The 115,343-nt window shown below is 43.4% G+C and carries 78 protein-coding genes and 2 pseudogenes (1 of these 80 cut by a window edge); 45 read left to right on the top strand and 35 right to left on the bottom strand.

The window, feature by feature from the left end; all coding sequences use genetic code 11:
- The first annotated feature begins 327 nt into the window (after positions 1–327).
- From QUD05_RS11045 to QUD05_RS11025, 5 genes are all read left to right on the top strand, one after another.
- Entirely contained in the window at positions 328–1,050 is a 723-nt protein-coding gene (locus QUD05_RS11045) for a carbonic anhydrase (protein WP_289796077.1), read from the top strand.
- 695 nt (positions 1,051–1,745) lie between these two features.
- Positions 1,746–3,254: a UbiD family decarboxylase gene (locus QUD05_RS11040; protein ID WP_289796076.1), complete on the top strand. Its 1,509-nt coding sequence runs from the start codon at positions 1,746–1,748 to the stop codon at positions 3,252–3,254.
- A 144-nt stretch (positions 3,255–3,398) separates the two neighbouring features.
- Positions 3,399–3,938: an SH3 domain-containing protein gene (locus QUD05_RS11035; protein WP_289799938.1), complete on the top strand. Its 540-nt coding sequence runs from the start codon at positions 3,399–3,401 to the stop codon at positions 3,936–3,938.
- A 164-nt stretch (positions 3,939–4,102) separates the two neighbouring features.
- Entirely contained in the window at positions 4,103–4,477 is a 375-nt protein-coding gene (locus QUD05_RS11030; RefSeq protein WP_289796075.1) for a transposase, read from the top strand.
- Positions 4,474–5,199 carry a hypothetical protein gene (locus QUD05_RS11025; RefSeq protein ID WP_289796074.1) on the top strand — a complete coding sequence of 242 codons (726 nt, stop codon included), beginning with the start codon at positions 4,474–4,476 and terminating at the stop codon, positions 5,197–5,199. The genes QUD05_RS11030 and QUD05_RS11025 overlap by 4 nt, the downstream gene beginning before the upstream one ends.
- Positions 5,200–5,349: 150 nt before the next feature.
- On the opposite strand, the gene QUD05_RS11020 is transcribed toward QUD05_RS11025, so the two are convergent.
- A complete protein-coding gene (locus tag QUD05_RS11020) occupies positions 5,350–5,718 on the bottom strand; it encodes a hypothetical protein (protein WP_289796073.1) in 369 nt (122 codons plus the stop codon).
- A gap of 350 nt (positions 5,719–6,068) precedes the next feature.
- Here QUD05_RS11020 and QUD05_RS11015 point away from each other — a divergent pair, with 350 nt between their 5' ends.
- From QUD05_RS11015 to QUD05_RS10990, 6 genes are all read left to right on the top strand, one after another.
- Entirely contained in the window at positions 6,069–6,623 is a 555-nt protein-coding gene (locus tag QUD05_RS11015) for an ISAs1 family transposase (RefSeq protein WP_289796072.1), read from the top strand.
- Positions 6,599–6,871 carry a hypothetical protein gene (locus QUD05_RS11010; protein ID WP_289794483.1) on the top strand — a complete coding sequence of 91 codons (273 nt, stop codon included), beginning with the start codon at positions 6,599–6,601 and terminating at the stop codon, positions 6,869–6,871. Before QUD05_RS11015 ends, QUD05_RS11010 begins: the two co-directional genes overlap by 25 nt.
- A 354-nt stretch (positions 6,872–7,225) precedes the next feature.
- Positions 7,226–7,459, top strand: a complete 234-nt coding sequence (locus tag QUD05_RS11005; RefSeq protein ID WP_289796071.1) for a hypothetical protein — start codon at positions 7,226–7,228, stop codon at positions 7,457–7,459.
- Between the two features lie 67 nt (positions 7,460–7,526).
- The gene (locus tag QUD05_RS11000) at positions 7,527–9,149 is read left to right on the top strand and encodes a tetratricopeptide repeat protein (RefSeq protein WP_289796070.1); all 1,623 of its coding nucleotides are present in this window, start codon (positions 7,527–7,529) and stop codon (positions 9,147–9,149) included.
- A 232-nt stretch (positions 9,150–9,381) separates the two neighbouring features.
- Positions 9,382–10,032 carry an MOSC domain-containing protein gene (locus QUD05_RS10995; RefSeq protein ID WP_289796069.1) on the top strand — a complete coding sequence of 217 codons (651 nt, stop codon included), beginning with the start codon at positions 9,382–9,384 and terminating at the stop codon, positions 10,030–10,032.
- 52 nt (positions 10,033–10,084) lie between these two features.
- On the top strand, positions 10,085–10,462 hold the full coding sequence (locus QUD05_RS10990) for a hypothetical protein (protein ID WP_289796068.1): 378 nt from the start codon (positions 10,085–10,087) through the stop codon (positions 10,460–10,462).
- Between the two features lie 134 nt (positions 10,463–10,596).
- On the opposite strand, the gene QUD05_RS10985 is transcribed toward QUD05_RS10990, so the two are convergent.
- The 18 genes from QUD05_RS10985 to gvpN all read right to left on the bottom strand — a co-directional run bounded on the left by QUD05_RS10985 (position 10,597) and on the right by gvpN (position 35,046).
- Positions 10,597–12,783, bottom strand: coding sequence for a chemotaxis protein CheA (locus tag QUD05_RS10985; protein WP_289796067.1), 2,187 nt, complete (start codon positions 12,781–12,783; stop codon positions 10,597–10,599).
- A 166-nt stretch (positions 12,784–12,949) separates the two neighbouring features.
- Positions 12,950–13,339: a methyl-accepting chemotaxis protein gene (locus tag QUD05_RS10980; RefSeq protein ID WP_289796066.1), complete on the bottom strand. Its 390-nt coding sequence runs from the start codon at positions 13,337–13,339 to the stop codon at positions 12,950–12,952.
- The gene (locus QUD05_RS10975; protein ID WP_289796065.1) at positions 13,302–14,210 is read right to left on the bottom strand and encodes a GAF domain-containing protein; all 909 of its coding nucleotides are present in this window, start codon (positions 14,208–14,210) and stop codon (positions 13,302–13,304) included. The genes QUD05_RS10980 and QUD05_RS10975 overlap by 38 nt, the downstream gene beginning before the upstream one ends.
- A 128-nt stretch (positions 14,211–14,338) precedes the next feature.
- Complete coding sequence (locus tag QUD05_RS10970) at positions 14,339–15,364, bottom strand: chemotaxis protein CheW (RefSeq protein WP_289796064.1); 1,026 nt, start codon at positions 15,362–15,364, stop codon at positions 14,339–14,341.
- Positions 15,365–15,608: 244 nt separating this feature from the next.
- Positions 15,609–15,734: a four helix bundle protein gene (locus QUD05_RS34005; protein WP_354666122.1), complete on the bottom strand. Its 126-nt coding sequence runs from the start codon at positions 15,732–15,734 to the stop codon at positions 15,609–15,611.
- Positions 15,735–15,765: 31 nt separating this feature from the next.
- Positions 15,766–16,005 carry a four helix bundle protein gene (locus tag QUD05_RS10965; protein ID WP_289796063.1) on the bottom strand — a complete coding sequence of 80 codons (240 nt, stop codon included), beginning with the start codon at positions 16,003–16,005 and terminating at the stop codon, positions 15,766–15,768.
- A 51-nt stretch (positions 16,006–16,056) separates the two neighbouring features.
- A complete protein-coding gene (locus QUD05_RS10960; RefSeq protein ID WP_289796062.1) occupies positions 16,057–19,197 on the bottom strand; it encodes a hybrid sensor histidine kinase/response regulator in 3,141 nt (1,046 codons plus the stop codon).
- A gap of 250 nt (positions 19,198–19,447) precedes the next feature.
- A complete protein-coding gene (locus tag QUD05_RS10955) occupies positions 19,448–24,694 on the bottom strand; it encodes a GAF domain-containing protein (protein ID WP_289796061.1) in 5,247 nt (1,748 codons plus the stop codon).
- 184 nt (positions 24,695–24,878) lie between these two features.
- Complete coding sequence (locus QUD05_RS10950; RefSeq protein ID WP_289796060.1) at positions 24,879–25,412, bottom strand: chemotaxis protein CheW; 534 nt, start codon at positions 25,410–25,412, stop codon at positions 24,879–24,881.
- 14 nt (positions 25,413–25,426) lie between these two features.
- On the bottom strand, positions 25,427–25,789 hold the full coding sequence (locus QUD05_RS10945) for a response regulator transcription factor (RefSeq protein ID WP_069071669.1): 363 nt from the start codon (positions 25,787–25,789) through the stop codon (positions 25,427–25,429).
- Between the two features lie 212 nt (positions 25,790–26,001).
- Entirely contained in the window at positions 26,002–27,336 is a 1,335-nt protein-coding gene (locus QUD05_RS10940; RefSeq protein ID WP_289796059.1) for a response regulator, read from the bottom strand.
- Between the two features lie 1,433 nt (positions 27,337–28,769).
- A complete protein-coding gene (gvpA, locus tag QUD05_RS10930; protein WP_163931998.1) occupies positions 28,770–28,991 on the bottom strand; it encodes a gas vesicle structural protein GvpA in 222 nt (73 codons plus the stop codon).
- A gap of 204 nt (positions 28,992–29,195) precedes the next feature.
- Positions 29,196–29,885 (bottom strand): GvpL/GvpF family gas vesicle protein, encoded by a 690-nt coding sequence (locus tag QUD05_RS10925; RefSeq protein ID WP_289796057.1) that lies wholly within the window; start codon positions 29,883–29,885, stop codon positions 29,196–29,198.
- 258 nt (positions 29,886–30,143) lie between these two features.
- Positions 30,144–31,970, bottom strand: coding sequence for an AAA family ATPase (locus tag QUD05_RS10920; protein WP_289796056.1), 1,827 nt, complete (start codon positions 31,968–31,970; stop codon positions 30,144–30,146).
- 349 nt (positions 31,971–32,319) lie between these two features.
- The gene (gene gvpF / locus QUD05_RS10915) at positions 32,320–33,069 is read right to left on the bottom strand and encodes a gas vesicle protein GvpF (RefSeq protein WP_289796055.1); all 750 of its coding nucleotides are present in this window, start codon (positions 33,067–33,069) and stop codon (positions 32,320–32,322) included.
- 36 nt (positions 33,070–33,105) lie between these two features.
- Positions 33,106–33,540: a gas vesicle protein K gene (locus QUD05_RS10910; protein WP_289796054.1), complete on the bottom strand. Its 435-nt coding sequence runs from the start codon at positions 33,538–33,540 to the stop codon at positions 33,106–33,108.
- Positions 33,527–33,877: a gas vesicle protein gene (locus QUD05_RS10905; RefSeq protein ID WP_289796053.1), complete on the bottom strand. Its 351-nt coding sequence runs from the start codon at positions 33,875–33,877 to the stop codon at positions 33,527–33,529. Before QUD05_RS10905 ends, QUD05_RS10910 begins: the two co-directional genes overlap by 14 nt.
- Complete coding sequence (gene gvpN / locus QUD05_RS10900; protein WP_289796052.1) at positions 33,874–35,046, bottom strand: gas vesicle protein GvpN; 1,173 nt, start codon at positions 35,044–35,046, stop codon at positions 33,874–33,876. The genes QUD05_RS10905 and gvpN overlap by 4 nt, the downstream gene beginning before the upstream one ends.
- Positions 35,047–35,257: 211 nt before the next feature.
- On the opposite strand from gvpN, the gene QUD05_RS10895 reads away from it, so the two are divergent.
- The 4 genes from QUD05_RS10895 to QUD05_RS10880 all read left to right on the top strand — a co-directional run bounded on the left by QUD05_RS10895 (position 35,258) and on the right by QUD05_RS10880 (position 37,400).
- Positions 35,258–35,506 (top strand): gas vesicle protein GvpG, encoded by a 249-nt coding sequence (locus QUD05_RS10895; RefSeq protein WP_289796051.1) that lies wholly within the window; start codon positions 35,258–35,260, stop codon positions 35,504–35,506.
- Between the two features lie 377 nt (positions 35,507–35,883).
- A complete protein-coding gene (locus tag QUD05_RS10890; protein WP_289796050.1) occupies positions 35,884–36,174 on the top strand; it encodes a type II toxin-antitoxin system TacA family antitoxin in 291 nt (96 codons plus the stop codon).
- Positions 36,174–36,683 (top strand): GNAT family N-acetyltransferase, encoded by a 510-nt coding sequence (locus QUD05_RS10885; RefSeq protein ID WP_289796049.1) that lies wholly within the window; start codon positions 36,174–36,176, stop codon positions 36,681–36,683. Before QUD05_RS10890 ends, QUD05_RS10885 begins: the two co-directional genes overlap by 1 nt.
- A gap of 168 nt (positions 36,684–36,851) precedes the next feature.
- Complete coding sequence (locus tag QUD05_RS10880; protein WP_289796048.1) at positions 36,852–37,400, top strand: P-loop NTPase family protein; 549 nt, start codon at positions 36,852–36,854, stop codon at positions 37,398–37,400.
- A gap of 220 nt (positions 37,401–37,620) precedes the next feature.
- Here the strand turns inward: QUD05_RS10880 and QUD05_RS10875 are convergent, their stop codons facing one another.
- Together QUD05_RS10875 and QUD05_RS10870 are read right to left on the bottom strand one after the other, a co-directional pair.
- Positions 37,621–37,905: a hypothetical protein gene (locus QUD05_RS10875; protein ID WP_289796047.1), complete on the bottom strand. Its 285-nt coding sequence runs from the start codon at positions 37,903–37,905 to the stop codon at positions 37,621–37,623.
- 45 nt (positions 37,906–37,950) lie between these two features.
- Positions 37,951–39,840 (bottom strand): ArsA family ATPase, encoded by a 1,890-nt coding sequence (locus QUD05_RS10870; protein ID WP_289796046.1) that lies wholly within the window; start codon positions 39,838–39,840, stop codon positions 37,951–37,953.
- Between the two features lie 282 nt (positions 39,841–40,122).
- Here QUD05_RS10870 and QUD05_RS34000 point away from each other — a divergent pair, with 282 nt between their 5' ends.
- Both QUD05_RS34000 and QUD05_RS10860 read left to right on the top strand, forming a co-directional pair.
- Positions 40,123–43,365 (top strand): nSTAND1 domain-containing NTPase, encoded by a 3,243-nt coding sequence (locus QUD05_RS34000; protein ID WP_502911394.1) that lies wholly within the window; start codon positions 40,123–40,125, stop codon positions 43,363–43,365.
- Between the two features lie 339 nt (positions 43,366–43,704).
- Positions 43,705–44,031: an anti-sigma factor antagonist gene (locus QUD05_RS10860; RefSeq protein ID WP_289796045.1), complete on the top strand. Its 327-nt coding sequence runs from the start codon at positions 43,705–43,707 to the stop codon at positions 44,029–44,031.
- 50 nt (positions 44,032–44,081) lie between these two features.
- On the opposite strand, the gene QUD05_RS10855 is transcribed toward QUD05_RS10860, so the two are convergent.
- Positions 44,082–45,416, bottom strand: coding sequence for a phthiocerol/phthiodiolone dimycocerosyl transferase family protein (locus QUD05_RS10855; RefSeq protein ID WP_289796044.1), 1,335 nt, complete (start codon positions 45,414–45,416; stop codon positions 44,082–44,084).
- An 843-nt stretch (positions 45,417–46,259) separates the two neighbouring features.
- Between QUD05_RS10855 and QUD05_RS10850 the strand changes: the two genes are divergently transcribed.
- The 5 genes from QUD05_RS10850 to QUD05_RS10830 all read left to right on the top strand — a co-directional run bounded on the left by QUD05_RS10850 (position 46,260) and on the right by QUD05_RS10830 (position 54,736).
- Complete coding sequence (locus QUD05_RS10850; protein WP_289796043.1) at positions 46,260–48,221, top strand: two-partner secretion domain-containing protein; 1,962 nt, start codon at positions 46,260–46,262, stop codon at positions 48,219–48,221.
- Between the two features lie 85 nt (positions 48,222–48,306).
- Entirely contained in the window at positions 48,307–49,149 is an 843-nt protein-coding gene (locus tag QUD05_RS10845; protein ID WP_289796042.1) for a hypothetical protein, read from the top strand.
- Entirely contained in the window at positions 49,109–51,148 is a 2,040-nt protein-coding gene (locus QUD05_RS10840) for a CHAT domain-containing protein (protein ID WP_289796041.1), read from the top strand. Before QUD05_RS10845 ends, QUD05_RS10840 begins: the two co-directional genes overlap by 41 nt.
- Before the next feature lie 553 nt (positions 51,149–51,701).
- On the top strand, positions 51,702–52,439 hold the full coding sequence (locus QUD05_RS10835; RefSeq protein WP_289796040.1) for a DUF928 domain-containing protein: 738 nt from the start codon (positions 51,702–51,704) through the stop codon (positions 52,437–52,439).
- 77 nt (positions 52,440–52,516) lie between these two features.
- Positions 52,517–54,736: a CHASE2 domain-containing protein gene (locus QUD05_RS10830; RefSeq protein WP_289796039.1), complete on the top strand. Its 2,220-nt coding sequence runs from the start codon at positions 52,517–52,519 to the stop codon at positions 54,734–54,736.
- Positions 54,737–55,201: 465 nt separating this feature from the next.
- On the opposite strand, the gene QUD05_RS10825 is transcribed toward QUD05_RS10830, so the two are convergent.
- The 8 genes and pseudogenes from QUD05_RS10825 to QUD05_RS10790 form a co-directional block, all read right to left on the bottom strand.
- Positions 55,202–59,833 (bottom strand): thioester reductase domain-containing protein, encoded by a 4,632-nt coding sequence (locus QUD05_RS10825; protein WP_289796038.1) that lies wholly within the window; start codon positions 59,831–59,833, stop codon positions 55,202–55,204.
- Positions 59,760–60,047, bottom strand: a complete 288-nt coding sequence (locus QUD05_RS10820; protein WP_289796037.1) for a TubC N-terminal docking domain-related protein — start codon at positions 60,045–60,047, stop codon at positions 59,760–59,762. Before QUD05_RS10820 ends, QUD05_RS10825 begins: the two co-directional genes overlap by 74 nt.
- A complete protein-coding gene (locus QUD05_RS10815) occupies positions 60,044–60,655 on the bottom strand; it encodes an acyl carrier protein (RefSeq protein ID WP_289796036.1) in 612 nt (203 codons plus the stop codon). The genes QUD05_RS10820 and QUD05_RS10815 overlap by 4 nt, the downstream gene beginning before the upstream one ends.
- 21 nt (positions 60,656–60,676) lie before the next feature.
- Positions 60,677–60,739 (bottom strand): annotated as a pseudogene (locus tag QUD05_RS10810) (KR domain-containing protein); the annotation flags it as partial.
- On the bottom strand, positions 60,723–71,099 hold the full coding sequence (locus QUD05_RS10805) for a type I polyketide synthase (RefSeq protein ID WP_289796035.1): 10,377 nt from the start codon (positions 71,097–71,099) through the stop codon (positions 60,723–60,725). The pseudogene QUD05_RS10810 and the gene QUD05_RS10805, both read right to left, overlap by 17 nt.
- A 719-nt stretch (positions 71,100–71,818) precedes the next feature.
- Positions 71,819–72,250: an ATP-binding protein gene (locus QUD05_RS10800; protein ID WP_289796034.1), complete on the bottom strand. Its 432-nt coding sequence runs from the start codon at positions 72,248–72,250 to the stop codon at positions 71,819–71,821.
- A 36-nt stretch (positions 72,251–72,286) separates the two neighbouring features.
- Complete coding sequence (locus QUD05_RS10795; RefSeq protein WP_289796033.1) at positions 72,287–73,351, bottom strand: PP2C family protein-serine/threonine phosphatase; 1,065 nt, start codon at positions 73,349–73,351, stop codon at positions 72,287–72,289.
- Positions 73,335–73,745, bottom strand: coding sequence for a hypothetical protein (locus tag QUD05_RS10790; protein ID WP_289796032.1), 411 nt, complete (start codon positions 73,743–73,745; stop codon positions 73,335–73,337). Before QUD05_RS10790 ends, QUD05_RS10795 begins: the two co-directional genes overlap by 17 nt.
- Positions 73,746–74,163: 418 nt before the next feature.
- Between QUD05_RS10790 and QUD05_RS10785 the strand changes: the two genes are divergently transcribed.
- From QUD05_RS10785 to QUD05_RS33985, 20 genes and pseudogenes are all read left to right on the top strand, one after another.
- Entirely contained in the window at positions 74,164–77,178 is a 3,015-nt protein-coding gene (locus QUD05_RS10785; protein WP_289796031.1) for a beta-ketoacyl synthase N-terminal-like domain-containing protein, read from the top strand.
- A complete protein-coding gene (locus QUD05_RS10780) occupies positions 77,150–78,586 on the top strand; it encodes a type I polyketide synthase (protein ID WP_289796030.1) in 1,437 nt (478 codons plus the stop codon). The genes QUD05_RS10785 and QUD05_RS10780 overlap by 29 nt, the downstream gene beginning before the upstream one ends.
- A 40-nt stretch (positions 78,587–78,626) precedes the next feature.
- The gene (locus tag QUD05_RS10775) at positions 78,627–80,789 is read left to right on the top strand and encodes a methyltransferase (protein WP_289796029.1); all 2,163 of its coding nucleotides are present in this window, start codon (positions 78,627–78,629) and stop codon (positions 80,787–80,789) included.
- Positions 80,786–83,059, top strand: a complete 2,274-nt coding sequence (locus QUD05_RS10770; RefSeq protein WP_289796028.1) for a type I polyketide synthase — start codon at positions 80,786–80,788, stop codon at positions 83,057–83,059. The genes QUD05_RS10775 and QUD05_RS10770 overlap by 4 nt, the downstream gene beginning before the upstream one ends.
- The gene (locus tag QUD05_RS10765) at positions 83,013–83,309 is read left to right on the top strand and encodes an acyltransferase domain-containing protein (protein WP_289796027.1); all 297 of its coding nucleotides are present in this window, start codon (positions 83,013–83,015) and stop codon (positions 83,307–83,309) included. Before QUD05_RS10770 ends, QUD05_RS10765 begins: the two co-directional genes overlap by 47 nt.
- Positions 83,263–83,670 (top strand): hypothetical protein, encoded by a 408-nt coding sequence (locus QUD05_RS10760; RefSeq protein WP_289796026.1) that lies wholly within the window; start codon positions 83,263–83,265, stop codon positions 83,668–83,670. The genes QUD05_RS10765 and QUD05_RS10760 overlap by 47 nt, the downstream gene beginning before the upstream one ends.
- A 69-nt stretch (positions 83,671–83,739) precedes the next feature.
- Positions 83,740–84,960 (top strand): hydroxymethylglutaryl-CoA synthase family protein, encoded by a 1,221-nt coding sequence (locus QUD05_RS10755; protein WP_289796025.1) that lies wholly within the window; start codon positions 83,740–83,742, stop codon positions 84,958–84,960.
- Positions 84,951–85,751: an enoyl-CoA hydratase/isomerase family protein gene (locus QUD05_RS10750; RefSeq protein ID WP_289796024.1), complete on the top strand. Its 801-nt coding sequence runs from the start codon at positions 84,951–84,953 to the stop codon at positions 85,749–85,751. The genes QUD05_RS10755 and QUD05_RS10750 overlap by 10 nt, the downstream gene beginning before the upstream one ends.
- On the top strand, positions 85,744–86,487 hold the full coding sequence (locus QUD05_RS10745; RefSeq protein ID WP_289796023.1) for a polyketide synthase: 744 nt from the start codon (positions 85,744–85,746) through the stop codon (positions 86,485–86,487). The genes QUD05_RS10750 and QUD05_RS10745 overlap by 8 nt, the downstream gene beginning before the upstream one ends.
- Before the next feature lie 39 nt (positions 86,488–86,526).
- Positions 86,527–86,799 (top strand): phosphopantetheine-binding protein, encoded by a 273-nt coding sequence (locus tag QUD05_RS10740; protein WP_289796022.1) that lies wholly within the window; start codon positions 86,527–86,529, stop codon positions 86,797–86,799.
- Positions 86,800–87,051: 252 nt separating this feature from the next.
- Positions 87,052–88,152 (top strand): radical SAM protein, encoded by a 1,101-nt coding sequence (locus QUD05_RS10735; RefSeq protein WP_289796021.1) that lies wholly within the window; start codon positions 87,052–87,054, stop codon positions 88,150–88,152.
- A 39-nt stretch (positions 88,153–88,191) separates the two neighbouring features.
- Positions 88,192–89,268, top strand: a complete 1,077-nt coding sequence (locus tag QUD05_RS10730) for a radical SAM protein (RefSeq protein ID WP_289796020.1) — start codon at positions 88,192–88,194, stop codon at positions 89,266–89,268.
- A 24-nt stretch (positions 89,269–89,292) separates the two neighbouring features.
- Positions 89,293–90,832: pseudogene (locus QUD05_RS33995) on the top strand (type I polyketide synthase); the annotation flags it as partial.
- On the top strand, positions 90,827–91,618 hold the full coding sequence (locus QUD05_RS33990; RefSeq protein WP_502911428.1) for an acyl carrier protein: 792 nt from the start codon (positions 90,827–90,829) through the stop codon (positions 91,616–91,618). The pseudogene QUD05_RS33995 and the gene QUD05_RS33990, both read left to right, overlap by 6 nt.
- A gap of 137 nt (positions 91,619–91,755) precedes the next feature.
- Positions 91,756–94,680: an AMP-binding protein gene (locus QUD05_RS10715; RefSeq protein ID WP_289796017.1), complete on the top strand. Its 2,925-nt coding sequence runs from the start codon at positions 91,756–91,758 to the stop codon at positions 94,678–94,680.
- A gap of 302 nt (positions 94,681–94,982) precedes the next feature.
- Positions 94,983–96,401: a lipase family protein gene (locus QUD05_RS10710; protein WP_289796016.1), complete on the top strand. Its 1,419-nt coding sequence runs from the start codon at positions 94,983–94,985 to the stop codon at positions 96,399–96,401.
- Between the two features lie 22 nt (positions 96,402–96,423).
- Positions 96,424–97,578: an efflux RND transporter periplasmic adaptor subunit gene (locus QUD05_RS10705; protein ID WP_289796015.1), complete on the top strand. Its 1,155-nt coding sequence runs from the start codon at positions 96,424–96,426 to the stop codon at positions 97,576–97,578.
- A 262-nt stretch (positions 97,579–97,840) separates the two neighbouring features.
- Positions 97,841–99,001 carry an ABC transporter permease DevC gene (gene devC / locus QUD05_RS10700; RefSeq protein WP_289796014.1) on the top strand — a complete coding sequence of 387 codons (1,161 nt, stop codon included), beginning with the start codon at positions 97,841–97,843 and terminating at the stop codon, positions 98,999–99,001.
- Positions 98,991–100,184, top strand: a complete 1,194-nt coding sequence (devC, locus tag QUD05_RS10695) for an ABC transporter permease DevC (protein ID WP_289796013.1) — start codon at positions 98,991–98,993, stop codon at positions 100,182–100,184. The genes devC (QUD05_RS10700) and devC (QUD05_RS10695) overlap by 11 nt, the downstream gene beginning before the upstream one ends.
- Before the next feature lie 32 nt (positions 100,185–100,216).
- Positions 100,217–101,536, top strand: a complete 1,320-nt coding sequence (locus QUD05_RS33985) for an ATP-binding cassette domain-containing protein (RefSeq protein ID WP_354666121.1) — start codon at positions 100,217–100,219, stop codon at positions 101,534–101,536.
- Positions 101,537–101,973: 437 nt separating this feature from the next.
- On the opposite strand, the gene QUD05_RS10680 is transcribed toward QUD05_RS33985, so the two are convergent.
- Positions 101,974–103,404 (bottom strand): IS110 family RNA-guided transposase, encoded by a 1,431-nt coding sequence (locus QUD05_RS10680; RefSeq protein WP_289794880.1) that lies wholly within the window; start codon positions 103,402–103,404, stop codon positions 101,974–101,976.
- Between the two features lie 818 nt (positions 103,405–104,222).
- On the opposite strand from QUD05_RS10680, the gene QUD05_RS10675 reads away from it, so the two are divergent.
- The gene (locus tag QUD05_RS10675; protein WP_289796012.1) at positions 104,223–109,691 is read left to right on the top strand and encodes a trifunctional serine/threonine-protein kinase/ATP-binding protein/sensor histidine kinase; all 5,469 of its coding nucleotides are present in this window, start codon (positions 104,223–104,225) and stop codon (positions 109,689–109,691) included.
- 325 nt (positions 109,692–110,016) lie between these two features.
- Here QUD05_RS10675 and QUD05_RS10670 read toward each other — a convergent pair whose 3' ends face one another.
- Together QUD05_RS10670 and QUD05_RS10665 are read right to left on the bottom strand one after the other, a co-directional pair.
- Positions 110,017–110,538, bottom strand: a complete 522-nt coding sequence (locus tag QUD05_RS10670; protein WP_289796011.1) for a type IV pilin-like G/H family protein — start codon at positions 110,536–110,538, stop codon at positions 110,017–110,019.
- Between the two features lie 203 nt (positions 110,539–110,741).
- Positions 110,742–111,542, bottom strand: a complete 801-nt coding sequence (locus tag QUD05_RS10665; RefSeq protein ID WP_289796010.1) for an RMD1 family protein — start codon at positions 111,540–111,542, stop codon at positions 110,742–110,744.
- A 239-nt stretch (positions 111,543–111,781) separates the two neighbouring features.
- Between QUD05_RS10665 and QUD05_RS10660 the strand changes: the two genes are divergently transcribed.
- Positions 111,782–113,266, top strand: a complete 1,485-nt coding sequence (locus QUD05_RS10660; RefSeq protein ID WP_289796009.1) for a CIA30 family protein — start codon at positions 111,782–111,784, stop codon at positions 113,264–113,266.
- An 80-nt stretch (positions 113,267–113,346) separates the two neighbouring features.
- Positions 113,347–113,694: a hypothetical protein gene (locus QUD05_RS10655; RefSeq protein ID WP_194045492.1), complete on the top strand. Its 348-nt coding sequence runs from the start codon at positions 113,347–113,349 to the stop codon at positions 113,692–113,694.
- Between the two features lie 103 nt (positions 113,695–113,797).
- Here the strand turns inward: QUD05_RS10655 and QUD05_RS10650 are convergent, their stop codons facing one another.
- Both QUD05_RS10650 and QUD05_RS10645 read right to left on the bottom strand, forming a co-directional pair.
- Entirely contained in the window at positions 113,798–115,321 is a 1,524-nt protein-coding gene (locus tag QUD05_RS10650; protein ID WP_289796008.1) for a GH3 family acyl-acid amido synthetase, read from the bottom strand.
- Positions 115,321–115,343 carry the final stretch of an acyl transferase gene (locus tag QUD05_RS10645; RefSeq protein WP_289796007.1) on the bottom strand. It continues 586 nt past the right edge of the window, so only the last 23 of its 609 coding nucleotides appear in the window; the start codon falls outside the window, past its right edge — the gene reads right to left on this strand; it ends in the stop codon at positions 115,321–115,323. Before QUD05_RS10645 ends, QUD05_RS10650 begins: the two co-directional genes overlap by 1 nt.

The raw sequence follows: 115,343 nt of genomic DNA, 5'->3' as shown, positions 1-115,343 counted from the left end.
TGTGCTTCTGTTGCCGCAGCGAGGCACAAGCCCATTTTACCTCATGGATTATGAATTCTACTCTATCTCAAATTTATTCATATAAAGATTTAAAAAAAATTACGATCTTATTGATTATTAGAATTTAGATAAGGAGCAATAAAGCGGCTTCAACGACTATCTTCTATCGCTTGTTCATCTGCTTTCATCGCTAAGGGAGACTGGATTATAACCACTCTCAATCACCCGAATATTAAATGACTCTTAAACCGTGTAATTAAGTACTCTTGCATTTTAGTTAAGTCTGATATCTTCTTGAGAACAGCTTTATTGTTGTCAGGTAGATTGATGAGTCGAATTAATGGATTTGTTGGGCGACGTAATTTCTTGAAATTCGCCAGTGTCGTAGGTATTGCAGCTACTACTTTTGGTGATAGCTTTTGGAATGCAGAGCAAACTGCTGTTGCTGATATTCACCCAATTAACCCTAATTCAATCAGTCCGAATGAAGCCATCAAACGATTGCTTGATGGTAATCAAAGATTTATCCATCAAAAACGCCAATATCCCGATCAATCACTAGAACGCTTACGATTAGTTGCGAAAGCTCAGTATCCCTTCGCTGCCATATTAGGCTGTGCAGATTCTAGAGTACCTGCGGAAATTGTCTTCGATCAAGGACTTGGAGATTTATTTGTCGTGCGAGTTGCGGGTAATGTTGTCAGTGACACGGTTATAGGTAGTCTGGAATATTCTACAGCAGTATTGGGTTCGCAGTTAATTATGGTTTTGGGTCACAGAAGATGCGGTGCAGTAGCAGAAGCAATCAAAAACGAACCACTTCCTGGGAGAATTGGTTTAATTATTGAGGGTATTAAACCATCTGTAGAAAGGATAAAGTTCCGAACTGGTGATAATATGCAAGATGCAGTTATAGCCAACATTCAGTATCAGACTGAAAAATTGCAGGAAAGCTCAACTATTTTAGCTAAATTGCTCGGTGAAGGTAAACTAAAAATTGTTGGTGCTTGTTACGATATTGACACTGGTAAAGTCAATATTATTAATTGAATATTTCACACCTTTTAAGTGTAGGATTCTTAGTTCAATGATGTGGGAAAAATGTTTTAGTTGATCTACGCTAACGCAAACTCACGAAAATTTAGAAATAAACTTAAAGCTTGTAACAAATAAACCCAGCAGGGACTATATAACAAGGCCGCCTGCCAGGAAGGTATAGTATATTCTGGCCATGTTTGATTGGTTAGCGCTTATTTGTAAAAAATAATTGCATATCCCTAAATACAATAACTAAATGCTTCGGAAAACACAGTTAAGAAAAGTTACTAAATAGGTTAATTTCCAATTAAAACCCAATAGGCTTGGGTTAAGAGATAAATCAAGACGCGATTTATCGCGTCTCTACATAAAGGTCTTGTTGCTCTATAGCAATCCTATTTGATTCGTGAAAAATTATAAATCAGAAAACGAACCGCAAAGTACGCTTTCGCGCAGCGTCTCGTCAGAGAAGGGCGCAAAGGGAAGAAAGAAGAAAGAGATATATAATTTTCACAAATGATTTAGGACTGCTATATCTGAACTGTATTGAATTAAAACCAACAATTTCCCGAATGGGGAGGGAGGGAAGACAAGGGAGAATGATTGAACAAATTTCTTCTTTGCCTCTTCCTCAATGCCCAATCCCCAATGCCCCATAATATAAGAAAGCGCTTCACACTTCTTAAATAATCAGCTTTATTAGAACAATGGCGAGAGACTTGCGGGGATTCATTAAAATTTTGGAAGAAAGAGGACAATTACGGCGAATTTCTGCTTTAGTTGACCCAGAACTGGAAATTGCTGAGATTTCCAACCGGATGCTGCAAAAAGGTGGGCCAGGATTGTTGTTTGAAAACGTCAAAGGCGCTTCCTTCCCGGTGGCGGTGAATTTGATGGGAACTGTGGAAAGGATTTGCTGGGCGATGAATATGCAGCATCCAGAGGAGTTGGAAACTCTGGGGAAAAAATTGAGTATGCTGCAACAGCCAAAACCGCCGAAGAAGATTTCCCAGGCGATAGATTTTGGGAAAGTGCTGTTTGATGTGGTGAAGGCAAAACCAGGACGAGACTTTTTCCCCCCTTGTCAGCAAGTTGTGCTTCAAGGTAATGATTTAGATTTAAATAAGTTGCCTTTGATACGTCCTTATATTGGTGATGCTGGCAAGATTATCACGCTGGGACTCGTAATTACCAAGGATTGTGAGACGGGTACTCCAAATGTAGGTGTGTATCGCTTGCAACTGCAATCTAAGAATACGATGACGGTTCACTGGTTATCGGTGCGAGGTGGGGCGAGGCATTTGCGAAAAGCGGCCGAACGTGGGAAAAAATTAGAAGTTGCGATCGCACTTGGTGTAGATCCTCTAATTATTATGGCAGCAGCTACACCCATCCCTGTAGATTTATCAGAATGGCTGTTTGCAGGACTTTACGGCGGTTCTGGTGTGCAGTTGGCGAAGTGTAAAACTGTAGATTTGGAAGTTCCCGCAGATTCCGAATTTGTCTTGGAAGGAACGATTACACCAGGAGAAGTTTTACCAGATGGGCCTTTTGGCGACCACATGGGTTATTACGGCGGCGTGGAAGATTCGCCGTTAATTCGCTTCGAGTGTATGACGCACCGGAAAAATCCGATTTACTTAACAACATTTAGCGGTCGTCCACCTAAAGAAGAAGCGATGATGGCGATCGCACTAAATCGCATTTATACGCCCATACTGCGGCAACAAGTATCAGAAATTGTCGATTTCTTCCTCCCAATGGAAGCTTTGAGTTACAAAGCAGCGATTATTTCCATTGATAAAGCATATCCGGGACAAGCGCGACGAGCAGCTTTAGCGTTTTGGAGTGCTTTACCACAATTTACATACACAAAATTTGTAATTGTTGTGGATAAAGACATAAATATTCGCGATCCGCGTCAAGTTGTGTGGGCGATTAGTTCTAAAGTTGACCCAGTGCGGGATGTGTTTATTTTGCCGAATACACCTTTTGATACGTTGGATTTTGCCAGTGAGAAGATTGGCTTAGGTGGACGGATGGGAATTGATGCAACTACAAAGATTCCGCCGGAAACAAATCATGAATGGGGTTCGCCTTTAGAATCCGACCCAGATGTGGCGGCGATGGTAGAGAGACGATGGGCTGAGTATGGTTTGGCAGAGTTGCAGTTAGGAGAAGTAGACCCAAATTTGTTTGGCTATGATATGAAGTAACCTACTATAGCTCAATACAGTTTAGATAGAGCAACAAAACCTTAATGTAGAGACGCGATAAATCGCGTCTTGAAGTTTATGTAGATTCGGAGATATCAATAAGATTTCAGCCTTGGGTACTGATGCCAGAAACTTAAAGAAATGATGACAAAAAAAGTGAAAAAGCCAGCATCAAATTTAGCGATCGGATTGGCATTCAGTTGTATTAGTGTGATACTCAATACTGGTATAGCTAGTGAAATAAGTTTAGCGAAATCAAGTGATTCTCAAAAGTGCGATATTTTTGCCTACGTCACCGATACAGATTCCCAAGGGTTAAATGTACGGAGTGGTGCAAGTACAAATAATGTAATCATAGGACAAATACCCATTAAGGAAACAGTTCAGGTTATTGGTGCTGCTGGAAATTGGGTGCAGATTACTAATGCTAGCAATGGTTTTCAAGGAACTGGATGGGTATTCGTGCCAAAGTTAGCCTTAACAACGCGGGGCTACGGTACTAACGGTGTGGATTTATATGCTAGTAGCAGTCAAAAAAGCCAAAAACTGAGAAGAATTCCTGCTAATACGGCTGTCAAATTGTTAGGCTGTCAGGGAGATTGGGCGCAGGTAGAATATCAAGGTGTTAAGGGTTGGTTGACAAGGGAAGATCAATGTGGTGCAGCCCTCACCAGTTGTTCTTAGAACCCGACTCCTAACTCACAAGTAAAGAGCAAGGGATTTTATACGAAAAAATAAAAATTGCGATCGCAATATTACTTCGGTTTTTCCTTAACGATTGATACATATTGCTAGAAAATTAAAGAGTAATTTTTGACATTGTTATTCTCAGAACTCTGAGAATAACAATGTCACGAAATCACGAAGAATGCCTTGCCCTACTTGAGCAAATTCGCTGGGGTGGAAAGCCAAAGTGTCCATATTGTGAATCAACCAACGCTACTGCATACAAGAATGAGCGTAGATATCACTGTAATGAATGCTTTACTTCATACAGTGTTACAGTGGGTACACTTTTTCACAAGACTCATGTAGAATTACAAAAATGGTTTGTAGCGATTCACCTTGTGCTAAATTCTCCAGGGGGTATTAGTGTGCGTCAGCTTGCCAAAGAGATTGGGGTTAATAAGAACACGGCTTGCTACATGATAGAGCGTATTCGTAAAGCAATAACTGAGGAAGTAGAATTGCTTAAAAAACTTGTGGAGATTGTTAATATATGAATTTTATCAATATATTGTTAAATACTACGCTTGCTGCTCCTGAGTCTACAAATTGGCCTGACGTTGTTCAAGCAATGACTAGTATAATTCAGGCAATTGCCGCTCTTCCTGTTGTAGCTACTGTTTTTGACCTCATAGATGAAAAAATTAAGGGTAATGTTGCAAAAATAACTCCTATAAGAGTGTTGAAAAAGGTTCAATGTCTTTTAGAGAAATTACAAATTTCGTTTCTTATAAAATTGCTATTTTTTGTACCCAATTCACAGATTATTCAAGATGCCCTAGAGAATATTTGTGGTAGAAATAAGCAGCTACAAAACAAAATAAGGGAACTGCAAATACTTTATAAAACTCGAAAGCTTGCAGCACAGTGGTTGGATAATGATATTAAGAGAGAAAAATTAGTCAACACAGTGTGTAACTCAACTTTTTTTGATTCAAATAAAATACAAGAACTAGAAATTCAAGAACAACTACACGATGATATTAAGGATTTTCTGGAATTAATACACAATTGTCTATATGATTATGGTAGATATAAAAGTCTAAGTGCTTATATAGATCAATTAGATACTCCCTTATTTGTACCACCATTACTTTATATTAAGGTATTCGATGCAATCAGAAAACAAGCTCGTAAAGAGCTTGGTACTGAACCTACCAAAGAAATCGAACGTTATCTGAAATACCTAGAATATAAATTTCGTACTAGATATTTATAAACCTTGGCTATTGGTCTATACTAGACATTTTCAAACACAGTTTTATTAATAAATCTCACCGCAAAAAATGATTATTCTCTATTTAAAAAATCTCTTAGCAGTTTGACTATTTAAGTCTATACAATAGCTTAGTTTATACTAATTCATATTCTAAGTTTTTTTTGCTACTGACCCTTTACGCTGTGACAAACGTTTATTGCGCCTGTCTATTAAATTACGGACATCTCTAGCTTCACGTTCGCCTACTTCTTTGTCTAGCTTAGTACGTAGCTCAGATGTGTATTTTTTAGCATCTTCCATCTTGTTAATGAGTTTATCTAAAGAATGTTCAGAACGCATAAACTGGCTAATTTTTGTACATAAACCTTTACCATTTACTTTTTTTTCTAAAATTGGTTTGAGTTCATTTAAATCTTTAATATCTTCTTGTAAAAAACTTTCTATTTCTTCTAGTAACTCATAGCATTTATCAAAAAAATCATCTTGCTGTTGTTCTGGATTACTGGAAGTCTTAGTCATTACTGATACCTTCCTTAAAAACTTATATATATCATGCGTTGATGCTAACCATTTGCCTTTAGTAAATCACTACCTCTAACTAGGACAGTACAATTTTATTTATTTACTCTCATCAAAGCAAAAGTGAGAAGTCAACTCCCTCACTTGTCTCATGCGCTCAAAATCACCATCCTATGAAATAAATCGTCAAATTATGACGCAAAGCGATCGCACTTCCTCATCAAAAACCACATAATTAGCCCCCTCCTCGCTTGCGGGGAGGCAGGGTGGATTAATTGTCGAGAGAGAAAATATAACATAGAAGGATGATTCCTTAAGAAAAACACGGTTCTCCCAGAGGAAAGTTAGGAATGAATTTAATCGAAGCAATCCAAGGGGTTCCCGATTATCGACATGCTAGAGGTATTAGACATAGACTTTGGATAATACTAACTATAGTTTTGTTAGGTAGTTGTACAGGATATTGGGGGTATAAACCTTTAGCTGAGTTCACAAAAAATCATCGATTATCTCTAATCAAATTATTAGATTTATCTCCAGATATTCAATTTCCGTCAGCATCAACATTCAGAAATATTATGATGTCAATTGATTTTCAGATATTAGCTGAACTGTTTAACGTCTGGGCAGAAAAGAGTTTGCCAATTAATTTCAAAGAATTATTTGCCATCGATGGGAAATGTATTAAAAGTACTGTAACCGGGGGAAATCAATCCTATCAAAACTTTGTGAGTATCGTTTCAGTTTATAGTCATCAGCAAGGATGGGTAATCAGACATCAAGCTATGGAAAATAACAAAAACAGTGAGATTAGTGTGGTAGAAGAGCTAATTAAAAAGCTTTATGGGCATCATATCGTGATTACAGCCGATGCACTACATTGCCAAAAAAAACTGTTGAGCTGATTATCGAGGGAGAAAATGACTACATTATTACTATTAAAAGAAACCAGCCAAATCTCCTGAAAGTAGCTACTGAGCTAGCTGAATCCTCAATCGCTATCGATACCAATTACCATGATGAAAATTTACATGGACGAAAGACTACTCGTCAAGTCAAAGTCTATCCAATTCCATTTGAGTCACTACCTGATTGGGTTGGCGCTAAAAGTTTAATTGAGGTTAACAGATATGGAACTCGACCTCAAGGATAGAATTGTCGTCGCCAGATTGTTGACTATCATGAACAACACTTTTATTTAAGTAGCTGAAATTATTCAGCTTCAGAATTCGCGGAGATTATTCGTGGTCATTGGTCAATTGAAAATCAACTTCATTGGGTCAAGGATGTAACTTTAAATGAAGATAACTGTATTCATACTGGCGGTTTTTCACCAGCTAATTGGGCGATGAGTCAGACAGTTTTTAGTTTCCCTGGCTCGTCAGTTAAATTGTCGGACTCTTCCCGAAGCGTTAAGGCTGATGGCTAACCAACTTCAAATGATTTTTGATGCGCTATTTGACCACTCCGACTCCTTTTGCCCAATGCCTGTGAGTCCAATGGTCGAGTGAGAAAACTTTTTCTCGCCCGACAATTAATCCACCCTGCTCCCCGCAAGCGAGGAGGGGGGACTGGAGTCGGTGAAAGGCTTGGGGTTTTGATTTTGGGTCATTTGACACTCTTGGAGTTAATTAATATTTCATGTATTATTCCCAGCGATCGCACTCTCCCAACTCCTCAAAACTCTGGCATAATCAGACATGGCTGCACCTTTAAAACTGATGTAAATCCTGCAAGCTAATTAAAAGGTTTACGCCGAATGGATATTTTAATAGAATAATCTCATCAAAAGATTCGCAGAAATATAAATGGACTGGATTACACTACTGCGATCGCTACAGTCTGATTTTATTAAAAGGTTAGCATCTGGTTGTCTGCTTCATTGTGAAACAGAAGGTCAATATAGTGAATTAACTATAATTTATGGAGAGAGATTAAAGGCACTACGGGAGTTTTGCTGGCAGATGGCTGAAAAATATAAGCGTGTTTTACCAGTGCGTGATGTTTTTCTTAGCTATCTCAAAGGGAAGTTGGGTGAAGAAGTTGTCAAAGAACGTTTAGCTGATTTTATTACCGAAGTCGATTATGAAAAGCGATTTGGCGGCGATGGTAATATAGATTTTACGTTGACTTCTGACCCATCTATTGGTATCGAAGTTAAATCTCGTCATGGTCGCATTGACAGAGTTAGATGGTCAATTAGTTCTGAAGAAGTTGAAAAAAATGCAGTTGTAGTTTGCATTTTAATTCAAGAAGATGTGAGTGAAGCACAATCGGAGTATCACCTTTTTTTGGCTGGCTTTCTCCCAACCCGGATGATTAAGTTGAAGACTGGTAAAATTTCTTTTGGGATAGAACAATTACTATATGGTGGTGGTTTATGGTGCTATCTAGAACAGTTACAATCTTCTATAAATAATTCTTCTCGGCAACAACCATCTATTTATAAATATCTCCCGAAACAAGAAATTCTATCTAAGCCAACTAATCATCAGGTACTCAAATCTTCTTTTCAACCTGAATATCATAATGAAGATTTAAATATATTTTATGTAAAGCTGGGTGATGAATGCTTTCAAAAAGGAGAATATATAAATGCAATTACTAACTATAATCAAGCACTACAACTTAATCAAAGCGATATTGACGTTTTATATTATAAACGAGGTTTAGCTCACTATCAAATAGGAGATTACGAAGCTGCGATCGCAGATTATTCTCAGGCAATCCAAATAAACCTTCATGATGCTAAATCTTACAATAAAAGAGGTTTAGCTCTCTATCAACTTGGGCGATTAGAGGAAGCAATTAATGATTATACTCAAGCTATTAGAATAAATCCTAATGTTGCCGTAACCTATAAAAATCGTGCTGAAGCTCGTTCTCATGTTGGAGATAACCAAGGAGCAATTGAGGATTATACCCAGGCGATTAAAATTAATCCTCATTATGCTGATGCTTATAAAAACCGTGGGATTACTCGTTATTTATTAGGCTCTCAGGCAGGATTTCCTCAAGCAATCAAGATTAATCCTCAAGATGCAATAGCCTATAAAAAACGCGGTAATGCTCGTTCAGATTTAGGAGACTTTGAGGGTGCAATTGAAGATTATACTCAGGCAATCCAGATTAATCCTAGTTATGCTGATGCTTATTACAACCGTGGTAATGCTCGTTCAGATTTAGGAGACTTTGAGGGCGCAATTGAAGATTATACTCAGGCAATCCAGATTAATCCTAGTTATGCTGATGCTTATTATAATCGTGGCAATATTCGTTTAGAAATTGCAGATAAACAGGGAGCAATTGAAGATTTTCAAAAAGCGGCAGATATTTATCGTAAAGAAGGTAAGCTTGAAGCACTCAAGGATACACGAGAAATAATATTAGATTTAGAAATAGAAGAATCATTAGATATTTTAAACTTCTAAATAATTGCTATACGAAATAGCCTCTAAAGTTTGTTTGCTATCTGGCTGATTTACTTAATTTAGGTGATGTTATTACTGATTAATTGTCTATAGTATTTAAACTTAATCAGCAACACAAAAATTGGGATTATCGAGTGTTGTAAATGAGCGAACCTACCGTTTATTTTTTTGATAACCATTAAAACAGTTATACTTAGTAAACCTAACATTAACGAAGACTCATACTGCAAAGATGAAACTTATTTCTGTAAACGTGGGACTACCGCGTGAAGTTACCTGGAAAGGGAAAACAGTTAGCACTGGAATTTTCAAAGAGCCAGTTAGCGATCGCGTCATGGTGCGCGTACTCAATTTAGACGGTGATGGACAAGCCGATCTCACCGTTCATGGCGGAGTAGATAAAGCAGTTTATGTATACCCATTCGAGCATTACGATTATTGGCGAAATGAATTGCCTGACACAGAGTTACCGCTAGGCATCTTTGGTGAAAATTTAACGATCGCTGGACTCAGAGAAGAAGACGTGAATATTGGCGATCGCTTTCGTATCGGCACTGTAAAACTGATGGTGACACAACCTCGCCTACCCTGCTACAAACTGGGCATTCGGTTTGGACGACCTGATATGGTAAAACGGTTTCTCGCAAGTCGCCGCACCGGATTTTACTTTCGTGTTTTGCAAGAGGGCGAAGTTGGAGCCGGAGACACTTTAGAATTGGTGAGCCGGGATGACAATAATATTACTGTTGCTAATATCACTCAGCTTTATACTCGTGAGCAGAACAATCCAGAGTTACTTCACCAAGCTGCTCAACTTGAAGCCTTACCCGAAAGCTGGCGCGACTACTTTCAGGAGCAAAGTCGTCGTCAGGATGTGAAATAAAGGCTTGCTGGAATGCTAAACAAAAATTAATTTCACAACACTCTTGAAAATAATGAAAACACTCCTGAAAAGATCGGCGTTACTCCTTGCTTTGCCAATCAGTATATTAGCTAATTTTTCCTTACCTGCTTCTGCTGATTCTACTGCTGGCATCATCCTGAGTACAAAATGCCAGGGTGGTTATAACATCAATATTTGGCAGAATTATACGAATGGTGAACTGCTCTATCGCGCGACCAATCCCAACGGTAATTTAAGTTTGGGTAAAGGAACTAGCCAAGCGACAGAAGGGGTTCGAGTGTATAAGTTTCGGAATGGAATTTATGAATATTGGGTGTGGGATGGCACGTTAGATAACCCGCAGTCTGGAACTTTAGAGGTGTATAAAAACAAGCGTATCTTGATGAAGCAAGCTTGTAGAAAAAGTTGAATTTTCTAGGGGGTGTTAGCACTTTTTGGAAACCCACCTAGGGCAAATACGTTATCGCTAAAACCCTTTATAAGTCAGCCAGTTTTGTCTGAAATTCATAACACCTTCTTAACAAGAATGACACAGGTATTGATTCAAGTTAGAGATTTTGTGAGAAGATGACCATCTAAAACCAGGCTAAGTTGCCCATTGGCAAGAATGCTAGTTCCTTGGATATAGGCAGCAACTGGGATTGCTTCCCCCAAAGGATGGATCGCAGCGGATTGCTTGCCGATGATGCAATCTACTTCTAAAGCACATCGTTTGTCTAAGTAACGAAATACTAATAAAGGCTTATCCTGCTTGAAAGCATTTAGTGTATCTGTGTTGTAAGTAGTAACTGAGGTAGGAAGCTGGTTAGGAAAAATCAGCACATCAGTCAATAAGTGGATAGGGACGAGCATTTCTGTTGTTAAATCCTCACGATCGCAACCAAGGAAGCCACTGGTGCTAGAAGACTGCAAAAATAACATCCGTCCCGCTTGAGTTTGGATAATTTGTTCGGACTGGGATAGACAAATCTGCTCTACAGAATCGGCAATAAATGCATAGACTCTGGAGTTAGCTTGACAGACGATAAGTTGAGCAATTTTTTGATCGAGGGGAATTTGGAGCGAGAAAGCTGTACCATGTCCAGCTTTAGACTTCAATACTATTCTTCCCTGAATAGCTGTTAATTGCTTGCAAACTTCAGTTAATTCTACTCCTAACTCTAAGGCAGCGCGATCGCATAAAACAGATGAAACCTCTGGTTCAATTACCAGTTCTTGTAAGATATCCCCTGGTTTTGTCAGGGCGAGTCCTTGGGCTAAAGCTTGTTGATAGATTTGAGATAAGTTAAGTCCTGCGCCATCATCACAGCCATCAATAATCAGTTGATTTCCTTGCTGGTAAACTTGAATTTCAATAATACCGTTGCTATTTTTACCTAGCTGTTGGCGTGTTTGGCCAGACTCAATACTTTGCTCTAGTAAATAGCAACTTATATGTAACAGGAGAGCATGGAGGCGATCGCTAAATGCCCGATTGACTTGGATATCGCTAACTTGTAAATGTAGTCTAGCAGACTTATCTTGTAGAGCTTGTAACTGAGACCAAAGCCGATGCAACGGTTCTAAGGCTACTTTTAAAGGAATAGTTGTAACTTTTTTGACTAAATTGGCAGAATGCTTAAGTAACTTTTCCTGCTGTATAAGTTCTTGTTTGAGTTGATGATGATTGTTATTCAGCGAATCAACAGTTGATGCCACCTGAGACGCTTCAGCCAAAACAGATTGCAGAGTACTGTATAATTGCTGAGAGCGAGAAGCAGCTAGAGGAGAAAGGGTATCTGAAATTGCTGCTAAACGTCCTGACCATTCCTGTAGATTATCCAGCAGGTGTTGTAATCGTTTAACTTGTCGGAGCAACCGCCCGATCGTATGTTGTTGTTGTTCTTCCTGACAGGCTTGCTGATTATATGTAGTTAATAATGTTGCAACTAGCGCATTTAGTTGTTCGAGATGCTGAATATTGATCGGTGTGGCGGTTGGAATACTTGTTGCAACAATGGTAGAAATGGATTCTTGTAAAGAGAGTGGATGGCGATCGCGAACAGATTTAACTAGGGATGCTTCAGTAGGTAAGGAAAAATCCCCCAACCAAGCATGAAAATCTCCTTCATCATACTCCTTCGGATTTGCTAGTTCCCCTACATTGATGGGAAGCTGCTCGGTATCTACGTAAACAAGGCTGCCAGACTGGGGGCTAGTTTCACAAGAGGCAGGGGGCAGGGGGCAGGGGGCAGGGGGCAGGGGAAAGCTCCCTACTCCCTGTTCGCCTGCTTTTTCACATTCTTGCGATCGCTCTATCAATGTCTCAAAGTTTGTTTCCTGGTGATCGCCAAACTCTGCTTGTAGATGAGCAACAATGGCAGACATCCGCTCCAGAATTTCTACTTCGTCAATTTGCGAGGCTGTTAAAAATGCCATCAATAGCATCTGTAGACAATCTAATCCTTCCGACAACAGGGAGGCGATCGGGGCGTTGACAGTTGCCCGATACTGATGTAGAAGCTGAAAAATCTCTTCTAGTGCAGCCGCAACTATAGCAATGGCATCTAACTCAGCTGCTATGGCAATCGAATGCAGAGAGCTAGCAGCTTCCATGAGAGCCAAAGCTGTACCAGGGTTACTGTCTTTTGTATAGTTAGGCAACTCCTGCTCCAAGAACAGTAACAAATCGATCGCTTCTTCTAGGAAGCGATCGTCGTTCTGCGGTTGGGGGACAAAATCGGTACTCATGAAAACAACTCTCGTTTCTATGGGGTTTGTGACAATTCTATGGCTTCGACATTAGACTTCTTGCAGAAGTGGGGAAAAGGGTAAGGGGTAAAGGGGAAAGGGCTAATAAAAACCCTTTTCCCTTTAANCCTTTTCCTTTCCCCCTANNNGCAAAAGTTACTTTTGCTCATAGGTCTATTGATTTGAGGGTATAAGCAGCGATGTCGGCGATCGCTTTGAATTGCTCCTGAATTTGGGCGATTGACTCCAGCCCCGCACTGATTTGGCGATCGCACGGTTCGATCGCAGAAGCAACGTCTGCTGCTGCCACTTGGAGTTCTTGGAACCATTCCTCTATATTTAGGGTGCTATCGCGGGCTTGACGGGCGAGAATTTCCACCTGTTCGGCAGCAGCTAACAAACCTAGTTCTTGATCGTTAGCTTTTGTGGCTTCGATGGCTGTATTCAGGGATAAAACCTGAATTTTGGTACTCAAGCCTTCCACAAGGCGAATAAAGTCAGAAGCTTGCTGGCAAAATTCACCAAGATATTGCAGCTTGTTTATTAGTAATAGCAACAGTATCTTGAATAGACATTAAATGCTCGTCAGCAAGCTCGGCGATTCTTACTCCTGCTTGTACAGCTTGACTCACCTGCTGAAATGGCACTAGTAACTCAGAGCGATCAGCCTTTTGGGGAGGCTGTGACAGATGTTGAGCAGGTGGAGCTACTATTTCAGCCCAGCGCAAGTTAATTGTCAACATCATTCCTACTTGTTGTAGCAAACTGCGCTCTGCTTCCTGCCATAGTCGGGGTTGGAGGCAATGATGAATAACTAAAAAACCCCAAGGTTGTTGTTTGACAATCAAGGGTAAGCAGAGGCTAGCTTGCACCTGAAAGCGTTGCCAAAATTGCTGTTGGCGGGGAGTTAATTCTAATACTTCAGTTAGGTTGTTGAGTAAGTTTTGTCCGTCACTAACATCGGGTTTATTAACAAACAAATTTATCGGTAGGGATTGGTTGAGCAAGGATGTCCAACCTGCTTGTATAGCTTCAGCGATCGCACGAGAGCGATTATCTTCTTCAAAACGATAAATCAAAACGCGATCGGCGTTGAGAATATCTCGAAGGACGGTGACTGTAACCTCCAAAAGTGCAGTTTGGCCTTTTGCCTGCTGCATTTGGCGATCGATGGCCGCAAGTTGTTCTCGCTGGAGTTGAAAAGCCCCTCGAACATTTTCATCGTTGTCCTTGGGTGAATCCTTAGCCAAAGCTTGGACAAAAGCTTCGATTTGACTCACCTTCTGCTGCAATTGAGCGACCTTTGGCCCCTTAGCAGATTGAAAGACTGCTTTGATTAGAGCCACATTAGCTAAAATTTCTTCTATTTGGATTTCATTTTCAACAGGCTGGGTTTCAGAATTAGGATCTAAAGTTGCGATCGTCACAGAAAACTCCTTGGCAGCATCAAGTCAAATATAAAAAGCAGGGGAGCAGGGGAGCAGGGAGCAGGGGAGCAAAGGAGAGTTCAAATACCAAGTTCTTTCCCCTCCGCCCCTCTGCCCCCTGCCTCTTATCAGTGGGTTTGCCATTGCAATGTTTGGGCGATCGCTCTGGTGTCTAAAATCCAGCGATCGCCTGGCAGAATACCTTGAACAAAATTTAGCAGTTTGTTTGGGGAAAAGTCGGTTGGTGCCGATTGTGCTTGCTGTAAATCCTGCCACTCTACATCGTAGACATGAGCCACCAAAAACCCGATTACCTGATTTTGCAACTCGATAACCAGAACCATTGGCTTTTCTGGTCGTGACTGCCGTTTCAAAAGCGGCGCATAACCAAGCAAATGTTCCAAGTCAACCACCCGTAGCATCTGTCCTTGCCAATTATAGAAACCTAAAATCCAACTTGGTAAGGCCGGGGCTGGGGAAATTTCTTGGCTAGCGAGATGAATAATGTCCTGTAATGAGTGGAATGGTAGCAATCCACTTCCTCCATCGCTCAAGGAAAAACGGAGAAATCTTTGCCGTTGTTCGCCTGATGCCAGCCCAGGAGGCAAGGTTGCGGTTGTTCCGGGCAACCCCAACTTATTAGCCAATATCTGGCTCATACCAAAAAGAAGTACTTTCAGTGGTTCCTCGTTCGGTGCTACAGGCAAAACAGCCATGTGGCTAACACAGCTTAACTCCGCCACTTGCCGATAAGACCACGGCACCGGACGCACTGCTGACAAAGGAATATCAATTAAGGCAGGGGGCTTGTCTACAGGAATGCCACAAATTTCCCCAGTCCGGGTTTGAGTCAGAAGTAAGAAGCGCCCTGAAGTGTCAACCGCAGAGGGAACTTGATGCGGCTGTTGGGCTTGTACTTGCTGAATGAACTTTTGGCGCAAGTCCACAATTGTGATGGTTTGCGCTCCCAAATCAACCATCCCGATACCACTTTCAACTGTACTGCGAATCGGGGGACAAGCCATCACCTTGAGAACTGCACCAACTGGCAGGGCAAATAAATAGTCTGCGATCGCAAAAACAACGACTCGTAGGGAGTCGCGATCGGTTACAGCGCCAGATAATCGCTTAAACGGAAAGGGAGTGTTGAGCATAGTAAGGGGAAGGGGTAAAGGGGAAAGGGGAAGGGGGAAGGGGGAAGGGGGAAGGGGGAAGGGGAAAAGGGAAGGGGTAAAGGGGAAGGGGAAAGGGTGCAAGCCCCTAAACTTTATTTATGGAGGGGAAAAAGATTCAATTCCAGACTATTGCGGAAGAATTGAGGTATCCTTACTTCAAGCCGCTAACTTTAGTTATGGGGTTCCCTTTCCCCCTTCCCCTTTCCCCTTTACCCTTTACCCTTTAACCTTTTCCCTGCCCGAAGGGCATTGACTGATTTATAGATTGAATTTGATTAGATAGCATACGGCTCAACTCTATAGCTTGATTAGAAAGTTGTGTATAAGTTGGTTGGTCTAGATAGCCCACTTCTAACGCTACTCTTAAAAGACTGCGAACTTCACCTAGCAGACCCTTTAGCAATATTTAGAAAGTTTAAGTATTCTTTGCGAGAATATCGTTCAAATCCTTCTGCAATATTTGTAGGTATTGATACGGATGCACGTCTTAACTGATCTCTTAAACCAAAGTCTCTACTAAGTTCACCTTCCTTAGTCCTCAAATATATTTGCTTAACTAAGTCAATACCTTTTTGCCATACTTTTAAATCCTCAAAAGCTTCAATTTTTTTCCTTTCCATTCCTTCCCTTTCCCCTTTCCCCTTTTCCCTTTCCCCTTTTCCCTTTACCCTTTACCCATTAACCAATTCAGCGATCGCGGCTAGAAAGCTCTGTTCGGAATAGGGTTTGGTCATGTAAGCTTTCGCCCCTAGAGCTAAAGCTAATTGGCGGTGCTTTTGTCCGCTACGGGTAGTCAGCATCACCACAGGAATCCCGGACAAACGCTCGTCTTGGCGACGGTGTTCTAAGAATTCAAATCCATTCATCTGTGGCATTTCAATGTCACAAATCACTAAATCAACATCACCGTGTTGCAGCATTTGCGCGATCGCCTCTCGACCATCACCTGCTTGCAACACTTGATAATCGGCTTTCTGGAGCGTCTGCACCAAACTTTGCCTTTGTACAACCGAATCTTCCACCACTAAAACTGTCAGTCGGTTAGGTTGAGCAACGGCTGTATTGACTTCCATCGGCTGTTGCTGTGGTTGCGTTATCGTTAAGGTTTGCTGTCCCTCTAGAGTCAGAACAGGCTCAGGCGCGGGCAATAGTTTAGTTGCAAGACTTGATGCCGGGGAAGTTGGCATCATATCTGTCTCCCAAGTTTGCCGAACTAACTCCAACGGGTCAACGATTAGGGTAAGACTACCATTTCCCAACACGCTGTAGCCTTGGATGTAACTAGGTAAAGTCAGGACTCTACCGAGGGACTTAATTACTAATTCCTGCTCGACTAAAATTTGATCGACTTGCAAACACAGATATTGATGCTCTGTTTCCAACAGCAGCAGAGGTTCAACGGTGTTCCGTTGTTTGACTGGAAAAGGACTTAGGTTTAAATTGTGGTCTTGGGTGAATAAAGGATATTTGTAATCCAGCAAATTGGCAAGTGAGCGGATGGGAACTAGTTGCTGACTTTGCCCTTCTCCCCACTGCCAGAATTTTTGGCTGCCTTGCCCATGTAAAGATTGCTGGACTTGAATCTGCTCTGGCTGCGGTAATAAAACCTGGCTAACTCCTTCAGACAGCAAGCCATAAGTAATACCTTGAGATTGACAAACGAGCAAGCGTGCTGTTGTCAAGCTCAGGGGCAATTGCAGGATGAAGGTGGTTCCCTGCCCTAAAAGCGATCGCACCACAATCGAACCTTGTAAAGCTTGCAATTGAGTGCGAACCACATCTAAGCCGATACCACGGCCAGATAACTCACCAACCTGCTTGGCGGTAGAAAAGCCTGGTTCAAATAATAACTCTGCCAGTTGGTCTTCTGAGGCGTAGGCGGCTTGTTCGGGAGTCAGCAGGTGTTTTTCTATACCTCGTTGACGAATGGCTTCCCAATTTAAGCCTCGACCATCATCCCGTACCTCAATAGTAGTGCGGTTGCCTTGATGATAGGCTTGAATTGTAATTGTTCCGGTTTCTGGTTTACCCTGCTGGCGGCGGGTTTCTACCGGTTCAATGCCATGATCGAAGGCATTGCGAATCATGTGCAGCAAGGGATCGTACAACTGCTCAGAAATGGCTTTATCCACCAGTACCTTCGTACCGCCAAGCTTGAGTTCAACAGGCTTATGATAAGTTGCTACCATCTGTTGCAGGAGGCGGGGTAATCGATTCAACACTGTTCCCAGTGGAACCATTCTGGCTTGCAGCAAATCTTCCTGCGCTCCTGAAAGCAGTTGCTTGCGCTTTCCGAGACTGAAGCGAGATTGCTGCACTAAGCCATTAACAGCCTCAATCTGTTCTCCTAATTGCACCATGTCTTCTGTCAGATTTTGCAGGAGAATGTGCAACTCGCTATAGTTATCCATTTCTAAGGCATCAAAATTGGATTGTGCCTCGGTAGCAGAGATAACTCGTGGAGATCCATGTATATGTCGCTGCTTGCGTTCGGGAAGCAGCAGATGTCGATCCGACCAAGTAAAAACTTTACTAAGTTGTTGTTGACAGTACAAAAACTGGAGTAGAGTGTCTTGGGCTGCTTTCTGGATGTGGTTAGATTGCAGGTTTTGTTGGTTTTCGCTGATTAGCAATTCCCCAATTGTATGGCTGAGGCGATCGAGCTGTTCGATCGCGACTCGGATACTGGGAAGTGATGCCGATGATTGAGCCTGGAGGCTTGGCGCTGGTGGTGGAGAGGCTGGCCGATCTGAGTCTGAGTATCGGCAAGATGTCTGTGGATCTCCGATCCAGATTGACTGTAAAATCCGATCTATGGCAGAGGGAACTACTACCGAATCCTGAGAATGAGAAATAGGTTCCAGTACCTCTGGTGCTTTCGCTACGGAGTTATCAGTCCGCTTCGGGAAAAACGACCAAATTGATTCTGCTTCGCTGGCACTGAGGAGAGGGGATGGCTGATTCTCAGTTGTAGTCGTTGGTGTGGGTGGGGCAGCGATCGCAACTGGTTGCCCAGGCGGTTCTGGGACAGGAGTAGTTAGTTCTGTCCATTCTCGCAATTGTAGAGATATCTCTCCCCCTTGAGTGCGATCGCCTGCAAGTACTGCTGTTTGAGCTGCTTTAAAATTTTCTAAAGCCGCCTGAGCGATTTCCAATACTTTATCTGGATGTGCTTTGAGCGCGTTTAGGGTCGCCTGGGCAATTTCTTCCAATCCAGATAAGCCATAAGATGCTGCTAGTTCGACAAAAAATTCTGCTTGGGAGTTGAGTGTTGTTTGAATTTGTTGCGGATCTTGGCTTTGAATGTCAGTTTCCAGCTGTTGCAAATCCTGGAGTACACTCCCGGAAAAGATTGACTCTACGACATCAAAGCCAAGTTCTTCCGAACTGGGAAGCGGAGCCTCACGACCAAAAAAGTCGCCTAGTTTATGTTGGAGTTGGGCAAAGATTGAGGCAGTGCGATCGAGTATTTCTGCCTCATTGCAGGATAAGCCCATCAAGGCTGCACTCAATGGAGTTCGCAGGCACTCATAAGCATCTAGAAGCAAAGCACCCAATTCTGGATCGATTTCTAATTCTGGAGCGTATAACGCTTGGAATACATCTTCCAAATGATGGGCAATTGTCTGAATAGTTTCTTGCCCAACACTGGCAGCACTCCCTTTGATAGTATGGGCGCTTCGCATCAAGGCATGAACTTTTTCTATTGTTTTTTCATCAAGTAGACCGATCAAATTCTGCTCAATGGTTTGCAATAACTCTGCCGCTTCCGCAAGAAAAGCCTGCTCTTGATTACTGGGATCGGGATTCATAACACAATGCGCTTGGTGTTAAGGAGATTTATCTGTTAAGGCAGGAGGGCAATACGGTTAGGATAAGCATTTTCAACTCAGAATTGGGTTTGGGGAAAAGGTGAGCCAGCGCGGTCTTGGGGGTTTCCCCCATGAGCGACTGGCGTAGCGAGCTTGCGAGCGTCACCCCGAAGGGGTTAAAGGGTAAGGGNNNAAGGTTTTTTCTTTCCCTTTCCCCTTTCCCCCTTTCCCTTTCCCCTCCCGGAACGGGCTAGTCAACTTTGAACTGGCTAACGCTGGTTTCCAGTTGTTGTGAAGTCATCCGTAGTTCCTCAAAAGACTCGGAAATGTGGATGGCACTTTCTGAAGTCTTGCGGGCGATCGCCGATACATCCATCATCGCTTCTGTCAACATCTGAGATTGCTGACTTTGAGTGGAAACTGCTTGAGTAATTCCTTGCACCAGTCCACCAATTTCGTTGGTAGCTGCCACGATCGCACTCAGGGAATGACGAGTCTCATCGATCAAGTTCGAGCCTTGGACAACTTGGGTAATCCCGACTTCCATTGCTTCGGTAACTTCGTTGGTTCCACTTTGAATTTCTTGCACGAGTCGCTCAATTTCTGTGGTGGCACTCGCTGATTGATAAGCCAGGGAACGAACTTCATCTGCAACCACCGCAAAGCCTTTACCGTACTCTCCGGCACGGGTAGCCTCAATCGCCGCATTGAGCGCCAGCAAGTTAGTTTGAGTAGCAAAGTTTTCAATCAAACTCACTACTTTCGAGATTTTCTGAGAAGCTTCACCGAGGCGCTTAATTTTCTTCGCTGTTTCGGATACAGTTTCCCGAATCTCCAAAATCCCATCTACGGTTCTTTCCATCAGCGAATCGCCAGCTTGGACGGTTTTATTAGCTTGTTGAACCGCCTGTCCTACTCTTTGGGCATCAACAGCAACTACCTGGGTGGAAGTTACCATCATTTGTAATTGTTCCAAAGCGCGTTCGAGCCGTTCTGCTTGCTGTTGAGCTTGGTTAGATAGTTGTACTACTGAGGTAGTGTTATTGCTGGAATTTTCACTCACCTTGCTGGCAGCAATCTGCACTTGTCGCACTAAATCTCGCAAACTTTGGATCGTAGTATTGTAACCATCGGCGATCGTCCCAATTTCATCTTCAGATAGGGGCGCTCGAACGGTAAGATCGCCTCTGAAGGATGGTTCCAAAGCCATGAGAACGCGTATAGCTCCTTGTTGGAGTTTTTCGCGGGCGGTACGTTCGCGCTCTGCTGCTTCTGCTAGTTGCTGCTCTTGAATACGCACTTGTGTTAGGTAATCTGCAAGATTCAGGGCAATACCAATCTGGACGCTGGCTTGGTTGAGAACATCCTCCTCGGATTGCTCCCACTGGCGCGCTGTACTATTTTGATAAACTCCCATCAGTCCCCAGAGCCGATTCTCTTGAAAAATCGGAGAAATCATGTAGGCTTTAGTTCCCCACATCTCTAACAATTGGATGTGACATTCGTCATGACCGACACTATATATATTGTCAACCCGCAAACTTTCTTTGCGGACATAACGCCCTCCTTGGTTGTACTGGAGATAGGTATCTCTAACTTTGGCAAGACTTGTTCCCACCAACTTAGGCCAATCCCCAGTCACAGACTCAACTACAAATTCTCCAGACCAATCAGGCTCAAACCGGTAAACTCCAACTCGATCTACTTTCAGTAGTTGACGAAGTTCGTGGGTGGCAAACTGGACAAATTCCAGAACATTACCATGACTTTGTGCCATCTCTGTTAACCGACTTGGCAGGCGATAGGAAAATCGGGCGTTTGCTACTTCCCGTTCTGCCAGTTTGATTAATTCCTCATTCTTGCTTAAGGTTTGCTGTAAGTATTGCGATTGTTGGACGGCAACCCCAAACTGCGTGCCGATTTTCGCTACCAAGTTGACTTCATTCTCTTGCCAGTGTCGCGGCCCGCTATTTTGGTAAGCTCCTAACAAACCCCAGAGCTTGTTTCCAGCAATAATCGGGGTGATGATATAGGCTCTCATCTGGAATTGCTCTAGAATTTTTATGTGGCACTGGGCATGACCAGAAGTGTAAATGTCATTTATCACAAACGTCTCGTTGTGGCGATAGCGTCCACCTTGGGTTTGTTGGAGGTGTTCGTCTTCCCATACAGTCCTGATATCGGGGCCAACCAAAGCCACCCATTCCCGACTGACGGATTCGGCAATAAACTCGCCACCCCAATCTGGATTGAAGCGATACACTGCTAAACGATCGCATTCCAAATGCGATCGCAATTCTGGTAAGGCATTGCGGAAAATCGTATCTAGCTCTTGAACTTGGCGGATTTTTTCTGACAGCCGTGTTAGCGCTCGTTCCCCTTCTGCGGTTCGCGCTAATTCTGCATTCTTCTTCTTAAGTTGTTCGATATACTTAATCTGCTGCAAGCCTATACCCATTTGCACAGCTATTTTTCGCAACAGTTGCACATCCTTAGATTTCCACTGCCGAGGGCCAGTATTTTGGTATGCTCCTATAAAGCCCCAGAGTTTGCTTCCAGTAAATATCGGAGCAATCGCGTAAGCTTTGGCCTGGATTTTTTCTAATATCTCGACGTAGCACTGAACGTGACCAGCAGTGGAGATATCATCGACAACAAAGGTTTCATGATTGCGATAGCGTCCGCCCTGAGTTTCTTGTAAGTGATCGTCCATCCAAATCGTTTTGATGTCGGAACCAGCTAAAGACAGCCATTGATCTTTTACGGCTTCGGCAACAAACTCTACACTCCAGTCGGAACCAAAGCGAAATACTGCTAGGCGATCGCACTGTAGTTGTTTGCGTAAACTTGGCAGCACGTTCAGGAAAATTGTATCTGCCTCTTGAGCTTGGCGAATTTTTTCCACCATCCCTGTCAGCACTTGTTCCTCTTCTGCTGCCTGCGCCAACTCTGCATTTTTCGTTTTCAGTTCTCCGACGTACTCGGCTTGCTGCACGCTTAAACCCAACTGAATGCCCAATTTGGTCAGCAATCGCACCTCCTCAGAATTCCACTGGCGCGGGCTGCTATTTTGGTAAGCTCCTAACAAACCCCAAAGTTTGTTTCCAGCAAAAATTGGGGCGATGGTGTAGGCTTTAGCCTGGAACTGCTCTAACAGGTCGATGTGGCACTGGGCATGACCAACAGTATAGATATCATTGACGACAAAAGTTTCATTATTGCGATAGCGTCCGCCTTGGGTTTGCTGTAGGTGTTCGTCTTCCCATACGGTCTTGATATCGGGGCCAACCAGAGGCACCCAGTCACTGCCTACAGATTCAGCCATAAATTCACCACTCCAGTCAGAGTTGAAGCGATATATTGCTAGGCGATCGCATTTGAACAACTGCCGCAATTCTGCCAAGGTAGTGCGGTAAATTGTTTCTGGGTGTTGGGAATGAAGCATTCTCTCCGTCATTCGGGCGATGGCGTGTTCTACTTCAGCTACTTGGGTCATTTCGATATTTTTTAACCGTAGCTGTTCGATATATTCAGCTTGCTGGAGGGCAATGCTCAACGGTTCGCCGATCTGCAACAAAGCACCGATTTCTTCTTCAGTCCATTTCCGCACATCAGAATTCTGATAGGCTGCTAACAAACCCCAGAGATTACCAGCGCGGAAAATGGGAACAATGATGTACGCTTTGGCTTGGAACTTCTCTAATGCTTCTAAATAGCAAGGTGAAAAACCAGCAGCATAAATATCGTTGACTTTGCGGAAGCGCTTTTCTTTGGCGTACATTCCACCCTGCGTTTCCTTAAGATAGGTATCAGCGTCAGGTTTAACAGGGGAGCCATAGTCCTTAACATGGCAACGCTCTGAAGATACCATGCCTGTTTTTAAAATGCTTTCTTGTTCCTGCATCTCCACCAGTGACGACTCACCAGCAGCCACAGATTCAGCGATAACTTCTCCACTCCAATCTGGATGAAATTGATAAACGACAACGCGATCGCATTTTAAAAATCGCCGCAACTCTTGGGTTGTAGTGCGGAAAAGGGTGCGAAGATCCGTTGCTTGCCCAATCTTTTCAATGATGCCGAAAACTGTACGTTCTCGTTCAACAAGTTTGGCTGACTCTTCAGAGCGGTGATAAAGTTGTTGCTGATATTGCACCTGTTGAATCGCAATACTAGACAGAGTTGCAACCTGCACCATTAGGCGAACTTCACTATCTTTCCACTGACGAGGCTGAGAATTTTGATAGGCAGCGAGCAAGCCCCACAACTTTTCTCCCTGGAAGATGGCAACAATAATGTATGCTTTGGCTTGATAGGTTTCTAAAACTTTGATATAGCAGTCAGAAAAACCAGCACTGTAAATATCATTATTGACTCGATAAATCTGTCCGCGATGGAAATTTTTGCCTTGGCTATGCTGAATGTAGCTATCTGCATTTTGCGATCGCCCGGTTGTCCCAGCCAATCCGCCTTCGTCTGCAAGGTTCCTCACACTGCAATAGTTAACGTTATTGACAATTGCTGGGTTGTTTCGCTGTTCTTCTAATAGAGAAACCCACTCAGATCCAACCGATTCAGCAATAAATTCCCCACTCCAATCTGGCTGGAAACGATAAATTGCGACGCGATCGCATTTTAGTGACTGTCTTACTTCTTGGGTGGTAACGCGAAAGATGGTATCCAAATCTTTGGACTGGAGAATTTTATTCGCTACACCCACCAGGATTTGGTCTTTTTCCACTTCTTGTTGCAACGTAGCCTGAATCACGGCAACTTGCAGTTGCGCTTCTAATTCCTGCTCGATCAATTTTAGTAACTGAATTTCAGCATTTTGCCACTGGCGAGTAGCAGTGCATTGCTGCACTACCAACAAACCCCAAACCTCATCTTTTACTAAGATTGGCAAACTCACACAAGCTCTAACCTGAAACCGCTCCATGAGTTGCTTTTGGTAAGGAGACAAGTTTGCAGTGTAGGTATCTGCGATCGCGACTAATTTTTCTTGTTGATAAACCTTGCCAGAACCCAATCCAAAAGTGACGGCGGGCAGTTTTTCCTTCAGCATTGGGGTAAAACCATCCCTCATCGCCTCCGCAACAGCTATCCCCAGCGTCGGATTCGTAAACTGATACAGCACGACGCGATCGGCTTGCAGGGCGCTTTGTATCTCTATGACAGCAGTGGCGAGCAAAGTATCTAGATCGGAAAATTGGCGGATTTTGCTAGCGATCGCCTGTACTTGCTCAACCTCTAATCCATCTCCTCCGTCTTGATATGGCAACACACTTAGCAGTTCTTTTAACTTGCGGATTCTCTCTCGCAATGGCCCTGTTTCCACCCAATCAGCTTGATCCAGTTCAGTTCGCAATTCTTCTAGAGCGGAGGTGATTTGCTGTTTTGCTGGTACATCAACGGTATGCCCGTTATCGATTTCCTTATAACCGTTACTGGGATTTGAGTGAGGTTGGCTGGATCTAAGATTGTGTTGCGCTACCATGATCTTTCTTGCTATGAAGGTTGTCGGAATTAAGGAGTAGAATGCAGAGTAAACTTCTTGCAGAAGTAGGGAANAAGGGTAAGGGGGAAAGGGTAAAGGGTAAAGGGATAAGAAAAAACCCTTGCCCTTTTACCTTTACCCTTTCCCCCAAGAGTGCAAAACTATTTTTGCAAGAGGTCTAGTGTTAAAGAGGCTGAAGGGCTTGAATCACAACCTGGGTGTCAAGTAACATCAAAGGGCTACCTTGAGAATCCACAAAGTAACCCTGTAAAAATGAGCCTAGTCGGCCAGGTAACATTGATGTCGAAATCTCTAACCGCTCTTGGGGATCGTGAACTTCAATGGTATTGACTTGCTCCACCAACAGCCCGACGGTTTGATTCTGGACTTGAACAAGCATCGCCATGCCAGAGTTACGCACACCTTCTCGCCGACACCAGTGTGTTGCTCCCAACAAAGCTGCTAAATCAAGAATCCAGATCGCTTCTCCCCGCCAATTCATTACGCCTAACAAGAATTCTGCTACTTGCGGTACTGGCAAAATCTCGGTCAGCGCAACTTGAATTACTCCCCGCAAATCAGCTAATGGGAGTAACCCATTTACCTTTCCATTCAACGGAAATCTTAAAAACCTCTGGTTGTTTCCTTGAGGAGAGTTTTCAAGTCGAAATTGGCTATTTATGGGTAACGAAGAAAAGCTATCATTGCCCTGTACCATTGCCCTAGTTTCCTTTAGCGAATAAATTTATTAACAGTCTGGAGCAAGGTATTTTCATCTACAGGTTTGACTAAATAGCCATCGGCACCACTCATATTGCCCCAAGTTCTATCAACATCTGTATTTTTAGTTGAGCAAATCACTACCGGGATTCCTTTTGTTGTCGGATCGGCTTTCAACTTGCGGCAGAACTCAAATCCACTTTGACCTGGCAAAATCAAATCCAGTAAGATCAAGTCGGGTTTTTGTTGTTTCAACCTGAGTTGAGCCTCTTCACCACTGCGAACTTCATAAACTGAATATCCTCCTTGCTCTAGGTAACGTGTCATCTTTTCGGATTCTGTGAGGCTATCTTCAACTAAAAGAACTTTTTTCATTTTTTCCTAACTATTTAATTTAGAATTTGACAAATTATTGCGACAAATGAATTAACACCAAGCCAGATATAGAAAGCAATTTACAATCCAAAATCTGTTTTGAAAATGGATGTAGGGAAGCTACTGGCATGACTGTCGCTTCAACCTAAACGCTTAAATACTTGTGAAGCACATTGAGTACTTTGTCTGCTTCTACAGGTTTACCCATAAAGTCAGTTGCCCCTACTAATTTTGCTCGCATCCGATCTACTATTCCATCTTTGCCCGTTAAGATAACAACTAAGCACATTTTTGAGACTTGGAGTTTTACGGATTTGAGAACAAATTTCATAGCCATTTACTTTTGGCATCAAAAGATCCAAAAAAATGAAGTCTGGCTTGCTTTTAATTAGGTTTAAAACTGCCGTCAAGGAATCTTGAATGCCAACAAAGCGATAACCTTGATGGGTGAGAATTTCCTCCAAACTGCGACAGATCATCGGACTATCATCCACACAGGCAACTAAAGGTCTTGAGACATCAATAATTGCTTTACTAGCTGCTGGGGGGGCAACTTGTAAAATAGTCTTTTCTTCGACTTTGATTGTGGGTTGATTTTTGTTTCCGGCTGCTGGGGGAGCAACTTGTATAACAGTGTTCTCTTCTTTCTTCAGTGAAGAATTGAAATTATTAACTGCACTGGATGGGCTGACAATTTCTTTACTAGTTGCTGGGGGAGCAACTTTGTTGAAATTGGGTGCAACTTGTAAAACAGTGTCCTCTTCTGCCTTTAGTGAAGAATTGGAATTATTAACTGCACTGGAGGGGTTGCCAGTTTCTTTAGTAATCCCAACCTGCCTGAGTTTTGGGGTGGGTGAAAAAGCGATCGCCCCTGTTTTTACCAATGTCATCAATAACCGAGTTAAAGCTAAGACATCCCGACCGCTTTTTTGCCCTAGACCTCGTAAAGTTTTTGTGCCATCAACTAGAGCAATAATCTGTTTAGAGGATGCTTGTCCTTGAAGTAGCTCAATTTTTTGAATGATCGGAAATAAATTGGGCGAGTAGGTTGCCAGTCCTGCATCTCGCCATTCTTGCCAGGCTTGTGTAGCCTTTTTCAAGACTTCCTCAGTTGGTATTACAGCTAAAAGAACCCCAGGAACTTCACCAACAACGGTAGTATGTGACAACTGCCCTGCTGGATTGTCGCCATTTCTTTTGGCTTCAATGTACTGCATTATATCAAACAGAACTTCAGCTATTGAGCTTGTAATCAGGCTAACGAGTTGTTGTTGTTCGATTAATTTTTGTTCTCGCAACTTAACAAGAATGGAATACTCGCGATAATTTTCCTGGGGAGAGACAAGCTGCTCCAACTGTGTCACATCCAGATTAGAACAGTACCGCAACAAGTGTCGTCGCCATCGCTCATCGGCATTAGAACCGCCAGCCTGCCAAATTAATCGTCCTAAACGAAAATATAGCGTCCAAGTCGGCCCATCTCTTGCTTCAAGATTCAGCCTACCTGTAAATAATTTAGTTTGAAGTTGGTTGATCAATTGATTCACAATGGATCGCACCTCCTTATATATCTTGAGTTTTGCNATTTACATTAGAATTCCTCAAACAATCCAGCTTACTAACTTCATCGTGCAATTGCCAATAGCACAGTTTAAAACCTTGATTGAGCTACACAAACTTGTTATATCCCTTTTTAATCTGGATATTTTTAAAGTTAAAAGCCGGAAACTTGAACAAAGATTTAAGCTCTTTTTCTAATTATTAATAGGTTAACTTTTTGCCATATTACATCTACTGCTACTGAGCAAATTGCTTGTCAATACAGACCGGAAAAAGATGGAAATGTTGAATACTACAAAGCATAGACCAGCTTTAATGCTTATCGGTTGTCTACTCTGCTGCTTAAGGCGACAGATACAAGCGATCGCTAGGTAGTCTGCAAATACAAAAAATCAGCTTGAATGTAAGTTTGTCAAGAAATTGCTTGTTGCCGAATAAAGTATTGGCGATCGCGTTGTTCTAGTACCCCTTGCTTAATCAAGGAGCGCAGGATATCTATCGTTTGCACCCGGCTTAAGCCTATCACTTCTTCAATTTCTATCAGAGTAGCTCCTTCAGCTTGCTGAATGTATTGCTGCACTTTAGATTTAACAGTATCCGCATTCAAGGCAGGCACTTTCTTAGTCATCGTATTGGCGGAAGGACGAAAACCAGCGCCTTTAATTGCAGAACGGGAGATTGACCATTTTGGAACTGTTGCAACTAATTTCTCTTCTTTAGCAGGAGGGGGNGAAACTGCTTGTTCTTGACTGTAATCGCCCCAAACACTGTTATGTAAGATTTCTCGGAAATTTTGCAAGTTTTGGAATAATGCCTGAGCCTTTGCTGAACGCTGTTGGCGGTATTCTTGCTGGCGTTGCGAGACATCTGTTTTTATTTGCAATATTTCCAATTGCCGCTCGACGATCTCTTGCTGAAATTGCTGCTGTTGTAACTTTCTGTTGTTGTCAAGCGTGGTAACAAAACTGCTCAATTCTTGATGAAGCACATCTGCTTGCAGCTGAAATTCTTGTTGAGTTAGCTGTTTCCACTGCTTAACTTGTTGACGGCGTTCAGCAGTTATTTGCAATCGCTGCGATCGCTCTTGTTCCCATAAATTCTTGAGAGCCATCAGATGATATCTCCTATTTTGTTAACTAGAAATATAGCAATCAGATTTAATTTCTGAATCACTCGTAAAGGTAAGAGACTCTTTACTGGAAAGAAGGAATAAAGGTGTACTGAGTTTTGTTCAAAAATCAAATATGAGTCCTATATTAAATAGGCTGTTACGCATTTAATTTGTACATTTAACTAATGATTGTTAACCGTTAAGAGTTAACTGTCAACAATCATCAGTCAACGACCATCAAGAGTGTTTATATACTTTAGACGCGCATCAGCTTAGAAGCCATAAAGACTCGCTTTTTCTAATGTGGTGTTAAGCAGCAGATGGAACAGCAGCCTGAGATGTTAAACCAACTGCCTCGGCATATCTTAAGTAAGTTTCAACTGAAGCAATCACAATCCGAGCTTCTATTGATAGCAGTTCAATACCAACTAAAGAAACACGTACCCAAGCATCAACTACAATTCCTTTGTCCAAAATGCGGTCAATAACTTCAGCCAGACTTGAAGATGAGTTAACTTTTTCAACAGCCATTTTCTTTTACTCTCACAACTCTAATTATTGATTTCATCCTGCTCTGATTGAGCAGTAGGTAAAACTTACACAATGTGTTTTATTCTTCCTGGGTTTAGTGTTCCCAAAAATATAAGATAAATATAAGAAAATAAAAAAAATAAAGAAAAAATTATCTCATCTTTATTTTTTCTGGGAAAGTTTTAAATATTATTTTTTATGAATTTATATGAGAGTATTTTCTAGAAAATGATAGGGTGGCAGAGGTTCGCTCAGTGCCAATTGCCAGTGTGAGCATTGTACCTGCCAGAGTGAAAACTGCTGCGTACTGAGCGTTGAATCGTTACGCTGTGCCAAAAAGTGGATTTGCCGCACATCTGACTGTCGAGTTTCACAGATAACATTTGTATATGTTTTGAGAATTAACTGGCTCAAGAGTTCCCACTGTTGGCATTGTTGTGTTTGAAATGCTTGCTGTGTTTGGTAGCGTTGTTTTTTAGCCAATAAATAGGCTTTTCCCTTAGCATCAATAGTTTCAGAATCGTCAACCAAATTACAGGGTGTCATTTTTAAAGTGTACTCAACTTTGTCTGCTAGCTGAGTTAGGGCTTCTAGATATTGCTCTTGGTGCTTTTCTAGATGATTTAGCAGTTTTTCTTGCGAGGTAAAACCCCTCCCAAAGCGTAGGGGAAGAAGGGGAGTTTGTTGAAAAAGTTCTCGAATCACGCGATCGTGGTTTAATACAGCTTGAAGTAAACGCTCATCCGTTGCCTGTATTGCCTCCAGTGAGATTTCCGACTCTACGATCGCACCTAAACCAGAAGAGTAAACTAGTTCAATATTCCTTTCCATCCCTAAAGGTAGAACAAGTGGTGATGCGGTGGGGACTAAAAGAGCATAGGCGTATATTGACATAAGTAAAACGGCGTAAATATTTGTAGTTGGGATGAGGCAGGAGGCAGGAGGCAGGGGGCAGGGGGCAGGAGGAAGAGGTAAGAATTTTTATGCTTAATTGTGCCAAAAATAAGTATTAATATTTACTACAAAAAACGTAGAAGTTCAGAGCGGAAGCTACTTAAGTAGAACGATGCAAATAAACAGAACTATGTAACTAAAAGTAAATTTAACTAAAACCCTCTTCTCTTGTCCCTCCTGCCCTCTGCCTCCTGCCTTCTATTGAGATTGATGCTGGTTGGCAAGCATTTGATATGTAACTTGGAAATCATCATTTGTAATCTGAATCAAGCTGGAGTCACTCAATCCCTGGGCGCGGTATCGACGAATTGCGCTTAAAGCAGCTTGATTGCTCAATAAAGCCAAGTCTGCACCATTCCAACCCTCGGTAACTGTTGCCCAGGTTTCTAAATCGACATCAACCAAGGGACGATCTAGATTGTGAACTTGTAAAATAGCTAATCGACTGGCTCGATCTGGTAGATCGATTTTGATTTGTAAGTCCAATCTTCCGGCTCTGAGCAAGGCAGGATCGATCGCTTCTGGACGATTGGTTGCTCCTACTAACAATACTTTCGGGCATTCATGCAACCCATCTAGTTCGGTGAGCAGTTGACCGACAACGCGATCGCTAACTCCAGAATCACCAGTGAATCTTCCCCTTGCTGGTGCTAAGGTATCAATTTCATCTATAAACACAACGCAAGGAGCTGCTTGCCGAGCTTTGCGAAAGAGTTCTCTGACTGCTTGTTCTGCTGCTCCTACCCATCGGCTGAGTAATTCCGGGCCATTCACAGCTATAAAGTTGGCTCTTGCTTGGGAAGCGATCGCTTTTGCAAGTAATGTTTTTCCCGTTCCCGGCGGCCCCCACAACAGAATTCCACGAGGAGGCTTGGCTTTGGTTTGCTCGTATAGTTCGGGATAAAGGAGTGCGCCTTCAACAGATTCTTGAAGTTTTTGTTTAACATTATCCAAACCACCAATGTCATCCCAACTGACACTCGGTACTTCAATTGCTACATCCCTGAGAACTGAGGGTTTTATCTCCTTAATTGCTTCCAGAAAATCCTGCTGGATGATAGTCATGTTCTCAGGAATGGCACTGTTGAGCGAGGGGACTTGACGACGCAGGGCAATGTAGGCTGCTTTCTGACAAAGAGCTTTGATATCAGCACCGACAAAACCGACAGCCAAATCGGCGATCGCTCCTAAATTAACCGAAGTCTCCAAGGGCATAGCACTTGTCAAAATCGTCAGAATTTCCAATCGTCCATCGCGATCGGGAACCCGAAAATGAACTTCGCGATCGAAGCGTCCCGGACGACGCAACGCCGGATCGAGATAATCGGGACGATTTGTTGCCGCTAATACAATTACACCCTCGGTTTTGGCAAACCCATCCATTAACCCAAGCAACTGCGCCACTAGTCTTTTTTCAACTTCGCCTTCCACTTGGCTGCGATCTGGGGCGAGACTGTCAATTTCGTCAATAAATATCAAGCAGGGAGCAGAACGAGTTGCTTTCTCAAAAATACTTCGCAAACGAGCTTCTGCTTCCCCGTAATACTTGCTCATCACCTCTGGGCCATTGATGGCAATGTAGTTTAACTCTAACTCTTCTGCCAAAACACGGGCTGTTAAAGTTTTTCCTGTACCGGGCGGGCCAACTAGCAAAACCCCACGCGGAGGCTCTAAACCTAATTTTGCCAATAAATCTGGACGTTTAAGGGGAATTTCAACTAATTCTCTGATTTCCTTGAGAACATCACCCAAGCCGCCGATACCTTGCCAAGAAGCTTTTGAGTTCTTGTTAGCTGATGGGGTGGTGACATCATCAACATTATCCATTGGTGTAGCTGCATCGGTGGAATTGGATCTGACTCGGCTGGAACTAGTTTTTCTCGGAATATTGCCTTGCCGGGGAATACTACTGAGATTATGAGACCGAATTTCAATAGAAGTTTTTAACTCCCCTTTCTCTACTTTTTCTTCTAAAGCTTTGGCAAGTTCTAATAGCTGTTCAAATCCTTTAAATATGTCGTCCATTGATTTTACTTAAATAAAAGGTAGAGAAAAAATTAATTTACAATTTAATTTCAACAAAAATAAAAATTTCAATAGACTTCTTGCACGAATGAATGTTGGAAAATAAGAATCTTATGCCTCATGCAAAGGCGCAAATTAAAGAGAAATCACTTTCGTAATCTACTGAAGTAATGAGTACTGCACTTTCTAAATTGGGTAAACCTCTGCGTAACTTTGCGCTAGACTCTGCGCCCCTTTGCGTTTAAAAACATTCCTTTTGTACCTCACTTAACTTGGAATCACTATAATAGCCATAATCTGATCCATGCAAGAGGTCTAAGAATCTTTGATTTTCAGTTTATATTGCTGTTCAGTTGGAAATCAATAATCGAAGACGAGCAAAGTTATACGGGGCAGTGAAATTGTTGTACCGAATTCGCAAACGGTTTTCAAATTGACGATCGAGTGCTTCAACGTGTTCGCTAAATTGCGATTCTGCTTCCCAAGGAATTAAGTAGGCTGCATTGTAGATCATTGTGTCCATTTGGGGAGTATTTTCCACCATATCGACAGCAATGGAGTTGAGCGTGCCTTGAAATACATCTATGATGCCTTGCTTGCGATCGCTCATTCCCTGTTCGATGGCTTGCCCTATTTGGATAGCTTGCTCCATACTCAAGGGTTGACCCACTAGCTTATCCCTTTGAGTTTTGAGATTTGGATTTTCTGCTAACAATCCCTGAATTTCTGCCTCAGTATCCCAAAAAACTTTGACACTAACTTCTCGACAACCCGATAACTTCGCAAGCAATTGCGTCAATTCTTCTTGATGAGGACGAATTAATTGCTCTGAAACCGTTTCCCAGCTTGAAATCAAAAGTCCAAATTGCATGGGTAGTAAATTGCGATCGCCTCCTTGCATGATCTCCTCAAGGACTTTCTCATGACTTAGCAGGTTACGACGGCTTGCCAAATAACGCTCTTGCTGTGCTTCGGAGTAGATGACTGCAAAACCATCCAAAATTTTAATTTGTACAGGTTGCCGATCTATGCCCTGTAAATTTAAATTTTGTGGAGCAGGCAAGGTCAAAATTCCATAAATGTAAAAGCCATAACTCATAAGAATGTCTTACCAAGAATAATTTAGATAAAAAAGTTACAGGGGTTTAGAAGTGAGTACTAGTCTTAACTTGGCATGAACTAAGCTTAACTGAGCCAGTCCTAAGTCCAAGTCACCTTCAACCACAACACCCGTATTTAATAGGCGATCGAGAAGTTCTAAAATAGAAGGCTGACTAGAGGTTTCACCGGGGTAGTATCCTCCAGATTGGGGAAGTAAATTTCCCATTTCACCCAAGTTAATATTTAGATCGGCTGGATCAATATCAAATATCTCGCAAAGCTGAACAACCTGCTGTTCAAGCTTTTGCAGGCTTTCGGCAGCTCGATCTAACTCATTGTCGCTGAGGTTGCCAGCATCCATTCGCCGAATAACTTGAGCTTCCATGAGTTGGCGTATCAGTTCAACAACCGTCAGTAATAACGGCGCTAAACCTGAATCGGAACCTTTTGATTTGCTAATCGCCTGCATTCTGATGATTAATAGGATTGAGTGCTTTGAGCGATCGCAGTTCTGTTTCTAGACTGGCAACACGCTCTTGAAGTTGTTGATTAGTTGTTAATAAGGAACGAGCTTGACTATTAAGATAGGGGTCGCTCTCCCACCAGTTAATTCCAATTTCTTTGGCTTTATCAACAGAAGAAATCAACAAACGAATCCGAATGTTTAGCAGTTCTGTGGAGCCTACGGAAATAGAAATATCTCCTGCTATCACAATGCCTTTATCCAGAACCCGTTCGAGAATATCTGCCAAAGTAGAACCCTGAGTTGATGTGGTGATAGCTCCCCGGTTAGTATTAGTACTCATTTGTTTATTAAATGACCAGAATCAAAAGCAACTGTTTGTGAGATGTTAGGCGACTCGGCATTGCCCTGCATTTGTACTAATACTCCCTGTTCTCTGAGAGACTTGAGTGCAGCCACAATTTGACTGCGATCGATCCCTAACTCTACTGCCAATTCAGAGAAACGCCTTCCTGGAGAATTGCACAGGTAGTTGTAGACCTCATGCTCGTAAGGTACTCGTTGTTCCAATACAATCTGATTTTGGCTGTCTGGTATTGTCTCAGTTGGCTGAGATTGAGTTTTTATACGATGATAAAATTCACTTAAAACCTCTTCCAGTAGGCGAGTTGCTTCCATAAGAGGTTGATTCGTGCGAGAAAGCAGGATATCGGCACAAATATCTTGGAAGCTAGGATCTCCAGGGTTTACGGAAATTTCGTGTTCGTGGCAGATTTTGGCAATCATCAGACAGGAACGCAATCCACCGCCCTGTCCAGAACCAGATCGACTCCAAAACGTCCGTACTAAGCGGACAATTACTTCTGCTTTCTCAGAATCTATACCTGTTTTATGAACTACAATTTCCTGCTGACTCAGTTCATCAGGTGTAGGCATATCGATGGTAATAACACGATCCATCAAAGCATCCTGAGTTGCATGAACTCCACAATACTCTTGAGGATTTGATGTTAAAATTGCCCGAAACTTAGGATGAACCCGGATATACTCGGCTCGCTGTTGGTTTGTTGGCAATACCAACAACCTCTCCTCAAGTACCGAGAGTAAAACGTTATTTACCTCCGGGTGCGATCGATTGAATTCGTCGTAAACCAGCGTAAATCCTTCTTTACAAGCTAGGGTTAATCGGGCATCAACCCAGTGTTGTCGAAGTTCATCTTCAACTTTCACAACGCTGTGGATGAAGTTATCAACAACCTTTTTGCGGGTATAACCTAATTGATTACCAATCAAGTCTGAGGTTTTAAACTCATCATCTCCAAATAAGAGGATGATCGGCTGGTTGAGCAAATCAGCTAGATGCATTGCCAGAGTAGTTTTTCCGACTCCGGCCGCACCACGTAAATGTACTGAAAAACCCGACTGTAGATAGCGCAAAGCACGTTGAGCGATGCGTTGAACAGCAGGGGTATTGACAAATCGTTGGGGAGATGCATTTAATACTGTTGTCAAGCTCTAAGTACCTCGTAAGTAATAATTTTATGTAAAAGTAATTTTTTGCACATCGGAAATATAAAATACAGATGTCAAGAAGCCTTAACTGAACTCAAATCCAACCCATTTTGGCATCAACATAAGACTAAGTAATGTTTTATATAATGTCATCAGCAAGATTACGGTCTTGTGAGACAGCTGTAACAAATCTACACAAGTGTAAATTAATATGGTTCTGCGCTTCTTACTACTACCGATTACTGGCCCATTAATGGGGGTAACGTGGCTTGGGGAAAAAATTTTAGAACAAGCCAATACTGAAATTGATGATAAAGAAAATCTCAGCAAGCAGCTTCTTACACTCCAACTTGCTTTTGATATGGGAGAACTTTCTGAAGAAGAGTTTGAAATTCAGGAAGAAGCTCTTTTATTAGCAATTCTGGAAGCAGAAAAGCAGGAAACAGAGGATAGGGAATAAGGTGTTGCATAAATGCAGGATGATTTGTCTCACGCAGAAGCGCTCCAGACGCAGATAAGCTGTTGTGTTTTTAATTTGCACATTGAGACAGCAGGGGAGCAGAGGGGCAGAGGAGAGGGTTTACAGGTTTTACCTAAAAGATTATGAGGCAACTTGTAGGCGCGACAGCTTAGGATAAGGAGTTTTAAATTTCAATACGTACAATTTCATCCCTAGAACGCCAGGAAAAGAGTCATTTCCCGATATTTTCACTGATACATAAATTGTATTGACGTTGTATATACAATGTTCTATATTAGATATTAAGCATTACCGAAGTAAGGTTGCAAGCTTACTTCGGTAATGCTTATATGACACATATACATGGAAGATACCTAATGGTTGCCCGTTCTAAAATGGATAATCTTGGTCGTAACCAAGTAATTAATATTAGAGTTCAAGAACAACAACGGGATTTAATTGACAATGCGGCTTCGATTCTTGGTAAAAGCCGTTCTGACTTTATGTTAGAGGTAGCCTGTAGAGAAGCTGAAAAAGTCATCTGTGACAAAACCTTCTTTGCATTAGATGAGGAAAAATATCAAGAATTCCTTGCTATTTTGGAGTCACCACCTAAAGCGAATGAAGAAATTCGTAAACTCTTAACTACTAAATCGCCTTGGGATTGATGACAAACCAAACGAAAATGATTAATGCTCCTCAGCCTGTTACTAAAGACCATGATGTATCAGAGTTTGAATCTAAATCAGAAGCCTTGAATAGCTGGCTGAAGGAGAGAGCTTTGAAAAGTGAGGGAGATGCAGCCAGAACATTTGTAGTAACAGTTGAAAATAAAGTAATAGGCTATTACTGTTTAGCAACGGCTTCTGTAACTCATTTAGCAGCTGTTAGCAAAGCTAAACGGAATGCACCAGACTCTATACCGTGTATGCTTATTGGTAGGCTAGCTGTAGATACCAAATGGGAAGGACAAGGTATAGGGTCTGGTTTATTAAAAGATGCTATTAAACGCATTTTATCAGTATCTCAAATAGCTGGTGTTAGATGTATTTTGGTTCACGCTAAAGATGAAGAAGCCCAAAAATTTTATTTAAAACGTGGTTTTCAAGCATCACCAATAGAACCATTAACACTAATGATGACTTTAAAAGATATTCGAGCAAGCATTGTAGATTAACCTACACTACCACTCTATATAACTAGCCGTTCCATAATATTCATAAGAGCGATCGTACTTCTGTTACTACGATAGCAAAGCTATTAATGAAAATGATAATCGTAGTAGGGTATGGAAGAACTTATCATTTCTAATTAGAGGTGAGTTAATTGCAACAAAAGGAGAGTAATGATGAAAAAAGTAGCGGTGTTTGGCAATGCTGGAGGCGGTAAATCAACTTTGAGCAAAAGATTATCCCAAATCACTGGTTTACCACTTCACGTCCTGGATAAAATTAAATATCAATCAGGAGGTGTAGAGGTTCCCCAGGAAGACTATAAGCGCACTCATCAGCAAATCTTATCAACTGACCGATGGATTATTGACGGGTTTGGTTGCATGGAAACTCTTTGGCTACGACTGAACGAGGCAGATACTCTAGTTTATGTGGATCTACCACTATATCTGCATGGATGGTGGGTAACTAAACGATTCATCACAGGTTACTTAAAACCGCCAGACGGCTGGCCTCAAGACAGCCCAATATTGAAGAGTTCCCTCAATAGTTACCGCGTGCTTTGGTTATGCCACAAATATTTGACTCCAAGATATCGTGAATATGTCGCGCAAGCTCAAAGCACTAAAAATGTCTACCACCTACGCTCGCCTCAAGAAATCTCAGAATTTTTTGAATTAGTAAAAAACGAGACTAACTTTAAAGATGGTCTATCAGTCTAAATTAAAGTACTATTTTGGCAAGATGGGGTTAGGGTGTGGGGTGTAAGGAAAAATCAAGAAAAGTAAATATGAGTACCGACACAAATAAATCTCTTCCTCGCTACACCCAACACCCAAAAGCGTTATAGATAATGGGTTTGCCGTTAGCTTAGTGCTATTCGGATTAGAGACTATTAACTAATGATGACCCTTACTAGTTAACTTTATTTGTACCGACTTACTAGTATTCCAATGTTAAGGTTTTGAATTTTGGTGTCTTGTCCTCCAAGTCAGTCTTTGCTTGCTGATGGGTAATGTCCTCTTCAGCAATTATTTGACTGTTTAAAATAGCAAGACGCTGCTGAATCTGAGATTGGCGTGCTTCGAGTTTCTTTAGTTCCTCCTCTAAACGCTCTTTTTCAAGCATTATTTTGTAAGCATTTAAGTAAACTGTTGCTTGCGAACGTTGAGGAGGCATGGTGCTAAGTTTGGCTTGAATTTGTCCACGTTTTGGAGTGCGGTGCATAATAAATTTCTCTTTGGGTATGAAAGTATTTAGTTTAATTAGCTGTTAAAATAAACAGCCGACTGCTGCTTGGATGCGTTCTAAAGGCTGAACTGAGCGAGGAAGCATTGGTAAGCGAACCATTGTCAAACCTGGAAAATCGCAATTAATGGTAATGGTTGCTGTAGAAGTAAAGCGGTTTAGAACAAGGTAATTCTGGCTCACACCTATTTCTTGCATAGATTTGAACAGGCGTTGTTGTTCGGCAAGTACACTAGCCTGGTTAAGCGTAACCCCAATGAACTCTGCTTGCTGTGGGTCTTTTAGCACTTTTTGGGCTTTGACTACGCGCTGTCGCAAAGTTCGTAAACGCCCCATAAACTCTGTACGACCAAGGACATTCTGATACTTGATCCAGAGTTTGAAAATCCAAGCTAGCCAGTCTGCTAGTGCATTTGGCATTTCTAGAAAACGTAGAAGATGACCTGTAGGAGCAGTGTCTAAAATAATCAAGTCTTCTTCTTGTTGCTCTAGCAATTCCATTACTGTTAACAGAGAAAGCATTTCATCAATCCCTGGTAAAGCTTGACCGACTATTTTGCGCCAAGCAGCAGGAGCATAAGCCATTTCAATAGTTTCGCTTGTTTGGGTTTCGCCACTCATCATTTCGGCCAGTTCCCACAGGTAATCGGCTCTGAATTGATCGACAATGCGATCGCTATCCACTTCCTGACCTCGAAGATTGGCAGTTATTTGATATGGTTCGTGTCCAAAACTCAGACCAAAGGCATCACCCAAGGAGTGTGCTGGATCGATGGAAACCATGCGAATTTTGCGATCGCAATGTTTTTGAGCCATCGCCCAACCAATGGCAGCTGCTACTGTGGTCTTGCCTACTCCACCCTTACCGCCAATTAGTAACAGGCGACGACCTTGGGTGAGAAAATCTCCAAAGCTAGGAGGAATTTTTTCAGGCCATTGAATTGGGAGTAGATCGAAAAGAGATAGCGGTTCCAGCTGAGGAATATGGATTTGGTTGATGAGATGGCAGAGGGCTACAATTCCCAAAGGCTCCTCATCTTGCTGTGGCACAATAAACATCGGCTTTTCGTTAGCAAGATCCGTATACTGGCTGATAAGCGGTTGTTGTTCTTGGTAACGATCGCGGTCAGTCGCACTGGCAAGGACTTGGTTAACAAACAATCCTCCGCAAGGAACCTGCATGGTTTGTAAGGCTTCTAGAAATCGTTTTGACTCCAACCAACTCATTGGTTCGGCGATCGCAACTAACAAACAAGCTGTATGCTTAGGATCTTGAAGGAGACGGCGACCTTGGGAAAGTTCAGCTTTCAGGGTTTGCAAAAATTCGTCAGCGCGATCGGGTGTGTAACTCCCAGCAAAGGTCTTGCTAATATACCGATGCTTTTCTTGAAACAGTTCCAGAGAATGAAGGAAAGTGTCTAAAAAATCCATCAATCCAAACAAGTTGAGAGTATGACCGCTAGGAGCCATATCTACTACTACTCGATCTACCTGCTGCTCCTGAAAAAGGCGTTGGATTTCTAACAAGCCCATCAACTCGTCCAGTCCAGGCCAATTTAAATCCCAAACTGGCAGCAAGTCTTCTCCTTCAACAAAACTACCCCGCTCCACTAACAGTTCTAACACCTGACCATAACGTTCTTTAAAGTCTTGTAGCAGACGCTTTGCATCCAACGCCCTTACTCGTAGATTGGGTAGTTCTGCTATGGGACGAGGAATGTCATCAACGCTAACTTGTAAGACATCTCCAAGAGAGTGAGCCGGATCGGTTGAGATTAAAAGAATTTGCTCATTGGCAAATTTCTGCGCCCAACGACATGCAAAGGTGCAGGAGATTGTCGTTTTTCCGACTCCACCTTTGCCGCTAAACATAGCAAGGTGTAGGTTATCAAAAAGTTCCATCCCGTTTGTCATTTCCGGCGTTTTAGGATAAAGTTACTACATATTTTTAAAGTTTGTTTAAGTAATTTCCCGGAATAAAGGTATTTAAAACCGAATTTAGGGACTTTAGACCCTTTTGGCAGAGAGCAAGAATTGTATTTTCTTCCTCCTGCCTCACTTCGACTACGCTCAGTGACCACCTGCCTTCTGCATTTCTTCGCTAATTAATTTTGTTGAGTTACTTACAAAGATTAGCCGAGGAACTATAACTGAGGTAAAGATTTAGCCAGAGATGTCCAAAGGTAAGGAGATAAGATGGTTAACAGTTCTCAAGGCGATATAAATATTGGGTGTAATGTCCAAGGTATTTCTGAATACGACTTTTTTTCTGACAGTAATTTTGAGGAAATTCATTGTCGTCCACTTAAAACAGACTCTCCTTACTTAGGATTAAAAACTTTTGAAATTAAAGATAAAGATAAATTTTTTGGTCGGGAGAAGTGGATTGCTAATCTAGGCGATCGCTTAAAAAAAGATAATGTACTCTTGCTTTTAGGAGCATCAGAGAGTGGCAAATCATCATTGATTCGGGCAGGTTTAATTCCTTATTTGGGATTTTATAAAAAATCATTAATTAATATAAGTTTTCACCCAAATGAAAATCCTTTTAAATCTCTTTATCAGTGTCTTGCTTCTACTTATGGCAAAAAATCGCCACTAGCGGATATTGCTAAAGAAATAAGAGAAAATACCCTAATTAAAATTGTCACATTCCTCAAACAAGATTATCAGTGCATTCTGATTTTTATTGACCGATTTGAAGAACTGTTTACGAAAACTCAAAAGCCGGAACGTGATAAATTTGTTGCTAGTCTCTTTCAACTGTTCCAGCAGCAGGATAGCTCTGTCAAAATTGTTTTAACAATGCGGTCTGATTTTTTGGATAAATTTAGTGAGTATCCCCAACTTGCAAAGATCCACGATCGCTATAGTCGTATACTCACTAGAATGAGCGATGGAGAATTAAAGTTAGCGATCGCTGAACCTGCTGCTAGACATGGCGTTACCTTTGAACAAGGATTAGTTGAGCAAATTATTCATGATTTTCACCAACAAAATGATTATTTACCACTTCTGGCATACACCTTAGATATGCTGTGGGCAAGAGAAGATATTGCAAACGGGGTTTTGAAGATAAAGACTTATCAAGAACTAAAAGAGCAAACGTTTGGTTATTTAGACGAACAAGCTAATCAATTTATTAATGCTAGTGTTGGATGGCACGATCGCCATTTGAGAGAAAAGGAACAAGAGATTCAAAAGTTACACCTTGCACTGACTGAATTAAAACTGCGCGAACAATCCGCCAGGGTTTTGAATTTACTTCCTGTTCAACCGCTAGAAGGTTTGGTGCTGGCAATTCAAACAATGGGTGAGAATCTAGAAAAATACCCAAACCAGCTTCTAGCTCCTGTTTTGGGAAGCTTAAAGCAAGCAATGAACACACCGACAGAGACGAATAGCTTACGCGAACACGAGCAAGAGGTTAATTGTGTAGCCTTTAGTCCTGATGGCAAGTTTATTGCTAGTGGCAGTAGCGATTCTACGGTGTGCTTGTGGAATATCATGGGCAATCCTACTGCTAAATTTTTGTTGGGACACAAGCAAGAGGTGAATTGTCTAGCCTTTAGTCGTGATGGCAAGTTTCTTGTTAGTGGCAGTATTGACGGAATTTTGTGTTTATGGGATCTAGAAGGTAATCTCATTAATCAACCGTGGCAGGGACATGAGGAAGGAGTTATTTCTGTCGCCTTTAGCCCAAATAGCGAGCATATTATCAGTGTTGGTTTTGACGGAACAGTGTGTTTGTGGGATTTACAAGGTAACGCCATTACTCAACCTTGGCGCGGACATAAGGAAGGAGTTATTTCTGTCGCCTTTAGCCCAAATGGCAATCGCATTATCAGTGTTGGTTTTGACGGAACGGTGTGTTTGTGGGATTTACAAGGTAACGCCATTACTCAACCCTGGCACAAACATGAGGCGAAAATTATTTGCGTCGCCTTTAGCCCCGATCGCAAGTTGATTGTCAGTGGTAGCAGTGATTGTACAGTGCGGTTATGGGACATCCAAGGTAATCCCATCGGTCAACCTTGGCATGGACATGAAGGACATGTAAATTCTGTAGCGTTTAGCCCTGATGGCAATTTTATTATTAGTGGTAGCTGCGATCGCACAATCCGCTTATGGAATATCAATGGCAACCCCATGACTCAACCTTGGCGCGGACATGAAGGACAGGTTAATTCCCTAGCCTTTAGCCCCGATGGCAAGTTGATTATCAGTGGTGGCGATCGCACAGTGCGTTTGTGGGAGCTAGATCAAATACTACAAGATCGGGTCATCGCGCGATCGCAGCGCAAATATGAGAATTGGGTCAATTCTGTTGCCTTTAGCCCTGATGGTCAGTGGATTGTCAGTGCCAGCAATGATTCTACAGTGCGCTTGTGGGATATGAAAGGCAACCCCATTGGTCAACCTTGGCGCGGACATGAAAAAGAAGTTAATTCTGTCGCCTTTAGCCCTGATGGTAAGTGGATTGTCAGTGCCAGCAATGATTTGACAGTGCGCTTGTGGGATATGAAAGGCAACCCCATTGGTCAACCTTGGCAGGGACATGAAAAAGAAGTTAATTCTGTCGCCTTTAGTCCTGATGGTCAGTGGATTATCAGTGCTAGCAATGATTCGACAGTGCGCTTATGGGATGTGAAAGGCAACCCCATTGGTCAACCTTGGCACGGGCATGAAAAAGAAGTCAATTCTGTTGCCTTTAGCCCTGATGGTCAGTGGATTATCAGTGCTAGCAATGATTCGACAGTGCGCTTATGGGATATGAAAGGCAACCCCATTGGTCAACCTTGGCACGGGCATGAAAAAGAAGTCAATTCTGTCGCCTTTAGCCCTGATGGTCAGTGGATTATTAGTGCCAGCAATGATTCGACAATCCGCTTGTGGGATATTCACGGCAACCCCATTGGTCAACCTTGGCACGGGCATGAAAAAGAAGTTAATTCTGTCGCTTTTAGCCCTGATGGTCAGTGGATTGTCAGTGCCAGCAATGATTTGACAGTGCGCTTATGGGATATTCACGGCAACCCCATTGGTCAACCTTGGCACGGACATGAGTATTGGGTAAATTCCGCAGCTTTTAGCCCTGATGGTAAATTGATTGTCAGTGGTAGTCTTGATGGAACAGTCCGCTTGTGGCAATGTGGGTGGCAAGAATGGTTGCAAGTTTGCTGCAACAGGTTACATTATCATCCCGTCTTTCAAAATCCTGAAAATGGCAGTGATGTAGAAATTGCCCACAAAACTTGTCAAAAATATGTATGGAATCCACAATTCCCTAAACAGTTGAACAACCAAGGTGCAGCAAAGCTAAAAGAGAAAACTTTTTCAGCAGCTTTGGAGGACTTTAACCAAGTAGTTCAAGTTAATTTCACATCGCACTGGAAACATCGTCTTGCTTGGCAATCAGTACCCACAGAGAACCAATAATTCGGACTACGGTTTGTTTAACTGTACTAGCGGGTTGACTGGGGGTGATTTACTAATTTCATACTTCAAGTGCCTATCCGCCAACAAGCTCCTGAATGCGTCGTCAAAGTATAGACTGTTAAGAGTTCCCTGCCCCTCTGCCTACACAGCGATGGGATCTTTTTTGATGGAAGTCCCTTATGCGTAGGCATAGCCCAAAGTAAGTATCACCTGTTCAAAAATTATGTTTCCAATGCCAATTTTCAGCAACATTTTAAGTATAATTGCTTATTGATAAATTATCTCCGACATTAAAATCTTACGAATAGGTTCAAATAAATCAGCATAGAGGAAAAAGTTATGGCTTTGAGCGTCACACTAGAGATCGGCAATGATGTTGCTAAAATCACTTTGTCTGGAGAATTAGATGCAATGACTGCATCCGTTTTCAAGACAGAGGTAGAGAAAGCAGCAGTTGAGAATCCAAAACACCTCGTGTTGTTGATGCAAGACTTAGAATATATGGCCAGTGCGGGTCTGCGGGTACTCATTTTTGCTAAACAAACAATAGATGCTAATGCAAATATTTACATAGTTGCTCCACAAGAAATGGTCTTGGAAACACTCAAAAAAACTGGACTTGACCAAAGCCTGCTTATAGTGGATGAATATGATGCTGCTTCCTGAGAAACTCAACTAGTCACTACCAAAAAAACAAATTTACGTTGGTAGAAACTCTAATCTGCACAAGCATCAACTAGGTAGGCAATAGCATCGTCTGCAAGTGCCGCGATCGTTTCTGGACTGAGTGAAGGCTCAGAAAATAGAAAATTCAAAAACATATTTTTCTGAAACCTTAATGCCTCAACCACAAAAACACCTGGAAACACTGATGCTGAAGCTACAGCATTAATTTCTTCGAGTTCAAATACGCCATAGTGATGAGAAATGTTAACTAAACCAAGCTTAGTGACTCCAACAGTAGCCAGTACTTGATTTAGGAGCATTCCCTTCGTTGCCACTGCCAGTCCAGATGCTAGCATCATACTAAATAGATCGTTGCGCTGGATATTCGTAGCGATTTGCTGTTTCACATCGCGTGCTAAATCCCAAAAGGACATACTTGGTTTTAAGGTGTGAAATGTCAAAGTGGATGAAGCTAAAGACCCCATCTGCTCATCACTAATTACTGGTTGGATGCGGCGACGCAGGTCTGCAAATGACTGACAACTCAAACAGATATCTCGCTTTTTTCCACCTGTTATTTTATTCGCGGCTGCAAGCATCATGGCAGCACACAAAGCACTCTGTTCGCTCGCTTTCTCCTTTCTGTAAACTTCATTGAACCGTTGGGTGAAAGTTTCATCAAGCTGGCGATAAACCACGTTAGCACGACGTAATTCCGGTGTTTGATACTGCTCAAAACCTAAAGTTTCGGGACGATGGGCGATATATTGGCTGACAAGCCGCAACAGACAATCAATCGTATTTACCACACCACCGTATCCTTGCATTGAGGCAGGGAAAAGCTTTGGCAATGCAGGCAGCACAGGCAAACGCGCCACTGTTTCAACAGATTGTCCCGCTGCTATCTTTTGACAGTACGTCAAGATATCTGCTTGCAGTCGGATGCAGAATGTGCCATCTGCAACGCCATGATGTAAGGTGACAATCAAAAAGCTGACTGTTGATTCCTTTGGTTCGCCAACAGGCTGAACCAATACAGCACGCATGAGATATTTGTCGCTTTCAATTTTTTGATTTAGTTCTTGCAAAACAATATTTTGCCACTGATTATCATCTTCGCTATGTACTAGTTGCAACGGGATCGTCACGCCTCCCTCTTCAAAGCGTGGGGAATCGGTAGAACCAACGATCCGACAATTTAGACGTGGGTGGCGACGTTGGGTCAAGTCAATTGCCTGTCTGACAATGGCTGCACTCAGGGGTCCTCTAATACGGTTAATGACAACGTTAGTTAATGCGCCCCCAAGCTGATTTGCAATTTCAAACACGCGTTCGTCAGGAGACAGTATTCTATTTACATTCAAAGTGGAAGAATTTATCTGCATTATAAATTACTCAAATACAATGTTAATATGTGGGCAATTGAGTGCTTAAATAGTTGAACCAACGACTGAGAGCGATCGCCCCATCAACTGTTCCTAAAACGTGATCGTCACTTTCGAGCTAGAAATCTATTATTGGTTAAATAGTCTTCTATATTTCTGCCTAGAGACCATTTATCAAGTAAATCTTTAGATTACAAGACGACGCAGTATGTATTCGTGAGAGGTTAAGGTCGAGCCTCTTAAAATGATTTGTTCTTTAATAGATAGTTTTGATTTACGACCTCCTCGCATAACAATAATTTTCACTTTTTTCAATTCTAATAAAGCTTGTTTTTCATGATACAATCACTGTGCATTTAAGATTAATTGTTGTAATTGTTCATACTCCAAACTAATCAAAGGCTTTGTTTTTTAGGATTGTCTTCAATATAATTCAGTATGCCGCTCATATTTCTGTGTAAAAAAACTCTATAGCAGTCCTAAATCATTTGTGAAAGTTATATATCTCTTTCTTCTTTCTTCCCTTTGCGCCCTTCTCTGACGAGACGCTGCGCGAAAGCGTACTTTGCGGTTCGTTTTCTTATTTATAATTTTTCACGAATCAAATAGGATTGCTATATAATCTTCTTCTATAACAGAATGATACTATTTTAGAGATATCTACTGTTTGGACTTTGAACAAAAAGAAGATAGTTCGCAAGTGTTCTTTCCCCTCTGCTCGCTACGAGGCAAAGTTTGTGTAGCGCACCACTAGAATTATGGCGATCGCACATAGCAATAACGCTCAAGATGATGGCTTTGATTTCCAAGTGAATTATCAACTTTAAGCTTGGGGAATTGGCAGTGAACAGAAAAAATCAACAGTCAAAAGGAAATAATAGGTTGGCAAGGCAGTACATTGGCAAGGCAGTTGCGCACTTCTTCTTACAGCGTCTTTGCCAGCAGAAGCAACTGGTGTTTAAAAGTCAGGATGCTGCATTGCCGATTGTGCTTACCCTATGCTTTTGGTTAGGGAGCATTGCTGCCAAACCCGTACTTGGACAATCCATCGTTCCAGCTAATGATGGGACAGGGACAGTTGTGACTCAAGAGGGAAATCGCATTGATATCCAAGGGGGTCAGCTTTCTGGCGATCGGGCGAACCTATTTCACAGCTTGGAGAAATTTGGACTCAATCAGGAGCAGATTGCCAATTTTCTCTCAAATCCCGATATTCACAACATTCTCACACGAGTTGTCGGCGGAGATCCTTCAACCATCAATGGATTGATTCAGGTAACTGGAGGAAATCCCAACTTATTCATCATGAATCCAGCTGGAGTCATCTTTGGGCCGAATGCCCAAATTAACCTTCCGGCTGACTTTACGGTAACGACTGCTACAGCAATTGGCTTTGACAATCGCCTTTGGTTTAATGCAGTCGGTAAAAATGATTACTCAAATTTAAATGGCAATCCCTCTGGGTTTGCCTTTGATTTCGCCAATCCTGGGACTATTATCAATGCTGGTAGTTTGTCAGTTTTAGAAAAACACAATCTGGCTTTAATCGGTGGGAGTATTATCAATACGGCGACATTGAGCGCACCCGGCGGCAATATCACTCTTGCAGCAGTGCCGGGGACAAACCTGATTCGGATCTCTCAAGCGGGAAACCTGCTGAGTTTAGAGCTAGAACTGCCAAGAAATACAACAGAGCAACAGCTAGCAATTAACCCTCTGGATTTGCCAACCCTGTTAACCCAAGGGGCTAAGGGACTAAATCTTGGTGCGATCGCGAATTTAGATGCGGGTACAGTGCAGTTAACACGATCTGGTACAACTATCCCAACTGCCGCAGGAACTACGATCGCTTCTGGAACCCTAGATGTTTCCAATACAGGAGTTATGCAGACAGGTGGTACAGTAAACGTCTTGGGCGATCGCGTCGGATTGATTGGTGCTAACATTAATGCCTCTGGTACAACTGGTGGCGGCATCGTTCGGATTGGGGGAGATTACAAAGGTCAAGGTATCTTGCCCAATGCCTTACAGACGTTTGTTAGTAGTGATTCGGTAATTAATGCTAACGCACTGCTAAACGGTGATGGCGGTCGGGCGATCGTTTGGTCAGATAATAACACTCAGTTCTTTGGTAAGATCGACGCCATCGGGGGGCTTAACAGTGGGAATGGCGGGTTAGTAGAAGTATCTAGCAAAGGATTGCTCTTATTTCAAGGCTTAGTTGATTTGCGTTCGCCTGGGGGGGAAGTCGGCACGCTCCTGCTAGATCCGACTGATATTAACATCAGCAGCGCGATGGATACCGCCAGTATGACCTTTGGTAGTGGAATATTTGCTGACACCACCACAACCTCTTCTAATCTCAACTCGACTACGCTACAAAATCAACTAGCTTTGAGTAATGTTACCGTTTCGACAACATCGGGTTTGGCTGGTAAAGGAGATATTACAGTCAGCAATCCGATCTCATGGAGCAGTGGTTCTGACTTAAAATTAGCTGCCGATCGCAATATCAACATCAATGCCAACATCGGCACAACGGGTACTGGCAATACAAATCTAACGCTAGAAGCTAATAACAGTATTTTTATCAACTCAAATGCCAAGCTAACAGCCAGTGGCGCGGGGAAGTTGGATGTCACCCTCAATGCAGATCGAGACGGTATCAATGGAGGAGCGATCGCCCTCAAAAACGGTGCTGCGATCGATTCTAATGGAGGCAATATAATTCTGGGCGGTAGTAGTAACCCTTTAAATGAGCTAAGCACAAGGAACAGCAGCGAATCCCATTGGAGTCAGCCTTAATGGAGCTACTCTCAATTCTGGTACTGGCAATATTTCGATTAAAGGTCAGGGAAACAATGCTGATGCTAGCGAGCAGAAAGGCATTTTGCTGAATAATAGCAGCATCATGGCCGTAAATGGAGATATCAGCTTAACTGGCATAGGCTACGGGAATGGAAACAACAACAACGGGATTCAGCTTAACAATAGCCTGGTCAACTCTAATGGAACTGGGAGGATTACACTCCAAGGTACTAGTAACGCCAGGGGAGGTAGGGACAACGACGGCATTGAAGTAAACAGTAGCACGATCGCCGCGACTAAAACGGGGACAATTACTCTAGAGGGGATTGCCGGAGTCGGGACTGATATTAGTGAGGGAATATATATCGGTCGCAATTCCAAAGTCCGTTCAGCCAATGGAAATATCAGCCTCATGGGTACTGGCGGTAATGGAGGGGGAAATCGTAACTTCGGCATTTTCCTTGAAGACGGCGCAGAGGTGGAATCGACGGGAACAGGAAATATAAGCTTAGAAGGCGCTAGTAGTAACAGTACAGAAGGAATTAGCATTAAGAACAGTTCCATTAACCCCACTGGAACAGGTAGTGGTACGATCGCCCTCACTGCTGATGAAATGAACTTCCTTGGCTCCACCCAAATCAAAGGTACTGGTATCCTTCAGTTGCAGCCTCGTACTCCTAGCTTAGACATTACCTTGGGTGGCAACATTAACGATGCCCGTTTAAATCTAAATGCCAGTAAATTAAACACCTGGCAAAATGGCTTTTCTCAAATATTTATCGGGCGAGATAACAGCAGTGGTGCAATTACCCTAGCTGGTGATGTGACTTTCAATGATCCGGTTACTTTGCGATCGCCTTTTGGCTTAGGTTCCATTAACACTAGTGGATTTCAACTCACTGGAGCTCGACAATGCCACCCTTAACCTACAAGCCAACCAAAACATTACCACTGGCGATGTGGTAAATCGAGGTCGAGAGATTAGAATAATCAGTACCAATGGCAATATCAATACCAGTGCGGGAACTCTCAACACTAGTTCTACAACTGGGAATGGGGGAGCGATCGCTCTCGAAAGCGGCGATGCCATTTCTACGGGCAACCTGAACAGTTCAGGAGTTAACGGTGGTGCCATCATCGCCAAAGCTGCCACCAATATTACCACTGGTGCAATTGATTCTGGCAGTAGTTTCGGCAAAGGTGGCAATGTCACACTTGACTCCAGCCGTGACATTCAAGCTACCCAGATTAACGCCCAAGGTGGGAAAAACGGTAGAGGTGGTGACATAGATATCACCGCTAGACAATTTTTCCGAGTCACAGACACCTTCACCGACAGCAACAGCAGTCTGGCTAGCATTTCCAGCTTTGGCGGTAACGGTGGGGGAGACATCACGATCCGGCATGGAGGAGGCAGCTTAAATCCGTTTCAGATTGGTAATGCCTCGGTAAATGGTACAGCTGGTGCGATCGTTGGCGGGAAAATCTCTATTATCCCTCCTCCACTTATTAATTTTAATCCCGTCGATCTCACCAATCCATTTGCTCTTACCAAACAACCAGAAGCAACCTTCGCCTCCACACAAGCAACTGACACTAACATGCCAGAACTGGAGGAAGTCTTCACCAAGACCTTTGAGAATCATTTGGGTATCAGCAATGTCCGCATCAAAACCCTAAAAGAAGCCCAGGCTATATTGCGCCGAATTGAACAAGCCACTGGCATTAAACCTGCCCTGATTTATGTCTTGTTTCAACCCCAAACCGAGCAAGACTCCAAATCTCAACAAGACGAGACTGCCAAGCAACCGCAACCTATTTGGGAGTTCCATTCTCAAAGTTTGGAGCAGCGCCGACAGCAAGTACAACCCACTACGCAACAAGCTCAAGATAACTACCAGCTCGAACTAGTGATGGTCACTGCTTCTGGAACACCAATCAGGCGGCAGATTAAGGGAGCGACACGAGAGCAAGTCCTCAAAAACGCTCAAGAATTCCAAGCAGCTATCACTAACATTCAACGCTCTCCCCCTTACCTACCTTTGGCTCAAAAGCTTTATAAGTGGCTGCTTGAACCTTTAGAGAAGGATTTACAAGCTCAAAAAATCACGAATCTTAGCTTTTTGATGGACACGGGTTTACGCTCCCTACCCATCGCCGCCCTGCATGACGGGCAAGGGTTTATTGTGGAAAGATACAGCGTTGGTCTCATGCCCAGCCTATCACTTACTGATACTCGCTATGCGGATGTGAGAAATCAGCAAGTCTTAGCAATGGGAGCCGATCGCTTCCCCGATCAAAAACCCTTACCAGCAGCGTCACTAGAGTTGTCTTTAATCGTCAGTCAATTGTGGACTGGCAAATCTTTCCTCAACGAAAACTTCACCGTGGAAAAGCTCAAACAAGCCCGCGCTTTACAGACGTTTGGTATTGTCCATTTCTCTACCCATGCCAACTTTCAGCCTGGTAATATCAATAAATCCTATATTGAGTTTTGGTATAGCAAATTACTAATTAGCCAATTGCGGCAGTTGAAGTTAAGTCAGCCACCAGTGGAACTATTGGTTTTGAGTGCCTGTCGTACAGCATTAGGGAACCCAGAAGCGGAGTTGGGATTTGCAGGCTTGGCGGTGTTAGCAGGAGTGAAATCAGCGATGGGCAGTCTATGGTCTGTCAACGATGAAAGCACAATGGGACTAATGACAAGTTTCTACGAGAAATTGAAAGAAACTCCGATTAAAGCCGAGGCTCTGCGGCAAGCACAGGTAGCAATGCTCAAGGGTCAGGTGCGACTAGAGAAGGGTCGGTTGGTAACAGCGAGTAAGAGTTTTCCTTTACCGCCAGAGTTAGGACAAATAGGAGACAAAGAATTTGCTCATCCCTACTATTGGAGCGGTTTCACGATCGTCGGCAATCCCTGGTAAGGGACTTCCAGAAAATAAACAATCGAACGATCCAATTTACTGGAATCGTATTTTTCTGTCTCCCCCCTGCACCTACCGTGTACATACAAGTCTTATAAAGTTGTCTAGTAGCGTTTTGATCCCCCCTCCTAACCCCCCTTAAAAAGGGGGGGAATTTTCTNNNAGTCCCCCTTAAAAAGGGGGATTTAGGGGGTTCGGATAACTTGTGTGTACACCGTAGCCTGCACTCTGCCTACACAGCAACGAGATATTTTTTAATTGGAAGTCCCTAAGGGAGTGCATTTTTCAGATACTTCTGAAAAGACTGATACCAATTCACAAAAAATATGATACAGATGCAAACCATAAAACCTATGCTATAGCAGTCGCCAAAGCCGTTAGGACAGTTTGCGGGAAACGCGTCTTCAACAGCGTACTTTGTGATTTTATTGCTGTCCTAAGCTCCCTGTCCGTTGCTATAATTCTCACTTTCTTAATTTTGAATTTTGAATTTTGAATTGGTATAATTTACTGCTTCAAAGATTTACGTTCAATAGAAGTCCTTACGCGGATCATGAATTTACCAAAATCTTTTCTGTTTTTAGCGATCCTTGTTAGCGCACTTTCTCCCACCATTGTCACTTTTGCTAGCTTGCCATCACGGCGATCGCTATCCAACTTGGAGTGGAAAGTCAGTCTCAAATTCCCACCTGTAGATGACCGAGGAGCGCCCTCTCAAACATTGGGTGGAGGAACGCGTGGCTCTTCTTGTATCGATGAGAGAGGAATACCGATAACGCCTTTGATGCCGTCAAAAAATAATTTTGGGAAAACGGTTGCAGCCAATCCAACACTGTATTGGTACATTCCTCAAAATACTGCCCAATCTGGAGAATTGGCTTTGACAGATGAAGCCGGAAATCAAGTTTATCTGACAACTTTTAAACTACCTAGTACTCCTGGCATCATTAAACTGGACTTACCAGCAAATGTTCCTCTCCAAATTGGTAAGTATTATCGATGGTACTTCACGATGATTTGCGATTTTCAAGACCGCGCTCAGGATGAATCTGTCAAGGGATTACTCCAGCGTACTGAAGTAAGTTCCTCGCTGAAAAATCAGCTAGCTGGGGCAGGACTTCTAGAACAGGCAAAAATTTATGCAGAGTCTCAAATTTGGCAGGAAGCACTGAATACCGTTGCTCAATTGCGCCGCGAGAAGCCAACTGAATGGGAAGAACTTTTACAATCAGTCGGTCTAGGGGCGATCGCCAAAGAACCTTTCCTTGACTGCTGCACGAGCGATCGCTAACCTCAGTACATTTTGATGTTAGCAAGGTTAAAACGGCTACTTTGCTAACCTGAAAAATTAATTTTGGTGTAAAAAAGATGATGTTGAAAAAGCTGCTGTGGCAATGGCGCGGTGTTTTGATTACTACTCCTAGTGTGGCTAGTGTGGTCATCTTATTACGCTTTGCTGGTTTAATGCAGCCTTGGGAGTTGGAGGCTTTCGATGGATATATGCGTCTGCGACCCCAAGAAGCACCAGATAACCGGATTGTCATTGTGGGAGTAAATCTTGCAGACATGAAAAAAATTCGTCAGCCAATCGTTCCAGATGGTCTGTATGCTCAATTATTGCAAAAATTAAAAGCCAGGAAACCACGAGCTATTGGTTTAGATATCTACCGCGATTTACCTGTAGAACCAGGACATCAAGAATTAACCAAAGTATTTACATCTACCCCCAATTTAGTCGGGATTCAAAGAGTGGTAGGGGATAACCAACGCGAACCAATTGACCCGCCACCAGCACTCAAAGATAAAGGGCAAGTAGGTGCAAATGATTTGGTTTTAGATCCAGATAAAAAGGTAAGACGGGGTTTGCTCTACTTAACAGATAAAAATGGGGAGACTATTTATAGTTTTGCATTATATTTAGCTTTACTTTATCTTGATGCCGAAGGTATTGCACCCCAAACTTTTGGACAGACAAAAAATTGGCAGTTAGGAAAGACAAGATTTATCCCCTTTGCCGCTAATGATGGTGGCTATGTGCGATCTGATGACCGTGGCTACCAAATTTTAATTAATTACAGGGGGCCAGCCAGACGCTTTTCTACAGTCACGATGACAGATATTTTAGAAGACAAGGTACCACCAGAATGGGGACGCGATCGCATTATCTTAATTGGTAACGTCAGCGAAAGTTTTGAGGATTTATTCTTCACTCCCTATAGTAGTGGTTTGTTGACTTCCCCAGAACCTATGCCTGGGGTAGAAATTCATGCGAATATTGCGAGTCAAATTATCAGTGCAGCTACAGCAGATCGCCCACTAATTAAGAGTTGGTCGCAGCCAGTGGAAATAGGATGGATTTTTCTCTGGTCTTTTGTGGGTGCAAGTCTAACTTGGCAATGGCGATATGCAGGTGGGGTAAAGTTTTTATCCCTCCAGAAAATAGCTAGCCCAATTTTGGCAGCAGGTGTGCTATTTGCTAGTACATATACAGCCTTTATCGCCAGTTGGTGGATACCTGTAGTACCACCATTATTAGCTTTGTTGGGATCTGCGATCGCTATTACAGTCCACATCGCCCGTACTGCTGGAGAAATTCGTTATACATTTGGGCGTTACTTAAGCAAAGAAGTAGTCACTACCTTATTAGAAAGCCCCAAAGGTTTACAGCTTGGGGGCGAACGGTGCAAAATCACCATACTCGTCTCCGATTTAAGAGGATTTACCAGTATTTCTGAACAATTACCCCCGGAAAAGGTTGTTCAAGTTCTCAACTTTTATTTATCATCAATGGCAGATATTATTACCCAGTATCAAGGAACCATTGATGAGTTTACAGGTGATGGTATTTTAGTGTTGTTTGGTGCGCCTACTGCCAAAGAAGACGACACTACAAGGGCTATTGCTTGTGCCATTGCTATGCAGTTAGCAATGACGAGTATAAATGAAAAGATGCAGCAGTGGAATCTGCCGCCATTAGAAATGGGAATAGCTGTCAACACAGGCGAAGTTGTTGTTGGAAATATTGGTTCTTATATCCGAACCAAATATGGTGTAGTCGGTAGCCAGGTGAATCTTACCTATCGTATTGAATCCTATACAATTGGAGGACAGATTGTTATTTCAGAATCGACATTTAGAGAAGTAGAGTCAATTGTTAAAATCTGTGGACAAAAGCAAGTACAAGTAAAAGGAATTAAACTACCGATAAATATTTATGAAGTTAGGGGGATTATTGGAGAATACAATCTCTTTCTAACTCAAGAAGAAGAAAGATTACTACCCTTAGCTGAAGCAATACCAATAGAATATACAATCTTAGATGAAAAGCACATTGAAAAAAACCTTTTTCAAGGCAGTTTAGTTAAACTTTCCACGAAGGGAGCCGAGGTACGTCCCAATGATATAGAAAAAGATGTCATCCCTTCTTTATTCAGTAATATTAAATTAGTTTTATCACCAAAATATACAAAAGAATTAAGCGTTGATATTTATGCTAAAGTTTTAGAAAAACCAATAGAAGATGGGCTATTTTATATCTGTTTTACTACTACAAGTTCTGAGATAAAAGCGATTTTTAGTAAGATTTAAGTAGGTGGGCGTAAGGCAATACGGTTCAGTTAAGGCTAAAACTCTTTATCAAAGTCAATTTTTTTAACGAACCGCAGAGGCACAGAGGGAACAGAGAGAGGAAAACAATGCTTAACTGAACTGTATTGGGGCGTAATATTATGTCCGTCAAATTACCCATAATAAAATAACCCCACCCCCAACCCCCTCCCCGCTCTTCGGGAGGGGAGACAAAGCACAGCTTTGGCGGGGTGGGGTTCTTCGGGTTTAATAAGCAATCAAGCGGACATGATATAAGGGACTTCCAAGAAAAAAATTATCCAATGTTGTGGGGTGGGCATCTTGCCCGCCTTTGACTATGGGCTATCGTGTCGCCCAGCCCACAATTGCTTTCCAACAGGCATTCAGTTACACCTTGAATCTGAAAGTCCTCTGTTTATCTTATATTTAATTGCAACCACCTACTTATAAGGTGGCAAAAGAAAGCTAAACTCCGCTGAAAAATCCACTTTTCTTGAAGTATGCAAAGTAGATATTGAGTAATTCGGTGTTGATTGTTGGATAAATAATATTGGTGTCAGCAAGTCCAGTTAATGTATTTTGGCAATCAAATGCAGGTAGTTGTACGTTCTTTAATAATTGTTCGTCTAACAATGGCAGGAAGGTATGTAAAGCATTTGGAATATTGTGTTTCGCATTGTGTAGCAATTTAGCATACCACTCATGGTAAGAAACTTGCTCTAGCGAATAGCCTAAAGACCGAACTAACTCACACCAATTACCCCAAGACAGACAATCGGGAGAAACAAGGTGAAATGCCTTGCCGAAGGAGTCAGGGTTTTGAGAGAGGTGGACGATCGCTCTGCTACCATAATCGACTGGGGTCAAATCGAGCGGAAATTCTAGATCCGGCACCATACCTAGTTCGATACAGCCTTTAGTCAGGCTGCAAAAGAAGTCATCCACATTGGCAATTCCCGTTTGGCTGTGCCCGGAAATTGCACCAGGTCTGTAGATACATACAGGAAGTCCGCGATCGCGTGCTTGCATGACCAGCTTTTCTGCCACCCATTTACTCTGTAAATAACCCCCTTGCAACCCTTCAAATTCTGCCAATCCATCGGATTCTTGAATGTAGTTAGCATTTGCATAAGCAGGAGCAGAAAAGATGCCCAGTGTCGAAACAAAATGCACGGGTTTGACTTTTGTTTGAGTTGCTAGCCTCAAAATCGCCTGAGTTCCCAGCACATTGCCTGCTTTGAGTTTGCTGTAGGGATAAAGAAAATTGACGACAGCACCATTGTGATAGATGACATCAATTTCATGGCTAAGTTGATGGAATTGTGACTCGTTCAAACCTAAGTTGGGCAAAGCCAAATCACCAATGACTGGAATGATGCGAGAGCGAAATTCTTCTTGCCAAAGTCCGTATGCTTGCAAATTCCTTTGGATACGTTGGATGCCCTGTTCTACATCCTGCGCTCGCACTAAGCAATAAATATTAGCTGTGGTCTGTTGCAGGAGTTCGTCTACTAAATACGCGCCAAGAAAACCGATTGCTCCAGTTAAGAAAATCGCCTGGGGTTGGACGATAAACTTGAATGCTGTCTTTGGACGAATTGCCGGATCTAAGATAGCTTCTGCTGCCAGATCGATCGCTAAATTGGCAGCCACTCCTGTCTGAGCGATCGCTTCAATTACTTGAGCCACTCTCGCAATTGTTGGAACTTCCAATAATTGATGAATGGGTATGGTTACATGGAAGTTTTCTCGCAACCGAGACAGCAGTTGCACTGCCAACAAAGAATTGCCTCCCAAATCGAAGAAGTTATCGTAGATGCCGATTGGGGATCTATGAAGTAAGTTTTGCCACAGGTCAGCTAAGTGTTTCTCGGTTTCAGTGCGGGGTGCAACAAATGTCTGATGCTGCTGTTGGTTTTGAACTTGAGACTCCTCAATGTATTGAAGAATCCGATCTGGTGTATGCCAATCTGAAGCAATTTTTTGGTATAAGGCGGTGTAATTGGCGGATTTTTGGGGTATTGCCCGATCGCTTTGGGTTAAATTCCCTTCAGATGCCGAATGTTTTGCTTCTTTGTCTAATCGTTCGGAAGCAATAGCGATCGCCCGACAATCATCTGCTGATAACTTATAACAATAGCTTTCTGCTAAACGTTCCTTGTTAATTGCTATCAACTGTTCTAGAAAATCCCCAACAGGCTGATTTTTAGAACTGGGCTTGTAAATAATATCGATCTGCTTCAGTCCGCGTGCTAGGGCAATTTTACCCAGGAAATTGAGCATTTGATATTCAACTCCTCTGCCCAACACTCGACAACTGAGTAATAGGGTATCTACCACCAGGGCTGACGCTGTGGCCTGTACCATCATCATTCCCACCAAACCATAATTACCAAAGCGGTCTTTTACATCCACAACATAGCAAGTATGAGTATCTAACAGGCAAAAGGTTTTGATTTCAGCCGACGTTCTGCGTAAGGTGGTGGTATTAAATTGATTTGTTCGCTGCGTTAGTTGAGCAACACGATCTACCTGGGAGGGCTGCATTTCCATAATATCCACTTGCAGATTGAGGCTATTGAGGAAATCTCGCAACGAAAGAGATTCGCTAGCTGCTTGCTGACGTTGGCGATTTTGCTGGTAAACAATCGTTCGCTGTCGATCCTCTACAGTGATCTTGAGACGATCGAATGCCCAGATATGAGCCAGGAATTGGGGAATTTCAGTGGTATTTGTGGGCAATTGCAGGGTTAAAACTTCTGGACAGTGATGCCGGACTTCAGCGCATTCGATGGGGTTGTCATCAATAAAGATGAAGCTATCTAAACTCAGCCCTAATTCTTGAGACAGCAATTTTAAGTTTTCTGATTTAGTCTGCCAATTAATTTGCCAAGCTGCTAGATGGTGACGCTTTAGCCGCATATCGGAACGTTGATCTAATACAGCAAAGACATCTACTTGATTATTTTTGCTGCACAAACATAGCAACATCCCGCGATCGCACTGCTGAATCATAAATTCTTGCAATGCTTGATAGGATGAATCTATGACAATGCCCTCAACTCCATCCTCGCCACAAACACCTTGCCATAAGGTTTGATCGCAGTCCAAGACAATTACTTTATAAGGCGTTCTCTGTAGGCAGTGAATTTTTCTCGCCAACATTGTTCCTAACGCGGTGAAAAATGCTGGCGTAAATGGAATATGTCCGATTTCATCGCTATAAGCATCATAGAAGTTAGTTACTGGGTAGCTTGTTGCTAACTCATGATAATTAATAATATGCAGTCCAATAATATCGGCAAGTTCTGTTAATAAATTTGCTTCTATTTGTTCCAAAAAAATTGCCATTTCTGCATCAGCAATTATTGAATTACTTGGCAATAAACAAAGGAAATGGGGAATTTGAGTCCGTTCACAGGATTGACGTAATGCTATAACTAAATCTTTAGTATTGCGCTCAATGGAATTCTTTTGTTCCTTACTAGATAACTCTTGTGAATCCTCAGACCTAACCCAATCTTCTAACCGTACTAGAAGAATATTGACTCCCGTTTCATTTTGCGATAACAGACTATCAGGAGTCAGCAGTTGTTGGAAAACCTGGTTATAGGGAGCAAAGGTAATTTCTGAGGGTAAATTGAGTTGCTGCGTCCAGAAATTTAGAGAATCTCCAACCGAATCGGCGGTAAAAGTAGCTGCGATCGCCAGCTTTTGCTTTTGGTATCGACTCCTGGCTAATTTTGCTTTTCTCTCAAGGTCTGTCGGTAGACTCAATTCATTGAGGCGAATATCTTTTGACTCAACCCATTGTTCTAAAATTTGAAATAAAGCGTTACCAAAAGCGTCGATTGTTTCACTTTCAAATATGTCGGTGTTATATGCAATTCCTATTTGTAAATCTGCACCGACTTCGTAAATATAGGTATATAAATCTAAATCAGTAGGCCCCCAAATTCCCTCGTCAATTAATGAAAACGTCAGATTGGGTAAATTTGTCAAGTCGCTGGGCAGTTGACTATTGACATAGCTTAATCCGGTGCGGAATGTTTGAAAAAAGGGAGTATCTTGTGCAACCCGACTCGACCCCATGACTTCAACGACTTTACCAAAGGGGACATTTTGGTGAGCGTATGCAGATAACAACACCGATCGCACTCGGCTGAGTACTTCGGTAAAAGTGGGATTGCCAGACAAATCTGTACGCAGCAACAAAGGATAGCCAAAAAAACCAATCAGCGACTCCACTTGCGGATGAACTCGACCAGAGGCGGTAAAGCCAATTAAAATATCTTCCTGCTGAGAACACAGGTAAATCAAAGCCTTAAACGCTGCTACGAAAGTCATAAAGGAAGTAATTCCCATTTGTTCGTGACTTCGTTGTTTGATTGCAGCCCACAGAACAGGATCAAGTTTAAAAAACTTTCGCCGACCCTGGAAATTCTGGAGTGGCGGTCGGGGATGGTCGATGGGCAATTTTAATTCAAATGATGCCCCCTCTAGTTGCTGTTTCCAGTAAGCTAGTTCGCTTTTGAGTGCATCATTGTTGAGCCACTGGCGTTGCCATACGGCAAAGTCTCGATATTGGATGGAAGGTTCTGGCAGTGGGGAAGGTTGCCCCTTGTAGAAATGACTGTAGACTGTCGCCAGTTCTCGAATCCATAAACCCATCGAGATCATATCGCTGATAATGTGATGAATGACGAGCAAAAGAATATGCTCGCGTGCATTTAAGCGAATGAGTTTAATCCGCCATAAAGGAGCGATCGCCAAATCAAAGGGAGCTTCGGCTGCTTCATCGGCAATTTGCCAGAAAGTTTTTAATTGTTCGGTTGCATCTAAATGCTCAAGATTTAAAACAGATAATTTAAAAGGTTCTGGTGCAGCGATATTTTGCACGGGATTCCCTTCCCACACCCCAAATGTTGTCCCAAAGACATCGTGGCGACGGAAAATTTCATTCAGACTTTTTTCCAGGCAGTTTAAATCTAAATCGCCATTCAGCCGCAAGGCTTGAGCAATATTATGAGCAGATTCTACAGCAGCTAACTGGGCCAAAATCCACAGGCGTTCCTGCTGGAAAGATACCGAGCACATTTTGCGTTTGTGAAAGCGGAACCAAAGGAATGGAAGCAGCCCCGATTTTGTTCTGATGTAGTAACCGGATTAGCTCTACTTTATTGTTAGCTAAAGCATTCCGTAAATCGGGAGTAATAACTCCTTTAGGTGCTTGAATGCGGAGTTGTTCCCCATCAACTAATAATTTCACTCCCCGGTCTGAAAGCTCGGCTAAAAGGGCATTTAGGTTCATAGTATTATTTCTTCCACATCCTCAGTAATTTCCATCGCCGAATTTTCGTTGAGTCCCTGTAAAGCTAGCTGTTTCAATAACAGGTCTGCTAGTTGGTTAATGCTGGAACCTTCAACAAACTTTTCTAAAGAAAGGTCAATTCCCAGTTCTGTGATGATGCGATTGCGGATTTCAATCGCCATCAAAGAATCTAGTCCGGCTTTGCTCAGTGCTTGATTGGCATCCACTCGATCCACAGAACAACCCAACACTTTGGCAATCTTTTCTTTCAGATAAATGGTTAAAATCTGCAAGCGATCGCCAAAGTCATGAGTTTGCAATTGCTGCTGAATTTCCATCGGCGGTGGTGATAGCGATTGAGCAATCCCCACCTGAGAAAACTCTGCCAAATATGCCGGACAAGTCTCCGGTGAGAATTGCTGCATAAATGTCAGCCAATTGAGTGGCATCACACCTACTTGAGCAACCTCCCAAGAAAAGCTCTGCTCCAAAGCCTGTAAACCTTGGGATGGCGACATCATTTCCATTCCCTGATGTTGGAGTTGCTTACCGAACTGACGCTCGGCGGCTGCACCAATTTCAGCCCAAGCTCCCCAGTTAATACTCAATCCCGGTAATCCCAATTGATGACGATAATGTGCTAAAGCGTCTAAAAAGGCATTGGCAGCGCAGTGATTAGCTTGACCTAGCAGAACCCAAAACAGAAGCAGCCGAAGAAAACAAGATGAAGAAATCGAGCGGTAGGGCTTGGGTTAATGCGTGCAGATTCCAAGCACCTTGTACTTTTGGTGCCATGACTCGATGAAAGCGCTCCCAAGTTTGCTGGAGTAAAACACCGTCATCCAACACTCCGGCTGCATGGATAATGCCGTGTAGAGGTGGGTGGCTGCGGCCAATTTCTGCCAATACCTCCGCCACTTGTGACTGCACAGACACGTCAGCTTGCATTACCATCACCGATACACCTTGTGCCTGAAGTTGCTGAATCTGGCGATCGCTCTGTTCGTTTGTTCCCCTGCGTCCCATGAGAACTAAGTGCTTTGCCCCACGTTCTCCTAACCAATGGGCAATTAGCAGTCCCAGTCCCCCTAATCCACCAGTAATTAAGTAGGTACTATCTGGGTGGATGGGGATATCTGCTTGATAAGAGGCAGGGGGCAGGGGGCAGGGGGCAGGGGGAACTAAAGGTACAAACCTCACCCCTTGTGGGTGAAAGCTCCCTTGCTCTTTTTCCCCGTTGGTTGAAAACTCACCCCTTGTGGGTGATTTTTCCCCCTGCTCCCTTGCTCCCTGCTCCCCTACTTTTTCATTGGGATTACGGTAAGGAACCAGTCTTGCCACCTGACGCATCCCATTACGGAATGCAATTTGATTTTCTCGATCTGGTGATGTCAACTCTGCAAATAATGCATCAAGGGGATTTTGAGTTAGCCGATAATTTTCTTGGAGGTCTAAATCTATCAAACGAAGCTGTAATTCTGGGTGTTCTTTGACGATTGCCTTCCCCATTCCCCATAGGGGCGATTGAACTAATCCAGCTTTATCGGCAACTGCTCCTCTAGTTATTACCCATAACTGAGGTGGCGTTATACCCATCTTTTTAACTAGGGCTTGCACCAAGTACAGAGTACTGCCACAGCCAATACGGGTTGCTGCTTGCAAATCTTCGACGGTTAAAGTCTCCAGGCTCCACAAATGTACCACCCCTAAAAGACGCGATCGCTTCCTAAGTATGTGCGAAACCAACCGCTGAAAATCTTCCGGTTTCTGAGGATTAATCCTAAACTCGAACTCGCTCAACAGTTCGTATTCCTGTCCGGGAAAAACTAGAGTACAAGTATCTCCTCGTTCTTGAAACCGTCGAGCAAGTTTCTGACTGATACCTTGACTATCTGCTAAAATTAGCCAGTTTTGTGGTATATGGCTCTCGGTTCCTTTTTGGGCAACAATCACAGCCTGAGCCAGGGAACCGATGACTTGATTTTTAGGTGCGATCGCCACCGCCGATGTAAATCCATTCGCTTGCAACACATCTTGCCACTCGGCACTACTTAAGAGTGGGTAATTCGGTCGTAACCAGCGATCGGCAAACAACCACCAACCTGGGGTCAAACCGAAGCTCAAATCTAGCCAACAATGGCGATCGGTGACTTCTAACATCACCAGAATTCCGCCTGGTGCTAATAAGCTGTGGACGTGGGCCAATGTTTGTTGTAAATCTGGTGTCGCGTGTAACACATTGGCTGCCAGAATCACATCGTATTGTTGCCCTTCCAAGCCTTGAGTCGCTGGATCTCGGCTGATATCTAAAGCCTGATAGCGGACAAATGGGTAATCCCGAAACTTCTCCCGTGCTTTGGCTGCAAACAGAGGTGAAATGTCTGTGAAAGTGTATTCAGCTTGATAATTATTCAATTGCGGCAGAATGTAAGCGGTTGTGCTGCCAGTTCCCGCTCCAATTTCTAGCAAGCGGATCTTGCTTCCCTGTGGTACTCGCAGCAGTGCAGCGGAAACTGCCTTTTGCACCAATGTATTCATCACTCTAGCAGCTGGGGCATCTTGATACAGTTGCGTCAGCAGGGTGAAATCACCATCGGGAAATAGTAATTGTAGCGGGTCAAGTTTTCCCTGAAGTACCTCTGGTAAGCTGGCACCACAGCGTTCTACTAGGGCGATCTCAGTATCTCCGGTAGGGAATTGGACTAACAGTTGGTCTGGTTGCGGCGTTTGGCGATCGAGGGTGCTAATTACTTCCCAGTGATATCTGCCGTTGGCACAATCAAGAGGTCTGAGCCACCCTGCTTCAGTCAAAATATCCAGAAACCGATGTAGCAGTTGGTGATACTGGCTAATCACCCCCAACTGTTCTGCTATTTCTGTAAAGGAGAACTGCAATCCGAGTTGAAAGTCCCATCCTAGTTGTTGTAAGGCACTGATTACATAAGACACACTGAGGGCTTCGAGTTGGGGTAAAAATTCCTCGTTTAATGAGATTGTTGTTAGAAGTTCAGCCAATTGAGGAATCAGGTTGTGGCTGATGTCCTTGGGATTGAGCAAGTAGTCCGGTGAGAGCGATCGCCCCATTCGGGCTTGAGGTCGCCACTCGATTTGATAAAACCAGTCTGGGGGAACTTGAGGAGAGGTCAATGTAGCCGAAGCGACCCTTTGAAGTTGCAGACCTTCAACAACCGCTAGAGTCTCACCATCATCTGTAACTAATTGCAAATCGCTAATGAGTGTTTTGCCACTGTTCTGGCTAGGATGTACTTTGGCAAAACTCCATAGTCGGTTGTTGGGGCGATCGCAAACTTGCAATCGCTTGATGGCGATCGGTACATAAGCCTCTTTGCTACCATCTTGTGGGAACGTAGCTTGTAAAACTTGAAAACAGGCATCCAAGAATGCTGGATGAAACTGATAAACGTCTGTTTCTAAAACGCATATTTGGGGTAACTCAATTTCCCCTCTCACTACTTCTAAATCCAACCACAAGTTTTTAACTCCCCGAAAACTAGCACCATAATCAACTCCCCGTTGAAGAAACTGTTGATAATGTTCGTCTTGCTGATGGGAAGCTACTTCTTTGGGAAGCCAGGGCGTTGCAGAGAGTTCCATCGATGGTTTGAGATCAGATGCGCTGACATTTCCAGAAACATGCAGTATCCAAGAGGGTGAAGAATCTTCTTCATCTAGTTCACAACTAAAAATTTCAAAGGAATATCCCTGTTGTTCCGTTGGGTGAAGAATTAGCTGGAGTGTTTTAACTTCATTTTCTGATAGAGTTAATGCCCGTTTATATAGGACATTTTCTAAAATTAAATTTTTGCATTTCAAAACCTTCGCTGCTGCCCCTAAAACCATCTCTAGATAGGCTGTTCCTGGCACGATAACTTTTCCGTAAACGCGATGGTCAGCTAAAAAAGCGGGGAAATGAGAATTGATTTGCGTCTGGAAACGAATCTCTTTCGAGTCTGCCAAGTGCAATCTAGAACCGAGCAGAGGATGAGAAGATTTAAGATTTGCAGAGGAGAGTTGAACCTTTTTTTGGCTGCTGTCTTTGTTTGGTTCAACCCAAAAACGCGATCGCTCAAAGGGATAATTTGGCAACACCACGCGCCGATGCTCAGATCCCCGATGAAACTCCGACCAATTCACCGATATTCCCTGCTCATACAACGCCGCTAAACTGCTCAACATCTGCTGCCAATCCGATTCTTGCGATTTGAGGCTTGCCAGCCACAGATGTCCCGATTCTGGGATACACTGACGACCCATGCTTACTAAAATTGGGTGCGGCCCCACTTCCAAACAAGCCAAATTTCCTAACGCTGACAGGCTGACAATGCTGTTAGCAAATTGCACTGGCTGCAACACATGCTGCACCCAATATTCAGGCGTGCTAATCTCCACTCCTGCCAATTGCCCTGTGATATTGGAAATAAATCGAATATTCGGGTTTGGTGTCCGGTAGCTCACTTGCTGGGCAATCTGCCCAAACTCTGCCACCATTGGTTGCATCAATGGCGAATGAAAAGCATGGGAAACTTTCAGTGACTTTGTTTGCACTCCTCTGGCTTCTAAGATAGCCACAGCCGATGCGATCGCCCCAGCCGCACCAGAGATAACGATTTGCCTTGGTGCGTTGATTCCAGCTATCGCCACCTCCGGCAATGAATCAATTACCGCAGATACTTGTGCCAAATCAGTAAATACCGCTACCATTGCCCCTGTCTGCGGTAGTGCTTGCATCAATTTACCCCGTGCGGCGATGAGTTTCAATCCATCTTCTAGACTGAATACACCTGCAACAGTTGCGGCAACATATTCGCCCACACTATGACCCATCACAACACTAGGCTTGATACCCCAAGATTGCCATAGCTCAGACAATGCATATTCCAAAGCAAATAAGACAGGTTGGGTATAGCCCGTTTCATCCAGAATATGACCCCCTAAGTTCTTTTCCCTTTCCCCTTTCCCCTTTCCCCTTTCCCCTAATGGATACAGCACTTCTAACAATGGTTGCTCTAATAACGAGTCCAGGATTTGGGCACAGCGTTCGAGGGCTTGCCGAAAAACAGGTTGGGTTTCGTAAAGTTCTCGTCCCATACCGATATACTGCGAACCTTGTCCAGTAAATAGGAAAGCTACCCCTGAAGCCTGAGAGCGAGTGCGCGAATTTTCGGCAATAAATGTTGTTAGTTGATTTCTCAATTGTGCGGGTGAATCGGCAACCAAAGCCAGCCGATAATCAAAATGCGATCGCCCCACATTACTCGTATAACAAATATCCCTCAAAGATACTTCTGAGCAAGACTCCAAAAACCCCACATACCGCCCAGCTAATTCCCATAACGCTGTTTCACTTTTTGCCGAAAGCGTCAACAGGGATTTGACATGCTCCCCTGCCCCCTGCCCCCTGCCCCCTGCCCCCCTACTCTCCCCCGGTGCTTCCTCCAAAATCACATGAACATTCGTACCGCCAACACCTAAAGAAGTTACGCCAGCCCGCCGAGGCATTTGGTCTGTTTGCCAGTCTGATAAAGTTGTATTTACGTAAAATGGACTGTTAGCAAAATCAATCTTGGGATTGGGATGTTTAAAATTTAGGCTAGGCGGTAGCAATCGGTGTTTGAGTGCCAAAACTGTTTTAATCAATCCTGCTATGCCTGAAGCTGTATCTAAATGTCCGATGTTAGTCTTTACAGAACCGATGGCGCAAAATTGTTGCTTCTGTGTTTTGCTACGAAATGCCTGGGTTAAGGCTGCAATTTCAATCGGATCGCCGAGAGTCGTTCCGGTTCCGTGGGTTTCGATGTAAGTAATAGTTTCTGGATTAATATCTGCGATCGCTTGGGCTTGGGCAATCATTGCTGCCTGTCTCTGAACGCTGGGAGCCGTATAGCTGATTTTTTGGGAGCCATCGTTATTAATCGCAGAACCCTTAATGACGGCGTAAATATGATCTCCATCGGCGATCGCATCTGCCAATCGTTTTAACATCACAATGCCAACGCCATTGCCGCCAACGGTTCCTTGGGAGTTAGCGTCAAATGCTCGGCAGTGACCATCGGGTGAAAGAATCATTCCTGGCTGATACCGATAACCAGATTTTTGGGGTACTGCGATCGCCGCAGCACCAGCCAGAGCCATATCGCATTCTCCCTGAATCAAACTCCGACAGGCTTGATGAACTGCAACTAAGGAAGTTGAGCAAGCAGTTTGGACGTTGACGCTCGGCCCTTGCAAGTTGAATTTGTATGAAACCCGCGTGGGGAGAAAATCCGCACCATTAGCGATCGCCAGTTGTGTGTCATCAACGTGTTCTAGGCGATCGCGATTTGGGTAAAGATTGTGATTCCAGTAAGTTCGACCTGCATAAAGATTCATCCCCATACCTGCATAAACCCCGATTAATCCTGTATAAGTTGCGGGGTCGTAACCAGCATTTTCGAGTGTTTCCCAAGCACACTCTAGAAACAGGCGATGTTGCGGATCGAGGATTTGAGCTTCTTTGGGCGAGATATCGAAAAACGCGGCATCAAATAAATCTATGTCAGATAAGATACCACTAGCTTTCACATAATTGGCATCATTCAAGGATGAAGAATCGATTCCGGCTAACTCCAGTTCTTCATCACTGAAGAATGAAATCGATTCCACGCCATTACAGCAGTTTTGCCAGAATTCATCGAGTGTTTTGGCTCCTGGAAAACGCCCAGACATACCGATGATGGCAATTTCTAATTGCTGGGTACTTTTCATTTCACCCAGGTGATGGGATGGCGATAATTGCGATCGCTCCGGCAATGGCATTTGAGCTTGATTCAGAAACTCTGCTAGCGTCTGAATCGTTGGATATTGGAACAAGTCAATCAGTGATAGATGTTGCCCAAATTGTTGTTGTAACCGATCGTGAACCCGAACCAAGGTGAGCGAACTGCCACCGAGTTCAAAAAAGTTGCGATCGATACTCACCGAAGAAATGCCGAGTACGTCTTGCCATATTTGAGCTATCTGGCGTTGAATGTCAGTTTGGGGCAAAACGACTTGCCAAGGTTGGTTGTGCTTCTGATTGCTGCCAATAATTTTGGCAATGTCTATCGTACCCGTTTGTGTCAAAGGCATTTCCGCAAGCTGTACAATTTCACAATGGCTAGGAGTCCCAAAGCGATCGCTAACTCTCATTTGCTCCCAATCATGCACCTCTGCACCATCTACAGTGGTGACATAAGCGGTTAATTTCTCGACGTTATCGACTTCTGTTTTCAGATATCGACGAATATGGCGATTGCTGCCATCTAAACCGACAATCAGCTGCGGTTGATGACGCGATAAACCTGCCAGCAAGGAACGCCAACCCTGTTCTTGAGTAATACTTTGATAGCCCAAGCGATGAGCTGCTTCCCGGCTGTGGATGGGGTTTCCTTCGCTCATGCCAACATCATCCCACTGGCTCCAGTTAAAGCAGTAAGTTTCAGGATGGTAATGGTATTGCTGATACTGACAACAACCATCTAAGAAACTGTTGGCAGCAGCATAGGCACTAAAGGTTGCTCCGCCAAACACACTATTTACGGAAGAAAAGCCGATGAAAAGGGCATCTGGTCGATTCTGAATCAGTTGAAAAAGTGTCCAAGTGCCCTGAACTTTCGGGCGCAGCATGGTACGAAAGCTTTCTAATGTAGCCGCAGCTATCCAGTGATTTTCCATCACTGTCCAGTGGTGTTTGAGGTCGCCTTCACCTGCGAGATGAATAATTCCTGCCAAGGGTTGATTCCATCTCAACTCTGCCTCCGTGACAGCCTGTTGCAAACAAGTTAAATCGCAGACATCAAGAGATTTGTATAATAAATCACCACTTATCGCTAAGAGAGATCGATAATTTTTCAGTCGTTTGGCGATCGCTGTATTCTGTTCGAGATGCTGCGACCATTCTGTTTCTGGTGGCAAATTTGTTCTGCCAACAATCAGCAATCGCACACCAAATTGCTTAAGTAAATATTGGCAAACTGAAGCCCCAATTCCACCCAATCCGCCTGTTACCAGATAAGTCTGCCCTGGTTTAATTGGTATTTCTTGGGTTGGACTAGCAAGCATATCGACTTTGGCAAGTGACGAGACTAGCCGTTGACCTTGACGGTAAGCAATTTCACTATCATATTTAGTAATATTTAATTCTTTAAACACATAGTTAGCATTTGTTTCCAGTGACCCAACTTCCAAGTCAATGTGGCGACAGTGCAACCAAGATAGTTCTAAAGGAATTGTTTTCAATAATCCGATAAGTGTGGATTTTTCATAAGCGATCGCATCATCGCTGCTAGTTAACTGGACGTTGTTAGAAATGACTTGTAACTGAATGTCTACATCTAGTAGTTGGTGTTTTTCCTTGGCATTTGCTAAGGCTTGCACTAAAAATAGAATGCTATATAGTCCTAAGTATTGGGCACGTTCTAGTTCCTCTAGACTAGAAACCTGACTCATAAACTCGTTATATGTCCATAAATGCAAAATCTGAGTGGGAATATCCGATGCCAAAGACTCTAGCAACCGCCGATAGTGATCGGGATTTTCGGGATTGATGGTAAAGCGATCGCCTTGCTCAGATTTGATAAAATCCGTACCTACTGCAACGCAGATATAAGATTGGTTATGGCGTTTGAGTTCTGTACACAGGTAATTTCCTAAACCTAAACCATCGAGAAACACGAGGGATTTCTGAGTCGGAAGTTTAACTGGCTCCAGATGCTTGTGACTTAACTGCTTAACACACCAAATTCGGCGATAAAACCAGTCAGGTATTGTGTTGGCATTGCCACTGAGGATATCAAACTGACGCAGGATAGGTTTAAATTCACCTGATTCAAAGCGTTTAACCAGTTGCGATCGCTGGATCTTACCAATGGCCGTTTTGGGAATCGCAGCTTTTTCAACTGGAATCACATAGCTGGGATTGATCCCACAACGTTGCACAACTTTTTGGCGAATGGTTTGCATCAACGTTGAAATTTGCATTTCATTCGCTTCACCTGTATGGAAGAAGATAGCCAGTTGTTCTGTAGTTTCTCCATCGCGGACGGCCACTGCGGCAGTGTAGGAAACAACTACACCTGCAATTTCTTCAACAACTGCTTCGATTTCATGACTATAGTAATTCAGGCCATTGACGATAATAACGTCTTTCTCTCTGCCTGTAATTGTTAAACGTCCTTGTCGTAATAAACCTAAATCTCCCGTCTTGAACCAGCCATCTTCTGTAAAAACCTCTGAATTCAGTTCCGGTTGACCAAAATAACCTGATGTGACTGTCAGTCCTTTAACTTGCAGTCGTCCGATGGCTCCTTCCTCAACGAGCTGGTCTTGAGCATCAACTATCCGCAGAGAAAATCCGGGAATCGGCGCTCCAACTTCTACGAATGCATCTTCATCTGTAGTTGATTCTCCAGAAAAGTTGTGAGAGTAAGTCACTCCCGAACAAGTTTCAGCCATTCCCCAAGCTGGATGTATTGCCGTAGTCGGGAGTCCGTGGGCTGTCAGCAATTCGAGAAATCTTCTTGCAGTTTTGCCGACAATGGCTTCTGCTCCGTTAAAGATGTATCGCACTGATGATAAATCCCAATGCCCCTGAGAAAGTTTTGCTTCAGCTGCGTTGATTAGCCCATAAGCGAAATTGGGTGCAAAGGTCACACTCACCCGATAGTTAGATATCCAATCAAGCCATTTCAGGGGTTGTTGCAATACCCAATCGGTGACAGCATGAATTTGTTGACAACCCACATACACATCCCGAATATGAAAATACACTAATCCGGCAACGTGATCGAGTGGCATCCAGTTCAAGGAAACATCTTCTTGGGTAAACCCATTCATCTGGACACTCGCAGCCGACCGACAGATGAGACTGCGATGGCTTTGCATAACTGCTTTCGGCGTACCTGTACTGCCAGAAGTTAAAAATAGCACTGCCAAATCATCGGTCGCCGGAACATACCAGTTAGGATCGGGATGGTGAGATTGCAACTCATTGATGGTAGCGATCGCCAAATTGTCAAGTGGTAAATCTGTCAGGGAACGTCTCAGTTCAGGTGCTAATCGCTCGTTAGTTAGTACCAAGCTTGGTTTTAGTCTTTGCCAGATTTGAGCTAATTTATTCACGAAACCATCAGAGCGATCGTAGGCGTGAGGAACGGATAAAGGAATTGGGATGAATCCGCCCAAAATACAGCCCCAGAAAGCAGGAATGAAATCTTGAGGTTGGTCAAATTGAAAGAGAATTCTATCTTGAGGCACAAGCCCCAACTTTCTTAAACCCGCCAAAATGCGTTGAGCTGCGTCTAATAAATCTTCGTAGGATTGATTTTGGTAAGTATCATCGGGTTGGATGTAAGTAATTCCTTTTGAGCTTTGTAACGCTGCCCTTTGAAGTAGTTTTGGTAAGTTAGTAGTTGCGTCTGTTCCCAGTTGTAAAGGTTCGCCATGACTAATTGCTTTGGCTTTTGGCTGGGAAATCTGAGATTGTGAAGGCTCAAATTGTTGATTGACGCCATCTAATTCTAGTTTTTCTCCAGAATCCTCTAATTGAAAATTGGGCTTTGTTCCTTGTGGATTACCTAGCAAATCCCAAACGTGTAATGGTGGTAGTTGTTTCCTCTGCTCTTGTACGATAACTGCGACTTGGTTAATCGAGGAGAGCGATCGCAAAGACGACTCCCATCGATTAACCAAATCGATGTCGATTGCCACCAAATCAGTTAGTCGGCGATCGTCAATCAGTCCCTCACTGGTAAGCGGCAATCTGGATAACCAAACGTAGGATTGAGGCAGGATATTGTTTGGCAAATGAACCCGCAAATATGCATTTAGTTGTGCCAACGAACATTTTCCTGATGCAACTATGTAGGCAACTAACCACATATCTGCGGTTTCTGTTTCTCGGATTAATACCCGACACTCTTCAATTTCTGGATGGGTCAGGAGCGCAGTTTCCAGTGCTGCTTGGTCTGCTAAGTTTGCCTGAAACCCATTGAGGGTATTAATTTTCTCCAACATCTATAAGCTCCAAACTAACTTAGACACGTTTGCTGTTGCGGGATGTCTTCACTTCTACAAGCAACCCTATTAGTTGGTGGTTTTATATAATAGGCAACAGGTAATAGGCAACAGGCTCAAAAGTCCTTGGTGTCGGGGTTTGACAACACTCAGTCCTGAGTGATGTTAGCGATAGCGGGGCGTTTAGCCCGTGCCTCGGCTTAGAGTAATCTTCATGTTCGGTTGATGTCCTAACCTACCAAGGCAACTGCTATATATGCGTTTTTCGGCCGTTTTTGACATATTTGCTGTTCAAGTTCGCTACCTTGTGAATATTGAGAATACATGAAATTTTTTTGTAGTCACTAACTTCGTGACCATTTGTAACAAGTGACGTTAAAAGAGAATCTGGAAGGATTGGGCTTAAAGCTTTGTAAATATTTGCTAGCAAGTTTTAGGAAGATTTTTGGACAATAATCACTCAGTTTTAAGTGCAACGGTATCGAAAAACAAAACTATGTAAATAAAAATAAATTAACTTGTAACTCTTGTTGTTGGGGACTTGCAAATAAAAAAACATCCCAAATTTTCTTGTGGGATGGGTGTCCCCACCCGTCCCAGATTTAGGGCGCTCATGTTGCCCACCCCACAAAATGGATAATTTATTTCTTGGAAGTCCCTTGTATCCTGTTAAGTTCATTATTCTTTGTTTTTAATAATTAATATTCCTGCGAACTTACTTAACTGATTCCCAATCCATCGTCACGATTCACAATTAAAATATTACAATTTTGGTTTCCGTCTTGTTGGTAAATAAACCGATCTACGCTCTTCAGAGCTAGATAAACTCCCAAACCGCCAATCTGTCGTTGCTGTAGCGACTTGTTCAAATCATTTGGAGTTAACTTCTGGGTAGGGTTGAAGGGAACACCAGTATCTTTAATCGTAATGGTCAAGGAGCGATCATCAAGATCGGCTTTTAAAATCAATATGCCTTGGCGATTTGCTGCCTGATAACCGTAATTAATGATGTTTGTAGCGATTTCATCGACCGCCAAACGCAGTCTATAGGAGGTTTTTTTATTCAAACCTGCTACCATTGCTGCTGCCATCACATATTCTGCGATCGCCTTTAAAGAGTCTAGTGTTCCAGGCACAGTTAAAGGTTCCATATTTTACGGATTGGGAGTGAGTGAAAGGTTGAAATTTTAGTCTGATGCCTTTCTCTGCACAATCAGCATTGTGATGTCATCAAACTGAGGTGCAGTGCTGATGTGAGCGAACAAATCAGTTGTAATGCGCTCTAGCAGTGGAGATGGCAAAAGTGCAGATTGATCTAGGAGCGATCGCAGTCGCTTTTCAGTAAAAAACTTACCGCTGGGGCTGCGTGCCTCAGTTACCCCATCGGTATAGCCAATTAAGATATCGCCTGGTTCCAACTGTACTTGTTGAATTTTAAATTTCATATTAGGCATCATCCCTACCGCTGGCCCGGTTGAGTTGAGACTGGCTTTGATACCAGCCTCACCAACAACAAACAGAGTTTCGTGTCCACCATTGATGTAGGTGAGAATGCCAGTTGCCGGATCTAGCACGCCAAAAAACAGCGTGGCAAACATACTCATCTGGGCGTGCTGTTGGGCGATGTAGTTATTCGTGAGCGCTACTGCTTTCAGGGGGTTAATTTGGTATAAATTGGTTGCCATCTCTGACTCCAGTAAAATCGATAATTCCTCCTCATTGGCAATAATAGAGAGTCCGCCCAAACTAATTTGTCCAGAAAAAATACGGATTAAGCTCCGAAACAAAGCCATAAATAATGCAGCACCTACACCTTTGTCGGCGACATCAGCAATAACTAGCCCCAAGTAGTCACCAGGTAGCATAAAAACGTCGTAGAAGTCTCCAGCAACTTGACGCGCAGGAGAGAAAAACGTGGCAATCTCTAAATTAGGTAGCTGTGGGATTTCGTTGGGTAGAAAATCTCTTTGGATTTGCCGCCCTTTTTCTAATTCGTAGTTGAGCGCTTTGGAATAGGTTTCAATTTTCCCATAGAGCTGGGCATTTTCTAAAACTATCGCGATTTGGTCAGCAGTGAGCTGCATCAGATGGGCAATTTCTAGGCTAAAGTGCCCCGGTTCTTGGTGTAGCAAGGTAAGAATACCTAAGACCTCTTCATTCCTGAGAATGGGAACAGCTAATGCTGAACGTACAGTGTAAGGCTGATTGGGCAACTGCAACCAACGATCGTCGGTCTCAGTGTCTACGATCAATCCGATCTGGCGCTGTCTGTATACCCAACCTAGCAAGCCCCTGTGCTAAAACGCAACCAATCAGGCGATCGCGCTCCTTCAGTGCTGTCTCCCTTTGCGTGAGAATACTATCGGTGACAGCACCCTGGCGATCGAGTAAAAACAGACTGCCTTTTTGGGCACCAGTAAGCTGACTACAAACATCTAACGTGTCTTGTAAAGTAGCTTTCAACATCTCTTCTTCGGGTGAAGCACGGATGATTGTCGCTACTGAATGCTCCAGCAGCTTTTTTTGAGCTTGGAAAGCAGCTTTTTCTGTTTTTAATTCAGCTACCTCTCGCCGCAGAGACTTCAGTTCCTCAATTAGCTGTTGATTCTCTGCTATGCCATTCTCTTCATCAGATTGTTGGATCATGAATGAACCTGTCGCTTTATTATAGGGGTAAGATTTAGCATGGCAATCCTCAACTGATTCAATGTATCTGCTAATAGGTAGAAATATTACAAGTCTCCGGCGCTAACTATTAAGTTATTTTCATGTAAAAGTCATCCCTTAAATAGTTGAGAATTTATAAAATTTGTGCGTGAAGAGTGAAATCTTGGTATCCTGAACAATACCAAGATTTTCTCGGAGAATACCAAGATTTTTCGGAGAACACCAAGATTTTTCGGAGAACACCAAGATTTTTCGGAGAACACCAAGATTTATCAAACTGATGGCTTCATCAGTCTGATGAATGTTCAATACCTTCATTTAATTGCAGATGTTGGCTTGTCAATGTGCTAGAGATTAGCGATCTGAACAATTTCCAGGTTTATAGGAGTAGCCATGCATGGAAAAACAACATACTAGTGAGACGCTAGTAGACGTATTGCGCTACAGAGCTATTCACCAACCTCAGACGCTAGGCTATACCTTTTTGGTAGATGGTGAATCTGAGGGAAGTAGACTCACCTATGGAGCACTGGATAAACTGGCAAGGGCGATCGCTACCTACTTGCAAACATTTGCAAAGCCAGGCGATCGCGTACTCCTACTCTACCCACCTGGTTTAGAATTTATTAGTGCCTTTTTCGGCTGCTTATATGCTGGTTTGATCGCGATTCCTGCTTATCCGCCTCGGCAAAATCAGTCGATTGCTAGGTTGGGTGCGATCGTTTCCGACGCCCAAGCAACTGCTATCCTGACAACAACAGCACTATTGCCAATCGTTAAGAACTACTTTGCAGACAATCCAGAACTAGCATCTCTAAAAGTCTTAGCCAGCGATGTGATTTCTGAGGCAATCGCACAGGAATGGAAAGCACCTAATATCAATGGAAAGACTTTAGCGTTTCTGCAATACACCTCCGGTTCCACGGGAACGCCCAAAGGGGTGATGGTAAGTCACAGTAATCTGTTGCACAATTTAGCCTATCTGGATCACGGTTGGGAACACACATCCGATAGCGTCATGGTGACGTGGATTCCATTCTTTCACGATATGGGGCTGATTTATGGAGTACTCCAACCCTTGTACAAGGGATTCCCTTGTTACATCATGCCACCTGTAGCCTTTATTGCGCGTCCCATTCGCTGGCTCCAAGCTATTTCTCACTATCAAGCAACACATACTAGTGCGCCAAACTTCGCCTACGATCTGTGCATTCGTAAAATTACCCCAGAACAACGTGCCAGCCTGAATCTCAGTTGTTGGCAGATGGCTTTAAATGCTGCTGAACCAGTCAAAGCAGAAACGTTGGAACAGTTTGCCAAAGCATTTGCTTCTTGTGGGTTTCAAGCAACAGCTTTCTGTCCGGGTTACGGACTCGCTGAGGCAACATTGAAAGTAACTGCCGTGCAAACACAAGCCGAGCCGATTATTAGCAAGGTTGAGGCAACCGCGCTGACACAAAATCGAGTAGTGTCAGCAACAGCAGACCATCCCAATGTGCGGCTTTTGGTTGGATGTGGCAATCACAGGCAAGGCGATACACAAATAGCGATCGTTCATCCTGAATTGTTGACGCGATGTTTACCCGATGAAGTTGGCGAAATTTGGGTCGCAGGAGCAAGTATCACCCAAGGCTATTGGCAGCGACTTGAAGAAACAAAACATACATTTGCAGCCTATTTAGCAGATACAGGAGAAGGCCCGTTTCTCCGCACGGGAGACTTAGGCTTTTTGCAAAATGACGAGCTATTTATCACCGGAAGACTCAAGGATTTAATTATTATTCGAGGACATAATCATTATCCTCAAGACATTGAACTCACAGTTACAAATAGTCATTCGGCTTTGGGAACGCAGGGAGTAGCCGCATTTACGATCGAGGTAGACGGTGAAGAGCAACTCGTTGTGGCGTGTGAAGTCGAGCGAACTGCTATGCGGAAGCTTGATGCAAGTGAAGTAATTGGCTCCATCCGACAAGCAGTCACAACACAGCACGAATTAGAAGTTTATGCCGTCTTGCTGTTGAAGCCAGTCAGTATCCCCAAGACTTCTAGTGGGAAGATTCAGCGCTATGCCACTCGCGCAGGATTTTTGGCGGGGACTTTGGAAGTGGTGGGAGAGTGGAGGAAGGCAGGGGAGCAGGGGGGTAGCACTTCGGCTACGCTCAGTGACCGAGGAGTAGGGGGAGCAGGGGAGCAGGGGGAATTGAGAAGTCGCAAGTCTGGAGAAAAGGGAGCGGCGGAAATTCAAGATTGGTTGGTAAATAAGATTGCTCAGCGACAAAACATTGCACCCCAATCAATAGATCCGCGTGAATCGTTTGCTTACTATGGGTTGGATTCTATTGCCGCAGTCAGCCTGTCGGCAGATTTAGAGGATTGGTTAGGTTGTCAGTTGTTGCCTACTTTGGCTTACGATTACCCGACGATCGCAACTCTATCAGCCTATCTCACAGAAACTTTATCCCAACGGCGAGAATCTCCACAACCTACACGTAATCTTAAATCTGTCGAGGCGATCGCGATTATTGGCCTTGACTGCCGCTTTCCCGGAGCTAATAACCCAGAAGCCTTTTGGCAATTACTACGCAATGGTAAAAGTGCCATTGAGCAAATTCCCGCCAATCGTTGGGATTCTCATCTTTTCTATAACCCCATCCCTGCCCAACCAGGGAAAATGAGTACTCGTTGGGGTGGATTTATCGAGCAAGTTGACCAATTCGATCCCCAATTTTTTGGCATTTCTCCTCGTGAAGCCGAGCGGATGGACCCGCAGCAAAGGCTATTACTAGAAGTGAGTTGGCAAGCTTTAGAAAATGCTGGATTAGCAAGCGATCGCTTGACAGGCAGCAACAGTGGTGTATTTATCGGCATCAGTACCAATGACTATGCTCGATTCCAGTTTGAGCGGTTGTCTGATATTGATATCTATGCCAGCACAGGCAACGCTCTGAGTATTGCCGCTAACCGCCTATCCTATCAGTTCGATTGGCACGGGCCCAGTTGGGCTGTCGATACTGCCTGTTCTTCATCTTTGGTTGCAGTTCACCAGGCTTGTCAGAGTTTGCGTTTAGGGGAATGTGACTTGGCTTTGGCAGGTGGTGTTAATTTAATTCTCACCCCCCAAATGACAATCGCCCTCTCCCAAGCAAGATTCATGTCGGGGGATGGTCGCTGTAAAACCTTTGATGCGGATGCAGATGGTTATGTCCGGGGAGAAGGTTGTGGGATTGTAGTGCTGAAGCGTTTGACTGATGCGATCAACGACGGGGATAATATCCTGGCGCTGATTCGCGGCTCGGCAGTCAATCAGGATGGTCACAGTAATGGATTGACTGCTCCTAGAGGAATTGCCCAACAAGGTGTTATCCATCAGGCGCTTGTGAATGCTGGAGTCGCACCTAGCAGCCATTAGCTATGTGGAAGCTCATGGGACAGGTACAGCTTTGGGCGACCCGATTGAAGTTAACTCGTTGCAATCAGTGTTGATGTCAGGTCGTTCCCCAAACCAACCTTGTGCGATCGGTTCGGTAAAGACTAATATCGGTCATTTAGAATCAGCAGCGGGAATTGCAGGGTTAATAAAAGTTGTACTGGCTTTGCAACATGAAGAGATTCCCGGTACGCTTCATCTCAAGGAGCTAAATCCGAAGATTACCATCCAAGACACGCCTTTTTCAATTCCTAGCGACACTCAGAAGTGGACTGGTTTTGGGGAGCAACGTTTTGCAGGAGTAAGTTCCTTTGGCTTTGGCGGTACGAATGCCCATGTTGTTTTGGAGGAAGGGCCGAGGGAGAGTAGGGGGGCAGGGGGCAGGGGGCAGGGAGCAGGGAGAGCTGGGGAGCTGGAAAGCTGGGGAGTAGATTTTCACGGCAAATTGCTATTGACAATTTCGGCAAAAAGTGAAATAGCGTTACGGGAATTAGTTCGGCGGTATGTGGCGTTTTTGGAGTTTCATTCAGAAGTAGCTCTGGGGGATATTTGTTATACGAGCAATGTGGGGCGATCGCATTTTAACCATCGACTAGCTCTGGTTGCAGAATCCTCTGAGGAATTTTGCGAGGAACTCGCAGCGTTCATTTATAATTCACCTTCTAGAACAGGCGATCGTTGTCAGGGAGTTGCTTTCCTGTTCACTGGACAAGGTTCGCAATATATCGGTATGGGGCGGGAAATTTACAACACGCAACCCGTTTTCCGGCAAGCCATAGAACGCTGTGCTGAAATCTTGCAGCCATACTTAAATCAACCTCTATTAGAGGTTCTATATCCTATAAGTGAGTTAGACAACACAACTCAAGCCTCTATTAATGAAACTGCTTATACTCAACCTGCTTTATTTGCATTGGAATATGCATTGTCTAAGCTATGGCAGTCCTGGGGAATCAAACCGAGTGTGGTGATGGGACACAGCATCGGCGAGTATGTTGCTGCTTGTGTAGCAGGAGTGTTTAGTCTAGAAGATGGACTGAAGTTGATTGCCGCACGGGGAAGACTGATGCAAGCGTTACCGTCTGTAGGAGCAATGGTAGCGGTTTTTGCCCAGTTGCAAGAAGTATCGAGCATTATTGATGAGTATTCAGATTTGGCGATCGCAGCAATGAACGGCGCACATCTGATCATCTCAGGTGGATATCAATCTATTACATCGGCTGTGGCCAGGTTAGAAGCAAAGGGAGTGAAGACAAAACCACTTGAGGTTTCCCATGCTTTTCATTCGCCATTGATGCAACCCATGCTGGCGGAGTTTGAACAAATTGTTCGGCAAATAAACTACTATCCGCCAAACCCCGATATTCGCTTTATTTCTAATCTCACCTAGTCAACTAGCAAAAGCAGAGATCGCCACGCCTGAATATTGGGTGCAACATGTGATCCAGCCAGTCCGGTTTGCTGATGGGATGGCAACTCTAGCAGAACTGGGAGCCTTAGCGTATTTGGAAGTAGGGCCGCAACCGATTTTGTTGGGAATGGGTCGCCAATGCTTACCGAGTAACGAGTATGTGTGGCTTCCCAGCCTCAAAAAGGAATTGAATTCTCAGCAGATGTTGTCCAGTTTGGCAACTTTGTACGAGTCTGGAATATCAGTTGATTGGGTAGGCTTTCATCATGGCTCTCAACATCGTCGGGTAATATTGCCCAATTATCCCTTTGAGCGATCGCGCTTCTGGATGGAAACTGCATCTAATAACGTGACTGCTAGAGAATCGCTCTGTTCGCCAGCAGAAATCAAGCATTTGCTCGTACCCCAGTTGGCTGAATTGACAGCCCAACTGAGTCTAAAAAACTATGGGGAAGCTCTAAGTACTTTGGAATCACTGAGTATTCCTTATGTGGTAGCGGCATTCCGGCAGATGGGGTGGAGTTTGCAGCTAGGCGATCGCTATTCCATTCCCCAACTCACCAAACTAGGAGTCATCGAGCAACATCAGAAACTCGCACTGCGCCTGTTGGAAATGCTGGTTGAAGAAGGGATTCTTCAGCGAATTGGTAATCAGTGGGAAGTAACTCGAATACTAGAGTTACCGACACCACAAGCGCAACTAAATAAGTTGCGATCGCAATATCCCCAAGCAAATGCAGAACTGACACTGCTAGAGCGTTGCGGTTCGCACCTGGCTCAAGTACTCCAAGGTGAAACTCGCCCACTGGAGTTGCTATTTCCCCAAGGCGATTTGACAGCATTAACCCAGCTTTACCAGGATTCCCCCGGCGCAAAGGTGATGAACGCACTAGTCCAAAAGGCAATCTCAACCGCGATTTCTACTGATACAGTGCGTATTTTGGAAATTGGAGCCGGAACTGGCGGAACAACTGCTTACCTCCTACCTCATCTCCCAGCAGATCGGACTGAATATGTGTTCACAGACTTAGGAACATGGTTCACTGCTAAGGCTCAAGAGAAATTCCGAGATTACCCATTTATTTGCTATCAGTCTTTAGACATCGAACAAGACCCCCAATCGCAGGGATTTACTAACCATCAATACGACATCATTGTGGCAGCAAATGTCCTGCACGCAACTGAGGATCTACAGCAAACCTTACGACACGTTCGCAGCTTATTAGCACCAGGAGGATTATTAGTGTTGCTGGAGGGAACAAGTCCCCGACGTTGGTTAGATTTGGTCTTTGGATTAACGCCAGGGTGGTGGAAATTCTCAGACTACGAGTTGCGACCATTCTACCCTTTGTTAGCGGTGACTGACTGGCTGGAATTGTTGTCTGATTGTGGGTTTCAAGAGGCTGTGCATCTTGCGCCTGATTGCGAGGCGATTGGTGATTCATTCCAACAGGTTGTCATCTTGGCTCAGAGCATCAGCACCGATAACCCAGTTAACCACAATAGACTTCTTGCAAAAAACACTTTTGCAAGAGTTGGGAAAAGGGAAAAGGTTAAAGGGGAAGGGGAAGGGGACAATACAAAACCTTTACCCTTTCCCCCCCGCCCCTTATCCCCAGAGGGGACCCCACCTTCCCCTTTTCCCGACTTATGCGAGAAGTCTAATCATCTTCCATCGCCCATTCCTGCCACCATCAACACGGCACAATCAATATTTCTCCAATCGCTAATAGCCAAGCCTCCACGAGTGCGACAGGAGGAATTAATTACTCATCTCCGCTCATTAGTAGCCAAAGTTTTAGGCTTAAAGCAACCCCAGTCCATCGGTTTGCAGCAAGGTTTCTTTGAATTAGGGATGGATTCATTAACTGCTACGGAGTTGAAAGAGCAATTGCAAAATAGTTTAGGCTGTTCCCTTTCCCCAACCACACTATTTGATTACCCGACGGTGGCAGCGTTGGCGAATTATCTGGAAACGCAAGTGTTGTCGCACTTAGATCCACAAGCATCAACCCAGGAGGCTGCCTTTAACTCAGAGAATTTCCAGCAACAAGCCTTACTGGAAGAATCATCATTAGAAGAAAAGAGAGTGAGATTGTCATCGCCGGAGCAATCGCTTGACGAAATTGCAGATTTGCTGGCTGCAAAACTAGCATCAATCAGAGAGGGAAAACTGCTATGAGTCGTCCTTCCGAAACCAGAGATTATGGACAATTGATGCAGAACGCATTGCTGGAGCTATCAGCCCTCCAAGCAAAGCTGAATACTCTCGAACATGCTGCAACTGAACCCATTGCAGTCATCGGTATTGGTTGCCGCTTTCCTGGAGGAGTTAACTCTCCAGAGGAGTTATGGCTGTTATGCAAAAATGGTGGTGATGCGATCGCCGAAGTTCCTAGCGATCGCTGGGATGTAGATGCTTACTACGATCCTGATTTAAGTAGTTATGACAAAACTAACACCCGTTGGGGTGGCTTTTTAGCAAATATCAATCAATTCGATCCCGGCTTTTTCGGAATTTCCACGAGCGAAGCAGCTAGTATTGACCCCCAACAACGGCTGCTATTAGAAGTAAGTTGGGAGGCATTAGAAAACGCTGGATACGACCCCTTACAATTGGCTGGTTCTCAGACTGGTGTGTTTATGGGAATTGCCACTTGTGATTATTACAAAGCCATGACCGCAATTCCCACGAGAGCCGGTACCGGTATTGCCAATAGTATGGCGGCAAATCGCCTGTCCTACTTTTTGGATGTGCGAGGCCCTAGCGTCACAATCGATACAGCTTGTTCGTCGTCCCTGGTTGCCATTCATACCGCTTGCCAAAGTCTGCGGCATCGAGAGTCAAATCTCGCATTGGTGGGCGGCGTGAATATTATGTTGTTACCGGAGGTGAATATTACCTTTTCCCAGGCTGGCATGATGTCATCTGATGGACGCTGCAAAAGCTTTGATGCTACAGCCGATGGCTACGTTCGAGGAGAAGGATGTGGGATAGTTATCCTGAAGCGTCTTTCAGATGCAGTCAAAGATGGCGATCGCATTCTAGCGTTACTGCGGGGAACCGCCGTAAATCATAACGGCCGCAGTGTTGGCCTAACTGCACCAAATGGGTTGGCTCAACAAGCAGTGATTCGGCAAGCACTGGCAAATGCCAAGGTGGCATCCCATGAAATTGACTATGTTGAGGCACATGGTACGGGTACTCCAATGGGTGATGCCATTGAACTACAAGCAATCTTGGGGGTACTAGGACAGGGACGAACCCTTGACCAACCCTGCGGACTCGGTTCTGTGAAAACTAATATTGGCAACCTAGAAGCTGCTGGTGGAATTGCCGCATTTATCAAAACTATCCTCTGTTTGCAACAAGGAGAAATTCCCCCTCATCCCCATTTCAAAACCATCAATCCCCATATTGACATCAAGTCAACACCATTTTTAATTCCTACAATCGATCGCCCGATAGATATCAAGCCTCGGTTTGCTGGCGTTAATTCTTTTGGTTTTGGCGGTACTAATGCTCATGTAGTACTGGAAGCAGCAGAGGAGGGCAGCACTTCGACTACGCTCAGTGACCGGGGAGCAGGGGAGCAGGGGAGCATACTTCGACTACGCTCAGTAACCGGGGGGGCAGGGGAGCAGGTTAAATCGCTGTTGACGCTTTCGGCAAAAACTGAGACAGCGTTACGGGAACTAGCAAGTTGCTATGCAGATAGTTTTCTAAACTATGCTGCTCAATCGATTCCCGATATCTGTTTCACAACTAATATCGGTCGATCGCATTTTAATCATCGTCATGCCGTCATTTCATCAGGCGATTTACCTGATTTAATCTCCGAACTGAGGACATTCGCCACTAGCCAACAGACGACAGAACGGCTACAGCCGGAGAATAGACCGAAGATTGCATTTCTGTTCGCTGGACAGGGTTCGCAATACGTTGGTATGGGATGGGAACTTTACAACAGCCAACCTATTTTCCGTGCTGCCTTAGACGAATGCGATCGCATCTTACGCTCTTATTTGGATCGGCCACTGCTGGAAGTACTGTATCCATTAGGGGAAGGGGGAAAGGGGAAAGGGGAAAGGGAAAGAAACTTAGTGCCTCATCTTCTAGATGAAACTGCCTATGCCCAACCTGCTCTATTTGCCGTAGAGTATGCCTTAGTGAAATTGTGGCAGTCATGGGGCATTGAACCCGATGCGGTGATGGGTCATAGCGTCGGAGAGTATGTAGCTGCTTGCGTGACAGGTGTATTCAGCTTGGAGGAAGGGCTGTACTTGAGCGCCGAACCGGGACGACTGATGGCAACGCAGCCCAGAGAAGGGCAAATGGTGGCGGTGTTTGCAGCTAAGGAGATTGTAGAAGAGGCGATCGCATCTTACCAGGATGCTGTTGCCATTGCGGCCTTTAACGGCCTCTACTCAAACTGTGATTGCGGGCGATAGACAAGCGGTTGCAGCAGCAATTGCCCGTCTGGAATCCGATTTCATTATGACTCGCGAGTTGAATGTTGCCCACGCCTTTCACTCACCCTTAGTAGACCCCATTCAAAATGCCTTTGAGCAAACTTTGAAGCAAATGCAGTTTCATCCACCTTGTCTACCGTTTATCTCTCATCTTTCGGGAGAATTTGAGGCAGGGGTACTAGATGCTAACTACTGGCGCTCCCAACTGCGATCGCTCGGTGCGTTTTGATGGAGGTATCCAGACTTTAGCAGAGGCGGGGTATAAGATTTTTCTGGAAATTGGCCCAACAGATACTCTGGCAAGTATGGGTAAGCGCTGTCTACCGAAAAACACTGCCACTTGGTTGTCTTCTTTAAGACAAGAACGCGATGACTGGCGATCGCTGCTCGACAGTTTGGCTACTTTATATAAGAAGGGTATAAACATTAATTGGTCGGAATTTCATCGAGATTCTCCCAGACAACGAGTTGCTCTGCCCACTTATCCTTTCCAGCGCCAACGCTGTTGGAATGATTCTTTTGGAATTAAGGCTTACGCAGAGGTAAGGGAAAATCGAACCACAGAGGACGCAGAGGGCACGGAGGAATAAGAGTTTTAGAGAATTTTTACGTAAATTTTAGAAGTTAAATAGTAATGCACAGCTTATAACTGACGCTCTATGCCTATAGGAATTGAGAAACTTAATCTTTACTCAGGGCAGTTCTATCTAGATATTGCCGATCTTGCCGAAGCGCGTGGTAAAAACTTCCAGCAGATTGCCGATAGTTTAATGTGCAAAACGCGATCGGTTTATCCGGTCTATGAAGATGCTATTACTCTGGCGGTGAACGCAGCCAAACAACTCTTATCACCTCAAGACTTAGAAGACATTGAACTATTAATTGTGGGTACCGAATCTGCGGTTGATTGTGGCAAATCCCTGTCTACCTGGGTACATCGGTTTTGTAATTTGTCTCCTAATTGCCGTAACTTCGAGGTGAAACATGCTTGTTACGGTGGCACTGCGGCATTCAAAATGGCCGCTTCGTGGGTAGCTTCAGGGGCTAGACCTGGAAAAAAGGCATTGGTAATTAATACGGACTTCAGCAGCGTCACGCTCAATAGCGATCAGGAGTTTATCTGCGGAGGTGGTGCAGTGGCGATGCTCGTTAGTACTAATCCACAAATTCTCGAAATTGAACTAGATAAGGCGGGTTACTGGACAAAGGAGATTTCTGACTATCTGCGCCCCACTTTCAACACCGAAGTGATCAAAAGTGAAACGAGTCTTTACTCTTATTTAGATGCTTTGGAGGGAGCATTCAGTCACTACGAGCAAATCGCGGGTTCTGTAGACTATGATGCTGATTTCAAAAAACACATTTATCATGCACCCTTTCCAGCAATGACGTTTCAGGCACATCGCACCATACTCAACCGATTTGAGGCGGTAGGGAAAGCGGCTGCTAAGTTAAGTTTTCAATCAAAAGTTGCAGAGAGTATACATTTTGCTCAACAAATTGGTAGTTCCTATGGAGGTTCCAATTTTATTTGTTTGTTAAGTCTTTTGAATTATGCCAAGGATCTTAATCCGGGCGATCGCATTTCTTTGTTTGCTTATGGTGGTGGCTGCCAAGCAGAATTCTACAGCGCCACTATTGGAAAGGCTGCAACTGAAATTGTCCGATCGCTCAATATTGACGAACATCTCAATCAGCGACTTCGTTTATCTGTTGCAGATTATGAAGCTAGTGAATTGACGCGTGAAAAATATAGCGATCGCCGGGACTTTAATTTAGAAAACTATTTAGATGAACGCTATGAAAAACGCTATCGAGGCCAAAGTTTACTTGTGTTAAGCAATGTTGAAAATTACTATAGGCAATATAAATGGAGTTAATAGTAGAGACCATCCGCTATAAAATCGATTCAGGAGTTGCCCAGATTGCCTTGGTGCAGCCCCAAACAGGTAATGCGCTCAATTCATCTTTAATTAATCAACTTAGTCAAGCGTTACAAGCTGCGATCGCTGATTCATCTTGTCGGGCGATCGTGCTTCGGGCTGAGGGAACTGACTTCTGCAAAGGACTTGACTTGGAATGGATATTACAGCAGGGAGGAAGACCTCAAATAGAACTGTTTCAAGCCTTTATAAATTGTCTGCAACTGATTTGCTATTCTCACTTACCCGTAATCGCCTGTGTTGAAGGTAATGTTACAGGTGGAGGACTAGGTTTAGTTGCGGCTTGCGATCTCGTTATTGCCAACGAGAACGCAATATTTATGTTGCCAGAAGTCATCATTGGCATGATTCCGGCTCTGATTGCACCCTTCTTACTGCGTCGTCTGACCATAGCACAGCTCAAGTATTTAACCCTTAGCAGTCGGGGAATTGACAGCCTAGAAGCCAAGGCATTTGGGTTAGTGGATGAAGTTGCAACTGAAGGCATGGCTACCACCTTGAACCGACAATTACAACGGCTATTTCGTTCTTCTCCAGAAGCGATCGCTGCCAGTAAACAATATTTTGAACAACTTTATGGATCAGATTTGCAACGACAAACCAATATTGCCCTGAATCAACTTGTTTCATGGTTAGCACAACCGGAGGTCTTAGAAGGAATTCAAAGTTTCACCGAGGGATTCTCGCCACCTTGGTTTCAAAAGTACAGGGGAAAAACCCATGTCTAAAATTCTGCTCACCAATTTAGAAGACGGCATCTTGCAACTGCAAATCGATGACCCTGAAAACGAAAATCGTTTGAGCGAAGAACTATGTGATGAATTAATGACAGCCCTGACTCATCTAGCGACAGAACCGAGCCTGAAAGTCTTGATTTTGAGTGGGCGATCGGATGTCTTTTGTGCGGGAGCAAGCTTGGACACCATCAAACAAGTTGTGAGTGGCAATGCAGATGTCAAAGATTTATCACTGCCCAACCAACTACTTAGCTTTCCCGTACCAATTATTGCAGCTTTGCAGGGTCATGCTGTGGGAGGTGGACTAGCGTTAGCACTCTACTGCGATATGGCGATCGCATCCGAAAACAGTCGGTACGGAGTTAATTTTACAGATTTGGGATTTACTCCCGGAATGGGTATCTTATCTGTCTTACCTGCAATGGTTGGGCATCACTTCGCTAGCGAGATGCTCCTCACCGCCAAGCTCTACAAAGGCAAAGAACTCAAGGGACGAGGTTTATTTAACTACATAGTTCAGTCTGAGGAAGTTATGACTTTAGCCTTGGATATGGCACGGAGAATTGCCGAAAAACCCAGACATGTTTTGGAGATGGTAAAAGACACCCTGTCATTACCCCGGCGTCAAGCGCTCCAAGCAGCATTGTCCCGCGAACACCTAATGCACAAAATCTGTTTTGGGGTTCCAGGGACATTAGCACACATCGAAGCGGCCTATTTAGCCTAAATTTTGTTTGTAAATTTTCAAGATAGGAGACAAAACATCATGGATCGAGAGCAAGTATTAAATGTCGTAATTAAACATATCAAGCTCAACGTAGATGGAGTAGAAAATGTTGAAATAGATCCGCATAAAACCATCGGAGAATATGGAGCCAGCAGTCTTGACGGCGTAGAAATTGTTTCTGCTTGTATGCGAGAACTCAAAATAAAAATTCCCAGAACAGAAGTTTCTAGCTTTAAGACAATCAATGACTTGGTGGAATTGTTTGCCAAGTTTAAAGATGAAGCTTCTCAAGAAGTTAAAGTTACGCAATAAAAGGGCGATCGGTGAAGGAGGCAGGAAGCAGTGTTTCTACTCCCTTCTCTACGAGAGGCTGCACTTCGACTACGCTCAGTGACCACGCCAACGATTCCGCTACTTCGACTACGCTCAGTACAAGTCAGGGTAAGTCGCTCAACAACCAGGCATAAAGCAGGAGGAACCCACGCTTAAAAACGTGGGATTGAAGCAAGGAGGATTTTCTGCTATTTACACAATCCCCAATCCTTTTTATAAAAGCAGGTGGAAATGGTTACTCAAGTTGTCGAGTCCGATGTCCAAGATTCATTAATAGAATACTTAGAAGATCCATTTTTAAATTACCTTTTTAAACAAATCAAAAAAGCTGAACAAATTAGAGGAATATCAGTTGATTTAACCCATGCGTGCAATCTTCGATGTCAGGGATGCTATTTCTTTTTAGATGAATTGGATCAATTCAAAGCACCCAAAAATGAAGCCGAATTTGATACATTTATTGACCACGAAAAGAGCAGAGGAACAAATTTTATTACAGTGGTTGGAGGAGAACCCAGCCTGATGCTAGAGCGATTGCAGAAGCTTTACCAGAATTTTCGATTAATGGTTGTTACCAACGCTCTGATCAAAATTCCTTATGAGGGGTTTGAAACAATGCCGATCGCTATTTCTCTTTGGGGCGATCGCGAAACTGACAAAACACTCCGAGGGGGTGGTAAACTCGATGTTTTTAGCAAAGCTTTAAAAAATTACAAAGACGATCCGCGTGCTATTTGGCATTACACTACCACACCGGGTAACGCCCATGAAATCGCTAGCGTTGTCGAGCAGTGCGTAGCCAACGGTAATCGCGTCTTGTTTAACTTTTACAGCGATCGCATTGACTTAGGAGGAGTTTACGATCACAATCTGGGGTTTGAACATGTACGAGGTGAAATTGACAAAGCGATCGCTCGCTACCCTGACAAAATTTTAATGACTTCGTACATGAGCAAAGTGTTTACCACTCGGCAACTTTACGATGAAACCTGGGGTTATGAAGTTTGCACCAGCCTCACTGTAGATCATGAAATTAATCACAACCGGATTAAAAATGGTAAACGTTATAACCCCCATTATCGCGCTTACAATCCCGATCTGAAATCAACTCGGCGTTGTTGCACAGGTGATAATCAAGATTGCTCAACCTGTTACCAAACTTGGGCGCAGGTTGGTTGGATCATGATCAATTTGGAACGACACCTCGGTTCCAAACAAGAATTTACTAACTGGCTGACTACGACATACCTGTTTTACTTGATGTGCCGCATGGTTGACTTTGAATCCGGTGTGCAACTTTTGCCGGAAATTCATCAACGAGTAAATTGTTAATCATCATTGCTCGGTTTTTCGCAAAGGAAATAAATTGCTATGGCTACTCAGGTAATAGAAACCGAGGTACAAGATCCCTTAATGGAGTATTTAGAAGACCCCTTTCTACATCACCTATTCACCCAGGTTAGAAAAGCGGGTGCCATTAAAGGAATCTCTGTAGACTTAACTCATCTATGTAATCTGCGGTGTGAGGGTTGTTGTTTTTTCACCGACGACTTGGATCAAAATGCAGCACCTAAAGACGATGCTGAATTTGAGGCTTTAATTGCACAAGAAAAAGCTAGAGGCACTAACTACATTACAGCAGTTGGAGGTGAGCCTACCCTAATGCTAGATCGATTGCGAAAGCTGGCGCAAAATTTTTGGATGATTGTCGTCACAAACGGGATGATCAAAATCCCTTATGAGGGGTTTGAAAATATAACAATCAGTGTTTCTCTTTGGGGCGATCGCGAAACCGATAAAAAGCTACGCGGAGGAGGCAAATTAGATGTTTTCAGCAAGGCTCTCAAAAATTACAAAGACGATCGCCGAGTCTTTTGGTACTACACCACCACTGCTGGTAATGCCCATGAAATCGAACGAGTTGTTGAACAATGTGTCGAGAACGGTAACTTTGTAATATTTAACTTTTACGGGGATAAAGCGGGGTTAGGGGGTGTTTATGATGACGATCGCGGGTTTGCAGATGTGCGTCATGAAATCGACCGGATGATTGCCCGCTATCCCGATCGTATCTTGATGACTTCATACATGAATCAAGTGTTTACTACAGGGCAAATGTACGATGAAACCTGGGGCTATGATGTCTGTCCTTGCATCAGTGAAAATCGCCCAGAGAATGCAGCCCGATTCCAAAATGGTAAACCCTATAATCTCCACTTTCGTGCTTACAATCCTGATGCCAAATCAACCAGGACATGCTGCACCAGCGAACATCCCGATTGCTCAACCTGTTATCAAACCTGGTCGCAGATTGGCTGGATTATGCTGAATATGGAGCGGCATTTAGGTTCTAAGCAGGAGTTTACCAACTGGCTGACAACAATGTATATGTTTTACCTGACTGCCAGAGCTATTGACTTTGAAGCTGAGCGTTCAGGTTTTACCTGAGATTCACACAAGAGTTAATAGCTTATGATTCCAGAACCCATTGCAATTGTTGGTATTGGTTGTCGCTTTCCTGGAGGTGTCCAAAGCCCAGCTGGCTTCTGGAACCTGTTGCAAAATGGCAGGGATGCAATTACAGAAATTCCTAGCGATCGCTGGAACGTCAACAAATTTTATCATCCCGATCCGGTAGAACCAGGTAAAATGTACAGCCGTTGGGGTGGGTTTCTCGACCAAATAGACCAGTTTGATGCCAAATTCTTTGGGATTTCCAGCGCTGAGGCGGCTCGGATTGACCCTCAACAACGACTCTTGTTAGAAACGGCGTGGGAGGCGCTAGAAGATGCTGGGCAAGCACCGGAACATCTGGCTGGCAGCGATACCGGGGTTTTTATTGGGGTACTTAACCGAGATTACAGTTACATTCAAATGGATGAGCGCAATCGTGATGCGATCAATGCCCATACCATAGTTAGCTCAAACCTCAACTTGGTACCAAATCGCATTTCCTATTGCTTTGACTTCACAGGCCCCAGTCTGCCGATTGACGCTGGCTGTGCCTCGTCATTAGTCGCCGTTCACTTTGCTTGCTCTAGTCTCTGGAATGGTGAATGTAGCCTTGCCCTCGCTCGGTGGGGTCAATGTCATCTTCAAACCAGAAATCAGCATCGCCATGAGTAAGGCATTTTTGCTGTCTGCGGATGGTCGTTGCAAGAGTTTTGATGCCGCAGCAGATGGTTTTGTCCGGGCTGAAGGGGTGGGGGTTGTTGTTCTGAAGCCGCTATCTCATGCCCTAGCTGACGGTGATGCTATTTATGCAACGATCCGCAGTAGTGCTGTCAACCAGAATGGTCGCGGCAGCAGTTTTACAGCCCCCGAAACTTTGGCGCAGCAGGTAGTCATGGAAAAAGCCTATCAGCGGGCAGGAATTCTCCCTCAGCAGGTGCAGTATGTAGAAACTCAAGGCTCCGGTTCACCGATGGGGGATGAGATTGAAGCCAAAGCGATCGGGGCTGTCATCGGCAGTGATCGCTCTTTGGGCAATGAATGCGCCATCGGATCTGTGAAAACAAATATTGGACACATGGAAGCGGCTGCCGGCATTGGTGGACTCATTAAAGCAGCGCTAGCAGTTAGCCATCGTCAGATTCCACCCAATCTGCATTTTCAAACCCCCAATCCCAAAATTCCTTGGGAGGAACTGCGGTTGCGCGTGGCACAATCTCTCGAACCACTAACAAATAAGGATAATCAACCACCGATCGTGAGTGTGAATGGTTTTGGTCTGGGGGGCACGAATGTTCATGTGATTCTGCAAGGTGTAGAATCCTTGCCAATTGATACTGCGATCGCTAATCAACCACAAATTTTTTTAATGTCAGCTCGTACTCCAGAGGCTTTGAAAGCCTTTGCTAAAGCTTATATTGAGTTTTTTACTGCCCAGGATGACGCGGCAATTTTATTGGCAGACATTTGCTATACAACTAGTCTGCGCCGTAGCCATCACTCCTACCGTTTGGCAATGGTGGTTGATTCTAAGAAACAACTCACCGAGCATTTAATGGCTTTTCTCGCACAAGAAAGCCGCCCCTCGATGTTTTCTGGCTATGTAGAGCAACAGGGGGAGCAGAGGGGCAGCACTTCTCTACGAGAGGCTTCTCTTTCAGAGACGCTAACGCGAACGCCAACGGCTACGCCCTTCGGCTACGCTCAGGACAAGCTCAGTGACCGAGGAGCAGAGGGGCAGGGGAGAAGTCCTCAATTCAAAATTCTAAATTTTGCTACTGAACGCGCTCAGATATTGAATTCCTTAGCAGAGCGCTATACCCTAGAAGATTCAATTGATTGGAACGCTCTTTATCCTCATGGTGGTTGTTTTGTGCGTTTGCCATCCTATCCGTGGCAACGACAGCGTTACTGGCAGGAATCAGAAGCCTCACGGCAAGATAGATTAGGAGAATCTAATACTGCCCAAGCCTCTAGTGCGGTTATATCCAACGGTTCTCAGATTGATATTATAAAGCAATGGTCAGTAGCGGCAAATAGCCAACGCACCGATTTATTAAGCACTTACATTCAAGCACAAGTTGTCCAAGCCTTAGAGTGTGAAGCTGTTCAAGTTGATGTCCAAAAGCCACTTAATAGTATGGGCATCGATTCTCTGATGGCTGTGAGTCTCAGAAATCACATTGTCACCAATTTAAAGATTGAACTGCCAATTGAACAGTTTATTGCTAGTCCCAGCATTGCGGAATTAGCTCAAGCTTGCCACGAACAATTAATTTTGAAAAATTTGATACCAACTATTCAGATTGCTAATTTTGTTGAGGAAATAGAGGAGTTAACTCTTTAGCCTCAGTTGATGAATCAAGGGATGATTCTTGTAGGGTAGGCGACACGAGAGTCTTGAAATACAAGGGACGGGCTTTTCGGCCCATCCCACAAAACTAGCAAAATCATCAGCAGATCGGGTTTTGGAGAGGGCTAAATATGGTATTCAATGAATTGTTAACATCCAGTTTGTCAGTCAAAAATTTAGTAGAGTTGACGCGTTATCGCGCCGAACAACAACCCGATCGCCTCGCCTATAGTTTTTTGCTGGATGGAGAAAAGGAAGTAATTAGTCTCACCTATGGAGAACTAGATTTATCGGCACGAGCGATCGCGGTGCAACTGCAAACTGTCAGTGCCAAGCATGAGCGTGTCCTGCTTCTCTACCCACCTGGTCTTGATTTCATTACTGCCTTCTTTGGCTGCTTATATGCTGGTGCGATCGCCGTTCCTGCTTATCCACCTCGACAAAATCAGTCCATCTCCAGGCTGATGGCAATTATGGCAGATGCCCAGGCTAGTGTTGCCCTGACTACAACCTCTCTGCTCACTACCATCGCTACTCAGTTTACGCATCATCCAGAACTGGCTACAAAACAGATTTTAACTACAGACACCATCGCGAATCAGCAAGCAGAGTTATGGCACGAACCCGTTATCGATCCAAACGCGATCGCATTTCTGCAATACACCTCTGGCTCAACCGGGACACCCAAGGGGGTTATGGTCAGTCATGGCAACTTACTACACAATTTAGAACTGATTCATCAGTTTTTCCAAACCACTCCCAACCAATTAGACGTATCCTGGCTGCCCCCTTATCATGATATGGGCTTAATCGGCGGCATCCTCCAACCCCTCTACGTCGGTTCCTCAATAATTTTGATGTCGCCCGTTGCCTTTTTGCAGAAGCCATACCGTTGGTTAGAAGCAATTTCCCGCTATCAAGCGACAATTAGCGGCGGGCCGAATTTTGCTTATGATTTGTGTGTACAGAAGATTCAGCCAGAACAATTAGTGGGTCTCGATCTGAGCAGTTGGAAAGTTGCTTTCAATGGTGCCGAACCAGTTCGTGCCCAGACCCTAGAGCGATTTGTTAACAAGTTTGAGCCTTACGGCTTTCGCCCGGAAGCTTTTTATCCTTGCTATGGGATGGCTGAAGGCACATTGTTGATTTCCGGGGGGGTAAAAGAGTGCTACCCAACGGTGTGTAATCTAGAAAGTGCTGCTCTCGAACAAAACCAAGTTGTGCTGTGTGCAGAGCAACAGCAGCATAGTATAAAGATTGTTGGGCAAGGTAAAACGGGGTTAGGTCAAACAATTGCGATCGCCAATCCGCAATCTTTCCAGAGATGTCCAGATGGTACAGTTGGAGAAATTTGGGTTACAGGAGCGAGTATTGCTCAAGGATACTGGCAGAAACCCCAAGAGACGCAAGAAACATTCTATGCCTGTTTAGACGATACAGGCGGGGGTTCGTTTCTGCGAACGGGCGACCTGGGATTTCTGCATAATGGTGAATTATTTGTTACCGGGCGACTCAAGGATTTAATTGTGATTCGAGGTCGCAATTACTATCCTCAAGACATTGAACTGACGGTGCAGGAAAGCCATTCGGCTCTCAGACAAGGCTGTGGAGCAGTGTTTGCCATTGAGGTAGAAGGAGAAGAAAGAATCGTCGTGGCTCAAGAAATCGAGCGAACTTACTTAAGAAAGCTCAATGCAGATGAAGCGATCGCGGCAATTCGGCAAGCGGTGTCACAGGTTCATGAGTTATCAGTTTATGCAGTGTTGCTGCTCAAGACTGCCAGCATTCCCAAAACTTCAAGTGGTAAGATTTCCCGTACTGCTTGCCGCAATGGATTTCAAACAGGTAGTTTAGACATGATTGCTGCTGACATCTTGCCCCAATGGGATGGCACAGATAGCGAATATAAACTCACAGCAGCAGAACTGTTAGCGATCGCTCCTACACAAAGACAGCAGCACTTGGAGTCTTACATTCAAGCAAAACTAGCCAGGGGATTGAAAGTTGACTTGGCAAAACTCCATCCCCAACAACCCTTGCATCAGCTAGGCCTCGATTCCTTGACTGCGATCGAGATTAAACATCAAATCGAAGTCGATCTAGGAGTCAATGTTCCTGTAGTCAAGTTTCTCGAAGGTGTAACGATCGCAAATCTCGCTGCTCAAATTCTCAGACAATTGACTGGAGTCAATTCTCAGCAGCAAGGCGAAAAGCTACCCTTTTTCTGCATTCATCCGGTGATGGGTGTTGCTTCCGTTTACTCCGACTTGGCAGAGTTATTGGGTCAAGAACAACCTTTCTACGGGCTACAATCTGCGGGGATTACTGGCGAAGGCAAATCAAAAGATTGTATAGAAGACATTGCTGCTGAGTATATCCACGGTATCCAACAGGTGCAGCCAGAAGGCCCCTATTGTCTAGGAGGTTGGTCTTTTGGGGCGCTGGTGGCATTTGAAATGGCCCAACAGCTACAGCAAGCAGGACAGACCATTGTCTTACTGGCACTGATTGATACTCCTGCCTTTTGCGACAATCGCACTCAGAATTTCTTCCAAATGGCTAAATTTCTGGTGAATTCCGTGCTTCGCAATCTTGGCCCTTATCTGGATGAGACAGTAGACCATTTTCTGACTGCTGTCGAAGAACGACAACTTACCCAACAGATTGGAACTAAGACCTCGAAGCCATTGCATTTTTTGGTTGAGCCAGGGAGTATAGCTAAGGTTGTCGCCCACCAGTCCAAGCTGAGTAAGCTTTTCCAACCAGCTGCGCGACGGCTATTTCAAGTCATACAAGCTAACAACTCAGCCCTCCTCAAATACAAGCCACAGCCTTATCCAGGTAAAGTTACCCTCTTTCGGACGAGCAAACAAACTGGAAAAAATCCCCAAGATGCAACCCTTGGCTGGGGCGATCTAGCGATCGGCGGAGTTGAGATTCATCAAATTCCGGGAAACCATCTGAATTTAGTCCTCCCGCCCCATGTAGAGGTACTTGCCGAAAAGCTAAAAGCTTGTCTCGATCGCGTGCAGGTTCAAAAGATGGAGGTGTTGTAGATTTTGCCTTTCCTAGCAGTCTTCTATTAGCTTGATAATACTATCAGGAGATTTATAAAAATAAATAATAACCAAAGTTTCCAATTTGATTACTGATAGTTATAAAACAGCACTAACTGATATTATCCTATCAAGTCACCATCTATATTCAGAGGATAAAAGTCAAACATCAGTAGAACGACTTCAAAAAACCAAACTATGTAAAGAAAAATGAAATAGCTTAAATCCTTTTTCCTTCTGCCTCCAGCGTAGCTGGCTGCTGCTTGATTCCAATAATAAATATTCACACCGACCTACTTCTTATGAGTATACCTTTAAAGCTTCGCAGTGGTTTTAGCTTTGATGAAGCGATTTTAATGGCTAAGTTCTCCAAACGAAGTTATGAAATATTTCAAGTCGGAGGAGGCTCTGTTGAGGATGCCGAAGTCCAAGATATCTATAACTCTCTGTATAAGAATGAGGGCTGGAAATTAGTTCATAGCTTGCAGAATAATGAAAATAATATCCGAGGTTTCATTTTTAAACGGGAAGGAAGTAATCAATTGGCGGTGATTTTTCGAGGCACTATTGTTACCGATCGCGGTCAAATTGAATTAACGGATATTTTGACCGATCTCAATTGGTCATTAATTAACTATGGTTCTCTACCAGATACGCGAGTCAAAGTCGCACGGGGATTTTTTGAAGGATTTGAAGCCGTCAAAGATGAACTAGCTGCCTTTTTTCAGGTTCTCTTAGGTCAAATTAATGCTCAAGATTTTGAGATATTTCAAACCTTAAATCCTGCCAAACAAATTGCTATTGCCCATGCCATTGCGGCAGCTGGAGGAATCCGATTCGGATTAGCCTTTGAGCGCCGATTAAAAAAACTAATTTCGGAAGTCTTCTCTTATGATGCGATCGGCAACCTGAATCGAGCCTGGAGTTTTGCCCGCGATGAACTCTTGAACTTTGAAGACATCTCTAGAGAAATGAGTGAGTTATCGAATAGTCGCAGGGTTGGTACTAGCTTGAGTTCTAGACCTAAGATACCTAAAAACGCCAGTCGGATTGAAGTTTTTGTAGGGGGACATAGTTTGGGTGGTGGTTTAGCTCAACTCGGCGCTCTGTTCTTAAAACGCCGTTTTAGTTCTTTAGGAGAGTCAGCTTTACGAGTCAAAGTATACACCTTTGGATCTGTGAAGGTTGGCAATCACCATTTTGCCAATTACTACAACGAACAGTTAGGAGAAGGATTTAGTTACCGCATCGAAAATCAACTGGATCTGTTTACCCTAGTACCCTTTAGCCTTCCTTTCCCTTTAAGTATGGTTGCTGGCAATGGCTTGAGATTGGGCGAACTTTACTTAGGCAATTACGAACATGTGGGAGAAGTTCATCACGTAATTGGACTGGGAAATCACGGTGTCTCTCTGAATTTTGGGGGAGCGGCAGAATTTATGGGAGGTATTCCTTTCCCTCACAGCTTCGATACCTACATTCAACTGCTGCAAGAAGACAAAAAACGGTGGCATCAGTTGTGGCAACCCATTAGAGGAATTCTCAGCATCTTTTTACAAGAAATGCTCCAGGAACAGGAAGCTGAGATTGTGATGACTACCGAAGAACAAATGCGGGGGGTTCAAGAACAGACATCTGAAGAAATTCGTAGTCTCAAACAATCTCTAGACGAACTTAAAAGCGAAATTCAGCGATCGGGGCTGAACTTGAAGAACGAATAAGAACTAGTAACTTTTGCTACTTATGATGACCCATACTGTTACTGCTCGCAATCTTAGTATCTTTGCTGGTCTACTGGCATTAAGTATCGGGGCTGGATACGTTTTCCTGTTTAAAGTATCTAGCCCGTCACCCGCCAACAACGCCTCATCATCTTCGTTATCGTTGCCCCCTGAAAAAACAAAAGTCCTAGCATTGGGGCGGTTGGAACCAGAGGGGGAGATTACCAAGGTTGCAGTTCCAGTGGGGGCGCAGATTGATAAATTAAAAGTTTCTGAGGGTGATTGGGTTAAAGCCGGACAAGTCTTGGCTTATCTCAAAAGCCATCAAGAAGTTCTGGCTAAACGAAATTTGGTTGCTAGCCAGGTAGAAGAGGTGCAAAAACAGATACAAACAGATAGCTCCGTCAATAAGATTGAGATTAGTCAGGCACAAGCACAGATTAGTCAGATTTCTACTCCTCGTTTGCAAGAAATTAGCTCTCAAGAGGCTGCTGTTCGCCGATCGCAAGCAGAATTACAACAGGCAATTATCATACGCGATCGCTATGCAAAACTTTATGCTGAAGGTGCAGTTCCTAAAGAAGATTATGAGATTAGGAAGTTACTGGTTGTACAAACCCAGGAGAATTTAAGTCAAGTCAGAGCCAAGTTACAGCAATTAACCAACACCCGTCAAGCAGATATCAAAGTAGCTCAAGAGAACCTCAAACGCTCAGAGATGAATTTAAAGCGAGTCGCTAGCCATAGTGGGTTGATTTCAGCCATCCAAAATTTAAAACTGGCTCAGGCACAGTTAGAGCAAACTATGATCCGTGCGCCCAAAAACGGCCAAGTCCTGAAGATTTATACCCAGGCTGGGGAAGTGATTTCCGATCGCGGACTTCTGGCTCTGGGCAACACACGTAATATGTATGTAGTAACAGAGGTGTTTGAAACAGACGTTAAGTCGATTAAAGTCGGACAGCGAGCAACAATTACCAGTCCGGTTTTTGAAGAAAAAATGACTGGCACTGTCACAAAAATTGGTCAATTGGTGTTTAAAAACGACATCATTGGGGACGATCCGACAGCAAAATCAGATGTCCGAGTGGTAGAAGTTAAAATCCGCCTAGATCGAAGCGAACTTGTCTCCGATCTAAGTAATCTGCAAGTAGATGCCGAGATTGATTTAAATTAATTCGCTAAAGGTTTTTCAAAGGGGAATAGGGAACTTGGGCGAATGGCACTAAGAAAAGCCCAAAGACTTATTGTATCCTCATCCTCGTTCCCAGCCTGGAGGCTGGGAACGAGGAANNNGAGGCTCTGCCTCTTGTTAAGTTATGGAGGCGGAGCCTCCANGGCTGGAAGTTAGGGCAAGGGCTGTATCTTAACTTAGTGGCATTCGGAACTTGGACTTTCACAATTTTTAAAGGTCTCTAAATTATCAGGAGTCAGGGAATGTGACTAACCGTCAGCACCGCAAACACTGGAAAGGACCCCCATTGGCATGGCAAAACTTAATTCAGAGTAAAGCTCGCTTAGGCGCGGGAGTATCAGCCATCAGCTTTGCGGTTTCCTTAGTATTTATGCAACTTGGACTCTTTAGCGGAGTGATGAAGGGAGCGACGCTCCTCTATGACAGCCTCAATTTTGACATTGTATTGATTTCATCCAAGTCGCCGGAGTCCACCTATGTTCCACCCTTTTCCCGACGTTATTTATATCAGGCAGGAGGGACGAATGGCGTTGCTGCTGCCAGACCACTTTACCTCGCGTTTCGCTCGTGGCGTAATGTAGAAACAAAGCGAATACGAGCGCTTTTGCTTTTGGGGTTTAATTACCGAGATCCTGTGTTGCGCGTGCCAGAAGTTTATCAGTCTTTACCAGCCCTACAACGTCAAGATACCTTGTTAATGAATAGCCTCTCACGCTCTGAATTTGGCCCGAGAGAAGTGGGTCTGAAAACTGAACTGAACAGGCAAGAAGTTGAGATTGTAGGGCTGTTTAGCTTAAATAATACTATCCGTGCTGATGGCACTGCAATTGTTAGCGATCAAAATTTTATTCGTTTGAATCCGGGGCGATCGCTAGATGATGTAAGTCTGGGGTTGATTACAGTTGAGCCTGGTGTAAAGGTTGATGAAGTGGTGCAAAACTTACGCCAAATCATGCCAGCAACGATTAAAGTATTCAGTCGTCAAGAAGCGATGTCTAGAGATCGGGAATATTGGGTTAAGTCTACTTCGCTCGGTTATATCATTGGTGTTGCTGTGATCATGGCTTTTCTAGTTGCGACTGTGATTGTGTATCAAGTCCTGAGTTCTGATGTCAATGAACGCTTGCATGAGTATGCAACCTTAAAAGCCATTGGATATACTAATTTGCGTTTGTTGTCGGTCGTTATCCAGGAAGCGCTTGTGCTGGCGACGCTGGGGTTTATTCCTGGTTGCCTTCTGGCTTTGGGGATGTACCATGCCATTTTTATTGCCACAAGACTACCAGTCGCCATGACTGTTAGTCGGATGTTATTCGTGTTTGTTCTGACGATTGTGACATGTAGTGCGTCTGGATTTGTTGTTGCTCGCAAAGTTTTAGTTGCAGATCCCGCCGATGTTTTCTAGCAAAAAGGTTCGAGTTGCCCTCTTTAAGTTTTCCCTGGCCTGGCGCAATCTGCTCCAGCAACGATCGCAGTTTTTCACAGCATTAGCTGCGATCGCATTTGCGGTTTTTCTCATGTTTTCCCAACTTGGATTTCAGAATGCAATGTTGAATAGTAACGTTGCGTTTATTCAGGCATTCAATGCTGATTTAATCATGCTCAGTCAGCGGCGCTATGTTACCGTTATTGACGAAACTTTTAATCGAAGTCGATTATATCAAGTTAGACAATTTGAAGGCGTTGCAGCAGCTTATCCACTTTATATCACTCTCGGTAGCTGGAGACGTTATGGAACTGCTGAGGAAAGGTCTATCCGAGTGTTTGGATTTAATCTAGACGATCCTGTTTTTCTCTTACCTGAGATTCAAGCGGCTGAATTTGCCCTCCAAATGCCCAACACTCTATTGGCCGATAGCAGGTCTCGCAAAGATTATGGTTCTATGCAACCGGGTGTGACAACTGAGCTTTCTGGTGTCCAAGTCAAAGTAATTGGAACCTTTGAACTGGGTGCTGACTTTGTAACTGATGGTAATTTAATTGTTAGCGATCTTAATTTTCTGAGAATCTTTGCAACTAGACCTTCTGGAATTGATTCCAAGTTTCGTTCATCGCTCAACGACGTTGATATTGGTCTAATCAAAGTGACTCCAGGAACGAATAGCGATCGCCTAGAAAAGTTTTTAAATCAATCTTTACCATCTGATATAGTTGTTTACACGAAACAACATTTTATTGCCAAAGAACTAGATTATTGGACGCAATCATCTGGAATTGGGGCTATTTTTGGACTAGGAACAATCATCGGTTTTGTGGTTGGTATTGTCGTAGTTTACAACATTATCTATAGTAATGTTGCAGATAATCTACCTCAATATGGCACTTTGAAAGCCATTGGCCATTCTAATTTTTATCTTGTCGGTATTGTTTTTCTCCAATCTATCATTCTTTCATTTTTTGGTTTTTTTCCGGGTTTTTGCTTAAGCTTTGTTTTTTATCAGTTAATTTCTACGGCTACAGGGCTGCAATTAGAGATGAATTTTCACGTTATCAGCTTTGTGCTATGTTTAACGGTTTTAATGTGTGTTGTTTCTGGACTGATAGCAACCAGAAAGCTGCAAAAGATAGATCCGGCTGATATTTATTAATAAAAATTTTGAATAGATGTTGATTTAAACTAATGTCTACCCAACCAGTTATTCAAATCAAAAACATCAATCATTACTATGGAAAGGGTCAATTACGCAAACAAATATTATTTGATATTTCTTTGAAGATTTATCCTGGAGAAATTGTGATTATGTCCGGCCCCTCCGGGTCTGGGAAGACAACACTGCTGACTTTAATTGGGGGATTGCGTTCTGTTCAGGAAGGTAGCCTTCAAGTATTAGGACACGAGTTAAGCGGGGTGAATAATCGGTTATTGGAAAATGTCCGCAAGCAGATCGGGTTCATTTTTCAAGCTCATAATTTGTTAGGTTCCCTAACCGCAAACCAAAATGTCCAAATGTCTTTGGTGTTGAATGATGCGATCGCAATGGAAGAAGCGCAAGAGCGATCGCAAGCAATATTAGAGCAAGTGGGGCTTCAAAAGCGGATTCATTCTTATCCACACCAGTTATCAGGCGGACAAAAACAACGAGTAGCGATCGCGCGGGCTTTGGTAAACCGACCCCAACTGATTTTGGCAGATGAACCAACAGCAGCGCTAGACAAAGCCAGCGGTCGAGATGTGGTGGAACTAATGCAAAAACTGGCAAAGCAGCAAAATTGTACGATTTTGCTCGTAACCCATGACAACCGGATTTTAGATATTGCCGATCGCATCGTTCATTTAGAAGATGGTCGTTTAGCCTCACCTACAGAACAAGCAATTCTAGACATTGAGAGTACAACGACCTCATTAGTTAAAGCGAAGAAAGAGGAATTGAGCCGCACGCTCGAAGAATTAACAATCCCTCAGTTTTTGAGTTTGCTTCAGAAGCTCAAAGAAGAATTTGAACAAGTTTTGCAAGCAATGAATATTCTCAGCGAGCAAATGCTAAAAGCAAATATTGAGGAAGTGATTAGGGCTTTAGCCTGGAAAATTGCCCAAATTATGGGTGCGGATCGAGCAACTATCTTTGTGGTCGATCGGGAAAAAAACCAGCTTTGGTCTAAGGTTTCCCGGAGTGAAAATGAAGAAGCGGTAGAAATTTTCCTGCCGATGAATGCTAGTATTAGTGGTTATGTTGCCACCACTGGTGAGAGTGTAAATATAACTGATGTTCAGCAAAATCCTCAGTTCTATAGAGAAATTGATCGAGCAACTGGATATCATACTTGTAATATCCTTTGCTTACCTATGTTTAATAGCAAAAACCAAGTGTTTGCAGTGGTTGTGTTGACTAATAAACTAGGAGATAGCCCCTTTGATGCCAATGATGAACGTCTACTTCGCGAACTAACTGCACCGCTCAGTGTGATTCTAGAAGGTACTCTCTCGGTGTTACAACAATAGATTTGTCGCCAAATAAGAGGGATTTTACATCACTAGTGGTCTGTCTCATTAATTTTGTGGGGCGGCTAGATCCCCGACTTCTTCAAGAAGTCGGAGATCTGAACACCACTAATATCATGTCCGCATAATTAGTTATGATTCCCAGAGTCATTGCACCCCACCCCCAGCCCCCTTTCTGGGGCAGGTTTTTTTGATTAGACAAATTTTTGGGATTTTAAAACCAAAACCATTGTCTGAGAACTTAAAACTACGTTCAATAATTGAGAACATTCTCAACTATTTATCGAAAGCCTAAAAGCCTGCCCTTGAAAGCCCCCCTCCCCGCTCTTCGGGAGGGGAGACAAAGCGCAGCTTTGGCGGGGTGGGGTTCTTGGGGTTTAGTAAGTAATCAAGCGGACATGATATAACCCTCTCTGAAGAAACACTTTGCGTAAAGCTTATGTAGCAAGGGTAGGAGAGGATAGAGTATTTTGCTGCTCTGGAGAAATTGGGACAATTTCAAGACCAAGAGCATGAGCTTTGTTCCTGAGATTTTTGAGAATCAGTTCCTGATATTTTTGCTCATAGTAGTCCATACCAGGGTCGGTATATTGCCCAGCAGTCGCCCACATTTGGTAAAACAAGCGTGCCAATTTATGGGCAGTAGCGGTGATGGCTTTTGGAGCACCCAAGCGCGATCGTAAACGCCTGTAAAAAGCACCCAAAGCAGAACGGCTTTGAGTTAGAGAAAAAGCAGCCATCCGAAAAGCCGAAGCTGCACGATTAACAACTCGACGAGTCTGAGAACTTTTGACTTTACCACCAGTAATTTTTTGACCAGGGCATAAACCCAACCATGAGGTAAAGTGCTTAACAGTGGGAAATCGTTTGGGGTCTAATCCAACTTCTGAGAAAATGGTTTGCACAGTCAAAACATCAAGGCCATCAATCAGGGTAAAATCTACGCCAGAAATGTGATAAAGATATTTACGTAAATCAAAATTGGGATTATTGCCTACGGGCTTTTTTCTGCGTTTTCGCTTGCTGGGAGGTGGTTCATCCTGTACTTTAATTTCAAACGTATTTAAACATTTTTCAATTTCTTTATCTATGGCAGCTATCTGTTGTTGATAAACCTCATAAAGGGTTAACTCTTGATTGAGGACAAACAAATGTTCTGGACGATAGTCTCCAGTTAGGGCTTTAGCAATGTCTGTTTTACTACTTTTAATTCTAGGGTCTTTGAGGGCAGCTAACTTTTGTGGGTCTCGTTCACTAGCGACAATTGCCTTAATAATTGTCATTCCAGTTAAACCACTAATATCGCTAATCACTTGATGTAAATGTAGATTCATTTGAATCAGTGCTTTTTGCATTCTTTGCAAATGAGTTCCAGCACTTTTAATCAAGCATTCTCTTTGGCGAATATAACTACGTAAGATACAAACTTGATCTTCTGGGCGGAAAGAGCCAGACAATAGCCCATAGGTGTGTAACTGTTGTAACCATTGACAGTCTTTGACATCTGTTTTACGTCCTGGCACTGTTTTCAAATGGTGAGCATTTACCAGTTTGACCTCAAACCCTCTGGTTTCCAAAATTTGGAACACCGGAATCCAATATACTCCTGTTGCCTCCATTGCTACAGATGTTACGCCACATTGACTCAACCAATCAGCCATTGCCATCAAATCTGGGGTAAAACATCCAAATCGCCGCACATTTTTCTCGTCTCTCAGAGGCGGAACACACACCCAATGTTCTGCACTACCCAAGTCAATTCCTGCCGCATTCTCATTTATTTGCGCTAAATGTGAAGCATTAGATGACTCTAGCCTTTGTTCTTGACCACTAAATGGATTTTGATCTTGGTTTATTGGCAATTTCATCTTGGCACCCCAGTTTGATCATTCCAATATGTCCTGACCTGGGTTGGTTATATGTAGATAATCTCTGAAACGGGATAGGAAAATTTTCCTTCACCAATGCCATAACCATTCAACCCAGAACCATGCTTTCAATCAGGCTTTTTTTAATACACTATTGTGGGTACGGTTTTAACTGTCAGGATACTTATAAATGTATCTGGTATTTCGCCCATGCGCCCATGCTTATTGTTTCTTTCATCCATAACGGGCGGAAAACGCCGCCAGTGCGGTGCTTTCAAGAAACAGAAATGTTTCTTTACATCCATTGGGAATGTGATCGCTTTCCTTGGGCGCTTCTGTCACTCTCCGAAAACATTTACCTTTTCTATAATCTAGAGCTTTTGTATAGCGAGCGATTGCGCGATTATTTTCTAATAACAAATACAAGTCCTATTTTTTTCTAATAGTATAGCTTGTATTGATTGCCTCATGAGGCTTCTAGCGATCGCCCTCCCGGAGAGTGACAGAAGAGGGTTAGAAGAGATAGGCAAAAAATTGCAAAAAATGGCAGCCATGCTAAATTATCCAATTTGAAGAGAAAATAGGCGTTGGCTTTGATTTGTGGTGTCATGTCTTTACTTGCGGCTGCAATAAGATAAGCGTTACTTCATCACAGGTAATAAACATGCAAAAAACCGTGAAAATAAAGTAACAATAGACACTTTTATTCCAATTTATTTATGTAACATCTCGTAAATATATGCTTATTTTCGTCTCAGATGTTACAAAGCTAAATTTGCATGGGCATATTAAGAATGCTTATATTGCAAGAAAAAACAATGACAGCTACTTTATCTGGTTATCAACTCCTCGAAACCCTTCACTCCGGTAGTAAAACCGTCATTTATCGTGGACGGCGAGAAACCGATAATGTCTCTGTGGCGATCAAAACTCTTCAGTGCGAACATCCACCTCTGGAAGATATTGCTCGACTGCGCCATGAATATCAAATCATTGAGTCCCTGCGAATTCCTGGCATTGTTAAAGCCTACGAGTTAAAGAATTATCAGCATGGTTTGGCTTTGGTATTAGAAGATATTCCAGGTTGCTTGCTCAAAGAAATGATTACAACTCAAAAAACTACCTTGATTACTTTTCTCAAGGTGGCAATTAATTTGGCACAGACTTTAGGAGAACTACACGCCCAAAAAATTATACATAAAGATATTAAGCCGCACAATATTTTAATTAATCCCGAATCAGGGGAAATCAAACTGATTGACTTCAGTATTTCCTCCCGCCTCGATCGAGAAAATCACACCTTGAGCAATCCTAATTTGCTTGAAGGTACACTTGCCTATATGTCGCCTGAGCAAACAGGCAGAATGAACCGGGTGTGCGACTATCGCACCGACTTTTATTCGTTGGGTGTCACCTTGTATGAAATGCTAACTGGTACGCTGCCGTTTTATGCTAGCGATCCGATGGAGTTGATCCACTGTCACATCGCCAAAATGCCAGTCGCACCCTGTAGCAAAACCGTGTGTCGTGTTCTGGAAGATGTGCCAGAGGGGATTAGTGCAATTATTTTGAAACTGTTAGCGAAAACAGCAGAGGATCGGTATCAAAGCGCTTGGGGACTGAAAGCGGATTTAGAGGAATGCTTGTTTCAACTTCAAGTAATTGGCAAGATTGAAAACTTCGTACCAGGGAGACAAGACAAATCTGGGCATTTTTTGATTGGACAACAACTCTACGGACGTGAAGCAGAAGTAGCAACATTAATGACTGGATTTGAGTGTGTGGCAGGTGGTAGCAGCGAACTCATGCTCGTCTCTGGTTATTCGGGCATTGGCAAGACGAGTGTCGTCAATGAAGTTCATAAACCGATTGTCGGGGCCAGAGGTTATTTCATTGCAGGTAAGTTCGATCAGTTCAAACGCAATATTCCATACACGTCGTTGATTCAGGCGTTCCAATCTTTGATTGGGCAATTACTCACCGAAAGCGTTGCCCAAATCCAAGAGTGGAAAGAGAAATTGTTAACCGCGTTGGGAGAAAACGGGCAAGTCATTATTGATGTGATTCCCGAAGTCGAACTCATTATTGGAACTGTGCCACCTGTAACACAATTGGGAGCGACAGAATCTCAAAACCGTTTCAATCGCGTTTTTGGGCAATTCATTGGGGTATTTACGAACCAAGACCATCCCTTAGTTGTCTTTCTGGATGACTTGCAGTGGGCAGATTCGGCATCACTGAACTTAATTGAGCTATTGATGACGGATACTGATCGCAAATATTTATTGCTAATCGGGGCATACCGTGATAATGAAGTGTCGCCCACCCATCCATTGATGATGAGTTTGTCCAAAATTCAATCCTCTGGTGCGGTGGTGAATAACATCGTTTTGTCACCATTGCAGTTAAGGGATGTGGAAGCGTTAATTAGTGATACATTGAATCACATAGAACACAGTCAGCCACTAGCAGAATTACTATTCCATAAAACCGGAGGAAACCCCTTCTTCTTAACGCAACTGCTGAAAACCCTACACCAAGAAGACTTACTAACATACAACTTCCAGTCTGGGGTGTGGCAGTGGGATATTCAACATATTCAAGGGATTGGTATTACTGACCTGAATGTTGTTGAACTGACAGCGAGAAATATTCGCAAACTGTCATTAGAAACGCAACAAGTTCTGAAACTGGCTGCTTGTATTGGTAATACTTTTAACTTAGATGTATTAGCGATCGTCAACGAAGCATCTTCTCTTACAACTGCGGCGCAATTGTGGTCAGCCCTGCAAGCTGGGTTAATTCTACCGTTAAGTCAGGACTACAAAATTCCCTTAGCGTTTAATCAGGAAGAATCTGACGGAATTACTTTAACTGATGTCAAGGTTGATTACAAGTTTTTACATGACAGAGTACAGCAAGCGGCGTACTCTCTAATTCCCGACGATCGCAAGCAAGCAACGCATCTGAAAATTGGTCAATTACTGCTACAAAATACAACACCAGAAGAACGCAAAGAAAATATATTTGCTTTAGTTAATCAACTCAATTACGGTACTGATTTACTGATATCTGAAACAGAAAAATATCAACTTGCAGAACTAAATCTCATCGCTGGTCAAAGAGCAAAAGCAGCCACAGCCCATGATTCCGCCATCAAATATTTGCAAGTTGGTTTGGGACTGTTAGCAGAAGAAAGCTGGAAGTGTGAATATGAACTGACATTAACACTACACTCAGAAGCGGCAGAGGCAGCTTTTTTGAGCGGTGATTTTGAAGAAATGCAGAGATTGTTTGAGATCGTCCAAAACTGTGCTGTGACGCTACTGGACAAAATTAAAGTGTATGAAGTCCAGATGCAAGCTTATATGGGGCAGAACAGGCTGCTAGAAGCGGTTAACACAGCGCTACAAGTTTTAAAGCTGTTAGGGGTGGAGTTTCCTCAAGAACCGAACGCGTCAGACATTGGGCAAGGATTGGCGGACACTGCGGCAATTTTGAGTGGAACGCGAATTGAAGATTTAATTGAGCTACCTCAAATGAGCGATCGCTATAAATTAGCAGCCATTAGACTTTTGTCAAGTATCTTTGCTCCCGCATATATTGTTGCTCCTGCACTGTTGCCCTTGACGGTGTGCAAACAAGTACAATTATCCGTCGAATATGGTAATGCTACCGTTTCTCCCTTTGCTTATGCCAATTATGGTTTTCTTCTTTGTGCCATTGTGGGAGATATTGATTCAGGTTATAAATTTGGTCAGTTGGCTTTAAATCTAGTGTCAAAGTTAAATGCTCAAGAAATCAAAGCCAAGACAGTTTTCATCGTAAATCTATTTATCCGACATTGGAAAGAGCATCTGAAAGAAAGCTTAGAGCCTTTGCTGTCAGGTCACTCTAGCGGAATGGAGACAGGAGATTTAGAATATGCAGGCTATAGTCTACTCCAGTACTCCTGTTTAGCTTACTTTAGCGGTAAAGAACTGACTGTCCTTGAAAGAGAGATAGCAAGAAGCAGAGATGCTATCCATAAAACCAAGCAAGAAACAGCGCTTTATTATATAGAAATCTATTGGCAGGCTACCTTAAATCTACTGGGAAAAAATGAAAATCCCTGCCTGCTCAAGGGTGAAGCCTGCGATGAACAGATAAGGTTGCCACTGCACCAGCAAGCAAACGACAATGGGGGAGTTGGCTACATATATTTGAACAAATTTTTGCTTTGTTATTGGTTTGAAAATTACTCGGAAGCGATTGAGAATCTCACTATAGCAGAGAAGTATTTAGATGCAGTAGTAGGAATGCCCCTTGTCCCTATATTCAATTTTTACGATTCTTTAGTACGGCTAGCAGTCTATCCCAATACCCAAGAATCAGAGCAAAAGGCCATCCTCGATCGCGTCCAAGCTAATCAAGAAAAAAGCCAAAAATGGGCGGATTATGCCCCAATGAATCATTTACACAAATTCTATTTGGTGGAGGCAGAACGGCATCGGGTTTTAGGCGAGAAAATCGAAGCGATCGAGATGTATGAAAAAGCGATCGCACTTGCTAAAGAAAACGAGTATATCAACGAAGAAGCGATCGCCCACGAACTCGCAGCCAAATTTTATTTGTCATGGGGTAAAGAAACGATTGCTCAAGCCTACATGACCAATGCCTACTACGCTTATAGTCATTGGGGTGCTGTTGCTAAAGTCAAAGATTTAGAAGCACGCTATCCGCAATTAATTTTGCGGTCAAATACAGAAAAAATAGAAACGAATTACCTGCACACTCTTCAAACAAGCTCTACGACTACAGGAGGCGCTCAGATTCTCGACTTTATGACAGTGATGAAAGCTGCACAAGTGCTGTCAGAAGAAATGGTGCTAACTCAGCTGCTCGAAAAATTGATGAAGATTGTGGTCGAAAATGCTGGCGCTCAACAAGGTTACTTTATTGCCAAGCACGAGAATCAATGGATGTTAGAAGCGACGGGAATAGTTATAGGTAAGGAGGTTAGCGTTGTTGTTAACACAGAGGAGAAAAGCAATTCCCCTTTACTCCCGGTTGCTTTATTAAATTATGTCGAAAGAACTAGAAACAATCTGGTTTTAGACAATGCTGTTAAAGACTCACGTTTTGTGGCTGATGCTTATATCACCACTTACCAATCCAAGTCAATTTTGTGTTTGCCGTTGATTCATTCTGGCAAGTTTACTGGTATTATTTACCTGGAAAATAATCTCATTTCTGGTGCATTTACCTCAGAACAGGTAAATGTGCTGAGTTTATTGATAGCACAAATTTCGATTGCGATCGACAACGCCCGTCTTTACAGCAACCTGCAAGCTTACTCAGAACAACTGGAAGCTAAATCACAAGAACTCGAAACTAAAAATGCAGCTTTGCAAGCATCCGAAACGCGAGAGCGAGAAAAAGCCGAACAAATCGAAAAATCTCTGTATAAACTACAACAAACCCAGGCTCAACTTGTGCAGACCGAGAAAATGTCGAGCTTGGGGCAACTGGTAGCTGGGGTTGCTCACGAAATCAACAATCCAGTCAATTTTATCTTTGGCAATCTGACCCATGCCAACAGTTACACCCAAGATGTACTAAGACTGCTGGAACTTTACCAGAAACATTACCCATCTCCCCATTCAGAGATTCAGTCAGAAGCAGAGGCGATCGATCTAGAATTCGTGCTAGAAGACCTGCCGAAGCTACTGTCTTCTATGTGGGTTGGGGCAGACCGAATTCGGCAAATTGTCGCTTCTCTGCGAACTTTCTCACGTATGGACGAAGCCGAAATTAAAGCTGTTAATATTCATGAGGGCATTGACAGTACCATAATGATTCTGCAACATCGCTTCAAAGCCAAGTCAGATCGTCCCGGTATTGAGCTTGTTAAACATTACGGTAATTTGCCCCAAGTGCAATGCTATGCAGGGCAGCTAAATCAAGTATTTATGAATGTGTTGAGTAATGCGATCGATGCTTTGGAAGAGTCATTAACGGACAATCAAGGACAAATAAAAATTCCAACTATTACTATTTACACTGCACAAATTGATGCTCATCAAGTCGAAATTCGGATTGCAGACAATGGGATGAGTATACCAGAGCCTGTTCGCCGTCGCCTGTTCGATCCTTTCTTTACCACAAAACCTGTGGGTAAAGGAACAGGTATGGGCTTGTCGATTAGCTACCAAATTGTTACCGAAAAACATGGTGGTTCACTCTCTTGCACTTCAGATCCCGGCGAGGGAGCGGAGTTTCAAATCCGTATTCCAGTTTGCCAGTAAGTTCGCAAGAACATTGCTGGGTAAGCTAATCATATCATGTCCGCCAAATTACCCATAATAAAATAACCCCACCCCCAACCCCCTCTCCGCCTGCGGGGAGAGGGGAGACAAAGCACAGCTTTGGCGGGGTGGGGTTCTTCGGGTTTAATAAGCAATCAAGCGGACATGATATCAGCATTCAAGTTGCATAATCAGGGCGGGCAAGATGCCCACCCCACAAGATATTGAGAAAATTTTCATCTGCAAATAGATGTGTTTTAGCTTAGTGGTAAATATCAGTTTTCACTACATATTTACCACTACCCTCTTCTTCCATCAACGCATCTTAGTTGATAGTTTTAAAACCGATAGGGCAGCTAAACTTATCTTGCTTGAAAACAGGTTTGGGAGGTTCATCTAAAGTCTGTTTCTCAGAACGGCACATTATTGAAACATTAGTTTTGTTTTTTGTATCGTAAGCAACTGCACCTACAAGGCTGTTAAAACCCTTTTTTGCCAGACCTAATTTCAATAAATCAGTTGGTAGCTCTTTTTTAGGCGTTGCATATATAAATGACTTATTCTTACCCATTTCTACAGAATATCGATAGTAGGTTGTAGCTGCTGGTACATCTCCATCTCCAAGCTCTAACAAGCTATACGATTGAGCGAAAACTGATTTTTCGGAAAAATATGCTTGTTGTGCCCTAATAAAACTTCCAATTGTATTTTTACTGCTATTACTACAGCCACAGCTTGGTGTAACTTGAATAAAAATAGTTAAAATCCCAAGCGGTAATCCTCCAAGTCCAACAAGTAACAAGATGCTTTTAAAGTTAATTTTGGTACGGTCATTTTGTTTAGTCATATCTCACATATACGACCTGAGAAGGAGTTGATACTTCAAGTTAGCATTATCAAGCAAGGCGATCGCTGCTTTTTTCTACCTAGTTTCAGTTCGTAGCCGAGCTTGCAACTTATTAATAGTGTGGCTCTGAGGAGCGATTTCTCGCACTGAATTTTGAGTAGTTGCGATCGCTCCCTTGCTATCTCACAACCCCAAATTTAGCATTAGCCTTTGAAAAGGATATCGTACAGTGACAGTAAAACCTCTACCACAATCAGAATCACCACATACCACTCTACTCGCTGACTACTGCTATGCTGCATAAACTCCAGCACCGTTTGAGCGGTTTGGGCAATTAGCTCTAGTTTACGTTCCAGGGCATGATGACGCTCACGGATTTCGTATTCATCTTCCAAGCGCAGATATAAGTTTTCTAGCTGTGGAGATTCCCAGAGTAACTCTGGCTTATCGATAATTTCTACTTGACCCACAATCTTATGTTGAACTAATAGGGTAGTCCCAAGTTGACGTAGTAATTCCCGGCTTTGTTGTCTACTCCTGTTTTCACGCTGGAGACTAGCTGCAAATGGTTCAATTTGATCGAATACAGTCGCTAGGCTGGTTTCATAGTGAGACAGTACAACACTCTTAGCGAGGATATCAGCCACTATTTGCAAGCGTTCTATACTCAATTCATGCAGTAAAATTTTTCCTTCTTTAGCTCGTTCACTCTCACTAATACTGAGATGAACTTCCACCTCTTCTGTTTCCGGCTCGGCAAAAGGGCCGCTAATTTGAGAGGATAGTTTAGTTAAAAAGGCTACCTTTTCTACAGGCTCAAGGTTAAACAGCACAACCGCACCATAGCCCAGGAGTACTGCGTAGCCTTCCTCACCGACTCTAACCAGTATTGGCATACTCGCCAAGCAAACGTAATTATCTAGCGTCTGTAAGTTAATACTTTTACCAAGGAATAGGGCCTGGGCTTTAAATTTATCTTTGTCATTAAAAAGGAGTTTTTGCATTGTTGCCCGGAAGCTATATTCTGCCTGCTTTACTGCTCTGGTAGCGATAGTAATTTATGCCTGTTGTCAGAAATAACTACAATCTCAGCTTACCATTTCGTCTTTCCTCTACATCCCATACCCTGTTTTTGATACTCTTGCGCTCTGAATAAATTGCAGCGCGTTTCAAGTAATTGAACTACATTATTCGCCACTCTCCCCAAAATTGTTAGAGTAAATAAAGTTATGAGGACGCAAATATGGCTGACAAAAATCGTTCTCAATGGGACTTAGGCAGGTTTATCGAAACCCTGACTTACTTTGAGGTAATTCCTTTCCTTAACTGGGTACAGCAATTAATCCAAGGTCGTCCTAAGGATAATCAATATAGACCCAATGGAGGAAGCAACGTGGGTGTAATATTAGTAGCAGGTGCAACAGGTGGTGTCGGTAAACGAGTAGTGCAGCGATCGCGTAAACTAGGTTATAAAGTTCGCGCCCTAGTTCGAGATATTGACAAAGCGCGGTCAATTCTTGGTAATGATATCGATTTAGTAGTTGCGGATATTACGCAACCAGAAACTTTAACTCCTTTAGTTCTTTCTGATATCCAAGCTGTAATTTGTTGCACAGCAGTGCGCGTACAACCAGTCGAGGGAGATACAGCAGATAGAGCCAAATATTATCAAGGTGTCAAATTTTACCAACCAGAAATTGTTGGTGACACTCCCGAAAATGTAGAATATCAAGGAGTCAAAAACTTAGTCCAAGCGGCGGCAAAATATTTGCCCCAACCAAAGGAAAAACTAATATTTGATTTCACCAAGCCATCAGCAGAATTAAAGGATAATTGGGGAGCGCTGGATGATGTCGTCATGGGTGGCGTCAGTGCCAGTAATATCCAATTAGTAGAAAATACAGCTTTATTTGCGGGTAATGTCTCCACCGCTAACTCTGGCGGATTTGCTTCTGTCAGGACGAAGAATTTTGATCCACCCTTCAACTTATCTGGTTATGAAGGAGTGAAATTGCGCGTCAAAGGTGACGGTCAGCGTTATAAAATCTTTCTGCGGACAGATACAAAATGGGATGGTATTGGATATAGCGATTCTTTCGATACCGTAGCTAATACCTGGATAGATATTCAGATTCCCTTTGCAGATTTGACTCCCGTTTTTCGGGCAAAAGTTGTCAAAGATGCGCCGCCAATTGAGCAAAGTAGAATTTGTTCGTTCCAACTGATGTTGAGCAAATTTGAATACGATGGCGCTTTAAATCCCAAATTTTCCCCAGGTGGTTTTACTTTCCAGTTGGAATCAATTAAAGCTTATGGCGGGACAGCTTTACCACAATTTATCCTAGTCAGTTCAGCAGGTGTTACTCGTCCCGGACGCCCTGGCATTAATTTAGATGAAGAACCGCCAGCAGTGAAATTAAATGACCAATTGGGAGGAATTTTAACTTGGAAGTTGAAGGGAGAAGATAGTTTAAGAGAAAGCGGAATTCCTTATACAATTATTAGACCTTGTGCTTTAACTGAAGAGGCAGGGGGTAAGGAATTAATATTTGAGCAAGGTGACAATATTAGAGGCAAAATCAGCCGTGAAGATGTGGCAGAACTTTGCGTGCAAGCGCTAAAACTAGGAAAAGCTTCTAACGTCACATTTGAGGTTAAACAGGGAGAAAAGACTGTCAATATCGATTGGCAGAGTTTATTTTCTAACTTACAACCTGATGAAAGATGAAATATCTACAGATTTTTAGTCTGTAAATTATCTCAATCAAGTCTGGTTAGATAGACTGTTCTAACAAGTCAGCTATTGGTATGAAAAAAATCAAGGTGCTAGTAATCGCCGGGATTTTAGTAACAATTATTTGGGGCAGTTTTTTTTCTAAAACTGCCTCATCGCAGCAAGTAGAGTCCCGCATCTACAATCTGGAAGCGGATTTGAATCGTGTTGAGTCGCGGTTAAATCAGCTAGAGTCTCAGCTAGGTAAAACTCGCCAGTCTCCATCCTCAAGAACAACACTTACCCCACGACAATCAACTCGTTCTAGAGGTAACTTATCACAGCAAGATCCGATGTTTGATCGGCTTGCCACTTTGGTGGTTGAATTGAAGCAACAAGTCAACAAATTAGAGCAGCGAGTTGCTAAATTAGAATCACGGTAAATATTTAATTAAATTTCAAAAGGGTAGTACCGCAAGCGGAATTAAAAATTAAAAATGAACACATTAAGGCGAGAGACGCGATGAATCGCCGTCTCTACAATAATCAGTCTTTCGTCTTGACGGCAATTTTCAACTTCAATTCTTGTAAAAGTTCAGTGCTAATAGGTGATTTTGCCAGAATTGGATGTTTAATACCTCCCCAGACACTTCCAGTACGGATACGATGGGAAACTAATATTTCAGGAATTTGACTAGAAATTAAAACCTGTGGTGGTGCGAGTTGACCGAGCGATCGCGCTCTCTTGTAATGATATGATTCTGATAAAGCCAGATCCAACTGTTCGGCAATAATTTCTGGGGTTTGTGTTGCCGAATCTAGTAATAGAATATAGTGTGGAGGATCGGCAATGGGCATTAAGCTTTTAAAATTAGTTTCTTGCAAGTTCAAGAGAGTCAAAGCATTTTTTACAAAAGTTTCTTGCAACTTTTCGCCCACCAAATCGCTAACAGCTTGATGTCGTCCGAGAAACTCTAAACAGGGAGTGTGGCGATAGTAATGAGTTACCCGGATGCGATCGCCAATTCGATAACGATACAATCCGCCTTTCTGCGATAAAATAATCGTGTATTCCTTGCCAGTGTTGAGTTCATGTAAACCATACAAGGAACCAGTATCATCCTCGAACTCGAAAAATATTTCATCAAGAACTAAGACACATCCCCCAGCTACAATCAACGGAATCGTTATTGGGGCTTCCGTTGCTAGTAGTCCTTTACCTTGAATTAATACACCAGGAAATTTTAATCTTAATCCTTGCGCTTGATCTGCTGCATTGGCGCTATCCCAGCAGGAAATCAGTTTCAAATTTGGCCAAAGTTGCATCCAGGGAATATTACTTTTGCTAAGGAGTTGCAAGCGATGATGTGAAATTCGATTGTATAATTCTTTTCGCAATAAATCCTGATTTTCTTGAATATATTTTAAATGTACTTGTAGAAAACTAGGACTCCAAATAGAGATAATTTCTAGTTTATCAGCCTCTAATAATGCCAAAGCCAGTTGATGTTTAAACAAGTTCGCGTTATGCAGTTGATTAAGTTTATTTGGCATTACCAACCAAGGACGCAAAAACCAACGCAACCAGTCATCTAAATAATCTAAATCATCTTGTAAAGTTTGGCTTTCCGCTACACTTAATTGCGGGGAGATACAAGCATAAAGCTTCCCTGTGGAAAATTTTGGGCCATGTACAATCAAATCATGCGCCCATACACAGAACATTTGATTAAACGATCGCCGCAAAGATTGAGTATAAGGAATCCATTTTACTGCTCCACTACTACCAGAGGTTTTTTCATAGAACAAAATGGGTTCTGGTGTGAGGGAAATTTGCTGATTTTTTTGATTTAAGTAGAGTTCGAGCGCATCATAATCTACAATTGGTACACGCTGCCAATCGTCTACAGAATGAATCCCCAAAGTTTTACCATACTCACTTTTGATTAGGCGATCGCAAATTTCCTTCTGTATAGATGTCTGCGTTAACTCTGGGTTATCCAAAGCTTGATGAAATCGCCTCGCAGTTGGTGCGAGGATTTGCCCAAAAAGCTGAATAATCGGACGCATTATTGCACCTTTTGATTAGGAT

It is taken from the genome of Nostoc sp. GT001, assembly GCF_030382115.1.
Lineage (GTDB): Bacteria > Cyanobacteriota > Cyanobacteriia > Cyanobacteriales > Nostocaceae > Nostoc.
Note: the sequence above shows the minus strand (reverse complement) of the source record. Positions and strands in the feature narration are given on the sequence as shown.

Bases quoted from the DNA above. Each gene is read 5' to 3' on its own strand.
- QUD05_RS10820 (WP_289796037.1), bottom strand. From the start codon at position 60,047: ATGAACCTAAATGCCCTTTTAGCCGAGCTTTCAGACCGGGGAGTGAAA.
- QUD05_RS10675 (WP_289796012.1), top strand. From the start codon at position 104,223: ATGACAGCTACTTTATCTGGTTATCAACTCCTCGAAACCCTTCACTCC.
- QUD05_RS10660 (WP_289796009.1), top strand. From the start codon at position 111,782: ATGGCTGACAAAAATCGTTCTCAATGGGACTTAGGCAGGTTTATCGAA.
- QUD05_RS10770 (WP_289796028.1), top strand. From the start codon at position 80,786: ATGAGTCGTCCTTCCGAAACCAGAGATTATGGACAATTGATGCAGAAC.
- QUD05_RS10650 (WP_289796008.1), bottom strand. From the start codon at position 115,321: ATGCGTCCGATTATTCAGCTTTTTGGGCAAATCCTCGCACCAACTGCG.
- QUD05_RS10745 (WP_289796023.1), top strand. From the start codon at position 85,744: ATGTCTAAAATTCTGCTCACCAATTTAGAAGACGGCATCTTGCAACTG.
- QUD05_RS10885 (WP_289796049.1), top strand. From the start codon at position 36,174: ATGACAAACCAAACGAAAATGATTAATGCTCCTCAGCCTGTTACTAAA.
- QUD05_RS10805 (WP_289796035.1), bottom strand. From the start codon at position 71,099: ATGTTGGAGAAAATTAATACCCTCAATGGGTTTCAGGCAAACTTAGCA.
- QUD05_RS10710 (WP_289796016.1), top strand. From the start codon at position 94,983: ATGAGTATACCTTTAAAGCTTCGCAGTGGTTTTAGCTTTGATGAAGCG.
- QUD05_RS34000 (WP_502911394.1), top strand. From the start codon at position 40,123: ATGGTTAACAGTTCTCAAGGCGATATAAATATTGGGTGTAATGTCCAA.
- QUD05_RS10880 (WP_289796048.1), top strand. From the start codon at position 36,852: ATGATGAAAAAAGTAGCGGTGTTTGGCAATGCTGGAGGCGGTAAATCA.
- QUD05_RS10990 (WP_289796068.1), top strand. From the start codon at position 10,085: ATGAAAACACTCCTGAAAAGATCGGCGTTACTCCTTGCTTTGCCAATC.
- QUD05_RS10905 (WP_289796053.1), bottom strand. From the start codon at position 33,877: ATGAGTACTAATACTAACCGGGGAGCTATCACCACATCAACTCAGGGT.
- QUD05_RS10955 (WP_289796061.1), bottom strand. From the start codon at position 24,694: ATGGTAGCGCAACACAATCTTAGATCCAGCCAACCTCACTCAAATCCC.
- QUD05_RS10755 (WP_289796025.1), top strand. From the start codon at position 83,740: ATGCCTATAGGAATTGAGAAACTTAATCTTTACTCAGGGCAGTTCTAT.
- QUD05_RS10895 (WP_289796051.1), top strand. From the start codon at position 35,258: ATGGTTCTGCGCTTCTTACTACTACCGATTACTGGCCCATTAATGGGG.
- devC (WP_289796013.1), top strand. From the start codon at position 98,991: ATGTTTTCTAGCAAAAAGGTTCGAGTTGCCCTCTTTAAGTTTTCCCTG.
- QUD05_RS11025 (WP_289796074.1), top strand. From the start codon at position 4,474: ATGAATTTTATCAATATATTGTTAAATACTACGCTTGCTGCTCCTGAG.
- QUD05_RS10950 (WP_289796060.1), bottom strand. From the start codon at position 25,412: ATGGTACAGGGCAATGATAGCTTTTCTTCGTTACCCATAAATAGCCAA.
- QUD05_RS10960 (WP_289796062.1), bottom strand. From the start codon at position 19,197: ATGAATCCCGATCCCAGTAATCAAGAGCAGGCTTTTCTTGCGGAAGCG.
- QUD05_RS10735 (WP_289796021.1), top strand. From the start codon at position 87,052: ATGGTTACTCAAGTTGTCGAGTCCGATGTCCAAGATTCATTAATAGAA.
- QUD05_RS10760 (WP_289796026.1), top strand. From the start codon at position 83,263: ATGCTAACTACTGGCGCTCCCAACTGCGATCGCTCGGTGCGTTTTGAT.
- QUD05_RS10830 (WP_289796039.1), top strand. From the start codon at position 52,517: ATGATGTTGAAAAAGCTGCTGTGGCAATGGCGCGGTGTTTTGATTACT.
- gvpF (WP_289796055.1), bottom strand. From the start codon at position 33,069: ATGAGTTATGGCTTTTACATTTATGGAATTTTGACCTTGCCTGCTCCA.
- QUD05_RS10855 (WP_289796044.1), bottom strand. From the start codon at position 45,416: ATGCAGATAAATTCTTCCACTTTGAATGTAAATAGAATACTGTCTCCT.
- QUD05_RS10860 (WP_289796045.1), top strand. From the start codon at position 43,705: ATGGCTTTGAGCGTCACACTAGAGATCGGCAATGATGTTGCTAAAATC.
- QUD05_RS10730 (WP_289796020.1), top strand. From the start codon at position 88,192: ATGGCTACTCAGGTAATAGAAACCGAGGTACAAGATCCCTTAATGGAG.
- QUD05_RS10995 (WP_289796069.1), top strand. From the start codon at position 9,382: ATGAAACTTATTTCTGTAAACGTGGGACTACCGCGTGAAGTTACCTGG.
- QUD05_RS10655 (WP_194045492.1), top strand. From the start codon at position 113,347: ATGAAAAAAATCAAGGTGCTAGTAATCGCCGGGATTTTAGTAACAATT.
- QUD05_RS10680 (WP_289794880.1), bottom strand. From the start codon at position 103,404: ATGAAATTGCCAATAAACCAAGATCAAAATCCATTTAGTGGTCAAGAA.
- QUD05_RS10875 (WP_289796047.1), bottom strand. From the start codon at position 37,905: ATGCACCGCACTCCAAAACGTGGACAAATTCAAGCCAAACTTAGCACC.
- QUD05_RS10925 (WP_289796057.1), bottom strand. From the start codon at position 29,885: ATGTCAATATACGCCTATGCTCTTTTAGTCCCCACCGCATCACCACTT.
- QUD05_RS11045 (WP_289796077.1), top strand. From the start codon at position 328: ATGAGTCGAATTAATGGATTTGTTGGGCGACGTAATTTCTTGAAATTC.
- QUD05_RS10715 (WP_289796017.1), top strand. From the start codon at position 91,756: ATGGTATTCAATGAATTGTTAACATCCAGTTTGTCAGTCAAAAATTTA.
- QUD05_RS11030 (WP_289796075.1), top strand. From the start codon at position 4,103: ATGTCACGAAATCACGAAGAATGCCTTGCCCTACTTGAGCAAATTCGC.
- QUD05_RS10780 (WP_289796030.1), top strand. From the start codon at position 77,150: ATGCTGGAGTCGCACCTAGCAGCCATTAGCTATGTGGAAGCTCATGGG.
- QUD05_RS10985 (WP_289796067.1), bottom strand. From the start codon at position 12,783: ATGAGTACCGATTTTGTCCCCCAACCGCAGAACGACGATCGCTTCCTA.
- QUD05_RS10825 (WP_289796038.1), bottom strand. From the start codon at position 59,833: ATGTGCTCGGTATCTTTCCAGCAGGAACGCCTGTGGATTTTGGCCCAG.
- QUD05_RS10750 (WP_289796024.1), top strand. From the start codon at position 84,951: ATGGAGTTAATAGTAGAGACCATCCGCTATAAAATCGATTCAGGAGTT.
- QUD05_RS10970 (WP_289796064.1), bottom strand. From the start codon at position 15,364: ATGCTCAACACTCCCTTTCCGTTTAAGCGATTATCTGGCGCTGTAACC.
- QUD05_RS10705 (WP_289796015.1), top strand. From the start codon at position 96,424: ATGATGACCCATACTGTTACTGCTCGCAATCTTAGTATCTTTGCTGGT.
- QUD05_RS10945 (WP_069071669.1), bottom strand. From the start codon at position 25,789: ATGAAAAAAGTTCTTTTAGTTGAAGATAGCCTCACAGAATCCGAAAAG.
- QUD05_RS10670 (WP_289796011.1), bottom strand. From the start codon at position 110,538: ATGACTAAACAAAATGACCGTACCAAAATTAACTTTAAAAGCATCTTG.
- QUD05_RS10965 (WP_289796063.1), bottom strand. From the start codon at position 16,005: ATGGAAAGGAAAAAAATTGAAGCTTTTGAGGATTTAAAAGTATGGCAA.
- QUD05_RS11035 (WP_289799938.1), top strand. From the start codon at position 3,399: ATGACAAAAAAAGTGAAAAAGCCAGCATCAAATTTAGCGATCGGATTG.
- QUD05_RS11040 (WP_289796076.1), top strand. From the start codon at position 1,746: ATGGCGAGAGACTTGCGGGGATTCATTAAAATTTTGGAAGAAAGAGGA.
- QUD05_RS33990 (WP_502911428.1), top strand. From the start codon at position 90,827: ATGGCTTTTCTCGCACAAGAAAGCCGCCCCTCGATGTTTTCTGGCTAT.
- gvpA (WP_163931998.1), bottom strand. From the start codon at position 28,991: ATGGCTGTTGAAAAAGTTAACTCATCTTCAAGTCTGGCTGAAGTTATT.
- QUD05_RS10920 (WP_289796056.1), bottom strand. From the start codon at position 31,970: ATGGACGACATATTTAAAGGATTTGAACAGCTATTAGAACTTGCCAAA.
- QUD05_RS10790 (WP_289796032.1), bottom strand. From the start codon at position 73,745: ATGATCCAACAATCTGATGAAGAGAATGGCATAGCAGAGAATCAACAG.
- QUD05_RS11015 (WP_289796072.1), top strand. From the start codon at position 6,069: ATGAATTTAATCGAAGCAATCCAAGGGGTTCCCGATTATCGACATGCT.
- QUD05_RS33985 (WP_354666121.1), top strand. From the start codon at position 100,217: ATGTCTACCCAACCAGTTATTCAAATCAAAAACATCAATCATTACTAT.
- QUD05_RS10870 (WP_289796046.1), bottom strand. From the start codon at position 39,840: ATGACAAACGGGATGGAACTTTTTGATAACCTACACCTTGCTATGTTT.
- QUD05_RS10800 (WP_289796034.1), bottom strand. From the start codon at position 72,250: ATGGAACCTTTAACTGTGCCTGGAACACTAGACTCTTTAAAGGCGATC.
- QUD05_RS10890 (WP_289796050.1), top strand. From the start codon at position 35,884: ATGGTTGCCCGTTCTAAAATGGATAATCTTGGTCGTAACCAAGTAATT.
- QUD05_RS10740 (WP_289796022.1), top strand. From the start codon at position 86,527: ATGGATCGAGAGCAAGTATTAAATGTCGTAATTAAACATATCAAGCTC.
- QUD05_RS10835 (WP_289796040.1), top strand. From the start codon at position 51,702: ATGAATTTACCAAAATCTTTTCTGTTTTTAGCGATCCTTGTTAGCGCA.
- QUD05_RS11020 (WP_289796073.1), bottom strand. From the start codon at position 5,718: ATGACTAAGACTTCCAGTAATCCAGAACAACAGCAAGATGATTTTTTT.
- QUD05_RS11000 (WP_289796070.1), top strand. From the start codon at position 7,527: ATGGACTGGATTACACTACTGCGATCGCTACAGTCTGATTTTATTAAA.
- QUD05_RS10665 (WP_289796010.1), bottom strand. From the start codon at position 111,542: ATGCAAAAACTCCTTTTTAATGACAAAGATAAATTTAAAGCCCAGGCC.
- QUD05_RS10910 (WP_289796054.1), bottom strand. From the start codon at position 33,540: ATGCAGGCGATTAGCAAATCAAAAGGTTCCGATTCAGGTTTAGCGCCG.
- QUD05_RS10785 (WP_289796031.1), top strand. From the start codon at position 74,164: ATGGAAAAACAACATACTAGTGAGACGCTAGTAGACGTATTGCGCTAC.